At 69.4% G+C, this 106,403-nt stretch carries 94 protein-coding genes, 1 pseudogene and 1 riboswitch; of the genes and pseudogenes, 54 read left to right on the top strand and 41 right to left on the bottom strand.

The window, feature by feature from the left end; all coding sequences use genetic code 11:
* Positions 1-115: 115 nt before the first annotated feature.
* Positions 116-3,418, bottom strand: coding sequence for a glycosyltransferase (locus tag ACFXI3_RS19410; RefSeq protein ID WP_378400934.1), 3,303 nt, complete (start codon positions 3,416-3,418; stop codon positions 116-118).
* A 29-nt stretch (positions 3,419-3,447) separates the two neighbouring features.
* Here ACFXI3_RS19410 and ACFXI3_RS19405 point away from each other — a divergent pair, with 29 nt between their 5' ends.
* The gene (locus ACFXI3_RS19405; RefSeq protein ID WP_378400932.1) at positions 3,448-3,633 is read left to right on the top strand and encodes a hypothetical protein; all 186 of its coding nucleotides are present in this window, start codon (positions 3,448-3,450) and stop codon (positions 3,631-3,633) included.
* 243 nt (positions 3,634-3,876) lie between these two features.
* Here ACFXI3_RS19405 and ACFXI3_RS19400 read toward each other — a convergent pair whose 3' ends face one another.
* Positions 3,877-4,200 carry a WhiB family transcriptional regulator gene (locus ACFXI3_RS19400; RefSeq protein WP_037355639.1) on the bottom strand — a complete coding sequence of 108 codons (324 nt, stop codon included), beginning with the start codon at positions 4,198-4,200 and terminating at the stop codon, positions 3,877-3,879.
* Between the two features lie 223 nt (positions 4,201-4,423).
* Here ACFXI3_RS19400 and ACFXI3_RS19395 point away from each other — a divergent pair, with 223 nt between their 5' ends.
* The gene (locus ACFXI3_RS19395; protein ID WP_344286272.1) at positions 4,424-5,182 is read left to right on the top strand and encodes a site-2 protease family protein; all 759 of its coding nucleotides are present in this window, start codon (positions 4,424-4,426) and stop codon (positions 5,180-5,182) included.
* A gap of 4 nt (positions 5,183-5,186) precedes the next feature.
* Here the strand turns inward: ACFXI3_RS19395 and ACFXI3_RS19390 are convergent, their stop codons facing one another.
* The 3 genes from ACFXI3_RS19390 to mshB are packed head-to-tail and all read right to left on the bottom strand — an operon-like array spanning position 5,187 to position 7,205.
* Positions 5,187-5,978 carry a hypothetical protein gene (locus ACFXI3_RS19390; RefSeq protein ID WP_378400930.1) on the bottom strand — a complete coding sequence of 264 codons (792 nt, stop codon included), beginning with the start codon at positions 5,976-5,978 and terminating at the stop codon, positions 5,187-5,189.
* A complete protein-coding gene (locus ACFXI3_RS19385) occupies positions 5,971-6,333 on the bottom strand; it encodes a hypothetical protein (RefSeq protein ID WP_377928515.1) in 363 nt (120 codons plus the stop codon). The genes ACFXI3_RS19390 and ACFXI3_RS19385 overlap by 8 nt, the downstream gene beginning before the upstream one ends.
* A 44-nt stretch (positions 6,334-6,377) precedes the next feature.
* The gene (gene mshB, locus ACFXI3_RS19380; protein ID WP_378400928.1) at positions 6,378-7,205 is read right to left on the bottom strand and encodes an N-acetyl-1-D-myo-inositol-2-amino-2-deoxy-alpha-D-glucopyranoside deacetylase; all 828 of its coding nucleotides are present in this window, start codon (positions 7,203-7,205) and stop codon (positions 6,378-6,380) included.
* Between the two features lie 656 nt (positions 7,206-7,861).
* Here mshB and ACFXI3_RS19375 point away from each other — a divergent pair.
* The 5 genes from ACFXI3_RS19375 to ACFXI3_RS19355 all read left to right on the top strand — a co-directional run bounded on the left by ACFXI3_RS19375 (position 7,862) and on the right by ACFXI3_RS19355 (position 13,852).
* Positions 7,862-9,610, top strand: coding sequence for an ABC transporter family substrate-binding protein (locus ACFXI3_RS19375; RefSeq protein ID WP_378400926.1), 1,749 nt, complete (start codon positions 7,862-7,864; stop codon positions 9,608-9,610).
* A gap of 187 nt (positions 9,611-9,797) precedes the next feature.
* Complete coding sequence (locus ACFXI3_RS19370; RefSeq protein ID WP_344286236.1) at positions 9,798-10,778, top strand: ABC transporter permease; 981 nt, start codon at positions 9,798-9,800, stop codon at positions 10,776-10,778.
* A complete protein-coding gene (locus ACFXI3_RS19365) occupies positions 10,771-11,730 on the top strand; it encodes an ABC transporter permease (RefSeq protein WP_378400924.1) in 960 nt (319 codons plus the stop codon). Before ACFXI3_RS19370 ends, ACFXI3_RS19365 begins: the two co-directional genes overlap by 8 nt.
* Complete coding sequence (locus tag ACFXI3_RS19360) at positions 11,727-12,824, top strand: ABC transporter ATP-binding protein (RefSeq protein WP_378400922.1); 1,098 nt, start codon at positions 11,727-11,729, stop codon at positions 12,822-12,824. Before ACFXI3_RS19365 ends, ACFXI3_RS19360 begins: the two co-directional genes overlap by 4 nt.
* On the top strand, positions 12,821-13,852 hold the full coding sequence (locus ACFXI3_RS19355; RefSeq protein WP_344286233.1) for an oligopeptide/dipeptide ABC transporter ATP-binding protein: 1,032 nt from the start codon (positions 12,821-12,823) through the stop codon (positions 13,850-13,852). Before ACFXI3_RS19360 ends, ACFXI3_RS19355 begins: the two co-directional genes overlap by 4 nt.
* Before the next feature lie 288 nt (positions 13,853-14,140).
* Here ACFXI3_RS19355 and ACFXI3_RS19350 read toward each other — a convergent pair whose 3' ends face one another.
* Both ACFXI3_RS19350 and typA read right to left on the bottom strand, forming a co-directional pair.
* Entirely contained in the window at positions 14,141-15,871 is a 1,731-nt protein-coding gene (locus ACFXI3_RS19350) for an ABC transporter family substrate-binding protein (protein ID WP_378400919.1), read from the bottom strand.
* Between the two features lie 215 nt (positions 15,872-16,086).
* Positions 16,087-18,018, bottom strand: a complete 1,932-nt coding sequence (typA, locus tag ACFXI3_RS19345; RefSeq protein WP_344286231.1) for a translational GTPase TypA — start codon at positions 18,016-18,018, stop codon at positions 16,087-16,089.
* 233 nt (positions 18,019-18,251) lie between these two features.
* Between typA and ACFXI3_RS19340 the strand changes: the two genes are divergently transcribed.
* Entirely contained in the window at positions 18,252-18,410 is a 159-nt protein-coding gene (locus ACFXI3_RS19340; RefSeq protein WP_378400918.1) for a hypothetical protein, read from the top strand.
* Positions 18,411-18,818: 408 nt separating this feature from the next.
* Here the strand turns inward: ACFXI3_RS19340 and ACFXI3_RS19335 are convergent, their stop codons facing one another.
* Positions 18,819-19,121 (bottom strand): YciI family protein, encoded by a 303-nt coding sequence (locus tag ACFXI3_RS19335; protein WP_344286229.1) that lies wholly within the window; start codon positions 19,119-19,121, stop codon positions 18,819-18,821.
* A gap of 178 nt (positions 19,122-19,299) precedes the next feature.
* On the opposite strand from ACFXI3_RS19335, the pseudogene trpS reads away from it, so the two are divergent.
* Positions 19,300-20,266: pseudogene (trpS, locus tag ACFXI3_RS19330) on the top strand (tryptophan--tRNA ligase).
* Positions 20,267-20,287: 21 nt separating this feature from the next.
* Here trpS and ACFXI3_RS19325 read toward each other — a convergent pair.
* From ACFXI3_RS19325 to ACFXI3_RS19315, 3 genes are read right to left on the bottom strand one after another with little or no spacing between them, the layout of a single operon-like run.
* Positions 20,288-20,689, bottom strand: a complete 402-nt coding sequence (locus ACFXI3_RS19325) for a (deoxy)nucleoside triphosphate pyrophosphohydrolase (protein WP_344286227.1) — start codon at positions 20,687-20,689, stop codon at positions 20,288-20,290.
* Between the two features lie 23 nt (positions 20,690-20,712).
* On the bottom strand, positions 20,713-22,038 hold the full coding sequence (locus ACFXI3_RS19320) for a HAMP domain-containing sensor histidine kinase (protein ID WP_344286226.1): 1,326 nt from the start codon (positions 22,036-22,038) through the stop codon (positions 20,713-20,715).
* Positions 22,035-22,745, bottom strand: coding sequence for a response regulator transcription factor (locus ACFXI3_RS19315; RefSeq protein ID WP_344286225.1), 711 nt, complete (start codon positions 22,743-22,745; stop codon positions 22,035-22,037). Before ACFXI3_RS19315 ends, ACFXI3_RS19320 begins: the two co-directional genes overlap by 4 nt.
* A 145-nt stretch (positions 22,746-22,890) precedes the next feature.
* On the opposite strand from ACFXI3_RS19315, the gene ACFXI3_RS19310 reads away from it, so the two are divergent.
* Genes ACFXI3_RS19310 through ACFXI3_RS19300 form a run of 3 tightly spaced genes read left to right on the top strand, consistent with a single transcriptional unit; the run spans position 22,891 to position 25,858 of the window.
* Entirely contained in the window at positions 22,891-23,982 is a 1,092-nt protein-coding gene (locus ACFXI3_RS19310) for an outer membrane lipoprotein carrier protein LolA (RefSeq protein ID WP_354740088.1), read from the top strand.
* Positions 23,979-24,983 carry an ABC transporter ATP-binding protein gene (locus ACFXI3_RS19305; protein ID WP_378400915.1) on the top strand — a complete coding sequence of 335 codons (1,005 nt, stop codon included), beginning with the start codon at positions 23,979-23,981 and terminating at the stop codon, positions 24,981-24,983. Before ACFXI3_RS19310 ends, ACFXI3_RS19305 begins: the two co-directional genes overlap by 4 nt.
* The gene (locus ACFXI3_RS19300; protein ID WP_378400913.1) at positions 24,980-25,858 is read left to right on the top strand and encodes an ABC transporter permease; all 879 of its coding nucleotides are present in this window, start codon (positions 24,980-24,982) and stop codon (positions 25,856-25,858) included. Before ACFXI3_RS19305 ends, ACFXI3_RS19300 begins: the two co-directional genes overlap by 4 nt.
* Before the next feature lie 9 nt (positions 25,859-25,867).
* On the opposite strand, the gene ACFXI3_RS19295 is transcribed toward ACFXI3_RS19300, so the two are convergent.
* From ACFXI3_RS19295 to ACFXI3_RS19285, 3 genes are read right to left on the bottom strand one after another with little or no spacing between them, the layout of a single operon-like run.
* Complete coding sequence (locus ACFXI3_RS19295) at positions 25,868-26,872, bottom strand: ABC transporter ATP-binding protein (protein WP_378400911.1); 1,005 nt, start codon at positions 26,870-26,872, stop codon at positions 25,868-25,870.
* Positions 26,872-28,509, bottom strand: a complete 1,638-nt coding sequence (locus ACFXI3_RS19290) for an ABC transporter permease (protein ID WP_378400909.1) — start codon at positions 28,507-28,509, stop codon at positions 26,872-26,874. Before ACFXI3_RS19290 ends, ACFXI3_RS19295 begins: the two co-directional genes overlap by 1 nt.
* Positions 28,485-29,552 carry a thiamine ABC transporter substrate binding subunit gene (locus ACFXI3_RS19285; protein WP_378400937.1) on the bottom strand — a complete coding sequence of 356 codons (1,068 nt, stop codon included), beginning with the start codon at positions 29,550-29,552 and terminating at the stop codon, positions 28,485-28,487. Before ACFXI3_RS19285 ends, ACFXI3_RS19290 begins: the two co-directional genes overlap by 25 nt.
* A gap of 31 nt (positions 29,553-29,583) precedes the next feature.
* A riboswitch (TPP riboswitch) is annotated at positions 29,584-29,695 on the bottom strand.
* Positions 29,696-29,719: 24 nt separating this feature from the next.
* On the opposite strand from ACFXI3_RS19285, the gene ACFXI3_RS19280 reads away from it, so the two are divergent.
* Complete coding sequence (locus tag ACFXI3_RS19280) at positions 29,720-30,010, top strand: 4a-hydroxytetrahydrobiopterin dehydratase (protein ID WP_378400907.1); 291 nt, start codon at positions 29,720-29,722, stop codon at positions 30,008-30,010.
* 426 nt (positions 30,011-30,436) lie between these two features.
* On the opposite strand, the gene ACFXI3_RS19275 is transcribed toward ACFXI3_RS19280, so the two are convergent.
* Positions 30,437-31,414 carry a GlxA family transcriptional regulator gene (locus ACFXI3_RS19275; protein ID WP_378400905.1) on the bottom strand — a complete coding sequence of 326 codons (978 nt, stop codon included), beginning with the start codon at positions 31,412-31,414 and terminating at the stop codon, positions 30,437-30,439.
* A 104-nt stretch (positions 31,415-31,518) separates the two neighbouring features.
* On the opposite strand from ACFXI3_RS19275, the gene ACFXI3_RS19270 reads away from it, so the two are divergent.
* A complete protein-coding gene (locus tag ACFXI3_RS19270; protein WP_378400903.1) occupies positions 31,519-32,109 on the top strand; it encodes a cysteine hydrolase family protein in 591 nt (196 codons plus the stop codon).
* Between the two features lie 42 nt (positions 32,110-32,151).
* Here ACFXI3_RS19270 and ACFXI3_RS19265 read toward each other — a convergent pair whose 3' ends face one another.
* Positions 32,152-32,724 carry a hypothetical protein gene (locus ACFXI3_RS19265; RefSeq protein WP_378400901.1) on the bottom strand — a complete coding sequence of 191 codons (573 nt, stop codon included), beginning with the start codon at positions 32,722-32,724 and terminating at the stop codon, positions 32,152-32,154.
* A gap of 185 nt (positions 32,725-32,909) precedes the next feature.
* A complete protein-coding gene (ychF, locus tag ACFXI3_RS19260; RefSeq protein ID WP_378400899.1) occupies positions 32,910-33,992 on the bottom strand; it encodes a redox-regulated ATPase YchF in 1,083 nt (360 codons plus the stop codon).
* A gap of 114 nt (positions 33,993-34,106) precedes the next feature.
* Here ychF and ACFXI3_RS19255 point away from each other — a divergent pair, with 114 nt between their 5' ends.
* Entirely contained in the window at positions 34,107-35,516 is a 1,410-nt protein-coding gene (locus ACFXI3_RS19255) for a DNA-3-methyladenine glycosylase 2 family protein (protein ID WP_378400897.1), read from the top strand.
* A 14-nt stretch (positions 35,517-35,530) separates the two neighbouring features.
* The gene (locus tag ACFXI3_RS19250) at positions 35,531-36,034 is read left to right on the top strand and encodes a methylated-DNA--[protein]-cysteine S-methyltransferase (RefSeq protein WP_378400895.1); all 504 of its coding nucleotides are present in this window, start codon (positions 35,531-35,533) and stop codon (positions 36,032-36,034) included.
* A gap of 653 nt (positions 36,035-36,687) precedes the next feature.
* Here ACFXI3_RS19250 and ACFXI3_RS19245 read toward each other — a convergent pair.
* Complete coding sequence (locus ACFXI3_RS19245) at positions 36,688-39,651, bottom strand: AAA family ATPase (RefSeq protein WP_378400893.1); 2,964 nt, start codon at positions 39,649-39,651, stop codon at positions 36,688-36,690.
* Positions 39,648-40,802: an exonuclease SbcCD subunit D gene (locus ACFXI3_RS19240; RefSeq protein ID WP_378400891.1), complete on the bottom strand. Its 1,155-nt coding sequence runs from the start codon at positions 40,800-40,802 to the stop codon at positions 39,648-39,650. Before ACFXI3_RS19240 ends, ACFXI3_RS19245 begins: the two co-directional genes overlap by 4 nt.
* 228 nt (positions 40,803-41,030) lie before the next feature.
* Between ACFXI3_RS19240 and rmuC the strand changes: the two genes are divergently transcribed.
* Both rmuC and ACFXI3_RS19230 read left to right on the top strand, forming a co-directional pair.
* Positions 41,031-41,945 carry a DNA recombination protein RmuC gene (gene rmuC / locus ACFXI3_RS19235; protein WP_344286210.1) on the top strand — a complete coding sequence of 305 codons (915 nt, stop codon included), beginning with the start codon at positions 41,031-41,033 and terminating at the stop codon, positions 41,943-41,945.
* A gap of 1,117 nt (positions 41,946-43,062) precedes the next feature.
* The gene (locus ACFXI3_RS19230) at positions 43,063-43,953 is read left to right on the top strand and encodes a DUF6542 domain-containing protein (protein WP_378400889.1); all 891 of its coding nucleotides are present in this window, start codon (positions 43,063-43,065) and stop codon (positions 43,951-43,953) included.
* Between the two features lie 313 nt (positions 43,954-44,266).
* On the opposite strand, the gene ACFXI3_RS19225 is transcribed toward ACFXI3_RS19230, so the two are convergent.
* Positions 44,267-45,277: a 4-hydroxy-3-methylbut-2-enyl diphosphate reductase gene (locus ACFXI3_RS19225; protein ID WP_378400887.1), complete on the bottom strand. Its 1,011-nt coding sequence runs from the start codon at positions 45,275-45,277 to the stop codon at positions 44,267-44,269.
* A 150-nt stretch (positions 45,278-45,427) separates the two neighbouring features.
* Between ACFXI3_RS19225 and ACFXI3_RS19220 the strand changes: the two genes are divergently transcribed.
* The 7 genes from ACFXI3_RS19220 (at position 45,428) to ACFXI3_RS19190 (ending at position 50,429) form a co-directional block, all read left to right on the top strand.
* The gene (locus tag ACFXI3_RS19220) at positions 45,428-46,060 is read left to right on the top strand and encodes a lipid droplet-associated protein (protein ID WP_344286207.1); all 633 of its coding nucleotides are present in this window, start codon (positions 45,428-45,430) and stop codon (positions 46,058-46,060) included.
* On the top strand, positions 46,057-47,322 hold the full coding sequence (gene xseA / locus ACFXI3_RS19215) for an exodeoxyribonuclease VII large subunit (RefSeq protein ID WP_378400884.1): 1,266 nt from the start codon (positions 46,057-46,059) through the stop codon (positions 47,320-47,322). Before ACFXI3_RS19220 ends, xseA begins: the two co-directional genes overlap by 4 nt.
* Complete coding sequence (locus tag ACFXI3_RS19210) at positions 47,322-47,711, top strand: hypothetical protein (protein ID WP_377873285.1); 390 nt, start codon at positions 47,322-47,324, stop codon at positions 47,709-47,711. Before xseA ends, ACFXI3_RS19210 begins: the two co-directional genes overlap by 1 nt.
* A gap of 104 nt (positions 47,712-47,815) precedes the next feature.
* A complete protein-coding gene (locus ACFXI3_RS19205; RefSeq protein WP_378400882.1) occupies positions 47,816-48,202 on the top strand; it encodes a hypothetical protein in 387 nt (128 codons plus the stop codon).
* A 74-nt stretch (positions 48,203-48,276) separates the two neighbouring features.
* The gene (locus ACFXI3_RS19200; protein WP_020664931.1) at positions 48,277-48,501 is read left to right on the top strand and encodes an exodeoxyribonuclease VII small subunit; all 225 of its coding nucleotides are present in this window, start codon (positions 48,277-48,279) and stop codon (positions 48,499-48,501) included.
* Positions 48,502-48,590: 89 nt separating this feature from the next.
* The gene (gene glpX, locus ACFXI3_RS19195) at positions 48,591-49,649 is read left to right on the top strand and encodes a class II fructose-bisphosphatase (protein WP_378400880.1); all 1,059 of its coding nucleotides are present in this window, start codon (positions 48,591-48,593) and stop codon (positions 49,647-49,649) included.
* Between the two features lie 18 nt (positions 49,650-49,667).
* The gene (locus tag ACFXI3_RS19190) at positions 49,668-50,429 is read left to right on the top strand and encodes a S1 family peptidase (RefSeq protein ID WP_378400878.1); all 762 of its coding nucleotides are present in this window, start codon (positions 49,668-49,670) and stop codon (positions 50,427-50,429) included.
* Positions 50,430-50,547: 118 nt separating this feature from the next.
* Here ACFXI3_RS19190 and ACFXI3_RS19185 read toward each other — a convergent pair whose 3' ends face one another.
* On the bottom strand, positions 50,548-51,519 hold the full coding sequence (locus tag ACFXI3_RS19185) for an NAD(P)/FAD-dependent oxidoreductase (protein ID WP_378400876.1): 972 nt from the start codon (positions 51,517-51,519) through the stop codon (positions 50,548-50,550).
* Between the two features lie 112 nt (positions 51,520-51,631).
* On the opposite strand from ACFXI3_RS19185, the gene ACFXI3_RS19180 reads away from it, so the two are divergent.
* Positions 51,632-53,029 (top strand): class II fumarate hydratase, encoded by a 1,398-nt coding sequence (locus ACFXI3_RS19180; RefSeq protein ID WP_378400874.1) that lies wholly within the window; start codon positions 51,632-51,634, stop codon positions 53,027-53,029.
* Between the two features lie 3 nt (positions 53,030-53,032).
* On the opposite strand, the gene ACFXI3_RS19175 is transcribed toward ACFXI3_RS19180, so the two are convergent.
* Positions 53,033-53,932, bottom strand: coding sequence for a DMT family transporter (locus ACFXI3_RS19175; RefSeq protein WP_378400872.1), 900 nt, complete (start codon positions 53,930-53,932; stop codon positions 53,033-53,035).
* 87 nt (positions 53,933-54,019) lie between these two features.
* On the opposite strand from ACFXI3_RS19175, the gene ACFXI3_RS19170 reads away from it, so the two are divergent.
* The 5 genes from ACFXI3_RS19170 to ACFXI3_RS19150 all read left to right on the top strand — a co-directional run bounded on the left by ACFXI3_RS19170 (position 54,020) and on the right by ACFXI3_RS19150 (position 61,292).
* A complete protein-coding gene (locus ACFXI3_RS19170; protein ID WP_378400870.1) occupies positions 54,020-55,381 on the top strand; it encodes a PLP-dependent aminotransferase family protein in 1,362 nt (453 codons plus the stop codon).
* 90 nt (positions 55,382-55,471) lie between these two features.
* Positions 55,472-57,157, top strand: coding sequence for a PstS family phosphate ABC transporter substrate-binding protein (locus tag ACFXI3_RS19165; RefSeq protein ID WP_378400868.1), 1,686 nt, complete (start codon positions 55,472-55,474; stop codon positions 57,155-57,157).
* Between the two features lie 69 nt (positions 57,158-57,226).
* Positions 57,227-59,068: an ATP-dependent DNA ligase gene (locus ACFXI3_RS19160; RefSeq protein ID WP_378400866.1), complete on the top strand. Its 1,842-nt coding sequence runs from the start codon at positions 57,227-57,229 to the stop codon at positions 59,066-59,068.
* Positions 59,069-59,222: 154 nt separating this feature from the next.
* Positions 59,223-60,524 carry a S8 family serine peptidase gene (locus tag ACFXI3_RS19155; protein ID WP_378400864.1) on the top strand — a complete coding sequence of 434 codons (1,302 nt, stop codon included), beginning with the start codon at positions 59,223-59,225 and terminating at the stop codon, positions 60,522-60,524.
* Between the two features lie 120 nt (positions 60,525-60,644).
* Complete coding sequence (locus ACFXI3_RS19150) at positions 60,645-61,292, top strand: Pr6Pr family membrane protein (RefSeq protein WP_378400862.1); 648 nt, start codon at positions 60,645-60,647, stop codon at positions 61,290-61,292.
* On the opposite strand, the gene ACFXI3_RS19145 is transcribed toward ACFXI3_RS19150, so the two are convergent.
* Positions 61,252-62,472, bottom strand: coding sequence for an NADH:flavin oxidoreductase/NADH oxidase family protein (locus tag ACFXI3_RS19145; RefSeq protein ID WP_378400860.1), 1,221 nt, complete (start codon positions 62,470-62,472; stop codon positions 61,252-61,254). The two genes, ACFXI3_RS19150 and ACFXI3_RS19145, sit on opposite strands and share 41 nt — an antisense overlap.
* Before the next feature lie 94 nt (positions 62,473-62,566).
* Here ACFXI3_RS19145 and ACFXI3_RS19140 point away from each other — a divergent pair, with 94 nt between their 5' ends.
* Positions 62,567-63,190, top strand: coding sequence for an MBL fold metallo-hydrolase (locus ACFXI3_RS19140; RefSeq protein ID WP_344286196.1), 624 nt, complete (start codon positions 62,567-62,569; stop codon positions 63,188-63,190).
* A gap of 460 nt (positions 63,191-63,650) precedes the next feature.
* Here the strand turns inward: ACFXI3_RS19140 and ACFXI3_RS19135 are convergent, their stop codons facing one another.
* On the bottom strand, positions 63,651-64,118 hold the full coding sequence (locus ACFXI3_RS19135) for a DUF309 domain-containing protein (RefSeq protein WP_378400858.1): 468 nt from the start codon (positions 64,116-64,118) through the stop codon (positions 63,651-63,653).
* 67 nt (positions 64,119-64,185) lie between these two features.
* Between ACFXI3_RS19135 and ACFXI3_RS19130 the strand changes: the two genes are divergently transcribed.
* Positions 64,186-65,625 carry a GuaB1 family IMP dehydrogenase-related protein gene (locus tag ACFXI3_RS19130; RefSeq protein WP_344286194.1) on the top strand — a complete coding sequence of 480 codons (1,440 nt, stop codon included), beginning with the start codon at positions 64,186-64,188 and terminating at the stop codon, positions 65,623-65,625.
* Between the two features lie 71 nt (positions 65,626-65,696).
* Here ACFXI3_RS19130 and ACFXI3_RS19125 read toward each other — a convergent pair whose 3' ends face one another.
* Positions 65,697-66,983, bottom strand: a complete 1,287-nt coding sequence (locus tag ACFXI3_RS19125) for a PhoH family protein (RefSeq protein ID WP_344286268.1) — start codon at positions 66,981-66,983, stop codon at positions 65,697-65,699.
* A gap of 735 nt (positions 66,984-67,718) precedes the next feature.
* Here ACFXI3_RS19125 and ACFXI3_RS19120 point away from each other — a divergent pair.
* Entirely contained in the window at positions 67,719-67,967 is a 249-nt protein-coding gene (locus tag ACFXI3_RS19120; RefSeq protein ID WP_067576545.1) for a hypothetical protein, read from the top strand.
* A gap of 105 nt (positions 67,968-68,072) precedes the next feature.
* On the opposite strand, the gene ACFXI3_RS19115 is transcribed toward ACFXI3_RS19120, so the two are convergent.
* A complete protein-coding gene (locus tag ACFXI3_RS19115; protein ID WP_344286267.1) occupies positions 68,073-68,831 on the bottom strand; it encodes an isoprenyl transferase in 759 nt (252 codons plus the stop codon).
* A gap of 105 nt (positions 68,832-68,936) precedes the next feature.
* Here ACFXI3_RS19115 and ACFXI3_RS19110 point away from each other — a divergent pair, with 105 nt between their 5' ends.
* Positions 68,937-69,611 (top strand): hemolysin III family protein, encoded by a 675-nt coding sequence (locus ACFXI3_RS19110; protein WP_378400856.1) that lies wholly within the window; start codon positions 68,937-68,939, stop codon positions 69,609-69,611.
* Between the two features lie 104 nt (positions 69,612-69,715).
* On the opposite strand, the gene ACFXI3_RS19105 is transcribed toward ACFXI3_RS19110, so the two are convergent.
* Entirely contained in the window at positions 69,716-70,378 is a 663-nt protein-coding gene (locus ACFXI3_RS19105; RefSeq protein WP_378400854.1) for a peroxiredoxin-like family protein, read from the bottom strand.
* Between the two features lie 133 nt (positions 70,379-70,511).
* On the opposite strand from ACFXI3_RS19105, the gene ACFXI3_RS19100 reads away from it, so the two are divergent.
* On the top strand, positions 70,512-71,156 hold the full coding sequence (locus ACFXI3_RS19100; protein WP_378400852.1) for a TetR/AcrR family transcriptional regulator: 645 nt from the start codon (positions 70,512-70,514) through the stop codon (positions 71,154-71,156).
* Positions 71,157-71,294: 138 nt separating this feature from the next.
* Here the strand turns inward: ACFXI3_RS19100 and ACFXI3_RS19095 are convergent, their stop codons facing one another.
* From ACFXI3_RS19095 to ACFXI3_RS19080, 4 genes are all read right to left on the bottom strand, one after another.
* A complete protein-coding gene (locus ACFXI3_RS19095; protein ID WP_378400850.1) occupies positions 71,295-71,639 on the bottom strand; it encodes a class I SAM-dependent methyltransferase in 345 nt (114 codons plus the stop codon).
* 143 nt (positions 71,640-71,782) lie between these two features.
* Positions 71,783-73,678 carry an acyl-CoA dehydrogenase gene (locus tag ACFXI3_RS19090; RefSeq protein ID WP_378400848.1) on the bottom strand — a complete coding sequence of 632 codons (1,896 nt, stop codon included), beginning with the start codon at positions 73,676-73,678 and terminating at the stop codon, positions 71,783-71,785.
* Between the two features lie 58 nt (positions 73,679-73,736).
* The gene (locus ACFXI3_RS19085; protein WP_378400846.1) at positions 73,737-74,291 is read right to left on the bottom strand and encodes a hypothetical protein; all 555 of its coding nucleotides are present in this window, start codon (positions 74,289-74,291) and stop codon (positions 73,737-73,739) included.
* A gap of 94 nt (positions 74,292-74,385) precedes the next feature.
* Complete coding sequence (locus tag ACFXI3_RS19080) at positions 74,386-76,377, bottom strand: thioredoxin domain-containing protein (RefSeq protein ID WP_378400844.1); 1,992 nt, start codon at positions 76,375-76,377, stop codon at positions 74,386-74,388.
* A gap of 108 nt (positions 76,378-76,485) precedes the next feature.
* Between ACFXI3_RS19080 and ACFXI3_RS19075 the strand changes: the two genes are divergently transcribed.
* The 7 genes from ACFXI3_RS19075 (at position 76,486) to ACFXI3_RS19045 (ending at position 81,977) form a co-directional block, all read left to right on the top strand.
* Positions 76,486-76,893 (top strand): hypothetical protein, encoded by a 408-nt coding sequence (locus tag ACFXI3_RS19075; RefSeq protein ID WP_378400842.1) that lies wholly within the window; start codon positions 76,486-76,488, stop codon positions 76,891-76,893.
* Complete coding sequence (locus ACFXI3_RS19070) at positions 76,890-77,180, top strand: transcriptional regulator (protein WP_344278136.1); 291 nt, start codon at positions 76,890-76,892, stop codon at positions 77,178-77,180. Before ACFXI3_RS19075 ends, ACFXI3_RS19070 begins: the two co-directional genes overlap by 4 nt.
* 153 nt (positions 77,181-77,333) lie before the next feature.
* On the top strand, positions 77,334-78,809 hold the full coding sequence (locus ACFXI3_RS19065) for a hypothetical protein (RefSeq protein ID WP_378400840.1): 1,476 nt from the start codon (positions 77,334-77,336) through the stop codon (positions 78,807-78,809).
* 240 nt (positions 78,810-79,049) lie between these two features.
* A complete protein-coding gene (locus ACFXI3_RS19060) occupies positions 79,050-79,451 on the top strand; it encodes a PE domain-containing protein (protein WP_378400838.1) in 402 nt (133 codons plus the stop codon).
* A 17-nt stretch (positions 79,452-79,468) separates the two neighbouring features.
* Positions 79,469-80,062 (top strand): DUF3558 domain-containing protein, encoded by a 594-nt coding sequence (locus ACFXI3_RS19055; RefSeq protein ID WP_344278127.1) that lies wholly within the window; start codon positions 79,469-79,471, stop codon positions 80,060-80,062.
* Positions 80,062-81,237 (top strand): PPE domain-containing protein, encoded by a 1,176-nt coding sequence (locus tag ACFXI3_RS19050; RefSeq protein WP_378400836.1) that lies wholly within the window; start codon positions 80,062-80,064, stop codon positions 81,235-81,237. Before ACFXI3_RS19055 ends, ACFXI3_RS19050 begins: the two co-directional genes overlap by 1 nt.
* 20 nt (positions 81,238-81,257) lie before the next feature.
* The gene (locus ACFXI3_RS19045) at positions 81,258-81,977 is read left to right on the top strand and encodes an ESX secretion-associated protein EspG (protein ID WP_378400834.1); all 720 of its coding nucleotides are present in this window, start codon (positions 81,258-81,260) and stop codon (positions 81,975-81,977) included.
* Between the two features lie 20 nt (positions 81,978-81,997).
* Here the strand turns inward: ACFXI3_RS19045 and ACFXI3_RS19040 are convergent, their stop codons facing one another.
* On the bottom strand, positions 81,998-82,336 hold the full coding sequence (locus ACFXI3_RS19040; RefSeq protein ID WP_378400832.1) for a hypothetical protein: 339 nt from the start codon (positions 82,334-82,336) through the stop codon (positions 81,998-82,000).
* A complete protein-coding gene (gene mca / locus ACFXI3_RS19035; protein WP_344278116.1) occupies positions 82,333-83,247 on the bottom strand; it encodes a mycothiol conjugate amidase Mca in 915 nt (304 codons plus the stop codon). The genes ACFXI3_RS19040 and mca overlap by 4 nt, the downstream gene beginning before the upstream one ends.
* 195 nt (positions 83,248-83,442) lie before the next feature.
* On the opposite strand from mca, the gene ACFXI3_RS19030 reads away from it, so the two are divergent.
* The 3 genes from ACFXI3_RS19030 to ACFXI3_RS19020 all read left to right on the top strand — a co-directional run bounded on the left by ACFXI3_RS19030 (position 83,443) and on the right by ACFXI3_RS19020 (position 85,473).
* Positions 83,443-83,883, top strand: coding sequence for a DUF4307 domain-containing protein (locus tag ACFXI3_RS19030; protein WP_378400830.1), 441 nt, complete (start codon positions 83,443-83,445; stop codon positions 83,881-83,883).
* Between the two features lie 188 nt (positions 83,884-84,071).
* The gene (gene greA, locus ACFXI3_RS19025; RefSeq protein ID WP_037816721.1) at positions 84,072-84,572 is read left to right on the top strand and encodes a transcription elongation factor GreA; all 501 of its coding nucleotides are present in this window, start codon (positions 84,072-84,074) and stop codon (positions 84,570-84,572) included.
* A gap of 97 nt (positions 84,573-84,669) precedes the next feature.
* Positions 84,670-85,473: an MBL fold metallo-hydrolase gene (locus tag ACFXI3_RS19020; protein WP_378400828.1), complete on the top strand. Its 804-nt coding sequence runs from the start codon at positions 84,670-84,672 to the stop codon at positions 85,471-85,473.
* Here ACFXI3_RS19020 and ACFXI3_RS19015 read toward each other — a convergent pair.
* On the bottom strand, positions 85,457-85,927 hold the full coding sequence (locus tag ACFXI3_RS19015; RefSeq protein WP_009083170.1) for an Lrp/AsnC family transcriptional regulator: 471 nt from the start codon (positions 85,925-85,927) through the stop codon (positions 85,457-85,459). The two genes, ACFXI3_RS19020 and ACFXI3_RS19015, sit on opposite strands and share 17 nt — an antisense overlap.
* Before the next feature lie 121 nt (positions 85,928-86,048).
* On the opposite strand from ACFXI3_RS19015, the gene hppD reads away from it, so the two are divergent.
* The 6 genes from hppD to ACFXI3_RS18985 all read left to right on the top strand — a co-directional run bounded on the left by hppD (position 86,049) and on the right by ACFXI3_RS18985 (position 95,805).
* Positions 86,049-87,248, top strand: coding sequence for a 4-hydroxyphenylpyruvate dioxygenase (gene hppD, locus ACFXI3_RS19010; RefSeq protein ID WP_037816724.1), 1,200 nt, complete (start codon positions 86,049-86,051; stop codon positions 87,246-87,248).
* Between the two features lie 197 nt (positions 87,249-87,445).
* The gene (locus ACFXI3_RS19005; RefSeq protein WP_378400826.1) at positions 87,446-88,009 is read left to right on the top strand and encodes a YbaB/EbfC family nucleoid-associated protein; all 564 of its coding nucleotides are present in this window, start codon (positions 87,446-87,448) and stop codon (positions 88,007-88,009) included.
* 30 nt (positions 88,010-88,039) lie between these two features.
* Positions 88,040-88,345, top strand: coding sequence for a type VII secretion target (locus ACFXI3_RS19000; protein ID WP_116206174.1), 306 nt, complete (start codon positions 88,040-88,042; stop codon positions 88,343-88,345).
* Complete coding sequence (locus tag ACFXI3_RS18995) at positions 88,345-92,643, top strand: hypothetical protein (RefSeq protein ID WP_378400824.1); 4,299 nt, start codon at positions 88,345-88,347, stop codon at positions 92,641-92,643. The genes ACFXI3_RS19000 and ACFXI3_RS18995 overlap by 1 nt, the downstream gene beginning before the upstream one ends.
* A 5-nt stretch (positions 92,644-92,648) precedes the next feature.
* Entirely contained in the window at positions 92,649-93,500 is an 852-nt protein-coding gene (locus ACFXI3_RS18990) for an immunity 49 family protein (RefSeq protein WP_344278091.1), read from the top strand.
* A 40-nt stretch (positions 93,501-93,540) separates the two neighbouring features.
* Positions 93,541-95,805, top strand: a complete 2,265-nt coding sequence (locus tag ACFXI3_RS18985) for a hypothetical protein (protein WP_378400822.1) — start codon at positions 93,541-93,543, stop codon at positions 95,803-95,805.
* A 4-nt stretch (positions 95,806-95,809) separates the two neighbouring features.
* Here the strand turns inward: ACFXI3_RS18985 and ilvA are convergent, their stop codons facing one another.
* The gene (ilvA, locus tag ACFXI3_RS18980) at positions 95,810-97,015 is read right to left on the bottom strand and encodes a threonine ammonia-lyase (RefSeq protein ID WP_344278088.1); all 1,206 of its coding nucleotides are present in this window, start codon (positions 97,013-97,015) and stop codon (positions 95,810-95,812) included.
* A 95-nt stretch (positions 97,016-97,110) separates the two neighbouring features.
* Between ilvA and ACFXI3_RS18975 the strand changes: the two genes are divergently transcribed.
* Positions 97,111-97,386, top strand: a complete 276-nt coding sequence (locus ACFXI3_RS18975) for a hypothetical protein (RefSeq protein WP_344278085.1) — start codon at positions 97,111-97,113, stop codon at positions 97,384-97,386.
* A gap of 913 nt (positions 97,387-98,299) precedes the next feature.
* Here the strand turns inward: ACFXI3_RS18975 and ACFXI3_RS18970 are convergent.
* The 6 genes from ACFXI3_RS18970 to ACFXI3_RS18945 form a co-directional block, all read right to left on the bottom strand.
* Positions 98,300-99,457 (bottom strand): cystathionine gamma-synthase, encoded by a 1,158-nt coding sequence (locus ACFXI3_RS18970; protein WP_344279839.1) that lies wholly within the window; start codon positions 99,455-99,457, stop codon positions 98,300-98,302.
* A gap of 102 nt (positions 99,458-99,559) precedes the next feature.
* Positions 99,560-100,219 (bottom strand): hypothetical protein, encoded by a 660-nt coding sequence (locus ACFXI3_RS18965; protein ID WP_378400819.1) that lies wholly within the window; start codon positions 100,217-100,219, stop codon positions 99,560-99,562.
* A gap of 85 nt (positions 100,220-100,304) precedes the next feature.
* Positions 100,305-100,850: a hypothetical protein gene (locus tag ACFXI3_RS18960; protein ID WP_378400817.1), complete on the bottom strand. Its 546-nt coding sequence runs from the start codon at positions 100,848-100,850 to the stop codon at positions 100,305-100,307.
* Positions 100,851-101,077: 227 nt separating this feature from the next.
* Positions 101,078-102,529 (bottom strand): hypothetical protein, encoded by a 1,452-nt coding sequence (locus ACFXI3_RS18955; protein WP_344279849.1) that lies wholly within the window; start codon positions 102,527-102,529, stop codon positions 101,078-101,080.
* A 115-nt stretch (positions 102,530-102,644) separates the two neighbouring features.
* Positions 102,645-104,015 (bottom strand): cystathionine beta-synthase, encoded by a 1,371-nt coding sequence (locus tag ACFXI3_RS18950; RefSeq protein WP_344279851.1) that lies wholly within the window; start codon positions 104,013-104,015, stop codon positions 102,645-102,647.
* Positions 104,016-104,048: 33 nt separating this feature from the next.
* Complete coding sequence (locus ACFXI3_RS18945; protein ID WP_378400815.1) at positions 104,049-104,951, bottom strand: pentapeptide repeat-containing protein; 903 nt, start codon at positions 104,949-104,951, stop codon at positions 104,049-104,051.
* Between the two features lie 120 nt (positions 104,952-105,071).
* Between ACFXI3_RS18945 and ACFXI3_RS18940 the strand changes: the two genes are divergently transcribed.
* Positions 105,072-106,292: an acetyl-CoA C-acetyltransferase gene (locus tag ACFXI3_RS18940; protein ID WP_378400813.1), complete on the top strand. Its 1,221-nt coding sequence runs from the start codon at positions 105,072-105,074 to the stop codon at positions 106,290-106,292.
* The last annotated feature ends 111 nt before the right edge of the window (positions 106,293-106,403 follow it).

Raw genomic sequence — 106,403 nt, 5'->3', positions numbered from 1 at the left:
TTTTTCTCACGCAATCTTTCCCGCCTTGACAAGCACCCCCGAACCGTCAGCACAATCAAGCTTCGGGGTGGTGGCCCCCACTCAGGGCGCAATGTCGCCGCCAGGCGACGAGCCGTCACCCCCGCCGCCGAGACGGAATCGCAGTCAACGCCGTAAACAACACCGCAGCCAGTTGCACCAACAGCAACAACCCCCGCTCAGTCCCCGGAAACATCACCGAAACCTCCGAAGACTGCGCCGGCACAGACACCGCAACCTGATGCCCCCAAGCAGGCACAATCGGCACAGCCTTCCCGTTGACACTGGCCTGCCACCCAGCCTCCTGCTCAGCCGCCAACACGAGCAACCGCCCAGTAGGCCCCTCGGAAGCCCGAACCCGAACATCCGGCAACCGCGCAGCCACCGGCGATATCCCCGGATTAGTCCCCGGCGCACCCCCACCGGTAACAGCCTGCTTAGCCAACTCCGGCGAAATCAACGCCACCTCGCCAGCCTTGGGCAACAACCGCAACACGGGCCGCCCATCCGCCATCGGCGCGGCCACCGCGGCAAAATCGCTAACCGCACCAGCGAAGGCCCGAGCATCCGTCCCCAGCGGCAACACCACGTACTGCACCCCAGAAGCCGCAGCCGCCGCGAACACCCGCTTCAGCGCGGCAACATCCCCCTGCCCCAGCCCTCGCCGCCACTCAGCCAACCGCTCCGGCGACCCCTTGACCGGCGCGAGCTCATCGTCCCCAAAAAGCGCCAACCGACCACCGGTCTGCCGAACCTGCCCAGAAGAAACGTCCAGCACGCCCCGCCCAGTAGCCGCGACATCGGCAGCCACCTCAGGCGCCAACTGTGGACGAGCCGCCGCCGTCAACGGCCCCTCAGCCCCAGTCGCGACGGCCCCAACCCCCAGCGCGGCCACCACCACAACCCCAGCCACCGCCAGCACCTTCGGCAACCAAGCAGCAGGCATCGCAAGCCCACCACGCTGCCAAGTAGCCAGCACAGCCCACAACAACCCAGCCCCGACTACGAGCAACGGCACCCCGGCATACCCGGACGCGGGCGCACCGCCCTGCATCGGCGTCAACTGCACCTGCCGGACCAACACCACGCCGATCAGCCCCAGCACCGCGAGAGCCAACCCGCCGACGACCTGCTTCCGCGGCCGAACCACCAGCGCGACCAGCGTCGCCGCCAACACGACAACCCCGATCGGCCACGCCCCCGGCCCACCCGGAGTAAGCCCAGCAAGATCCGTCGCCGACGCCGGAGCCGCCGGACCGCCGAGCCCTTGCAGCAACAGTTCCGGATGCCGCAACAACACCGTCGGCCACGGGAGCAGCAGAACCAGCGGCAGCAGCACCACAATCCCGACCGACGCCACCCGCCGAGCCAGCCCGGACGGCGCGGGCAGCACCACGAACCCGACCAGCAGGCCCACCAGCGCAAGCCCATGCGCGAGCGGCGAAAACGCCCCCAGCAACGCGACACCGAACGCCGACAGCGCCGAGACGTGCAACCACCGCGTACCCGGCCGAGTCAGCAACCGGACGATCCCCGCGACCACAAGCGGCAACACGAGATGCACCACAACCACATCGAGCCGCCCCTGCGCGACCGACGCGGTAGCGGCAGGCAGCAACGCATACGTCGCAGCAACAGCAGCCCGAACCCAACGGCGCACCGCAAGCTTGCGAGTGGCGACATAAGCGCTGAGCGCGGCAAGCGGGATGTCACCGATAAGCAAGATCGCCACCAACGCGGCCGGACCGCCGATCGGAGCGAAGATCGCCCCGATCGTCCCGAGCACCGGCAGCGTCGCGGGAGCGGGCGCACCAGTGCCGCCAGCGATCGAATGCCACGGCGACAGATACGTCGACCAGATCTCGCCCAGCCCGCCGACCGGCAGCAACTGGCCGCCCCACAGGTCGAGCCCGAGCCGCCCGCGGTTGAGCACCAAAGCCAGCGCGGTGAGCAGGACGACCAGCACCACCGGCGGAGCGAAGACGGTCGCGGCGAGCACGCGCCGCCGGTTGACCTCCACGAACACCAGATCCGGTTCCGGCGCGGCCGGCTCCGGACGGGGCGACGGCGACGGCGAGGCCGCACTCTCCTCGACCGCTTCAGTGTCCTCTTCGGACACCGGCGCTTCGGGCAGCGTGACCGCGACAACCGTGCCCGGCCGACGCAGCCCCCGGCCCCGAGTGCTCAGGCCGCGCAGCGCGCCGGCGGGCAACGCGTCCGGACCGACCGGACGCGCCCCAGACGCGGCGAGCGCCTCCGGCGGAATCCACGCAGACTCCTGCTCGACGCTCTCCGGAACGGTCCCGAGGGCGACATCACTCTGTACCCCGCGTCGGACGAGCCCAACCACCCCGGCGCTGATTGCGTTGCGCAGCCGCGTGATCCGGCTCGTGAACAGCCCGCGGACAGTCCCCGGCCGAGGCTGGTCGCGCCGCTGCGCACGGGCCGCGCGGAGATTTCCCTTGCCCCCGCACAAGTATCCGAGCGCGGCCAGTTCCGCACCTGCCTCGGTGGTGCGCCGCAGCACGAAGAACACGAACGCGCGCAGCACCAGCATGATCGGCAGCCGGACGAGCCCGAACCAGAACGACGGGGCCGAGCAGTTCACCAGAAAGACGCGGAGGCCGTGCGCACGGTTGAGCGCGGCGAGCGGGCGGCCGGCGGCGTCCGGAGTGCGTTGCCCGGTGGACAGCGCGCGGGCGTGCCGGACGCGCGCCGCCGGCACCGAGAGCACGAGCGAGCCGGCCGCGTTGGCGCGCCAGCCGAAGTCGAGATCCTCGCGCAGCAACGGGAAGTCCTGGTCGTAGCCGTCGAGGGCGTCCCAGAGTTCCCGCCGCACCAACGATCCGGCGCTCGGCACGGCGAGAACCTCGGTGGGTTCGCCGTCCGGCGCGGCCATCTGCTGGCGGTGCCCGGAGGCGTCGGTGGACAGCCCGGCCTCGACGATCAGCCGCGGATCGGTCCAGTCGGTGCCGAGCGCGCCGAGCACCTTCGCGGACGGGTTTTCCTCCGCGGCGCGGACGAGCTGGTCGAGGCAGTCCGGTTCGGGGGCGCAGTCGTCGTGCAGCACCCACAGCCACGTTCCCGGGTCGCCCCACCGTTCCACCGCGTGCGCGACGGCCGCGGCGACCGCTTCCGCGAACCCGGTTTCACTCGTCAGAGTGACAACTCCGGACAGCACGGGTTCCTCGGCGGCCGCGCCCGGCTGTGCTGCGTCGGCGAGCAGTTTCGGGGTACGGTCGGTTGATCCGGTGTCCACGGCGAGCACGTGCCGCGGACGGACTGTGCTGCGCCGCAACGCGGAAAGCGCCAGCGGCAGCCATTCCTCGCCGTCGTGACAGACCACAATGGCCAGAACGGGCAACGTCCGCACAGCGGGCGGAACGACGGTGCGAGGCAAGAACGGCTCCTGCTCGGACGGGACGATGGGTGCGGTCACCCTACGGCGTGGCTCGACGCGCGGGCACCGGCCCACGCCGCACGCCCGGCGAATCCCACCGCGTGGACGAACCCGGGCACAAGAGAAATCCCGCGGGCACCGAACCGGCGCTCAAGCGAGGAACCGGCGGCATCCGGTCCGGGCACGAGATCCGCGGCGCCCCGGGGATCTCGTGAGCGGAAGACGAAGATCACAAAGAGAACCACGGCACAGCACCGAAATTTACGGCCTCCGCGACGGCAGTTTTGCCCTCACGCCACCGCGGGATCAGGCCGCGCGAATCCGTCGAATGTGCCCGGCGACACTCCGGCGGGGGCTCCCCTCCCCGCCGCGTCGCACCGGCCGAACCACTGGCTCGCCGCCACGACGGCGGCGGGGCGCACCCCCGGTCCGCGTGGACCGGGGGAACCGAAACCCGTTTAGACAGCCCGTTTCTTCAGCTTGCGACGTTCCCGTTCGGACAGTCCGCCCCAGATGCCGAAGCGCTCGTCGTGCGCCAGCGCATACTCGAGACAGTCGTCCTTGACCTCGCAGCCAAGGCAAATCCGCTTGGCCTCGCGGGTCGAGCCGCCCTTCTCGGGGAAGAACGCCTCCGGGTCGGTCTGCGCGCACAGGGCGCGCTCCTGCCAGTCCTGCTCCTCGGGGACGTCGAAAAGGTCGGTCAGATCCCCGAGCTGCTGCTCCGGGTTCTCTCCCCAACCCACGACGTGCCCCCATTCCCTGTTGTCCGCTTCCAACCGCACGTCCGCCTCCTCGCTCCTACGCACTCCCCAGGCTGGCGGTGGTGAAACGACACCCGCTGCCCCCTCCGACAGCGAATGACATCACTGTGATTACACCTGTGTAGGTCGGCCAGGTCAAGCCGAGTAGCGAGTTCGGGGGATCTCTGTGCCCGGGTGCGCAAGGGGACACGCCGAAGACTTCACACCGGGCATACGGAAGACTGGTGGGGTGCAGAGATCAGCAGTGCGTCCGAGCCCGATCTTCCTCGGCATCCTCGCCGTCGCCGTCGCCGGTGGTTTCCTGGCTGCATACGGTGATTCCACGACTCTTCTCGGTTCCCGCGACCCGATGTTCATCGCCGGCGTCGTGCTCCTCGTCGCGGGCGGCTGGATGACGTCGCTGACGCTCCACGAGTTCGGGCACGCCTTCGTCGCCTTCCGCGGCGGTGATCACGAGATCGCTCACAAGGGGTACCTCTCGCTGGACGTCCGGCGCTACGCCGACCCCGTCCTGTCCTTCGTGCTGCCACTGATCTTCCTGCTGATCGGCGGCATCCCGCTGCCCGGCGGCGCGGTGTGGATCAACCGCGGCGCGCTGCGCAACCGCGCGACCGCGTCGTGGACCTCGCTGGCCGGCCCGCTCAGCAACCTCGCCTGCGGAGCCGCGCTGTGCCTGGCGACGATGCTGATCCCGATGGCGGCCGGCCTCTTCTATGCGATGTCCTACCTCGCGCTGCTGCAGATGATGACGTTCCTGATCAACATCCTGCCGGTGCCGGGGCTCGACGGCTGGGGCGCGCTCGAGCCGTACCTCTCCCCGCAGGCGCGGGCGTTCGGCGCGCGGGTGCGGCCGTGGGCTCCGCTGGTGCTGTTCGCGCTGTTCTTCCTTTTCCGGCCAGTGTCGGATCTGCTCTGGACGATCGCCGGGCACATCTACGCACCGCTCGGCGGCAACGCGTCCGCGGCCTTCATCGGGCAGAGCGCGTTCCTGTTCTGGCGGTAAGGGCTCAGGCCCACTGCCGGTGGGCCATGAGCCAGGCGTGCGCGCGCTTCCAGACTTTCTTGAGCCCGGAGCGCTCGCCGAGATAGTCGCCCGCCGCGCCGACCACCGGCAGCATCCCGAGTGCCCGGTGGAACCACCGGCCGCGCGGGCGCTTCTCGAGTTCGCCGGTGATCCCCCACAGCGACTTGCCGAGGTGCCAGAGCGTGGTGGCGACGGCTTTCGCGGTCACCTTGCCGTGTTTGCGATGGGATTCGTCGAGTTCCTCGGTGAGCCGCGCGGTCTCACTGTCCTCTGCGGACTGAGCGGACTTGTCGTGGCTGGCTCCCGCCGCGAGGTCGGCGTCGATGTCCCGCTCGAAAAGCACCGCGGCGATCAGCCGGACGCGGCTGCCGACGTCGGTCACGCCGTACTCCCCCGCGATCGCGCACAGCACCAGCCCCTGCGACGCGGCGCCGAGGGTGTCCTGCACCGGCAGCCGGTCGGCGAGCGCGCCGCCGAGACCGGGGATCGACGTCAGCAATGAGGTGAGCCGTCCGACGCGGTTGACCCACCAGCTCGCGCGCTGGTCGATGTCCATCGCCGCCCACCCCGCGGTGCCGGGCAGCTTCACCGTCGTCAGCGCGCGGAGCATTTTCTTCTTGAGCCCGGCGTCGGCGAATTCACCCTCACCGCGGCGGGCGCGCGCCTGCATTCCAAACGGGTCGGCCTCGCGCAACGCGTCGATCACCGGAGCGCAAGCGCGGACGAACGGCCGCAGAATCGCGACGACCTGACGGTCCGAAATGGCCTCAGACACGGGCACCGCTCTTCGCCGCGGCCCGGCCGAGCCCGCCGCCGAGGACGAGCGCGGCGGGCAGCGCGCTCGCGCCGAGCAGAAGCAGCGCGCGCCAGTCCTGGACGAGCACGACGTCGCCGCCCGGACCGAACAGGCCGACCCCGAACACGACGAGCACCCACACCAGAAGCGGCACGAACGACAGCCCGGGCCGGACGAGCTTCGCCGCGGTCAGCACGAGCCACGGCGTGGTGACCGCTCCGACGAGCGCGGTGACCGGCATCGGCACCTCGCCGAGCGGGCCGAGGCGCAGCGGGAGGAAGAACAGTTCGAGCAGCGCCAGCACGACCGCGTCGAACGCCAGCAGCACCAGCATCAGCCATTGGTCACGGGTGAGCGGCGCGGGCGGGGTGGACACCATCACCACCCGCCGAACAGATCGGTCTCGGCGCCGTGCGCGTCGCCCTGGGCGAGCACGAAGTATTCGGCGGACGGGATCGGCTGCGCGATGCTGTTAGTGAGCGCGAAGTGCGTGACGGCGCCGTCGACCACGGTCAGCTGGGTTTCGTGCGCGCGCAGTGCCGCGAGCTTCGCCTGCCGGTGCGCGGAGATGTCGACCACGGTGGTGATCTTGCCGTCCGGAGTGGACGGAAGCTCGCCGTCGGCGGCCACCCGGAACGGTGATGTTCCGTCGGCACGCAGTTCGGCCAGCCCGACGGCGAGCGCCGCCTCGGACTGGACCACGTGGAAGACCCGCTCGACCGACGGGGCGTCCGGCGCCGCCGCCATGGTGATCTCGTGCGCGCGGATGTGGTCGGGATGGCCGTAGCCGCCGAAGGAGTCATAGGTGACGACGACCTGGGGAGCGAAGTCGTCGATGAGTTCGCGCAGCTGAGCGGTCTGCTCCACCAGAGATCCGCCGGTGAACGCCCTCGGATGGTCGGCGGCCGGCGTGCCCGCCATGCCCGAATCGCGCCAGCGGCCGATGCCGCCGAGGTACTCGTGCCGGGCGAGGCCGAGCGCGGCGGCCGCGGCGGCCATCTCGCCGGACCGGTATCCGCCGAGCTGGTCGGCCTCCGCCGCGACGAGGCGCGCGAGCCGCGGCGGGACGATTTCGCCCTCTTCGCCGAGTGTGCAGGTCACGACGCACACCTCGACGCCCTCGGCCGCATAACGCGCGATGACTCCGCCGGTGGCGATGCTTTCGTCGTCCGGGTGCGCGTGGACCAGCAGCAGCTTCCGCTTCACGCCCTCAGGTTAGTGACCGTCGCGTCCGGCACCGGGATGCCGACCCCCGGCGCGGCGTTCCGGAACGAAATCCGCGGCGTGCACGGGAAAATGCATCGGCATCCCACTAAGTCGGACCAGCGTCCCGGACCGTGGGCGTTCCCTTCCGCGGAACGTTCCGCGGTTCGGAATGCGCGGGCAAGGACGCAAGATGCTCGGAACACCCACCGAGCACCCGCCTCCGTCCGGACAGTCCTGCCCGCGCCCGGCGGCGGGCGCATTGTTTCGTTTCACGAGATCGGACCAATTTCTTGTCACTTCGGGTTCGTCGCGGCCGTGTGATTGCTCCATTAGCTGGGGTACCGCACACGGAACGGGGCGGTTATTGTCCGCCGGGCCAGTCGGCCCACTGGACCGAACCACCACCCGAACCGGTTCCGAATTTCCGTGATCAACTACTAACCGTAGTCGATCAAGTGCGGAAACCACGGTGCAACCAGGGGGTGCGAGATATCTGTTCCGCAACGATCTCACTGAGAGTGTCCGGATCGATAGGTTTGCCGTCTGTCCAATGCCTAAGTTTCACGGCTACGGTGAGCAACGCGATACCGATCGGTGCTTGCGCGTCAGGAAGAGCCGCCTCGCAAACCCGCGACGGCGTCGAGCAAGGAGAATGAATGTTAGTGACGACTAGGTCGCGCGCCGCCAAACTCGGCGCGTTCGTCGCGGGCGCGGCCCTTCTGCTCTCCGCATGCGGTGGTGGCGGAGGCGGCAACAGCGCGGTGCAGACCGGGCAGGCATTCGCCGACTGCGACAAGAACCCGAACAGCTGCAACACGGCGCAGGCCGACCAATTGCAGCAGGGCGGCGACGTCACCTACGCCATCGAGAAGAACGTCCCGAACTGGAACGTCATCTCGGCCGAGGGCAACGTCTTCGAAACCGGCGAGGTCACCAAGGGCCTGCTGCCCTACACCTTCTACGCGACGCCCGACCTCAAGCCGGTCCTGAACAAGGACTTCGTCGAGTCGGCCGACGTCACGAGCACCAGCCCGCAGACGGTGGTCTACAAGCTCAACCCGAAGGCCACCTGGTCGGACGGCACGCCGTTCTCCGCCGACGACTTCATCTACAACTACAAGGTCCAGAACGGCAAGGACTGCGCCGACTGCGCCGCGGCCAGCACCGCGGGCTACGACCAGGTCAAGTCGGTCACCGGTTCCGACGGCGGCAAGACCGTGACGGTCGTGTTCGACAAGCCGTTCACCGACTGGAAGCTGCTCTGGAGCTCCGGCGGCGCGATGTACCCGGCGCACCTGGCCAAGGAGCACGGCGACATCAACACCCCGGCCGGCCTCGCGTCGTCCTTCAAGTGGTTCGGCACGACCGTCCCGACCTGGTCCGGCGGCCCGTGGAAGATCTCGAAGTTCGTCAACAACCAGTCGGTCACCGAGGTCCCGAACGAGAAGTACTGGGGCGAGAAGCCGAAGCTGAACAGCGTCATCTTCCGCGTCATCACCGACGCGACGCAGGAGCCGACCGCCCTGCAGAACAACGAGGTGCAGGTCATCTACCCGCAGCCGCAGGTCGACCTCATCAACCAGGTCAAGAACATGCCGAACATCTCCTCGTTCATCGGCCTCGGCCTGACCTGGGAGCACTTCGACTTCAACCTGAAGAACCCGGCGCTGTCCCAGAAGCCGCTGCGCCAGGCGCTGTTCACCGCGATCAACCGCAAGGACATGATCGCCAAGACCGTCGGCCAGTTCACCAACAAGGTCGAGCCGCTCAACAACCACAACTTCGTGCCTCAGCAGACCGGCTACAAGGACACGGTGAGCTCGACCGGCCAGGGTTCCGGTGACATCGAGAAGGCCAAGAAGATCCTGACCGACGCGGGCTACAAGCTGAACAACAACCAGCTGTCGGACCCGAGCGGCAAGGCCATCCCCGAGCTGCGCATCCGCTACACCGTCGGCAACCAGATCCGGCAGAACGAGTGCGAGCTGTTCGCGCAGACCGCTGCCCAGCTGGGCGTCAAGGTGAAGGTCCAGTCCACCGACGACCTCGGCCAGACCACCACCAGCGGCGACTACGACGTCATCGTCTTCGCCTGGGTCGCCTCGCCGTTCCCGTTCGGCGGTGCCATCCAGAACTGGGGCACCGGGCAGGGCAACAACTACGGCAAGTACAGCAGCCCGCAGGTCGACAGCCTGATGGCGCAGGCCAACGCCGAGACCGACCAGACCAAGGCGGCGGACCTGCTCAACCAGGCCGACCAGGTCATGTCGAATGACGCGTACGTGCTTCCGCTGTACCAGAAGCCGACCTTCATCGCCTCGTCGGACAAGATCGCGAACATCCGCAACAACTCGACCCTCGACGGGCCGGTGTACAACATGGCGGAGTGGGGCATCCGGAAGTGATCAACGACCGGTAGATTCCCGCGGGACACCCGGTGAAGGGCCGGCCGAGATGCCGGCCCTTCACCGTATCCGCAACCGAATGCCCTTTTAGTTCCCGAACACCACGATTGCCCCGTTTCGTCGCCAAGGCCCTGCCACCACGAGCGGCGGGCGCCGGCAGAACACCGTCCAGAGCAGGAAGACCTCCATGCTTGCCTTCGCACTGCGCCGGCTTTTCGTCTCGGTGCCGATCCTCATCGTGTCGACGTTCGTCGTCTTCGTGATGGTGTCGCTTTCGGCCAACCCGTTGACCCCGCTGATCGCGAGAAACCCGCCGCCGCCCCCTCGCACCATCGAACTCGAACGCATCCGGCTGCATCTCGACCAGCCGATTCTCGAGCGATACTGGCACTGGATCACCGGCGTGCTGCACGGTGATTTCGGCCCCTCGGTCCAGTCCACCATGAACATCGGCAGCGAGGTGTTCGGCCGCTTCGGCGTGACGCTGCGGCTGATCGTGCTCGCCATGGTGGTGGCGCTGATCCTCGCCGTGCTGATCGGCGTCATCAGCGCGTCGCGGCAGTACTCCAAGTTCGACTACACCGCGACCTTCTTCGGCTTCCTGTTCCTGTCGATGCCGTCGTTCTGGTTCGCGCTGGTGCTGAAGCAGGTCGGCATCTCGATCAACACGACGGTCGGCGACCAGGTCTTCTACACCATCGGTTCCTCGTCGGTGGTCGCCGCGGGCGGGTTCTGGGCCCAGTTCGGCGACGTGCTCGGCCACCTGATCCTGCCGACGATCTCGCTGGCGCTGACCAGTTACGCGGCCTGGAGCCGGTACCAGCGCGCTTCGATGCTCGAGGTGCTCAACAGCGATTACGTCCGCCTCGCGAGGGCCAAGGGCCTGCCGCGCTGGACGGTGACGCGCAAGCACGCGCTGCGCAACGCGCTGATCCCGCTGACCACGGTGACCGCGCTCGACATCGGCTCGATCCTCGGCGGCGCCGTCGTGACCGAGACCGTGTTCCAATGGCAGGGCGCGGGCGCTTTCCTGCTGGACGCGATCAAGCGAAGCGACGTGTACGCGGTGGAGGCCTGGCTTCTCATCGCGGCCACGTTCATCATCCTGCTCAACTTGGTCGCCGATCTGCTCTACGGCCTGCTCGACCCGAGGATCCGCTATGCCTAACGACGTATTCGACACCCCGCCCACCACGCTGGGCGGCGCTCGGTTCGCTCCGGACGACCCGCAGACCCCGAAGGGCGCGCCGGAACGCGAGTTCACGGTCAAGGAACGCAGCCAGGCGCAACTGGTCTTCCGGCGGTTCCTGCAGCACCGGCTCGCGATGATCAGCCTCGTCGTGTTCGTGCTGATCATCCTGTTCGCCTACGTGGGCGCGGCGATCTGGAAGTACGACGCGGGCACCATCACCGAGCAGAACTCGGCCCCGCCCTCGGGCGACCACCCGTTCGGCACCGACGCCGTCGGCCACGACACCCTCGCGCAGGTGATGCGCGGGACGCAGATCTCGCTGCAGATCTCGATCCTCGTCGCGATCTTCGCGACCGTCGTGGGCACGGTGTGGGGCGCGGTCGCCGGTTATTACCGCGGCTGGCTCGACACGGTCCTGATGCGCATCGCCGACCTCGTGCTCACGCTGCCGCTGCTCGCGGTGGCCGCGGTGCTCGGCCACCAGTCCGGCGGTTCGTGGTGGCTGATCGCGGTCGTCATCGGCGGTCTCTACTGGGCGTACGTGTCCCGAGTGGCTCGCGGCGTCGTGCTTTCCTTACGCGAGAAGGAGTTCGTCGAGGCGTCGAAGGCGCTCGGCGCGAGCGACAGCCGGATCATCTTCCGGCACCTGGTGCCCAACGCGCTCGGCGCGATCATCGTCAACCTGACGATCCTCGTGTCGATCGCCATCCTGCTCGAGACGGCGCTGTCGTTCCTGGGCTTCGGCGTGCAGCCGCCGGACACCTCGCTCGGCCTCCTGGTGAGCAGCGCGCAGACCGCGATCGACACGCGGCCGTGGCTGTTCTACTTCCCGGGCATTTTCATCATCCTGATCGCACTGACGATCAACTTCATCGGGGACGGCCTGCGGGACGCGTTCGACCCCCAGCAGACGAAGGTGCGCGCATGACCCAGAACGTCTCCGACGGACGCGGCGGCGATCCCGTCCTCGTCGTTGAGGACCTGACCGTGCAGTTCCCGACCGGGGAGGGCGTGGTCAGCGCCGTCCGCGGGGTGAACTACCAGCTTCGCCGCGGCGAGGTGCTCGGCATCGTCGGCGAATCCGGCTCCGGAAAATCGGTGACCTCGCTCGCGGTGATGGGCCTGCTGCCGAAGACCGCGAAGGTGTCCGGCTCGATCCGGTTCGGCGGGAAAGACCTGCTGAAGTGCAACGAGAAGGAACTGAACAAGGTCCGCGGCAAGGGCATCGCGATGGTCTTCCAGGACCCGATGACGTCGCTGAACCCGGTGTACACCGTGGGCGACCAGATCGCCGAGGCGATCACCGCGCACCACGACGTGCGCAAGGACGTCGCGAAGAAGCAGGCGATCGAACTGCTCGACCTGGTCCGCATCCCGAACCCGAAGCAGCGCGCGGACGAGTACCCGCACCAGCTGTCGGGCGGCATGCGCCAGCGCGTCGTGATCGCGATCGCGATGGCCAACAACCCGGACGTGATCATCGCGGACGAGCCGACCACCGCGCTCGACGTGACGGTGCAGGCGCAGATCCTCGAGGCGCTGCAGGCCGCGCAGAAGGAAACCGGCGCGGCGATGGTGCTGATCACGCACGACCTCGGCGTGATCGCCGGCCAGGCCGACCGGGTGCACGTGATGTACGCGGGCAAGGTCGTCGAGTCCGGCACGGTCGACGACATCTTCTACAACCCGCGGATGCCGTACACGCTGGGCCTGCTCGGCAGCCTGCCGCGGCTGGACGTGAAGACCGAACGGCTCACGCCGATCACCGGTTCGCCGCCCGCCACGCAGAACATGCCGCCGGGCTGCCCGTTCAGCCCGCGCTGCCCGCTGTCGCAGCCGATCTGCGACGAGGAGGAACCCGAGCTCGTCGCCGGTCCGAACGGCCAGCACGCGGCCTGTCACTTCACCGAGCAGGTCGTCGGGAAGGACCCGGCCGAGCTGTTCAGCGCCACCTCGGCCGACGCGGCAGCCGTCCCGGTCGCCGTGGACGCCGCCGCGACCGACACGGAGACGAACCGATGAGCGAGGCCACGACGGGGCAGGCGCCCGTCCTCTCCGCGCAGAACCTGGTCAAGCACTTCCCGATCCGCGGCGGCGGCCTGATCCGCCGCGTCTCGGGCGCGGTGCAGGCGGTGTCGGACGTGTCGTTCGACATCTACCCGCACGAGACGCTCGCGCTGGTCGGCGAATCCGGCTGCGGCAAGTCGACCACCGCCCGCGTGGCGCTGGCGCTGCAGCCGCTCACCGGCGGCAAGGTGACCTACGAGGGCAAAGACCTCGCGACGATGGGCAAGCGCGAACTGCAGCGGCTGCGGCGCAGCATGCAGATCGTGTTCCAGGACCCGTACGCCTCGGTCGACCCCCGGCTGCCGGTGAACGAGATCATCGCCGAACCGCTGCGCATCCACGGGCTGTACGAGAACGGCGGCAAGCAGCAGGTCCGCGACCTGATGAAGACCGTCGGCCTGCGGCCCGAGCACGGCAACCGGTTCCCGCACGAGTTCTCCGGCGGTCAGCGCCAGCGCATCGGCATCGCCCGCGCGCTCGCGCTGAAGCCGAAGGTGCTGGTGCTGGACGAGCCGGTGTCCGCGCTGGACGTGTCGATCCAGGCCGGCGTGCTCAACCTGCTGAAGGACCTGCAGGCGGAGCTCGGGCTGTCGTACCTGTTCGTCTCGCACGACCTTTCGGTGGTGCGGCACGTGGCGGACCGGATCGCGGTGATGTACCTCGGCAAGATCGTGGAGACCGCGCCGTCGGAGGAGCTGTTCGAGACTCCGGCGCATCCGTACACGCAGGCGTTGATCTCGGCGATTCCGGTGCCGGACCCGCGCAAGGAGCGGACGCGGCAGCGGATCGTCATCACCGGCGACGTGCCCAGCCCGGCCAACCCGCCCTCGGGCTGCCGGTTCCGCACCCGGTGCCCGAAGTTCGCGAACCAGCTGGACGACGCCGGTCGCGAGAAGTGCAAGACGGAGGAACCCGCCTTGGTGGACCGCGGCCACGCGCACCCGGTGGCCTGCCACTTCGCGGAAAGCCTGCAGCTGATCTGACGCACTGACGAGAAGGGCCTCGCACTTACTCGTGCGAGGCCCTTTTCGCGTGCCGATGGACCCAGCGCTGCTTGCGCTCCAATGTGGCGTTGGGTGCGCTCAACGCACCGAATGCCACATTGGGTGCGTCAGACGCACCCAATGTGGCATTGGGGTTTTCTCGGCGGCGGGTGGACGCTGGCCGGTGGACCTGGCCTGCGGCGCGGAGGTCCGTGAGGGGAACCCTGAGGGACTCTGATTCCCCTAGGGTTCCCCTCACGGACTTTTGCGGAGCGGAGGCGTGCCGGATCAGGTGGCGCCGCGGGTCCAGTTCACCGCGGAGCCGAACGGGCCCTGCATCGGCGGACCGGGCGTCAGGCCGGAGATTCCCTTGCCCACCGCCAAAGTTTCGGCTTCCTGGAACAGCGGAATCGCGACGTTCTGGGACCACAGTTGCGGTTCCAGGGTCTTGAGCGAATCGGTGACGGTCGCCGAACCGGTGATAGCCGAGTCGATCGTCGCCTGGAGGCCCTGGTCGCACAGGCCCGCGGAGTTGGCAGGCACCACAGGTTTGGCCTTGTCCGCCGGGGCCGGTTCGGGCGCGCAGCCGTAGTTGGACGCCAGCACGGTCGCCGGATCGCCGCCCACCGGCTGGCCGACGACCGCGATGTCCACGCCCACGGTGCTGTTCGAATCCGGGCTCGCCTGTTGTTTTCCGTTGACCACCGGCATGGCCAGCAGCGACGAATACAGGTCGCGCGGCTGCGGTTTGATCTGGTTGACCTCGATGCCGCCGGCGACCAGCTCCGAGGCCAGTTCCTTCGCGATCGACGCGTACGGTTCCTGTTCCCCCGGCGACGCGAGCACGATCGACAGCGTCTTGTTTCCCTTGCGCCACACGCCGGCTTCCTTCTTGTACCCGGCGGCGGTGAAATTCTGCTCGGCCTTGGTCGCGTCCGGAGCCGACGGCGGGCCGGCCGGAATGGTCGCCGCGTAGTCCTTCGCCGAGGGCGGCAGGACCTGTGCGTCCGCCTTCAGGGTCGCGGCCGGGCCGCCCTTCGCCCCGGCGGAGATCAGTTTCCCGCGGTCCAGCAGCGAGGCGATGCCCGCGCGGACGCGCGAGTCAGCCAGCGTCGCGCTGACCGGGCGCAGCAGCACCGACGCGGTCAGCGGCCGGGGCACGGTGTGCAACTGGACCGCCGAGCCCAGGTCGTTCAGCAGCTGCAGGCCGGTGGAATCGGTGTGGGTCAAGGAGAATTGGTCGTTGCCGCTGCGCAGTGCGGTCGCGATGCCGGACGCGTCGGAGCGGCGCAGGATCAGCGTGTCGACCGCGGCCGGCTTCTCCCAGTACCGGTCGTTGCGCTGGAGGGTCGCTTCGCCACGGGCGGTGTCGATCGTTTTGATCGCGAACGGCCCGGCTACCGCGGGGAAGCTCGTGGCGAGCGCGTTCGTCCAGCCGCCGGGCGAGTCCTTGAGCAGGTGCTGCGGCAGCAGGTTGTCGAATAGCGTCTGCCAGGCCGGGTACGGCTTGCTGAAGGTGACCTCGACGCCCTTGCCGCCGTCGCGGGATTCGATGTCCGAGATCAGCCGGTAGCCCGCGGGGTCGATCACGCCGGGGTTCGTCTTCATCGCGTTGGCGAGGTAGATGAAGTCCTCGGTGGCGATCGGGGCCCCGTCGGACCACGAGGCGTCCGGGCGGATCACGTACTTCACCGTGAACGGCACCTGCGAGACGACGTCGGCCGAGACCATCAGCGTCTTGTCGAGCGTGCGCGCGCCGTCGTCGGACTGCCGGAACACCGAGGGCAGCAGCAGTTGCGACAGCGCCGTGGTGATCGTGGACGCGTCCGCGATGCTGTGCGGGTTGTAGCCGCCGACGACGTCGTCCACGCCGACCACGATCTGCGACAGCGCCGCCGCGCTGGTCGTGCTCGACGGCGGAGCCGACGTGACCACCGGGGGCGGCGGAGTGTTCGAACACGCGGCGAGCAGTACTCCCGCCAGCGCGAGCACCGGCCCCAGCCGGCGTCCGAATCGCACGCTCGTCCTCCTGAAAGTTCCCGCCGCGCTCCGTGGTCGAAGCGGTCATGCTGCCATGCCAGGGCGGGGACCGGCATCGAGATTCCCACATCGGCCGCCGCTCCGTGACATCGGAGTGGATACCGCCATAAGAGTGGACGCACGAACCGCTGCCGGGGTTCACGCGAAAGGGCGCCTCCCGGAACGGGAGGCGCCCTTTTTCACCTTCGCGAGGTTCAGCTGTTGTTGTCGCGGCTCTTGGCCCGCGAACGCTCCTTGGCGCGGGTGTTGATGTCGAGCGTGACCTTGCGGACCCGCACGACCTCCGGCGCGACCTCGACGCATTCGTCGCTCGCGCAGAACTCCAGCGCCTCTTCGAGGCTGAGCTTGCGCGGGCGGGCCAGCGTCTCCATCACGTCGGCCGAGGACTGCCGCATGTTGGTGAGCTTCTTTTCCTTGGTGATGTTGATGTCGAGGTCCTCGAACCGCGGGTTCTCGCCCACGACCATGCCCTCGTACACCTCCGCGCCGGGCTCGACGAAGAACGTGCCGCGGTCGGCGAGCTGGATCATCGCGTACGCGGTGATCGGGCCCGAGCGGTCGGCGACCAAGGAGCCGCTGTGCCGGGTGCGGATCTCGCCCGCCCACGGGAAGTAGCCCTCGAACACGTGGTTCGCGATGCCGGTGCCGCGGGTTTCGGTGAGGAAGTCGGTGCGGAAGCCGATGAGGCCGCGCGAGGGCAGCACGTAGACCAGCTTGATCCGGCCGGTGCCGTTGCCGCTCATGTCCTCCATGCGGCCCTTGCGGGACGCGAGCAGCTGCGTGATCGCGCCGAGGTGCTCCTCGGGCGAGTCGATGTAGAGGCGCTCGAACGGCTCGTGCAGCTTGCCGTCGATCGTGCGCAGCACCACCTGCGGCTTGCCGACGGTCAGCTCGAAGCCCTCGCGGCGCATCTGCTCGACCAAGATGGCCAGCGCCAGCTCGCCTCGGCCCTGCACCTCCCAGGTGTCCGGGCGCTCGGTCGGCAGGACGCGGATCGAGACGTTGCCGATCAGTTCCTGGTCGAGGCGGGCCTTGACCAGCCGCGCGGTGACCTTGTCGCCGCCGTTGCGCCCGGCCAGCGGCGAGGTGTTGACGCCGATGGTCATCGAGATGGCCGGCTCGTCCACGGTGATCCGGGGCAGCGCGACCGGGTTCTCCGCGTCGGCGAGGGTGTCGCCGATGGTGATGTCCGGGATGCCCGCGATCGCGACCAGTTCGCCCGCGCTGGCCTCGGACGCCGGGACGCGGGTGAGCGCCTCGGTGACGAGCAGCTCCGAGATCCGGACGTTCTGGACGGTGCCGTCCTCGCGCATCCAGGCCACGGTCTGGCCCTTGCGCAGCTTGCCGGCGTGGATGCGGATCAGCGCGATGCGGCCGAGGAAGTTCGACGCGTCGAGGTTGGTGACGAGCGCCTGCAGCGGGGCGTCCAGGTCCGCGGCCGGGGCCGGGACGTGCTGGAGCAGGGTCTCGAACAGCGGGTCGAGGTTCTCGCTGTCGGGAAGGCCGCCGTCCTCGGGCTGCTCCAGCGACGCCTTGCCGGCGCGCGCGGAGGCGTAGACGACGGGCAGGTCGAGGATCGCGTCGAGGTCGGCGTCCTCGATGTCGCCCGCCAGGTCGAGCAGCAGGTCGTGGGTCTCCTCGACGACCTCGGAGATCCGCGCGTCCGGCCGGTCGACCTTGTTGACCAGCAGGATCACCGGCAGCTTGGCCTCGAGCGTCTTGCGCAGCACGAAGCGGGTCTGCGGGAGCGGGCCCTCGCTCGCGTCGACCAGCAGCACGACGCCGTCGACCATGGACAGGCCGCGCTCGACCTCGCCGCCGAAGTCGGCGTGGCCCGGGGTGTCGATCACGTTGATGGTGACCGTGCCGTCGGCGGTCTGGCGGTGGATGGAGGTGTTCTTCGCGAGAATGGTGATGCCCTTTTCCCGCTCGAGCTCACCGGAGTCCATCACGCGGTCGACCAGCTCGGCGCGTTCGGCGAAGGCGCCGGACTGGCGGAGCATGGCGTCGACCAGGGTGGTCTTGCCGTGGTCGACGTGGGCGACGATCGCGACGTTGCGCAGGTCGGGCCGGGTCTTGCCGGACGCGCGGCCGGTTTCGACCGCGGTGGCGCTGGCTGCGGGCACGCGAAGACTCCTGAACTTCGAAGAAAAAAGGCGGGTGGCACCGCGCGGCGGATCGGGATGACGGGCACCGGACACTGCGACCGGCTCTCGCTGACCGGCTTTGGCCACACGCGGACTTCAACCAGGATACCTGTTGGGTTGGTGTGAGGAGCGCCACGCCCTATGATCGGTTAGGCTCACCTAATCTTGCTGGTGTTCTCGTGGTGTTGTCGCAGTCGGGTTGAGGAGTCGCGGTGGGGAAGAAGCACGCGGACGATCCTCGGGCTGTGGTGCGGAAGCTGATGAAGGCCGGGAAGGTCAAGAAGAAATGCTGCCGGTCTAAGGATCGGTGCAAGAAGTGTCCGGTTTTGGCGTTGAAGAAGGCTAAGAAGCGGGTGGCTGAGGCTGCTTGACCTCTGTTGCGGCTCGTCGCCTGGCGGCGACATTGCGCCCGTTGGTTGCGTGGGGCACCCCGAAGCTTGATTGTGATGACGGTCTGAGGGTGGTTGTCAAGGCTGGAAAGATGCCTTGACAACCACCCTCAGACCGCATTTTGGCTTCGTATCGGGGTGCGGGGGTGGTGTGGGTGCCTCGATGGTTGGGTGCACCGGCTGCGGTTTCGCGGGTGGCGGGGCTAGCGCCCCAATGTGGCATTGGGTGCATCTGACGCACCGAATGCGGCATTGGGTGCATGCGATGCACCCAATGCTACATTGGGGCGCACATCCCAGCGAGCGGGCGCGTGTGGGTGGGCAGGCGTGTGGTCGTGAGGGGAACCCTGAGGGACTCAGAGTCCGTGAAGGTGGCCCTCACGGACGGTGCTAGTTGTTGTCCAGCAGTTCGTTCACCAGGTTCAGTTCCGGGGACGTCCTGGTGGGCTGGAAGTGGATGATTTCGTAGGTCGCCAGCTGGGCGATCGCGAAGGGGTCGGTGGCCAGGATCGCGTCCAGTCGCGCGCGTTCCATGGGGCGGGTGATCACCACGCCGCCGGTTCGGGGTTTTTGGCCTCCCGACGCCAGGAAGTGGCCGTCTTCGTACTGCTTCGTGAGCCACTCGTTGTGGGCTGGGAGGGCGCGGTCGATTTCCTCTAGCGGAACGATGTACGTGAGCACGACGACGAACATGGTTCGAACCGTAGTCCGGTGCTAGGCTCGCCGCATGCGTTTCCAGAGCACTCAGTGGTGGCCGCCGGTTGGCGGCCCTATAGCTCTGCGCTGAAAACCCAGCGAAGGCCGCCCCGGTGGGCGGCCTTTTTTGTGTCCGCTCCAGGGGTCCGAATGTCCTAGGGAGAGGGAAACTCCAATGGTCCAGCTGTCCGGCATCACGCCGTCCGGTCACGTTCAGCTCGGCAATCACCTCGGCGCGTTGCGGCGGTGGGCCGCCGAGGGCGGGGCGGACGATCTGTACTTCGTGTCCGACCTGCATGCGATGACTACCGCGCACAATCCGGCGAAGTTGCGGTCGTTGGCGACCGAGCAGCTTGCCGTGCTGGTGGCCGCGGGAATCGCGCCGGAGCGGGTGTTCGTGCAGTCTGATCTTGCTCGCGAATTGGGGGCGTTGACCTGGGTGCTGGAGTGCACTTGCTCCTACGGCGAGGCGGCGCGGATGATCCAGTTCAAGGAGAAATCCAAGGGGCAGGCTGGAGTCCGGCTCAGTTTGCTGACCTATCCGGTGTTGATGGCGGCCGACATTTTGTTGCAGGGCGCGGACGAAGTGCCGGTCGGCGAGGATCAGCGGCAGCATGTCGAATTGGCGCGCACGCTTGCCCGGCGGTTCAACTCCACCTACGGCGAGGTGTTCGTCGTGCCGGAGGCGACGTTGCCGCCGGCGGGGGCGCGGGTGAAGGACCTGGCCGAGCCGACGCGGAAGATGTCCAAGTCCGCGCAGGATTCCGCGGGCGTGGTGTTCGTGCTGGACGAGCCGGACCAGATTCGGCGCAAGATTCGCAAGGCTCGGACGGACGGGGATTCGGTGCCGGTCTACGACCCGGAGAATCGGCCGGGGATCTCGAATTTGCTGGAGATCCTGGCGGCTTGCGTCGGCGGTGAGCCCGCGGAGCTGGCCGAGAAGTACCCGTCGTACGGCGTGCTCAAGGACACCGTCGCGGACGCGGTGATCGAGGAGTTGCGGCCCGGTCCGGGAGGGCACGCGCGCGTTGCTCGACGACGTCTCCGAGCTGGAGCGGGTCCGCAAGGCCGGCGCGGAGCGGGCGATCGACCGCAGTTCGCACCGGGTGTCCGCGGCGTTGCGGATGGTCGGGGCTGCTTGAAGGGCCTCGTGAGTGCCGGTTCTACTCGGAACCGGCACTCACGAGCTCATGCAGCGCGGGCAGCAGGTCCCGGTCCGCGGGGAGCCAGTCCAGATCGTCCAGTTCGTCGTGGCCGACCCAGCGCAGCGCGGTGTGTTCGACCGCTCGCGGTTCGTCGCCGGGGGACAGCAGCGCGGCGGAGTACACGCGCAGCACTTTTCCGCCCGGCAGCGGGATTTCCGGACCGACGCGCTCGCCGATGGTGACCACCACGTCCAGTTCCTCGTGGCATTCCCGCGCCAGCGCGAAGGCTTCGGTCTCGCCCTCTTCGACACGCCCGCCCGGCAGTTCCCACTGGCCCGCGTGATGCGGCGGCCAAGCTCGTTGCTGGGCAAGAAGCTTGCCGTCGCGCACCAGTGCCGCCCCGACGATGACCGCGTCCATGCGCCCAGTCTCCCCCACCGGATTCACCGGTCCGCTCCCGCCCGCCAGGTGACCTCGAACCGCGCGCCGCCGTCGGGCGACTCTCCTACCCGGACCTGACCGCCTCGGCGGCGCACCGTTTCGGCGACCATCGCCAGGCCCAGCCCGGTTCCGCCGGACGAGCGCGCGCGGTCGTCGGACACCCGATAGAAGCGGTCGAACACCTTGCTCCGGTGCTCGGGCGCGATGCCCGGGCCATCGTCGTCCACCACGACCCGGACCTTCGACCGCGAAGCCAGCACGGACACCACGATCTGGCCGGACGCGTACCGGCAGGCGTTGCGCAGCAGGTTGTCCAGCACCAGTTCGACCTCCTGGTGCGCCGCCGACGCCCAGGCCTGCGCCACCGCACTGCTCACCCGCGTGTTCGGCGTCCCGGACGGCAGCCGCCGCACCGCCGCGCGGACCTCGGACACCACCTCGACCGGTTCCGCGGGCGGCACCTCGCCTGCGTCGGAGCGAGCCAGCGTGAGCAGGCCGTCGAGCAGGCCGGACAGCCGTTCGGACTCCTCGAGGATGTCCGAAAGCGTCTCCTGCGACAGCTCCGGATCGGGATTCGTCACGGCCACCTCGGCCTGGACCCGGATCGACGCGACCGGCGAACGCAGCTCGTGCGCCGCGTCGCCGGTGAACCGGCGCAGCCGCTGGCTGACCTCTTCCTGGCGTTCGAGCAGCGCGTTGAATTCCTCGGCCAGCGCGCGCATTTCGTCGTGCGACGTCGGCAGCGGCAGCCGGGAACCCGGCGGCAGCGCTCGCACCAGCCCGCGCATCCGAGCCACCGGGCGCAGCGCGAGCCGGACGACCAGCCACGTCGCCAGGCCTGCCACCAGCGCGCCGACCAGCGCGACCACGACCAGCCACAGCCCGCCGTAATGCACCGCGGCGGCGAACCCGACCAGCCCGGCGCCGGCCACGACCAGCCGCTGGCTGCCGTTCGGCGTGCTGACCACCTGGCCGCGCCAGCGCGAACCGTCGGACTGCACTGGCAAACCTGCCTTGAGCTGCGAGACCTCCGCCTCGGTCAGCTTCGGCCGAGCTTGGCCGTCCGCCGGTGCGCCGGAGATGTCCAGCACCCGCACGGAAACCGGGTCCGCCGAGGTCAACGGCGTCCCGGCGGAGACCGCACCGGCCGCCGGGACGAGCGCGGCGGTCAGCTCCTCGTCGACCGAGTCAGTAAGCAGCGGGTCGAGCTTGTTCGCCGCCAGCGCGGCGAGGCCGAGCAGGCAGCCGAGGGTGATCGCCGCGGCCAGCACGGTGATCCGGACCTGCAGCGAACGACCGCTCCACCACGACGACGGCGAGCCGGTCACATGACCTCGTCGAGCTGGTCGTCCGAGGCGAGATAGCCGTGCCCGCGCACCGTCCGCAGGATCGAGCCCGCGCCGACCGCGTCGAGCTTGCGCCGCACGTAACCCACATACACCTCAACGAGATTCCGCGTGACGGCCTGCTCCTCGCCCCACACCGCGCGCAGCAGCTCGTCCTTCGTCACGACCGTCCCGGCGCGGCCGACGAGCACCTCCAGCAACCCGAACTCGCGCGGGCTCAACGGCACTTCCTGACCGTCCCAGTGCACCTGCCGCAGCGCCCGGTCGACCTCCAGCGCGCCGAGCTTCAGCGCACCGCGGGACGCGTCCGGCCCGGCGCGGCGCAGCACCGCCCGTACCTGGGCGACCAGCACGACGAACGAGAACGGCTTCACGAGGTAACCGTCGGCGCCGAGGTCGAGGCCGTCGGCCTGGTCGATCTCGCCGTCCTTCGCGGACACCAGCAGCACCGGCGTGGTCACGTTCTCCGCGCGCAGCCGTTCCAGCACGCGATAGCCGGACAAGCCGGGCAACATGATGTCCAGCAGCACGACGTCGAACGAACCGGTGCGCGCGAGCTGCAGCCCGGTCGGCCCGTCCGCGGCGGTGACCACGTCCATGTCCTCCGCGCGCAGGCCGCGCTGCAGCGCCTTGCGCACGCCAGGTTCGTCGTCGACCACCAGCACCCGAGGTTTCACGATCCTCATCATGGCCGGTTTGTGCAGTTGACGCGCGTACTCTCAGTGCGATCTCAGCTAGCCGGGCCGAACATTCAGGGGTATCTCAGCCTCGGCGGGGGAACGTCTGCACCGGGAGCCGGGCCCACCAGAGCCCGGGAACACAGGGAGAGACGAGATGGATCCGAAGAAGAAGGCCATCACAGCGGCCGTCGTCGGCACCGCGCTCGGTGTCGGAGGACTGGTTGTCGTGGCGATGCCTGCCTCGGCGGGGGACGCGCCGAAGCTGCCACAGGTCAGCGCGGAGGACTTGGTCCAGTCGGTGGTCACCGCCAAGCCGGCGCCGTTCGACGGCACCGTGACGGTGAGCAACGACCTCGGCCTGCCGAAAATGGCGACCGGCGCGATCCCGGGGGCGGGCGCGCTGGGCGTCGACTCGGCGCAGGTGTTCAGCGACGGCGCCGGCAAGACGAAGGTGTCGCTCACCAAGGGGCAGGCGCAGGAGACGATCATCCACAACGGCAACACCGTGTGGGACTACGACTCCAAGACCAACAGCGCGACCAAGACCACCATCCCGGCGGAGGTCGCGACCAAGCAGCACAAGCCGGCCGAGGGCCAGGCCGCCGACCCGTCCACCGCGGCCAAGGAACTGCTCGCCAAGGTGCGCGAGAGCAGCAACGTCGCGGTCGACGGCACGGCGACGGTCGCCGACCGCCCGGCGTACGAACTGGTCCTCACGCCGAAGCCGACCGAGCGCACGCTGCTGCGCGAGATCCGCGTCGCGGTCGACTCGCAGACCCGGATGCCGCTGCGGCTTTCGGTGCTGAGCAACGGAACCACCGCCCCGGCGCTGGAGCTGGCGTTCAGCAAGATCGAGTTCGCCGACCAGTCCGCGGACCTGTTCGCCTTCACCCCGCCCAAGGGCGCGAAGGTGACCGAGAAGCAGGCCAAGATCGACGACCGCGACAAGGCGCTCGCGAACGAGGCCAAGCAGGCCACCAAGTTCGTCGGCGACGGCTGGGACACCGTCGTCACTGGCAAGGTGCCCGCGGACCTGATGAAGCCGAAGCAGGCCCAGGGCGACGAAAAGGGCGGCGCGGACGTGCAGAAGATGCTGAGCCGGTTCGCCAAGCGGGTCAACGGCCCGTGGGGCAGCGGCTACCTCTTCACCACGAAGGTGGGCGGCGCGGTCCTGACCGACGACGGCCGGTTCGCCGCAGGCGCGGTCCCGGAGCAGGTGCTCTACGAAGCGCTGGGCGCCAAGTGACCAGCATCGCGGTCGAAACCGGGGCGGGCATCTCGGACGAGGTGCCCGCCCCGGCGGTCCCGCTGGCCGCGCGCACCCGAGGGGTGCGCAAGGTCTACCGCAGCACGGTCGCGGTGGACCACGTGGACCTGGACGTGCCCGAGGGCGCCGTGCTCGGCATGCTCGGGCCCAACGGTTCGGGCAAGACGACCACGATCCGGATGCTGCTCGGGCTCGTCCGCCCGACCGCGGGCGAGGTCGAACTGCTCGGCCGGAAGATGCCGGAGGAATCCGCGCACGCGCTGCCGGACGTCGGCGCGCTGGTCGAGGGGCCGGGCTTCCACCCGTTCCTCTCCGGCCGCGACAACCTGTTGCGGTTCGCCGCCGCCGAACCCCGGCTGGCGTCGTCCGCGATCCCCGGCGCGGTCGACTCCGCACTGGACCGGGTCGGGCTGTCGGTCGCCGCGCGCCGCCGGTACAAGGGCTATTCGCTCGGCATGAAGCAGCGGCTCGGCTTGGCGAGCGCACTGCTGGTGCCGCGCCGGATGGTCGTGCTCGACGAACCCACCAACGGTCTGGATCCGGCGGGTACCAGGGAGATCCGCCGTATCATCGCCGATCTGCACTCCGACGGCGTGACCGTGGTGGTTTCCTCGCACCTGCTCGCCGAGGTCGAAGCGACCTGTACGCACGTGGCGGTGCTGCAGTCCGGCACGGTGGTCGCGCAGGGCGAGCTGTCGGACCTGCTGGAGTCGGGGAACGCCGCGCTGCTGGTGCGCACCCCGGACGCCGAGCAGGCGGTGGAAACGTTGCGGGAGAACCGAATCGGGGCTCGGCTGACGCCGGACGGCGTCCGCGTCGACCTCACCGCGACGCCCTCGCCGAGGGTGCTGCAGGTGCTCGTGCAAGCCGGCGTCGAGGTGCACGAGGCGACCCGGGCGCGGACCGGGCTGGAGGACCTGTTCGCGCGGCTGACCGAAGGGGAATCGGCTACCGGCGACGAAGCTGAGGGGGAAGCATGACTACCGCTGCGGTCGCGGTGCCGGTGAGCCGGACCGGGCACGACACGGTGCCGTTGCTCCGGCTGATCGCCGCGGAGCTGCGCTGGATTTTCCACCGGCCGCGCACGCTCGCCGTGCTGGGTCTGCTGGCGCTGGTGCCGATCGTGATCGGGATCGGCCTCACGTTCGTCGGCCAGAACACCGGGGGCAACGCGCCGGACGACAGCGGCGGCGCGCTGCTGGTGTCGGCGGTGAACAACGCGTTCGTGCTGCCGATCGCCGCGATGGTCATGACGCTCACGCTGCTGCTGCCGCTCGCCTCCGCGATGGCGGGCGCGGACGCGATCGCCGGCGAGGCCGCGCACGGCACGCTGCGCGGCTGGCTCATCGCACCGGTGAGCCGCGGGCGGCTGCTGACGGTCAAGGCGTTCGGCGTCGCGACCGTGTCCGTGGTCGCGGTGCTCGCGATGTGCGTGACCGGCGTGGCCACCGGGTTGATCATCAACGGCACGGATTCGCTGTTCACGCTGTCGGGCACCACGTTGTCGCTCGGCGAGGCGCTGCTGCGGATCCTGCTCGTCGGCGGCTGGATCGTGCTGCAGCTGTGGGCGGTCGGCGCGATCGCGCTGGCGGTGTCGAGCTTTACCGAGCACCCGATGCTCGTGGTCGCCTCGGTGCTGGCGATGAACATCGTCTTCACGATTCTCGGCTTCCTCAGCTCGCTGAAGGCGGTGCACCCGTTCCTGCTCACGCAGAACTGGACACTCGCCCCGGCCTCGGCCCTGCAGGATCCGATGACGCTGTCGATGATGGGCGAAGGCTCGGTCCGCGCGGCCTGCTACATCGTGGTGGGGCTGTCGATCGCCTACGGACGCCTCGTCACCCGAGACGGCTGACCTGGGGGTTCAGCCCACTACGGCGATCCCGTCCGGATCCGGCTGGAGCCGGACGGGGTCGCCTGCCCGGTAGTCCGCCCCGGCCGGGGCGATCGCGTCCACAGTGGACTCTCCGCACCGGACGACCAGTCGCAGATGCTCGCGCCGGTGCACCGCGGCGGTTACTTCGCCGGGCACGCCCTCGGCAGCGACTTTCAGGCCGTGCGGGCGCAATCCGAGCCTGACCGGACCGTCGTCCACGCCCAGCTCAACGGTGCCCAGCTCGGTCCGCACCACGCCGTCGGCCGCGGTGCCGTCCAGGAACGTCGTGACGCCAAGGAATCGCGCCACCTTCTCGTCCACCGGCTTGTTCCACACCGACCGGACCGCGCCCTCCTGCCGGATTTCCCCGGCGTCGAGCACCGCCACGCGATCGGCGAGCGTGAACGCTTCCTCCTGGTCGTGCGTCACCAGCAGCGCGGTGATCTTGCTGCGCCGCAACAGATCCGCCAGATCGATCGCCAGCTGCTCGCGGAGTCCAGCGTCCAATCCGGACAGCGGCTCGTCCAGCAGCAGCAAACGCGGTTCCGGGGCCAGCGCACGAGCCAACGCGACGCGCTGCGCCTGTCCCCCGGACAGCTCAGTCACCCGTCGCCGTTCGTAGCCTTCCAGGCCGACCAGCTTCAGCAGCTCCTCGACACGCGCCGCGTGCCGTTCGCGAGGCACGCCGTGCATCCGCAGGCCGAACGCGATGTTCGCGGCGACGTCGCGGTGCGGAAACAGCTGTCCGTCCTGGAACACCAGACCGAATTCGCGCTTGTGCACCGGCACCGCGGCGAGATCAGTGCCGTCCCAGGAAACCGAACCGGACGACACCGGCTCCAGCCCGGTGATCGCGCGCAGCAACGTCGACTTGCCCGAACCGGACGGGCCCAGCAACGCGAGCACCTCGCCGTCGGCGATGTCCAGCTTCGCGTCGCGGACCGCGGCGAACGATCCATAGTGGACAGTCAAATCCCGTACCGTGAGCGCCATCAGAACTCCCCGACTGTGCTGGCGCCGCGGACCGAGCCGAACCGGTCGATCAGCGCCACCGCCACCACAGTCACCACCATGAGCAGGGCGCACGCGGCGTACGCCATTTGGTTGTTCAACTCCCCCGGCCTGCTGATCAGCGTCGCGACGGCCACCGGGAGCGTCGGCGCGTCCGGCCGGGCGAGGAAGCTGGTCGCGCCGAACTCGCCGAGCGCGACGACGTACCCGAAGCCCGCCGCGGCCACCACCGACCGCGCGACCAGCGGAAAGTCGATCTCCCGCCACACCCGCGCCGGGCTCGCGCCGAGCGTCGCGGCGGCCTGGCGCAGCCGGACGTCCACCGCGCGCAGCACCGGCAGGATCATCCGCACCACCAGCGGCATGATCACCAGCGCTTGAGCGAACGGCACGAGCAGCGGCGACGTGCGGAGGTCGCCGGGCAACGCGTCGAGCGTCACGAGATAACCGAAGCCGACGGTCACCGCGGACACGCCCAACGGCAGCATCAACGCGACGTCCATGGTCTCGCCCATCCCGCGCGCGAGCCCTCCCGGCGAACGGCGGAGCGCCACCAGCACCACACTCGCGATCAGACCGACAGCCATCGCCAGCAGCGTCGCATCAGTGGCCGCGGCGAGCGAGTTCTGCGCCGCGATCCAGCCGGACACCTGCAGCGCGCCGTTCTGCCCCAAGGTGTTCAGCGCGCGGTATCCGGCGAGGCTCCATCCGTCTGAAGTGGACACCGACTCAAGGAGCAACGAGACAATCGGCGTCAGCAACAGGCCGAGCACCACGACCGCGGCACCGACCGTCCACCACTCCCCGCCTCGGGGCCGGCGCGCGGTGACCTGAGCGGACCGCAGCTTCACCGCGTTCTCCCGCTTCCGACGCGCCATCGCCCCCAGCACCAGCGCAGCGACGACGGCCGCGAACTGGATCAACGACAACGCAGCCGCACCGGAGAGGTCGAGCAGGTCGACTGTCCGGAGGTAAATCTCGGTCTCGAGCGTCCGGTAGCTACCGCCGCCGAGGATCAGCACCACACCGAAGCTGGTGGCGCAGAACAGAAACACCACTGCGGCAGCCGACGCGATGGCCGGGCCGAGCGCGGGCAACGTCACCGACCGGAACGCCCGCCACGGCGAGGCACCGAGCGCCCGCGCGGCCTCGGTCGCTCGCGGATCGAGATGCGCCCACAGCCCGGCGACCGTGCGCGCGACGACCGCGACGTTGAAGAAGGCGTTGGCCAGCACCAGCGGCAGCACGCCGCCGTCCGGCCAGATCGCCCGGAAAGCCAGCCCGACGACAACCGTCGGCAGCACGAACGGAACCAGCACGATCGTCCGCGCCAATCCGACGCCGGGCAGCCGGACACGCGCGAGCAGGTACGCCACCGGCAGCCCGGCGAGCACCGCGACCACCGTCGACGCGGCCGCGCTGGCCAGCGTGAACCCTGCGAGCCGCCACGTCTGCGGGTCGCCGAGCACAGTGTCGACGCCGCCCGCGGAAAACCCCCGGCCCACGATCGCGACGACCGGCCAGGCGAAGAACACCACCAGGAACGCGACCGGCAGCAAGCCGAGCAGCGTGAGCCCGATGGTGCGCGCGGGGATCACGCGCCCATGAGCGAGCGCCATTCCCCGATCCACTTCTCCCGGCCAGCCTGCACCTTGTCCGCGGGCATGGTGGCCGGCGTCTGCGGCTGCGGCGCCGCGGTGGCCCAGCCCGCGGGCAGTTCGACGCCCTGGCGCGCGGGGTAGACGTACATGTTGGCCGCGACCGTCGTCTGGAACTGCTGCGACAGCAGGAAGTCGACGACCTTCTGGGCCTGCGGGATCTGCTTGCCGTTGGTGAGCACGCCCGCGTACTCGACCTGGCGGAAGCAGGTGTCGAGCAGCGCCTTGGTGCGCGGCTTGCCGTCCTCGCCGACCTCAGCGGCCGGCGACGAGGCGTAGGACACGACGATCGGCCGCGGGCCCTTGCCCGACGAGCCGGAGAAGTCCTTGGTGTAGGCCTCCTCCCAGCCGCTGACCGTCTTGAGGCCGTTGTCCTTCAGCTTCTGCCAGTAGCCCTTCCAGCCGTCCTCGCCGTACTTCGCGACCGTGCCGAGCAGGAAGGCCAGCCCCGGCGACGCGGTGGCCGGGCTCTCGGCGACGGTGAGGTCCTTGTACTTGGGGTCGGCGAGGTCGTCGTACGTCTTCGGCTCTGGGAGGCCCTTGCTCGCGAAGTAGGCCGGGTCGATGTTGACGCAGACGTCGCCGAGGTCGACCGCCGCTAGCCGGTGCTGCGGGTCGACGGAGTAACGCTGCGGGCCGCGGTCGGCCTCCGGGCTGGTGTAGGGCTGGAAGACGCCCTCGCTGAGAGCGCGCGAGGCGAAGGTGTTGTCGACGCCGTACGCGACGTCGCCGATCGGGCTGCCCTTGGTGAGCACGAGCTTGTTCGTGAGCGCGCCGGCGTCGCCGGACTTGAGGATCTTGAGCTTGATCCCGGACTGGCGCTGGAAGGCGTCGAGCACGTCCTGCGGGGCGGCGAACGAATCGTGCGTGACCAGCGTGACGGTCGGCGTCTGCTGGTCAGAGCTCGCGGACGACCCGCCGGAGTCGCCGCTGGAGAGCGAGCAGGCGCTGGCGAGCACCGAGACTCCTGCGAGGCAGGCCACCGTGCGGACGGTCCGCGACATCATTCTTCCCCTCCTGCACTGCGCCGGATGAGGGAGAGCGATACGGCCTCCCTACGCCGGCATGATCCGGATCCAGGTGCGAACGGTCGCGGGTGCGAGGCCCGCCTCTCAGCCCGGCGTACCGGACTCCCGTGGCAATGCCGCAGCGTAGCCGACACCATGGAGTGATGACTCAGCTATTGAACGACTCGGCAGTGGAGCAGGCCCTCGGCACCGTCCCGAAGTGGCAGCGCGAGGACGACAACATCGTGCGGACCGCCGAACTCCCGTCCTTCCCGGCGGCGATCGAGGTGGTGGACCGGGTGGCCGTGCTCGCCGAGGAGGCCGACCACCATCCCGACATCGACATCCGCTGGCGCACGCTGACCTTCCGCCTCAGCACCCACTACCTGGGCGGCCTGACCGAACGCGATTTCGCACTCGCCAAGCAGATCGACGAGGTGCTGGCGGCCCGCTGACCAGGTGTGACGTCCGCAACCCTGGCATAACGACCGGCCCCCTCGCGCGTCTCCCGGACAGACGCGACGGAAGGAGCCGGGATGGTCCAGGCACTCGTGGTAGGGATGGGTTCGTTCGGCCTGATGGTGGCCGCCGCGGGCGGGGTGCTGTGGCACACCGCGCGCAATCGCCGTGACCTTGATCACAAGCGGTAACAGTGAGCTAGATCAAGGCGCTATCCCAGCGGTAATCATCGGCACTCGCCCCGCTAGGACCCGCCATGAACAGCACCTCCGTCCAGCTCACCGCCGCACAGCGCACGTGGGTCGCGGTGTTTTCGACCGCTGTCGTCCTGTTGTCGATGGTGGTGCTCGGCCTGCTCGGCTGAGCACCCGCATCCCGGTCGGCCCTTCGGGGCCTGTTCCGGCTGGGGAAATGTTCTGCCGCTAACTGATCCGGAACCGCTCCCGGTACTCGTTGGGCGTCGTATTCAAGGTCCGCCGAAAAGACCGGTTCAGCGTAGAAACCGTACCGAATCCGCAAGCCCCGGCGATCCGTGACAGCGTTTCGTCAGTCGTCTCCAGCCGATGCCGCGCCGCCTCGACTCGCGCGTGCTCGACGTACGCGGCGGGCGTCATCCCCAATTCTGCCTTGAACACTCGGGTGATCTGCCGGTCCGTCACGTGGGCATGCGCGGCGAGGTCAGAGACCGTCAGCGGATCCGCCAGATGCGCGGCGATGTGCTGCCGCAACTCATCCACGCGCCGAGTCGCGGACGCGGGTTCCAACGACACGCTGAACTGGCTCTGCCCACCCGGCCGCCGCAAGAACATCACCAGCTGCCGAGCTACCCGCGAGGCCAGCTCCGGACCGAAATCGTCGGCCACCAGCGCGAGTGCGAGATCGAGGCAAGCACTCAACCCCGCCCCGGTCCACACGCTGCCGTCGCGAATAAAGATCGGATCCGCGTCGACGGTCACTTCCGGATGCTCCGCGGCCAGCTGCCGAGCGGTCGACCAGTGCGTGGTGGCGCGTTTGCCGTCGAGCAGCCCCGCCGCCGCGAGGATGTGCGCTCCGACGCAGACTGACGCGACCCGGCGCGTCTGCCCCGCCAGCCGGCGCACCTCCTCGACCACTGCCGGGTCGCAGCGCGCGACGATCTCCCCGTTCTCCCCGGCCGTCACCGCCCCCGGCACGATCAGGGTGTCGATCGCCTTCCCGGACAACTCCGCGAACGTCACGTCGGGCAAAACACGCACCCCGGCCGAGGTGGTCACCGGGTCCGTCGTCCTCGCCGCGAGCACCACCCGGTAGCCCGTCGGCTGGTCCATTTCCCGCTGCAGCAAGGAAAACACCTCAGCGGGCCCGGTCACGTCGAGCAGGTCGATCCGATCGAACAGGACGACGACCGGCAGTCTCTTCATCGCATCCTCTCATGTCGGTTTCTGCGTCTTGCATGTCATTGCCGACATCCGCTGCCGAGTCTAGCGTCGATCGTGCGAACCAGAAACGAGAGGAAACCCCCACCATGGCAAGGAAAACGCTGCGGGAGCTGAACGGTCTCGACCAGACCCCGGCGACGCTGGCCGACGCGACGCTGATCCTGGTCGACTACCAGAACACCTACACCCGCGGCGTGATGGAACTGGACGGCTGGCGTCCGGCGCTGACCGCGGCTCAAGACTTGCTCGCCAAGGCGCGTGCCGCCGGAACGACCGTGATCCACGTAATCAACGACGGTGGCGAGGGCACGCCCTACGACATCCGCGCCGAGATCGGCAGCATCCATCCGGACGTCGCCCCGATCGACGGCGAGACGGTCGTCGTCAAGGGCGCGCCGAATTCATTCGTGAACACGAACCTGGGCTCGCGGGTCGACGAAGCCGGGCACAAGAACGTGGTGATCGCCGGATTCATGACCAACATGTGCGTCACGTTCACCACCGAGGGAGCCTTCCTCCGCGGCAACCTTCCGACCGTCGTCGCCAACGCCTGCGCTACTCGGCCGTTGCTGGCTCCGGCTGGGGAGGTTAGTGCTGAGCAGCTGCATAACGGCGCTCTGGCGACCATCGGGGATCTTTACGGTGTGGTGGTGGCTGGCGTCGCCGAGCTGAACTGACTTTCGATCTCGGCCTCGGCAGGACCGCCATCCTGCCGAGGCTCAGAAGTCGATGAACCCGGCGACGACCTCGCGCACAATTCCGTCGGCACCCGGCGTGCCGTAGAAGTAGACCGACCCGTATCCCCAGAGATATTCGTCGATGACGTCCTCGAGTTCGCCCTCTACTGGCCAGCCCTCTTCGTTGACCTGAAAGAGAAACTGATGCCCGTCGGCGCGCACGGCGTCGGCGTAGCCGGGTTCGTTTTGGATCAGCACCGGTTCGTCCGCGATCCGGATCAGCGCGATCGAGTCCTCCGTGTCAGGCATCTCGACGAGCGCCGCCGAGCGAAGCCCCGGCCATCCCAACTCGGCTCGTTCTCCGCGGGGCGAGGGCGCGTGCACCAGCGCACGCATCGCCAGGTCCGGGTATTCGAGGTCGCTGTCGCCGATGTCGAATCCGTTGCGCAGCAGCACCGAAACCTCGCTGTCGGGCGCCCACGGAGCCGCGGGGACAGTCAGCAGATAGCGATGCGTCTCGAGAAGCGGATGCGCCTCGATCACAACCGGCGGCGCACCGCCGAGGCGTCCCCCGTCCTCGCGATCCGGCAAGGACGGGGTGAAGAGCACGGGCATAGCTGGATCATACGAACTCGGTCCGACAAAACGGCCTGCCGCAGCACTCCTTGGCCGCAGCCCCGGTCAGAAATCGGGATGCGCCAACCGGATCGCGTTTCCCGCGACAGATCTTCACCGTGCTCCAACCTCCCCGGCGATCCGGCAAAGACCGGCCGGGGAAGCAGTATCGCGCGCGAAGCCGGTCAGACGTTGAAGCGGAACTCCACGACGTCGCCGTCCGCCATCACGTAGTCCTTGCCCTCCATGCGGACCTTGCCCGCCGAGCGCGCGGCGGCCATCGAGCCCGCCTCGACGAGGTCCGCGAACGACACGATCTCCGCCTTGATGAAGCCGCGCTCGAAGTCCGTGTGGATGACGCCGGCGGCCTGCGGGGCGGTCGCGCCCTGCGGGATCGTCCAGGCGCGGGATTCCTTCGGGCCGGCCGTGAGGTAGGTCTGCAGGCCGAGCGTGTGGAAGCCCGCGCGGGCGAGCGCGTTCAGGCCCGGCTCCAGCTGGCCGACGGACTCCAGCAGCTCGCGCACGGACTCCTCGTCGTCCAGCTCCAGCAGTTCGGCCTCGACCTTCGCGTCGAGGAACACCGCGTCCGCCGGGGCGACGAGCTTCGCCAGCTCCTCGCGGCGCGCGTCGTCGGTGAGCACGGCCTCGTCAGCGTTGAAGACGTACAGGAACGGCTTCGTGGTGAGCAGGCTCAGCTCGCGCAGCGCCTCGCCGTCGATGTCCTTCTGCGCCTGGAACAGCGTGCGTCCGGCGTCGAGGATTTCCTTGGCCTTCTGGGCGTTTTCGAGCGCCGGCCGCGCTTCCTTCTTGGTGCGTGCCTCTTTCTCCAGCCGGGGCAGCGCCTTCTCGAGCGTCTGCAGGTCGGCGAGGATCAGCTCGGTGTTGATCGTCTCGATGTCGGACATCGGGTCGATCCGGCCGTCGACGTGCACCACGTCCGGGTCGTCGAACACGCGGATGACCTGGCAGATCGCGTTGGCCTCGCGGATGTTCGCGAGGAACTTGTTGCCGAGCCCCGCGCCCTCGGACGCGCCCTTCACGATGCCCGCGATGTCCACAAAGGACACCACGGCGGGCACGGTCTTCTCCGACGAGAAGATCTCGGCCAGCTGGTCCAGCCGCGGGTCCGGCAGCGGCACGACGCCGACGTTGGGCTCGATCGTGGCGAACGGGTAGTTCGCGGCGAGCACGTCGTTGCGCGTCAGCGCGTTGAACAGGGTGGACTTGCCGACGTTGGGCAGGCCGACGATACCGAGGGTGAGACTCACGGCCGGTAAGTCTACGTGCTGGGCGAAGACCCCCGCCGACCCGGTGAGCGCGGCCGCAACGTCGTGTCGGTTTTCCGCCAGTCAGGGCTCTCACCTGCTGGCATCATCGACGGCATGGCTACCTCGACCGTCCCGATCTGGCGCGACACCGAGCGCTGCTACCGCGCGGTGACCGCCCGCGACCAGCGGTTCGATGGCCAGTTCATCATGGCTGTGCGCACGACGGGCATCTACTGCCGCCCGTCCTGCCCGGCGCTCACGCCGAAGGCGCAGAACGTCCGCTTCTACCCCACGTCGGCGGCCGCGCAGGCCGGTGGTTTCCGCGCGTGCCGCCGCTGTCTGCCGGATGCCGTCCCAGGTTCGCCGGACTGGAACGTGCGCGCCGACCTGGCCGCCCGCGCGATGCGGCTGATCTCGGACGGCCTGGTCGAGCGAGAGGGCGTGCCCGGGTTGGCCCGTCAGCTCGGCTACTCGGAACGCCAGCTCGGCCGCGTGTTGACGGCTGAGCTTGGCGCGGGCCCGATCCGCCTCGCCCGAGCACACCGCGCCCACTCGGCGCGGTTGCTGATCGAGATGTCGCAACTGCCGCTGACCGACGTCGCGTTCGCCGCCGGATTCTCCAGCATCCGGCAGTTCAACGAGACGATCCGCGAAGTGTTCGCGACGACTCCGTCGCAGCTCCGAGCAGCTTCGCTCCGCCGCGGAAACCGCAACGAACCCAGCGGCGCGACGCGGCTCAGCCTTCGCCTGCCGTTCCGCGCCCCGTTCGACGCCGCTGGCGTGCTGAACTATCACGCCTCCCGGGCGTTGCCGGGCATCGAAGCCGTCTCCGAGGACGGCTACGGCCGCACCCTCCGCCTGCCGCACGGCCCGGCGTCGGTGTGGGTCAGCCCGCGCGCTGGCTACGTGCAGTGCGACCTGGCACTTTCGGACCTGCGCGACCTGAGCAGCGCCGTCAGCCGAGTACGCCGGCTGCTGGACCTGGACGCGGACCCGGAAGCCGTCACCCGCGTGTTGTCCGCCGACGACGCCCTGGCCCCGCTGGTCACCGCCACCCCCGGCATCCGCGTGCCAGGCGCCGTCGACGGTCCGGAGGTCCTGCTCCGCGCCCTGCTGGGCGAGGACGTGGCCGACGTTGTCCGGCTCGGCGAGCCAGTCCCGCCCGCTGACCCGCCCATGGACACCCTGACGACCCTCTTCCCGACCCCGGCCGTCATCGCATCGGCCGACGTGAAGCCGCTGGTCACGAAGGTCGCCGCCGCGATCGTCGCCGGTGAGCTGGACCTCCACGTGGGCCGGGACCCCGACGAACTGCGCGCGGAGATGCTCGCGCTCGGCGTCGATCCGGCCACCGCTGACTACGTCGTGATGCGCCTGCTCGGCGCCCCCGACATCCTGCTGGCCGCAGACCCAGCCGTCCGCCACAACGCGGCCGCGCTGGGCATCGACCTGGCGACGTCCGCGCGCGGCTGGCAGCCGTGGAGTTCGTACGCCAGCCGCTATCTCAGCTCCCGAACCGTTTGATGGAGACTTTTCCCGTGCACACCGCCTTCTGGTCCACTTTGGACACCAAGATCGGCCCGTTCACCGCCGTGGTGGCAGGCGACGGAGCCGTACTGGCCTCCGGCTGGACGGGTGACGTCGCCGAACTGACGCCGCTCGTCTCGCCGTCCCTGGCCCCGGCGACCCTGACCGAACGCCGCGACCTGGGCCCCGTGACGACCGCGATCCGCCGCTACCACGGCGGCGACCTGGACGCCGTCGCCGACATCGAGGTGCGGCAGCGCTCAGGCCCGTTCCGGGAGCACGCGTGGGAGATGCTGCGCAAAGTCCCGGCAGGCAGCCCGGTGAGCTACGCGGAGTACGCCACCCTCTCGGGAAACCCCTCCGCAGTCCGCGCGGCAGCAACCGCCTGCGCCCGCAACGCGGCGGCGCTGTTCGTGCCCTGCCACCGGGTGGTGCGGACCGGCGGTGCGATCGGCAACTTCCGCTGGGGAGTGAACGCCAAGCGGTGGCTTCTGCACCACGAGGAGTCCGCCTGACGGCTCGGCTGAGGTGGTGGGACTGCGCCGGGTTGGCCGGACGCGACCGGGTTAGCCAGGCTGCGCGGACTTCGCCGGACACAACCGAGTCGGCCAAACCGGGCCGGGCCGGGCCGGGCCGGGCTGGGCAAGGCCGGGCCAGGCTGAGCCGGGCTGGGCAAGGCCGGGCAGGGCTGAGCCGGGCTGGGCAAGGCCGGGCCGGGCCGGGCCAAGCCGAGCCAGGCCAGGCGGGGCCAAGCCGAGCCAGGCCAAGCCGAGCCGAGCCGAGCCGAGCCGAGCCGAGCCAGGCCAGGCGGGGCCGGGCTGAGTCGAACGAAGCCAGGCCGGGACAGGCCGGGCCGGGGTCGCCGAATGAGGGCTGCTCCAGCTCCTCCAACAATGGTCGGCCCGCCACCGCGGCAGCCAGCCCAGCGGCGCACTCACCCGCACCGGCTAGCCGCAGCTCGCCACGGGTCGGCATGCCGCCTCGCAACCATCCCGCCGCGTCCACCGCTGCCAGCGCGCCACCCCACGGGTCCACGTCGGTCTTCCGCGCCCCGCCAGCCCACCGTCTCGCCCACATCAGGCCAACGCGCCCCGCCAGCCCGCCGCCTCGCCCGCATCGGGTCAATGCGTCCGGCAGCGACTCGACCCGACCGTCGCTCTGGGCTTCATCAAGCCATCTGCAACTCCACTCTCGACCCGGTGCGGGACTTCCGCACCCGCAACCGCGTGGGGATGCGCTGGCGGAGTTCCTCGACGTGCGACACCAGGCCCACCACGCGGCCGCCGGCGCGGAGTTCGTCGAGGATGTTCATCACCACGTCCAGCGTTTCAGCGTCCAGGGTGCCGAAACCCTCGTCCACGAAGAGGGTGTCGAGCAGCGCACCACCGGTTTCGCCCGCCACCACGTCAGCGAGGCCCAACGCCAGCGAGAGCGACGCGAGGAACGATTCGCCGCCCGACAACGTCTTCGCTGGGCGCACCGTGCCGGAGTAGTCGTCCAGCACGTCGAGACCCAGGCCGCCCCTCGTGCCGCGTGCGCCGGCCGCGTCCGAGTGCACGAAGGAGTAGCGGCCCTGGCTCATCGTTCGCAATCGCGCGGTCGCCGCGAGCGCGACCTCTTCCAGCCGGGCAGCCAGAACGTACGAGCGCAACGACATCTTCCGCGCGTTCTGCCCTCGCCCATTGACCACTTCGGACAGCGCCCGAAGTTCGGCCTGTTCCTCCTCCAACGGCCGCAGCTCCGACAGCGTAGTGCCAAGCCGCCCGGCCAGCTTCACCAGTTCGCGGTGTTGCGCCGAAACCGCTTGCTGCGCGGCGAAAGCGGTGTCTGCGCGCGCACGCGTCTCCTTTGCCCGCTCGGCCAACGGCGCGACCTCGACCGCATCGTCCGGCGAGATCCCGAACAGTTCCGGTTGCGCGAGCATCTCCCGCGCAGCGGCGGCCATCGCTTCCGCCTCAGCGAGGCCCTGTTCGAGCTTGGTGACCTGCTCGTCGCTGCGGACGGCCGCGCGCATTTCCTCAAGGGTGGAGAACCCCTTGGCATGCAACGAGATCTCCACCAGATCCCGCTGTTCCGCGAGCCGGGACTCCGCTCCGGACACCGCGGTGTGCGCCTCAGCTGTCAAGTCGAGTGCTCCGGCAAACGTGAGCAGGTGCTGCCGTCGGGCGGGGACGTCCGGGAATTCTCCCCTGCCCGCGATCAGGCGCTGTTCGCGTTCGGCCATCCGCTCGGCCAAGGCCCGGATCTCGCCGTTCGCCTCGGTGACCGTCTGCTCGGCGAGACGACGCTGTTCCGTCAGTTGCTCGGCACCGCGTTCCAGCTCGGCTACCTTCCCGGTCAGCTGGTCTTTGCGCTGCGCCTTTCCAGCGAGTTCCGTGACGACCGCCCGGGCTTCGGTCAGCGCGGTCGCGATCTCCTCCGCGGCGCGTCCGTCCAATCGTTCCCGCAAGGAGACGACCCGCGCCTTGGCTTCCTCCAACGCGGACACCACTCGCTGACGCAATGCCGACGCCTTCTGTTCGGCGTCTTCGGCTGCGCGTTCTTCGGCCGCGTCAACCAGCGGCGCGTCGTGGTTCGCCGGTGCCGGATGCTCGGCCGACCCGCACACCGGACACGCCGTTCCATCGGCCAAGCCAGCAGCCAACTCAGCTGCCATGCCGTCGAGACGCCGTTCGCGGAGATCGAGCCGACGTTGCCGAGCCGCCTGATGCTCGTCGACCACTTCGCGCAGTTTCGCTTCGCCACGCGCGACCTTGGCTTCCGCTGGCGGCAACTCCTCGGCCGCACGAGTGAGCGCCGTCAGCTCGTCGACGCGGGACTTGGCACCGTCCAGCTTCGCCGCCGCTTCTCCAGCCGCCGTCGCTTCGGTCCGCGCAGCGGCGAGGAGACCGGGCAGCTTGTCCAGCCGCTCCGCAAGCCCAGCAACCTGCTCGGCAGCTTTCTTCGCGACTTTCTGCCGCTCCGCACGGCGTTGTTCGTCGCTCTTCTGCTGGGTCGCTTCCGCGGCCAACTCGGCGAGAGCACCCGCCTCCTCGCGAACGGAGCCAGCGCGCTCGCGAAGGTCGGCGACGGCAAGCCCGACCGCGTCGAAACCGAGCTCGGCGAGGTCTCGGATCCGGTCTGCCACCAGCACTTGCGCGTCGCCGAGTTCGGACGTGCGCCGCTCCATCAACTCGGCTTCAGGCACCACCGCGGCAGCGCGCCGGGCCGCCGCGATCTCTTCCATCCACTCGGCACGTTCAGTCGCCTGCTCGGCGATCTGCGTCAGCCGGGTGTGCGCGGTGCGGACGCGGCGGATCTTGTCCGCGTCCTCTTCCGCCTCGCGCAGCACGACGTCAGCGGACTTCGCCGCCGAACGTGCTTGCACTGCTTCGGTTTCCGCTGCCTCGGCCCGGGCAGCGATCTCGGTCAGGACAGCCTCGACCCACTCCGGCTGTCCTTCCTCCGGCGGTTCCTGCTGCGCTTCCTGCGCGTAGCGAGCGAGCAGTTCGCGGACCTCCTGCTGTCGCTTTTCCAGCGCACGGCCACGTTCCGCGCGAAGGTCCGCGAACCAGCGTTCGACGTCGGAGAACCGCTCGGTGCCGAAAAGCCGTTCCAGCAGCTTCTCGCGTTCCGTGGTGTCGCTGCGGAGGAATTTCGCGAATTCTCCTTGCGGCAGCAGCACCACCTGGAAGAACTGCGCCGCCGTCATTCCCAGCAGCCGCTCGACAGTGCGCGCCACCTCGTCGATGCGGATGCTTCCGTCCGGCGGCAGCCCGGCAGGCGGTTCGCCGACCCAGGTCAGCGAGACCCGGGCCTGCTGCGTGGTGAATCCGTCGCCGCGTTTCTTCGGCCGCTGGTACTCCGGGCCGCGCACGATCCGCAGCCGCTGACCCTGCACGGTCAGCTCCAGCACGACCTCGGTCTGCCGATCGGGTTCGGCGAGATCGCACCGCAATCGCTTGACGTCGCCGCGCGCGCCGGGAACCACGCCGAACAACGCGAACGCGATCGCGTCGAGCAGCGTGGTTTTGCCCGCGCCGGTGTCGCCGTGGAGAAGGAACAGACCGTCGGCGCCGAGGGCGTCGAAGTCCACCACCTCTCGACCCGCGTAGGGGCCGAAGGCTTCCACCTCCAGCAGATGCAGTCTCACAGCTTCGCCACCGCCGCCCGGTTCGCCGCTTCGAGCGCCAAGTGCACCAGCCGCTCCTCGCGTTCGGTCGGCGGAGCGCCGCGGCAGTCGTCGAGGAAACTGCGCGCAATCTCGATGTCGCTGCGCCCGCGTACCGCCTCGGCGTACTTCAGTTCGGTGCCGGCGGCCCCGCCGTCTGGCCGCCAATCCATGTGCACCGCATAGGGAAAGCGGTCCTGCAGCAACCGCATCGCATCGATCGGACGGACTCGATCAGTGACGGTGACCGAGAGGAAATGCTCGCGCCATTGCTCGTGCTCCGGGTTCTCGAGCAAAGCGGCGAGTTCGCCGGAGAGGGTCGCGAGCGGACGCGGCACGGGCAGCTCGTGCCGGCGGACCTCGGCCAGGCCGTTGGCGTCGAGATCCACGAACCACACCGATTTCCGTTGCCGCGCTTCGGAAAACGAGTACGCCAGCGGACTTCCGGAGTACCGGAGGTGTTCCGCGAGCGTCTGCGGACCGTGCAAGTGGCCGAGCGCGACATAGTCCACGCCGTCGAACACCGAGCCGGGAACCTGCTCGACGCCGCCGACCGCGATGGTGCGTTCCGATTCGCTGGCCTCGCCGCCGGTGACGAAAGCGTGTGCCAGCACCAGGGATCGCGTCCCCGGACGACCGGCCAAATCATCGCGCACCCGCCGCATCGCCTCGCCGAGCACGCCGGTGTGGCCGCGCGCCTCCGGCACGCCCAAGGCGTGCCGCGACGGCTCGGGTTCGAGATACGGGATGCCGTAGAACGCGACCGCGCCGTGTTCGTCGTGCAGCACAACGGGTTCCGCGATGCCTTCGACCGTCGCGCGGACGTGCAGCCCGCCCGCCGCCGCGAATTCGGCGAACGCGCCGAGCCGCGCGGCCGAATCGTGGTTGCCGGGCGTGATCACGAGTTCCGCGCCGGCCCGGCGGATGCGGGTCATCGCGGCCGTGGCGACGCGGACAGCTTCGGCGGACGGCACCGCTCGGTCGTAGATGTCACCGGCCACCACCACGACGTCGACCGACTCGCGGTCGACGAGTTCGGCGATGTGCGTGAGGGCGGCCTCCTGTTCGGTAAGCAGATCGGCGCCGTGGAACGTGCGGCCGATGTGCCAATCAGAGGTATGGAGGACTCTCACGGCGACCACGTTAGGAGCAGACACCGACGAAATCCCGCAGGCACGCCGATGCCCCACTCGAACGTGTGTACGAAGCCGATCAGGTCCGCGGGGACACGCCCAGCACCGAATCTGCAAAGTCGCAGGTCAGCTACACAGCGCGACCGTGCGTGCCGGTTTTTGTCGGTGGGGTCCGCCATGATGTCTCGCGTCCGGACACCCGACGGACCCGACGGAAAGGAGGACCGGGTGGAGACGGTGATCACCACTGCGGCCATCGTGCTCGCGCTGCTCCTGTGCGTCGCGGTCGTCGTGCTTTGGCGGCTGTACAACGACGGAATGCGCCGGGCCGACGCAGCCGCACGGCTCGTGGCGGCGGAGCGCGCGAAAGGCGACCAGCAGCAACTCGCGCTGCGCCGGTACGAGGTGGCGTTCGCGTCGATCCACGGCCGCGGCGAACTCGGCGAACAGGTGCTCGTGGAGACCGCGCGCGCACTCGGACTGCGGGAGGGACTGCACTTCACCCTGCAGACCGATCTGGGCGGCGGCGGAAGCGCGAAGCCTGACCTGGTGCTGAATGTCGGCGGCGGCCGGGCGGTGCCGGTCGACGCGAAGGCGAGCATGGCGATCTGGGCGGAGGCGGTCGAGACCGACGATCCGGAAGAACGACTCGACGCGCTGCGCGTCCACGTCCGGCAGTTGCGCTCCCGCGCGGCGGAGCTGGCGGGCAAGGGCTACCAGCGCTGGGCGGACGCGATCTACGGCACCGTCATGTTCGTCCCGTCCGACGCGGCCGTGGTCGCCGCTCTCGACACCGATCCCGAACTGCTGCGCTGGCTGATCGACCGCCGCGTATTCCTGTGCGGCCCCACGGGATTCGGGGTGCTCGCGTCGGCGGCGCTGTTCGCCGCGAGCGACCGGGCGCTCGTCGAGGACGTCGAGCAAGTGCGCGCGGGCGCCGCCGCCGCACATCGGGCCGCGGGCAATGCGGTCGAAGCGCTGAATCTGTCCACGACGCACCTTCAGCGCTTTGTCTCGGCCCGCCGCCGGGAACTCGAGGCGCTGGAGTCGTTCCGCGCGACGGTCGCGCCGCTCACCGACGCGTCGGGCAGTCCGGCACCGGTGCCGCAGCTTCGGAAGGGAGACGAGGTGGCAGCTGGTTGAGGTCGCGGCGCGATGGCCGCGGGCTCGACAGTCGCGATCGGACGGTCGTCGGCATGCTCTCGCGGGACTGGGTCCGGCAGCCTTGGTTGAGGACGCCAGGGCGGCTGGCTGAGACGCGCGGAACACGGGCTGGGGCTTGAAGGCTCGTGGTGCTGTTGGGCGAGACGAGGTTTTGGCTAGCGGTCTGGCGGCATCTTGGCTAGCGGCCCGGCGGCTCGGCCTCAGGCGAGCGGTCCGGCAGTCCGGCGGCTCGGCTTTAGGCAGGCGGTCTGGCGGCTCGGCTGTAAGCGGGCGGTCCGGCGGAACGAGCCTTGGCCGCGCTCCGGTGGGGCGACCCTCGGCAGCGCTCCGGCGGGGTGCCTCTCGGCCGCGCTCGGGTGCGGTACCCCTCGGCCGCGCGGGTTCGACGGCGCGATCCGGCGGAATGAGCCTGCGTGCGAGGCCCGCTGAGCGTCACGAGGCACGCCCCGCTCGGGCGTTGCCGTGAGCGCGGTAGCCATCGCGGTGGCACGGGAGGCGTCCGCAGTCAGCCAGGTCGCCATCCCGGTGACCGGCGATCCGTGAACACGCGTCTCCAGTTGAGGCGATGGTTTGGTCCGCGGGGTCATGGCCCGCCACGGTCGAACGGCTTGCCGCGGCTCCCGGCCAGACGCTGCGACGCGCGCGGACGGGCAGGGCAACGGAGTCCGGATTGCCCAGAACGAACGGCGAAGTCCAGGTTGGACACTGCCGTCGCGGCGAGCGAAAGGGCAGGGTTCCGACGTCGCGCGGGCAGGATCCGGATGCTCAGGCGGTTCGCGGGAACGTCAATTCCCGGTCAAGTTCCAGAACGGCGAATGTTCCGGAACGGAACCGGCGACGCCGCCGTCGCGGCCGTCGGGCGGTGGCATAGCCTGGGGCCAGCGCAGGGCCGGGAACGGGCAGTCAGACCATACCGTCGGTATCACCGCTGGTCAGAGGTCTGGTCCACTGGTTCCCCGTCCGGCGGAGCGGGGCGGACAGGCCGTACCGCGAGTACCGCTCGACCGTACGAAATGTCATGCGGTCGAGTGGCTGCTTCGTGCTGTCCTCGGCAGTGCCAACAAGATCGTGACAAGTACGGGCTACGGTGTGCCTCGTGACCGCGATACGCGATCGCCAGAGCGATCCCGATGCCGATGACGCCCCCGTGCCGTGGGACGAGCGTCTCGTCGTCGGCACGAGGCGCGGCCTGCCCTGGTGGGCGGCTGTGCTCGTGGGCTTCGGCTTGGCAGTGCTCGGCGCCATCATCGACGAGAAGTCCACCGGCAGCCTCGGTTTTGTTTTCAAGGCGGCCTACTTCCTCGGGGCCGTGATCGCGGTCGGCGCGGTGCAAAGACGCGGGCTGTTCGGTCCGATGGTGCAGCCGCCGCTGGTGCTCGCCGTCACCGTGCCGGGCGTGGTGCTGCTGACCGGCGGCGGCCCGGAGGCCAGCGACACTCTGTCGAAGCTGCTCAACATCGGCACGCCGCTGATCAAGGGCTTCCCGACGATGGCGGTCACCACCGGCGTCACGTTGCTGTTCGGCTTCTTCCGGATCTATCGCGAACGCGACCCGGACGCGCCCGTCAAGATCAAAGACGGCAAGCTGCCGCGCACCCGGGACGAGGACGACGACAAAGCCGCGAACCGTCCGCGCTCGCGGCCGCCGGCCGGGCGCACCGGGCAGACGCCGCCTCCGGGCAACCGTCGCCGGCCGCCGCGCGATCTCGATGCTCCGCCGCCGCGACGCCCCCGTCCGCCGGCCGACCCGGGGGCCCGCCCTCGGCGCGAGCCGATGGACCCGAACGCTCCGCGCGGTGGCCGCAAGCCGCCGCCAGAGGGCCGTCGTCCCCGGCCGCCGGAAGGGGATCCGCGCCGTCGTGATCCGCGGGGCGACGCACCGCCGCCGCGTCGTCGGCCGCGCGGGGACGAACCGCCGCCCGGGCGTCCGCGTCCGCCTCGCCGGGAACCGCCGCGCCGCCAGCGTCCTTGGGACGACGAGGGCTGACCCAGCGCGGATTACTCGCGTCAGGCACAGCCGCGGTCAGACAGCACAGGCAAACGACAAAGGCCGCCGATCCCTTAACCGGGATCGGCGGCCTTTTCGTTGTGGCGCAAAGAAATCTCTGGCCTCAGGTCGGCAGCTGCACGGGTCCTGACGGTTTCTCGGCCACAGCAGCCGGGCTTTCGCACAGCCCCTCGACCACAGCAGCCAGGCTCCGTCACGACTTCCCGGCACAGCGGCCAGATTCCCGGCACCGCACCAAACCCTCAGCCGCAGCAGACCCCGACAAAAGGCAAGCAGCCAGCCCCAAAGCCCGTCAGGACTCCGACTTAACAGCCTTCCGAAGCTCCTTGGGCAACGCGAACGCGATCTTCTCGTTGGCCGTGGTCACCTCGTCCACCTGCCCGTACCCGCGCTCGGCCAGCCACTTCAGCAGGTCCATCACCAGCACGTCCGGCACCGAGGCCCCCGACGTGACGCCGACCGTCGACACGCCCTCCAGCCACGATTCGTCGACCTCCGACGCGAAGTCGATCAGGTGCGAAGCCGACGCGCCAGCCTTCAGCGCAACCTCCACCAGTCGCTTCGAGTTCGACGAGTTCTTCGAGCCGACGACCAGCACCAGGTCGCACTCCGGGGCCATCGCCTTGACCGCGACCTGGCGGTTGGTGGTGGCGTAACAGATGTCGTCGCTGGGCGGGTCGGCCAAGGTCGGGAAGCGGTCGCGCAACTGGTCGACGCGTTCCATCGTCTCGTCCACCGACAGCGTGGTCTGGGACAGCCAGATCACCTTCGACGGGTCGCGCACGTCCACCTTGTCGACGTCCTCGGGCTTGTCGACCAGCTGCACCTTGTCCGGCGCCTCGCCTGCCGTGCCCTCGACCTCCTCGTGGCCCTCGTGGCCGATCAGCAGGATGTCGTAGTCGTCCTTGGCGAACCGGTTGACCTCTTTGTGCACCTTGGTGACCAGCGGGCAGGTCGCGTCGATGGTGCGCAGATTCCGTTCCTCGGCCTCGGCGTGCACCGCGGGCGAGACGCCGTGCGCGGAGAACACCACGAGCGCGCCCTCGGGCACCTCGGACGTCTCCTCGACGAAAATCACGCCGCGCTCGCGCAGGGTCTCGACGACGTGCCGGTTGTGCACGATTTCCTTGCGCACGTACACCGGCGGCCCGTACAGCTCGAGCGCCTTCTCGACGGCGACGACCGCGCGGTCAACGCCGGCGCAGTACCCGCGCGGCTTCGCGAGCAGCACGCGTTTGGCGGCGCCGGACCGGGAGATCGTCGGGGTACCGGCGGGTTCGGTTCCGGGACTCGCTGAAGTCATGCCTCCAGGGTACGGGCAGTGCCGATCCGGGGTTGAAGTCCTCGTTCGGATGATGGCGGCGGCCATTCAGGCTGTGCCGGGCGTCACGTCCGGCGCCCCTGGCCACCCGTTCGGTTGGGCAGGACGGCCCTGATACGGCACGCTGGACCCATGAAGCCACTCCCGCTCCCCCTCCGGGTCGCCGCGGGCCTCGCCGTCACCACCGCCGAGCGGGTTCGTGAGCTCCCGAAGCAGCTCACCGGCCTGCCGGTCACCGTCGTGAGCCAGGTGCTGCAGCTGTCCATGCGCGTCCAGCAGCAGGTCACCGAGCTGGCCATCAAAGGCGACGACGCGCTGTCGATGCTGCGTCCCGTCGAGGACACGCCCAGCTGGGCCACGTTCGACGAGGACGCCGAGCCCGAATTCGCCCCGTCCCGGCCCACGCTCGTGCCGGTCGACGACCTGCCCGAGCCGCGCACCAACGGCCACCGCACGCCGCCGCCGGACCTCGCCGCGGAAAACATCGACGACCCGTGGGTCGAGGAGACCCGCGCGCTCGCCGAGGAGCATTCCGACGGCGAGAACGACAGCTCCGGCCCGGCCGGCCTGGGCAATTACGACGAGCTGACGCTGCCGCAGCTGCGCGCTCGGCTGCGCCGGCTGACCGTGCCCCAGCTGGAAGAACTGCTGGAGTACGAGAAGGCCAACGCCGACCGCGCGTCGTTCGTCGGCATGCTCGCACGGCGGATCGGCAACGCCCGCAAGGCCGAGGAACAGCCGGGCGACCCCGCGGAAGGCCAGTGAGCAACGACCCCGCGACCAGCGCGGAGAACCCCTGGCCGGTCCGCACCGTCGCGCGCAAGATCGGCGACTGGGTCCACCGGCTCGGCGACGTCTGGGTCGAAGGCCAGGTCACGCAGATGAACGCGCGACCCGGCACGCAGACCGCGTTCCTGACCCTGCGCGACCCGTCCGCCGACGTCTCGATGTCCGTCACCTGTCCGATGTGGCTGGTGCGCGAACTGCCGACGCCGCTGCGCGAAGGCGACCGAGTGGTCATCCACGCGAAGCCGTCGTTCTTCTTCGGCCGCGGCACGCTGAGCCTGCGCGCGGACCAGATCCGCGCGGTCGGCATCGGCGAACTGCTCGCGCGGATCGAACGGCTGCGCAAGCTGCTGGCCGCCGAAGGCATGTTCGCCCGCGAACGGAAACGGCCGATTCCCTTTCTGCCCAAGGAAATCGGGCTGATCACCGGACGCGCGTCGGCGGCCGAGCGAGACGTGCTGGCCAACGCGCAGGCACGCTGGCCGCACGTGTTGTTCAAGGTGCTGAACACCGCTGTGCAGGGTACGCAAGCGGTTCCGCAAATCCTCCGTGCACTGTCCATTTTGGACAAAGACCCGGACGTCGACGTGATCGTCATCGCCCGCGGCGGCGGCAGCGTCGAGGATCTGCTGCCGTTCTCCGACGAAGCGCTGTGCCGGGCGGTCGCGGCCGCGGGCACGCCAATCGTCAGCGCCATCGGCCACGAGCCGGACACTCCCCTGCTCGACCACGTCGCCGACCTGCGCTGTTCCACCCCGACCGACGCGAGCAAGCGCATCGTGCCGGACGTCCGCGAGGAGACCGCGCGGGTGCGGCAGATGCGCGACCGCGGCCGTCGCGCGCTGCACGGCTGGGTCGACCGGGAGACGCGGCTGCTGACCCAGCTGCGCAGCCGTCCGTCGCTGGCGGATCCGCTGGGTCCGATCGAGCGCCGCCTCAGCGACGTCGAGATGCACCGCGAACGCGGCCGTCGCGCGATGCTCGGCCTGCTCGCCAAGGACCAAGCCGAGGTCGCGAACGCGCGGGGCAAGCTGGCCGCGCTCGGCCCGGCGGCCACGATGGCGCGTGGCTACGCCGTCGTCCAGTTCACTGATTCCGCAGGCAACCTCCACGTGCTCCGCTCCGTCTCCCAGATCGAGGACGGAGCGCAGCTGCGCGTACGGGTCGCCGACGGGGCGGTCCGGGCGGTGGCCGAATCCGTCGAGCCGACGACACCCGTACCGGAAGGAGACCGGCCGTGATGCACCGGGCCCCGGCGTTCCTCCCGCTCACGGTGGACGCCGCCGCCCGGCTCAACGCCGGTCTCCTGCTGAGGCAGGCCCTGGTCACCGACCGAGCCGCCGACGAATGCTGGACCGCCCTGCTCGCCGGCTGCGGCACCGCCGCCCGGCGCGGGCTGGCTCCGCAGCTCAGACGACTGTCCGAGGCGACGTCCGAGCACGTCGGCGTGCGGTGGTGGTTCGCCGAGGGAACCGGCCACCGGCGCCGGGTGGCGAGCGCACAGGAAAACCTCGAGGACGCCATCGCGGACGGTGACGGGCAGGAGTTCGCGCTGGCGTTCGTCGGGTACGACCACGCGATGGCCAGCGCGGTGGTCGCTTGCCCGCAACGGGCCCGGCTGCCTCGTTAGCGAGGGCTTTAGCCAGGCTCTGCGGCTCAACCGATTCCAGACCCGCCGCCCACGACGCCCAGTCGTGCCAAGCTCTTCCTCTGGATCGGCGCGCCGCTTGTCTTTTGGCGGGCGCACTCGCCGCTGTCCTGATCGCCGTGTTCGGAGCGAGCACCGGACCGCTCAACGGCACTCTGTCCCTTCGGTGCGATATGCAATGCATCAAGTCGACCGCCGACGGATACGACGGCTACCGCGACATCAGCGACGGCGCGCAAGTGACCCTCGTAGACGAAACTGGCCGGGTCGTCGCAACCACAGCTTTGCACCGCAGCGGCGGCCCGACCGACGTCGTCGACGGCGTCTGGGTTCGGGCCTTCACTTTCGAATTCACCGACGTCCCCAATGCCGAGCGCTACGGCGTACATTTCGGCAACGAGAGCCGCGGCACGATGTGGAAGGACGCGGACGACGCCAAGCGCGATGGCTGGCAGCTGAGCCTGGGAGACTGACCGAGCCTCCCCGGAACCCCCGCCGGACGCGGTAGTCTGCGCGAACAGCCCCGTGCACCACAAGGTCGGAGAACGTGAGCGAAGCAGACACCGCTGGACTCGGTTACGAGCAGGCCCGCGATCAGCTCGTCGAGGTCGTGAAGGAACTGGAAGCCGGCGGGCTTTCCCTGGAGCAATCGCTTGAGCTCTGGGAGAAGGGCGAGCAGCTCGCCAAGGTGTGCGAGCGGCATCTGGAAGGCGCCCGCGAGCGGATCGAGGCCGCGCTGGCCTCGGTGGAGACCGACGACGACACAGAGTGACGTGCACCATGCGTTGCTGAATCGGTCAGGTGGCCTAGGGATCTGACAGACTGGGCACCCGCTGACGAACCGTGTTCCGGGAGGCCACCATGACCACCGCCAGTGACCGCAGCCGACGCGAAGCGCCTGATCGCAACCTCGCCATGGAACTGGTGCGGGTGACCGAGGCAGCCGCGATGGCCGCCGGCCGCTGGGTCGGCCGAGGCGACAAGATCGGCGGCGACGGGGCCGCCGTCGACGCGATGCGCCAGCTCGTCTCCACCGTCTCGATGCGCGGCGTCGTCGTCATCGGCGAGGGCGAGAAGGACGAAGCGCCGATGCTGTTCAACGGCGAAGAAGTCGGCAACGGCGACGGCCCGGACTGCGACGTCGCGGTCGACCCGGTCGACGGCACCACACTCATGGCGAAGGGCATGCCGAACGCGCTGGCCGTGCTCGCGGTCGCCGAGCGCGGCGCGATGTTCGACCCGTCCGCGGTGTTCTACATGGAGAAGCTGGCCGTCGGCCCGGACGCGGCGGGCAAGGTGGACATCTCCGCCCCGGTCGCGGAGAACATCCGGCGCGTGGCGAAGGCGAAGAATTCCAGCGTCAGCGACGTGACGGTCTGCATCCTCGACCGGCCGCGCCACGATCAGCTGGTCAAGGAGGTCCGCGAGGCGGGAGCCCGGATCCGGTTCATCTCCGACGGCGACGTCGCGGGCGCGATCGCCGCGGCCCGGCCGACCACCGGCGTCGACATGCTGCTCGGCATCGGCGGCACACCCGAGGGCATCATCGCCGCTTGCGCGATGAAGTGCCTCGGCGGCGAGCTGCAGGGCAGGCTGTGGCCGAAGGACGACGCGGAGCGCGAGAAGGCGCTCGCCGCGGGCCACGACCTTGACCGGATCCTGCTCAACGACGACCTGGTCACCGGCGACAACGTGTTCTTCTGCGCGACCGGCGTCACCGACGGCGACCTGCTGCGCGGCGTCCACTATCGGGCGGGCGGCGCGACGACGCAGTCGATCGTCATGCGGTCCAAGTCCGGGACGGTCAGAATGATCGACGGCTACCACCGGCTCGAGAAGCTGCGGGCGTACTCGTCCGTCAACTTCGACGGCAACCTCGACCTCGACGAGGACGAGCGCGCGGTGCCTCCGCTTCCCTGATCTGCCAAGGAGTTCCCGGTGTCGAAACGGCTGTTCGCGCTGGCGCTGACCGTCCTCGCCGGAGTGGTGCTCAGCGCGGGCGGCGCTTCGGCCGGGCCTGCTGTGCCGTCGATCGTCGGCGGAACCGACGCGGACCAGCCGTACCCGTTCGCGGTGTCCTTGCACACCTCGGGCGGCGCGCTGTTCTGCGGCGGTTCGCTGATCACGCCGACCTGGGTGGTCACCGCGGCGCACTGCCTGTCCGCGAAGGACCCGGCGACGATCGGCCTGCGCGTCGGCAGCAACGACGCGGACGCGGGCGGGGAAACGCCGAAAGCGGCGGAATTCGTGCTGCACCCGCATTTCAACGCCGAAACGCAAACCGGCGACGTCGGCCTGATCCGGCTGACCGCCCCGGTGCAGGCCGCCCCGATCGCGATCGGCGGTTCGGCCGCACCGGGCACGGCGGCCCGGGTAATCGGCTGGGGCCAGACGTGCGCGACGCCGAATTGCGGGCCGGTCTCGAAGTCGCTGCGCCAGCTCGACACGCAATTGGTGCCGGGCGCGAAATGCACGGCGACGTTCGACGGAACCTCGGAGCTGTGCACGGAAAGCCCGGGCGGATCCGGCTCGTGCTACGGCGATTCCGGCGGACCGGAACTGACCCGCGACGGCGACCGGTGGGTGCTGGCCGGGATGGTCAGCCGCCCGGGGAACCGCTCGTCGACGTGCGGATCGGCTCCGTCGATCGCTACGTCGGCGGTGGCGTATCAGCCGTGGATCGCGGAGAAAACCGGCTGATTCACTCGACGTCGCAGCTCGCAGTCCGCCTTACGTCCCAACGGAAATCCACCGCCAGGTCGGCCAAATGTCTCCATCCGGCCTTGCCGGCCGCGCGGCTCCGCTTCCGGCTACGGCGTCACTCGACGTTGCTCGAATGCCCCGGGAACAAATGCGCCTCCGGATTCAACGCCACCGCGATGTTGTTCACCGCCGTAGCCGCCTCCCCGAACCCGGTCGCGATCAGCTTCACCTTCCCCGGATACGCCGCCACGTCCCCCGCCGCATAAACGCGCGGGCGCGCCGTCGCCATAGTCGAGTCCACTGAAATCGCCCGGTGATCGATTTCCAGCCCCCAGCTCTCAATCGGCCCCAGATCCGCGGTGAATCCCAATGCCGCGACCACAGCGTCCGCGCGCAGTTGCTCGTCCGGCTCGCCCTTCACCGCCACCTCAACCGCCGTCAGAGACCCGTCCGGGGCTTCGACGAACCGGGACACCTCCGCGTCGGTCACCAACCGCACGCCCAACTCTCGCACCTGCCGCACGATCGACTCCGCGGCCCGGAACTTCGCGCGGCGGTGCACGAGCGTCACGCTCGCCGCGACCGGATGCAGGGCCAGGCACCAGTCGAACGCCGAATCCCCGCCGCCGACCACGACCACGTGCTGGCCCTCGTGGGCCGCGAGCGACGGGACGAAATGGACCATCCCGCGGCCCAGCCAGCCGTCTCCGGCGGGCAGCGGACGCGGCGTGAACTCGCCGATGCCCGCGGTGATCAGGACCGCTCCCGCGCGCAGCACGTCGCCGCCGTCGAGAGTCAGTTCCAGGCCGCCCTCGACGCTCTCCAGCTTCTCCGCTTTCCGCCCGAGCAGGTAGTCCGGCTTCCACGGCGCGACCTGGTCCACGAGGCCCTGCACGAGATCCCGGCCGCGGACCGCGGCGAACCCGCCGACGTCGTAGATCGTCTTCTCCGGGTACATCGCGGTGACCTGGCCGCCCGGTTCGGGCAGCGAATCGACGACAGCCATCGAGAGGCCGCGGAATCCCGCGTAGTAGGCGGCGAAGAGGCCGGTGGGACCGGCTCCGATGACGACGAGGTCGTAATCCATGAGGCTCGCTCCATGCCAGTGGTGGGTGGCGGTGATCGAGAACACAACCGAGCGTACCGGGGTGGGCGACAACACCCGGCCGGAAAACGGAATCGGGGCCAGAATCGGGGGTATGGCTGAACAGGAATACCGGATCGAACACGACACGATGGGTGAGGTCCGCGTCCCGGTCGACGCGCTCTACCGCGCGCAGACGCAGCGTGCCGTCGAGAACTTCCCCATCTCCGGCCGCGGTCTCGAGCGCGCCCAGATCCGCGCGCTGGGCCTGTTGAAGGCCGCCGCCGCCCGCGTGAACGCGCGTCTTGGCGTCCTGGACGCCGACGTCGCCGACGCGATCGCCAAGGCCGCCGACGAGGTCGCCGAGGGCAAGCACGACGAGCACTTCCCGATCGACGTCTTCCAGACCGGTTCGGGCACGTCGTCCAACATGAACGCGAACGAGGTCATCGCGACGCTGGCCACCCGCGCGCTCGGCCGCGACGTGCACCCGAACGACCACGTCAACGCGTCGCAGTCCTCAAACGACACCTTCCCGACGACGATCCACGTCGCCGCCACCGAGGCCGTCCTCACCGACGTCGTCCCGGCGCTGGAGCACCTCGCCGGCGCGATCGAGGCGCGCGCCGAGGAGTGGAACGACGTAGTCAAGTCCGGCCGCACGCACCTGATGGACGCCGTGCCGATCACGCTCGGCCAGGAAGCGGGCGCGTGGGCCGCGCAGATCCGCTTCGGCATCGAGCGGCTGCGGTCCGGTCTGCCGCGGCTGGGCGAGCTGCCGATCGGCGGCACCGCGGTCGGCTCCGGCCTGAACGCGCCGGGCGGCTTCGGTGAGGCAGTGTCGGCCGAACTGGCGCAGATCACCGGGTTGCCGCTCACCGAGGCACGCAACCACTTCGAGGCACAGGCGACGCAGGACAGCGTGGTCGAGACCTCCGGGCACCTGCGCACGGTCGCGGTGTCGCTGAACAAGATCGCGAACGACCTGCGCTGGCTGGGTTCCGGCCCGCGCACCGGGCTGGCCGAGCTGGCGCTGCCGGATCTCCAGCCGGGTTCGTCGATCATGCCGGGCAAGGTCAACCCGGTCATCCCGGAGGCGACGCTGCAGGTCGTCGCGCAGGTCGTCGGCAACGACGCGGCGGTCGCGTTCGCCGGTGCGGCGGGCAACTTCCAGCTCAACGTGAACCTGCCGGTCATCGCGCGCAACGTGCTCGAATCGGCGCGGCTGCTCGCGGCCGTCTCGCGGCTGCTGGCGGACAAGGTGTTCGCCGGGGTCACCGCGAACGCCGAGCGCGCGCGTCAGTACGCCGAGGGCTCGCCGTCGATCGTCACACCGCTCAACAAGTACATCGGCTACGAGGAGGCGGCCGCGGTCGCGAAGCAGGCGCTCAAGGAGCTCAAGACGATCCGCGAGGTCATGCTAGAGCGCGGGTACGTCCGCGACGGCAAGCTCACCGAAGCGCAGCTCGACGAAGCGCTCGACGTGCTGCGGATGGCGCGCGGCGGCAAGTAGCGCTCAGCCGACTGTAGCGGCTCGTTCGGACAATTCCGGGCGAGCCGCTTCGCGTTTCCACAGTCCACATGCGACTCCAGCGGCAACCAGGGTGACGCCGGCCAAGTCTTTCAGCTCGAACTGTTGCGCGCCGATCAACACCGCGACAGTCAACCCGGACACCGGCATCAGCCCGATCAGCACGCCCGCCCGGTCCGCGCCCAGCTCCACGACGCAGCTGTACCAGAGCACGAAAGCCACCGCGGTCACCACGACGGCCAGCAACAGCAACGCGACCAGCTCACGCGCGTTCGGCCACTGCCAGGCTCCCGCCGGATCAACCACCGTCCCGACCACGGCACCGCTTGCCGCAGCAGTGAAACAACCCCACGTCGAGGTGGCCAACGGCCCGAGCCGGCGCAGCAATCCCACCGCGAGCAGGGTGAACGACGCTTCGCACAACATCGCCAGCGCAGCCAGCAACAACCCTGGCGCGGAAGCGGATCCGCCACCGGACAGCACCACAATGCCGAGCCCCGCCAGTACCGACCCGACGACCGGAGCGGCGGACGGACGGCGACCGTCGAGCATCGGCGCGAGCAGCGCGAGCACGAGCGGGCTGGCTCCGAGGAACGCCGCTACCGCACTGGGTTCCGCGTAGCGCTGGGCCAGCAGCAGACAGGCCTGGAAGCCGATCATCCCGGTCGCGGCGAGGCCGAGCAGCGTCGGCAGATCGCCGAGTTTCGGCCGCGGCAGCGGGCTGCGCGTGACCTTCGCCCAGCCGAGCAGCAGAAGGCCGCCGAGCGCGTACCGCAACGCCTGCCCGGTGATCACCGGATATCCGTCCAGCATGCCGGTGACCGGCACCGATCCGCCGACCAGCACCGCGCCGGCCACCCCTGAAAGCACCATCGACCGTTTCACGCAGCTCAGTCTTCAGCCACGAGTGGTCTATTCAGAAGGACCACTCGATACTCGACTAACTGGACCACTTGGCCGTACTGTCGGGCCGTGGAAACCATCCGCGAGTTGCTGCTGCCCGCCGCCGCCGGAGGACGCCGGGGGCGCGCCGTCGAGGCCGCGTTGCGCGACGCGATCCGTACTGGACGGCTGGCTGTCGGCACCCGGCTGCCGTCGAGCCGCGATCTCGCGCGCCAACTCGGGGTCGCGCGCGGCACGGTGACCGCGTTGTACGAGCAACTCACCGCCGAGGGCTATCTGCTGAGCAAACACGGCTCGGGCACTCGGGTCGCGCCGCTCGACGATCCCGCGCCAACACCTCGCGTGAGTACTACGAAATCGCCGACCTGGGAGTTCGACCTGCGTCCCGGACTGCCCGCGCTGTCGGCCTTCCCGCGGGCCGAATGGCTTGCCGCCGAACGAGAAGCCCTGAACGCGACGCCTGATCTCGGTCTCGGCTACCCCGATCCGACCGGGCATCCGGCATTGCGCGCGGAACTGGCCGCCTACCTCGGGCGGGTCCGGGCGTTGCCGACGAACCCGGACGACATCGTGATCACCAGCGGAGCCGCGGAAGCGTTGTCGCTGCTGGCCGACGCCTTGCCGGACCAGCGCATCGCCGTCGAAGACCCGAGCCACCACGGCCAAGCGATCCTGCTGCGCGACCATGGACTTCGGCCGGTCGGGATTCCAGTCGACGACAAGGGCATCGACGTCGAGGCGCTGTCCACTTCAGACTGTTCAATCGTGCTCGTGACCGCCGCGCACCAGTTCCCGCTCGGCGTCGCGCTGCATCCGGAACGCCGTCGGCAACTGCTGTCCTGGGCGGCGGAAACCGGCGGACTCATCCTGGAAGACGACTACGACGCCGAGCACCGCTACGACCGCCCCGCCCTCGGCGCGATGCGCGCGCTCGCTCCCGATCATGTCGCCTACATCGGCAGCGTCAGCAAAGTTCTCGCGCCGGCGTTGCGGATCGGCTGGCTCATTCCGCCGCGACGCCTGCGCGACGCCGTGGCCAGGGTCAAGGAAATGCACGACCTCGGCTGCCCGCCGCTCCCGCAAGCCGCGCTCGCGCATCTGATCGCCACCGGCGGCTACGATCGGCATCTGCGCCGCACCCGACGCCTGTACCGCGCTCGTCGTGACGCGCTTATCGAAGCCATAACGCAGCGTCTTCCGCAGTGGCAGCCGGTCGGGATCGCCGCCGGACTGCATCTGGTCGTCCGGCTCCCGGACGGCACCGATGACGTACAGCTTCAGGAAAACCTCGCCGCGGCAGGCGTGCACGCCCCCGCCTTGTCGACTTATTCCCATACCGCGGCGGGATATCCGGGTCTCGTGCTCGGGTACGCCGCGCTCCCGCCGGACCGGCTGCGCGCCGCCGTGGAGCGGATCGCGTCGGCCGGTTGAACCGCCGGTGAACACCTGGTGCACCGGGGAGGGGTCCCGCGGCCGACGCTTAGTGTGGACAGTCTCGGGAGCGGGCAAGGGGGGGTGACCGTGAGCTTCGGAGATGTCCTGCGAGCGCTCGCCGAAGTGCTCACGTCCGATCGCGGCATCGTGCCGATCGCGGTCGTCGCCGGTGCGACAATCCTCGCCCCGATCGTCGACCGCTACGTGATCCGCCGCAGGCGCGTCATCTACCGGGAACTGTACAACTCCAAGATCGGCCTCGACCCGGTCCCGCTCAGCGACCACGACAACGGTGCGGTGCAAGCGGATCCGGAACTCGAGCGCACGGTGCAACTGCTGAAACCGCTCAGCGTGGTCGTGATCCGCATCCGCAACACCGGCAGCTTCGACATCGGCCGGGACGACTGGGAACACCCGCTGCAGTTCACCTTCGGCAGGCGTGTGGTCTGGGACGCGCGCGTGTCCGGCGCCAAGGACGGCCTGCGCGATGTGGTCCGAGACGGACTTGAGTTCTTTACCCACGACCGGCCCGCGCCTGGACCCGAAACCGTGCCGCTGTCCGGTGTGCGGGCATTGCTGTCGCAGCGGCTGTCCGGCTTCTTCCGGGTGCCCGAGTCCCCGGCCCCGGCCGCGCAGACAACGCAATGGCACGGCGTCCGGCTCGCACGTCTTTCGTTGAAGCGACGGGAAAAGTTCAAGCTCGTCGTGGTGTTGCGCGAGCCGGACGACTGGCTGGGCGGGCCGCTGACCAAAGACCTGACCGTCACCGGACGGCTCAGCGGCGGCCGGATCAAGGACGAACGCAAACAGCGCTGGCTGTCGTGGCCGGTGGTGACCGTGGCGATCGGAGTGCTGCTGACGGGCGCGTTGCTGAGCATGCTCCTCGTCGCCGCGTCGCGCGGGCCCGCGGCGGGCTGCGGCAGCGGATCCCTTGCGGTGCACGGATCCAGTGCGTTCGCACCGATCATGAAGGGCATCGCGACGGAGTACCAGGGACAGTGTCCCGGCTCGACGATCGCGACCCAGGCGGTCGGGAGCGTGTCCGCAATGCGCGAGCTGGGGCCATTGCCCGCGGAACAAAAGGACAGCTTGGCCGTGCTCTCCGACGGCAAGGCCGCCGATGCCGGACCGGATCTGGTCACGCAGCCGGTCGCGGTGCTCGTGTACAGCTTGGTACTGAACAAATCCGTCGGCCTCGACCACCTGACCGGCGAGCAGGTCCGCGGCGTCTTCAGCGGGAAGTACACCAACTGGTCGCAACTGCGCGAGGGCCCGTCGATTCCGATCCGGATCGTCGGCCGCGGGCAGGAATCGGGCACGCGCAAGACTTTCGAGGAGAAAGTGCTGGGCACGGCCGAGCCGGGACTGTCCTCGGACGACTGCCGGACGCCGACCCGCGACCCGCACGCCGCGGTGGTGCGCTGCGAACGCGGCACGACCGACGACCTGCTGCGCGCCGTCGGCGACACTCCCGGCGCGATCGGTTACGCGGACGTCCCGGCGGCCAAGATCGCCGCGGCCGGAGGGCGGGTCGCCATGGCGAAACTCGACGACCGCTACCCCGACGTGACCAGCATCGACGCCGGCTATCGCTTCTGGACGGTGGAGTACCTCTACACCAAGGGCGTGCCGGAGAACGATTCGCTGCTGAAGCAGTTCATCGACTACCTGCGCAGCAGCACGGCGCGGGCGGAACTGCAGGACGCAGGGTACACGCCGTGCGTGACGAAACAGGGGCTGCTGGATCAGTACTGCACTCGACCGGATGCCTGACCAGCTCTTTTTCACCCGGTCGAGGCCGGGGCGGGAGTTTTTGTCGGTGGCGGGGGCGATGATGGCCGGGTGTTGTTCACCGACCTCGTCACCGCCTCCGCCGAACTGGCGGCCACGCGGTCACGGAAAACGAAGATCGCCGTGCTGGCCAGTGTGCTGCGCACGGCCGAACCCGGCGAACTGCCCGCGGTGATCGCGTATCTCACCGGGCAGACGGCGCAGGACCGGCTCGGAGCCGGCTGGCGCACGCTCGCCGAACTCGCTGTCGAACCGGCGGCCGCGCCCGCCGTCTCCGTGGCGGAGGTCGACGTCGCGCTCACCGAGGTCGCGGCCGCGGCGGGCGCGGGTTCGGTGAAGCGACGGGCGGAGGTGCTCACCGCGTTGTTCTCCCGGCTGACGCGGGCCGAGCAGGAGTTCGTGTTCCGGCTCGTCACCGGGGAGTTGCGGCAGGGCGCGCTGGAAGGCGTGATGGTCGACGCGGTCGCGGCGGCGGCCGAGGTGGGAGTCGACCAGGTGCGGCGCGCGTTCATGCTGTCCGGACGGCTGCCGGTCACCGGGCAGGCGGCGCTGACCGGGGGCGCGGCGGCGCTCGCGGAATTCGGCCTGGAGCTGGGCCGGCCAGTCCGGCCGATGCTCGCGTCGCCGGCGGAATCGCTGGAAGAAGCCGTGGCGGAGCACGGGAACGCGATCGTCGAGTACAAAATGGACGGTGCGCGGATCCAGGTGCACCGCCACGGTGCGGACGTGCACGTGTACACGCGCACGCTGCGGGAAATCACCGGCAGCGTAGGCGAATTGGTCGAGCTGGTGCGGGCGCTGCCGTGCGAATCGGTGGTACTGGACGGCGAAACCCTCGCGCTCACCGACGACGGGCGGCCGCGGCCGTTCCAGGAAACGATGAGCCGGTTCGGCAGCACGCGGGACGAACAGGTGCGGGCGTTGCTGCTGCGGCCGTACTTCTTCGACTGCCTGCACCTGGACGGGGTCGATCTGCTCGACGCGCCGCTGTCCGAACGCAACGAGGCGCTGCGCCGGGTAGCGGGCGAGCACGTGATCCCCGGCTCGGTCCGGCCGGAAGCACCGGCCGCGGTACTCGAAGCGGCGATGGACGCCGGGCACGAAGGCGTGATGGTGAAGGACCTCGATTCGCTCTACGCGGCCGGGCGGCGCGGGCGTGCGTGGCTGAAGGTGAAACCAGTGCACACCATCGATCTGGTGGTGCTGGCGGTGGAATGGGGACACGGGCGGCGCACCGGGAAACTGTCGAACCTGCACCTCGGCGCGCGCGATCCGGACGGCGGGCCGCCGATCATGGTGGGCAAGACGTTCAAGGGCCTCACCGACGAGCTGCTGGCCTGGCAGACCGAGCGGTTCCAGGAGATCGAGACGCACCGCGACCAGTGGACCGTCCACGTGCGACCGGAGACGGTGGTCGAGATCGAACTGGACGGGGCGCAGGTCAGCACCCGGTATCCGGGCGGGCTGGCGCTGCGGTTCGCGCGGGTGGTGCGGTATCGGCCGGACAAGGAACCCGGCGAGGCGGACACCATCGACACCGTCCGGGGGTTGCTGCGCGGCAGCCGTCCGGCGGAGGAATCCGGCCAGGCTGAGCGAGCCGGGGTTGCGGGAGGCACTGGATCCTCGGGGCAGCCCGGTTCGGAGGAGCAGCCTGATTCCGGCGGGCAACCCGGTTCCGAGGAGCACGCCGGTTCCGGCGGGCAACCCAGTTCCGAGGAGCGACCCGGTTCCTCGGGGCACCCCGGCTCCGACGAGCGCCCCCGTTCCGACGAGCACCCCGGCTCCCAGAAACAACCCGGCTCCGGCGGGCAACCCGGTTCCCACGGGCAACCTGATTCCGCCGAGCAACCCGGCCGCGAAGATCGGCCCGGTTCCGAGGAGGCGTCCGGATGATCGCCCCGCACACCCTCCGGATGAGCGGGCACATTACGGACATCGGGCAGTTTTCCCCACCGTACTCGGGAAAACGCCCGACGAAAGTTGATGTCGCACCCGTGGCCGCGTGCCCGAGAGTGGGAGCACTGGCCTGTGTCGATGGGAGAAAAGCATGACGTTCCGGGTGAAATCAGCCGTCCGGGGATTCGGGCGGCCGATGACCCTGCTGGCGGGCGTGGCGCTCGCCGCCGCCGTGGTGGCGGCACCGGCCAGTGCCGCGCCGGCGCCGCCGCAGCCGTCCCGGCATCACTTCTCGGCCGCCGCGCAGTCGTTCGTCGGCGCGACGACCGTGTCCGAGCGAGTCGCGCGGCTCAACGCGGCGATGGCCAAGCTGCCGAAGGAAAGCGGCGCGTACAACGCCACGAAGCTGTGGAACCAGGGCATCACCGGTGCCGGGTCCACCGTGGCCACGCTGGTGTCGTTCGGCGACGACAAGGTCAAGCAGGTCCTGGACGAGTATTCGCGGCAGCACGGTCTGCCGCCGGCGAACGTCGAGGTGCTGCAGCCGTCCGGCGCGGTGCCCGCGTGCACCGATCCCGGGGTGGACACCGCCGCCTGCCAGTCGTGGGGCGGGGAAACCGACCTCGACGTCACGATGATGCACGCGATGGCCCCGGCCGCGAAGATCGTCGTCGCGGCCACTCCGGTCGCCGAGACGCAGGGCTTCGCCGGGCTGCCGGAAATGATGCACGCGGTCGACTACATGACCGAGCACCGCATCGCCGACGTGGTCTCGATGAGCTTCGGCACCACCGAGGAGAACTTCCCGTCGTTCGAGTCGATCAAGACCCTCGACCCGGCGCTGGAGCGGGCGAGCAAGGCCGGCGTCACGCTGGTGGCGTCGTCCGGTGACGACGGCCCGACCGGGGCGTACCTGCAAGGCCCCGGCCGGTACCCGTACCGCGTGGCGAGCTGGCCCGCCAGCGACCCGAACGTCACCACGCTCGGCGGCACCCAGCTGCACCTGGACGCGAACGGCGTCCGCACCCAGCCCGACGACCTGGTCAACGCGGCGGACAACGGGTTCAGCGAGGGGGCGGGCCTGTCGAAGGCGTACGCGCGGCCGTCCTGGCAGAACCACGTCAAGAAGATCACCGGTAGCACGATGCGGTCGTACCCGGACATCAGCATGGAAGGCGTCCAGGGCACGTCGCAGTCGGCGCCGCTGTTCGCGGGCGTGCTGGCGTTGGCGGTGCAGGCCAACCACGGGCGGCTGGGCCAGATCAACCCGGCGCTGTACTCGAAGCTGGGTCCGAAGGGCGCCGCGGCCGGGATCGTCGACGTCACCAAGGGCGACAACAGCCAGTGGGACGTCGAAGGCTTCAAGGCCGGTCCGGGCTACGACATCGCGAGCGGCTGGGGCACGATCGACGCGTCGGTCTTCGTGCCTGCCCTGGTGAAGGCGGTGCGGTGATGCGGTAGTCCCCAGCCTCCGCCGCAAGCGGGCGTCCGGGGCAAGTTCACCCGGCCCGACGCGACCGACGCTGGTCGTGTCGGGCCGGGCGGAGCAGGCCGGGACCGTAGTGTCAGCGGCATGTCCTCGAAAGCGTTGGCCCGGCTGTGGTTCGGGGTGACCGCGGTCGTCGTGCTGGCCGCGCTCGTGATCCAGATCGTCGCGCTGGTGCCGACGCAAGGGCGGTACGCCAGCTTCGGCGGGCGGGTGGCGAACCTGTTCACCTACTTCACGATCATCTCGAACCTTCTCGTCCTCGTGACCAGCTCGGCTTTCGCTCGCGGACGCGGCACCTCGCCGCTGATGCGCGTGCTCTGGCTCGACGCGCTGGTCGGGATCGTGGTCACCGGCGTGGTCTACCAGGTCGCGCTCGCCGGACTGTACGAACTGCACGGGCTCAGCCTCGCCGCGGACATCCTGCTGCACCGCGTCACGCCGGTGCTGTGCGTGCTCGGCTGGCTGATCTTCGCCCCGCGCGTGCTCGAATGGCGCACCGTCTGGTGGTCGCTCGTCTATCCCCTGGCGTGGCTGGTTTTCACCCTCGTCCGCGGAGCGATCGACGGCTACTACCCGTACCCGTTCGTCAACGCCGACGACCTCGGCTACGGGCAGGTCGCGCTGAACTGCGTGCTCATCGGCGTCTTCTTCATCGTGCTCGCCAGCGGAGCCAGGCTCGTCGACCGGCGGCTCACGCGCGTACCCGCCGAAACGCGTTCAGCGGATCGCTGAGCCCGGCCTGGGCCAACGCCCGCCAGGCACCGCGCTTGAGGTCCACCGGTTTGCCCGCGGCGACGCGGTGCATCTGCTGGGTGTGCCACTGAATCTCGACCAGGCTGTCGGCGAGGCGGATTCCCGTGCGCGGGCACCGTCGTTCGGCTCGGACGTCCTCGCCCGCGAGCAGCCGTCCCGGCAGGCCGGGGTCGACAATGAACGGGCGGCCGACCCCGATCATGTCCAGCGCACCGGATTCCAGCGCCTCCGCCATCCCGGCCGCCGTGGCGAACCCGCCGGTGACCATCAGCGCGACGTCGCTGATCTGCCGGGCTTTCGCCGCGTAGTCCAGGAAATACGCTTCCCGCCGCTGCGTGCTCGCCCGGCCGGCCCCCATCATCGCGGCCCGCTCGTACGTGCCGCCGGAAATCTCCAGCAGGTCGATCCCGGCCTCGCCCAGCGCGCGAACCACCTGCAGCGACTCGTCCTCGTCGAAGCCGCCGCGCTGGAAGTCAGCACTGTTGAGCTTCACCGAAACCGGCACGCGATCGCCCACCGCGCCCCGGACCGCGCGCACCACCTCAAGCAGGAACCGGCTGCGGTCGCGCCCCCACTCGTCGTCGCGACGATTCACCAGGGGCGACAGGAACTGCGAAATCAGGTAGCCGTGCGCGCCATGAATCTGGATCCCGGCGAACCCGCCCTCGACAAACGCCCGCGCCGACAACGCGAACCTCTCCACCACCGCTTCGATCTCGTCGCCAGTCAGCGCCCGCGGCGCGGCGAACGCAGTCCGCACCCCTCGGTCGCCAAACGGCACCGCCGACGGAGCGACCGGCTGCCGGGACAGGTACCGAGGACTCTGCCGACCGGGATGGTTGAGCTGCACCCACAACTGCGCGTCGGTGCCGTCCACGGACCGCGCCCACGACCGATACGCCGCCGGATCCGGCACGGCCGGCACCGCGACGTTGCGCGGTTCTCCGAGCGCAGTGGGATCGACCATCACGTTGCCGGTCACCAGCAGGCCAGCGCCCCCGTGTGCCCAGGTCCGGTACAGCCTCGCGAGTTCGCCGGACGGTGCGTTGCGGCGGTCGCCGAGCTGCTCGCTCAGCGCCGACTTCGCGATCCGATGCGGCAGCACGGCCCCGCAGGCGAGTTTGAGCGGTTCGGCGAGCAGAGCCCGGGGGTCGGTCATGAGCAGTCCCGTCGTCGCGGATAACTTACCGCGAGTAAGAATACTCGAAAGTAGGTAGCGGCGGTATGCCTCGCGGGCCACTAGGGTCTGCGGCATGACGGCCATAGTGCAGAACCTGGTCACGTCGGGCGTGTTCGAGCTCGACGGCGGCAGCTGGAACGTGGACAACAATGTCTGGATCGTCGGCGACGGGTCCGAGGTGATCGTGATCGACGCCGCCCACGACGCGGACGCCATCGCGGACGTCGTCGGAGACCGCACGGTCCGCGCGATCGTCTGCACCCACGCACACAACGACCACGTCAACGCCGCCCCCGCACTGGCCGAGCGCACCGGCGCGCCGATCCTGCTGCACCCGGCCGACCGCGTCGTGTGGGACCTGACCCACCCGGACCGCGCCCCCGACGGCGACCTGGCCGACGGTCAGGTCATCACCGTCGCCGGCACCGACCTCACGGTGCTGCACACCCCCGGCCACGCCCCCGGCGCGGTCTGCCTGCACAGCCCCGACCTGGAAGTCCTCTTCACCGGAGACACCCTGTTCCACGGCGGTCCCGGTGCCACCGGCCGGTCGTACTCCGACTACCCGACCATCGTGAAATCCATCCGCGACCGCCTCTTCCCCCTCCCCGACGCGACGATCGTCCGCACCGGCCACGGCGAAGCGACGACCGTCGGGAAGGAAAAGGCCGCGTCGGCCGACTGGCCCGCCGCCTGATCCGCTCCGAGTCTCGCCGGGCGGCTCAGCACGCCTTGCCGACCCGCCCGGCGAGTTCTGAATCGGCCGCCGGTCCGCAAACGCTTGCGGCCAGCTAGGCCAGCCAATTCGGCACCCACGTGCCCGCATCGACTCGCGTCGCCAGGCCTGCTCGCATCATCACCACAGGCTGCGACGCCACGCATCGACCGCGACTCACTAGCAGCTGGAGCCGGAGCCGCACCGTCGGATCGTCCGCGAGCCGCACCCCAGGCCCGCCAGGCCTCGCCCCAAGCCGCACCGCCGGATCTGGCTGCTTCGCGTGGGGGTCGCGACTGGCTCGCCGCCGAGCAACAGCACGCTTTCCGCTACTTCGATCGCGACGCCGACCACCGGCCGCCAAGAGTTCGCCCGACCAGCAAACCGCCCTTTCCGCAGCCATCCCGAACCGCCACGTGCCCGAGCGACGCGACGAAGCCGCCTACCGAGCCAGCCGAGGAACCTCCGGAACCACCCGAACCCGCTCCCGAGCCTCGCCCGCAAGCGCTTGCGCCCACCGCTGCAACCCGGCCACGTCCACCCCGTGCGGCGGCTCCTCCCGGAACGGCGCGATGTTCTCCGCACCCCGCTCCAGCAGCGCCACCGCGCCGTTCCCATTCCCCCGCAACGCGTGCGTCAGCCCCACCGCCAGCTGCGCCAGGCCGCGCCACAACTCCCGCTCCGGCCCGTCCGTCGCCTTCCAGGCGTCCTCGAACACCTCGTGCGCGTGGAACGGGCGACCGGCGTCCAGCAGGTGCTGGGCCTCCGTCAGGGTCTCCGCCGGGGTCCGCTGCACGCCTTCGGGCTGGCGCGGCACACCGTCGGAGCCATACGGCAGCGGGCGGCCTAGACCATCACGCGGGCGGGCGTTGCGCGCCCGTCCCTGGTCGTCGCGATCACGGCTGTCCACCCGGCCATTGTTCCACGCGCCACGCCGGGTTAGCGTCTCGCGCGCAAGCCACGTAGCCTGGTGACTCGTGCGCTTTCTGGATGGGCACGTGCCCGCTCACGACCTGACCTACGACGACGTGTTCCTGCTGCCGAACCGTTCGGACGTGGAATCCCGCTTCGGCGTCGATTTGTCCACTGTGGACGGCACCGGCGCGACGATCCCCTTGGTGGTGGCCAACATGACGGCCGTCGCCGGGCGGCGGATGGCCGAGACGGTCGCTCGCCGCGGCGGGCTCGTCGTGCTTCCGCAGGACGTCGACACCGAGGCAGTGGCCGAAATCGTCTCCTGGGTGAAGTCCCGCCACGCCGTCTGGGACACGCCGCTGGTCCTCACCGGCGGCGACGCGGTGGCCGACGCCCTCAACCTCGTGCACAAACGAGCACACGGCGCGGTCGTCGTTGTCGACGGTGACGGCAAGCCGGTCGGCGTCGTCGACGAGGCTGCCTGCGCTGGTGTCGACCGCTTCGCGCGGCTGGCCGACGTCGCCGAACCCGCCGTCGTCTCCGTGCCGCTGGACACGCCGCCGCGCGAGGTTTTCGAGCTTCTGCACAGCCACGGCGGACGGCTCGCCCTCGGCCTCGACGCCGACGGTCGCCTCGCCGGCGTCCTCACCGCGGTGGGCGCGCTGCGCTCGGAGATCTACACGCCGGCCGCCGACGCTCAGGGCAAGCTGCGCGTCGCCGCCGCGGTCGGCGTGAACGGCGACGTCGCGGCGAAGGCCGAAGCGGTGCTGGCCGCGGGCGTCGACACGCTGGTCGTCGACACCGCGCACGGGCACCAGGAAAAGATGATCGCCGCGCTCAAGGCGGTCCGTTCGGTGTCGCCGAAGGTGCCGATCGTGGCGGGGAACGTCGTGACCGCCGAGGGCACCCGCGACCTCATCCACGCGGGCGCGGACGTCATCAAGGTCGGCGTCGGCCCCGGCGCGATGTGCACCACGCGAATGATGACCGGCGTCGGCCGCCCGCAGTTCTCCGCCGTCGCGGAATGCTCGGCCGCCGCTCGCGAACTGGGCAAACACGTCTGGGCGGACGGCGGCGTGCGGCACCCGCGCGACGTCGCGCTGGCACTGGCCGCGGGCGCGTCGGCGGCGATGGTCGGCTCCTGGTTCGCCGGAACCCACGAATCGCCCGGCGACCTGCGGTACGACGAGCAGGGCCGCCCGTACAAGGAGTCGTTCGGGATGGCGTCGAAGCGCGCCGTCGGGGCCCGCACGCGCACGGACAACGTCTTCGACCGCGCCCGCAAGGCGCTGTTCGAGGAGGGCATCTCCACGTCGCGGATGGCGCTGGACCCGACCCGCCCCGGCGTCGAGGACCTGATCGACTCGATCTGCTCCGGCGTCCGCTCGTCCTGCACCTACGCGGGCGCGCGCACGCTGGAGGAGTTCCACGAGCGTGCGCTGCTGGGCGTGCAGTCCGCGGCCGGTTTCGCCGAGGGACGCCCGCTGCCGTCCGGCTGGTAACCCCGCAGCAAGTCCGTGAAGGACTCCTTGAGGGAATCAGATTCCCTCAAGGAGTCCTTCACGGAACTAGATCAGCCGTGGTCCTCCAGCATCTCGGTCACCAGCGCCGCGATCGGCGAGCGCTCCGACCGGGTCAGGGTCACGTGCGCGAACAGCGGGTGCCCCTTCAGCTTCTCGATCACCGCCGAGACGCCGTCGTGCCGTCCGACCCGCAGGTTGTCGCGCTGGGCCACGTCGTGCGTGAGCACCACCCGCGACGCCGAGCCGAGCCGGGAAAGCACGGTCAGCAGCACGTTGCGTTCCAGCGATTGCGCCTCGTCCACGATCACGAAGGTGTCGTGCAGCGAGCGGCCCCGGATGTGCGTCAGCGGCAGCACTTCGAGCATGCCGCGGTCGAACACCTCGTCCAGCACATCCTGGCTGACCAGCGCGCCGAGCGTGTCGAACACCGCCTGCGCCCAGGGCTGCATCTTCTCGCTCTCGGACCCGGGCAGGTAGCCGAGATCCTGGCCGCCGACCGCGTAGACCGGACGGAACACCACGACCTTGCGGTGCTGCTGGCGTTCCATCACCGCCTCCAGGCCCGCGCACAGCGCCAGTGCCGATTTGCCGGTGCCCGCCCGCCCGCCGAGCGAGACGATGCCGACGTCGGAGTCCAGCAGCAGGTCGAGCGCCACGCGCTGCTCGGCCGAGCGGCCGTGCAGGCCGAACGCCTCGCGATCGCCGCGCACCAGCCGCACCCGCTTGTCCGCCGTGACCCGGCCGAGCGCGCTGGAGCTGCCCGCGAGCAGCCGCAGCCCGGTGTGACAGGGCAGTTCGCCCACCTCGCCGAGCCCGAACTCCGCCGGATCCGCCGAACCGCCCGAGAAGAGCGCGTCGATCAGCTCCTGGGGAGCGTCCACGTCCGCCATGCCCGTCCAGCCCGACGGCGTGACCTCCTGCGCCCGGTACTCGTCCGCGGTGAGCCCGACGGCACCCGCCTTGACCCGCAGCGGGATGTCCTTCGTCACCAGGACGACCTGCGGTTGCTCCGTCGCGAGGTTGAGCGCGCACGCGAGGATGCGGTGGTCGTTCGAGTCGGTGCGGAAGCCCACCGGGAGGACGGACGGATCGGTGTGGTTCAGCTCCACCTGCAGGGTGCCGCCCTGGTCGCCGATCGGGATCGGGGCGTCGAGCCTGCCGTGCTTGAGCCGGAGATCGTCCAGCAGCCGGAGGGATTCCCTGGCGAACCAGCCCAGTTCGGAGTGGTGGCGCTTGGCCTCCAGTTCGCTGATGACGACCAGCGGGAGCACCACCGCGTGTTCGGCGAACCGGGTGACCGCCCACGGGTCAGAGAGCAGCACCGACGTGTCGAGCACATAAGTGATGCGTGGGGATTCGGGCGAGATCGAGGCTTTCTCCGGCGCCGGGGCACCGGTCGAAGAACGGCCTGAGGCCTTGCGGGGTGAACGCTGCGCAGTCACGACGGCATCTCCCTCGAGGGCGTGTGCACCCCACGCCCGCACTCGCTGGGCCGGGCACCTCCCTGGCTGGGTCCGCACTCCCTGACGCTGGCTGCGTCAGGCGGCACGGCCACGAGGGCCGGGTGCCGGCCCCCTCGTGCATCTCGTGGGCGGCTGAGCCGCCCCCTCGATCAACGCCACGACCAGGGCCTCCCGCGAGAACCCGCACGGAACGCGAGCCCTCTATCCCGGAAGGTACCTACGTCCGCCCCGTCGTGCAGGCAGCCACACAGGTGATTCGCCGATTCGTCATCCCACCGTCGGTCGCCCGCAACAGAGTGTCCACAGTGCTCACTCAGCGTCACCGGGTCCGGCGATCGGGGGGTCGCACAAATGGATGATCATGGAAAATTAATCACCGAGTGCAGGCAATTCCCAGGTAAAGGGCCTTGTACCACGCGCAAGACCGGAATGCATTTCGCGTCCTGGACACTGAACCGGTCCGAGTGAACTGGGCCTTCAAGCGCTCACACAATGGGCGTACGCACCATTCGCTAGAGGCCATTCGGGGGTAATTTCCTTACTGCGGGACACACCACCGGAACACTCCGGTGCCCCGAATCCCAGTATCTCTACCTAGGAGTGTGCGAAGTGCTGAAGAAGGCTGGAATTGTCGCCGGTGCCGCCGCGGGTCTGATGATGATCGGCGGGACGGCGTTCGCCTCCCCGGCCGCGACCCAGGGCGCTCCGGACCCGACGTTCGGCGACGCCTACGCCACCTTCATCGAGGGCGGCGGCGCGCTCGGCTACGGTGCCGCTTCGCTGGTCGCCGGCGCCTACACCGGCGTCGCGCTGACCCCGGCGCTGGTGGCCCACTCGATGGAGCACCACCACGGCTGAGCCGTCTTGACGCGAAGGCCCCGGAGCCCGGCTCCGGGGCCTTCGCGGCGTTCGCGGCCGGGTTGACCGGCCCGGCTGGGTGGGTCCGCCGGGCCGGTTCGCCGCTCAGACTCCGAACCGGCGATGCCGCCAGGCGTAGTCGCGCATCGCGCGGAGAAAATCGACGCGCCGGAATGCCGGCCAGTAAGCCTCGGTGAACCAGAATTCCGAATGCGCGGACTGCCAGAGCAGAAATCCGGAAAGCCGCTGTTCACCGGACGTTCGGATAATCAGCTCCGGATCCGGCTGGCCGGAGGTGTACAGATGTTCCGAGATGTGGTCGACGTCGAGGATTTTCGCGAGTTCGCGAATCGAAGTGCCCTCGTCGGCGTGCTGCAGGAGAAGTTTTCGGACGGCGTCGGCGATCTCCTGCCGTCCGCCGTAGCCGACCGCGATGTTCACCTCCATGCCCGAGTGGTTCTCGGTCCGCGCCGCGGCGGCGGTGAGCTTCTGCGCCACCTCGAGCGGCAGCAGGTCGAGCGCGCCGACGATGCGCAGCCGCCACGGCGCCTCGGCCCCGGCGAGTTCGTCGGTGACGTCGGTGATGATTTTCAGCAGCGGCGTGAGCTCGTCCGGATCGCGGTTGAGGTTGTCGGTGGACAGCAGCCACATCGTCACGACCTCGACCTCGGCCTCCTGGCACCAGCTGAGGAAGTCGGCGATCTTCTTGGCCCCGGCGCGATGCCCGTCGGCCACATCGGCGAACCCGGCCTCGCGGGCCCAGCGGCGATTGCCGTCGAGCATGATCGCGATATGCCGAGGATGACGGCCTGCCGACTGCTGGATCAGTCGGCGGCTGTAGACGCTGTATACGACGTCGGACATGAAGGACCGGAGGCTCACGTCGCCCGAGCGTACGCACCCCTGGAGTAAGGGTGTGACGCGCCACGGGGGCTGGCGAAAAACCTACGGTCCCGTAGCCTTGGCTCGGTGAGCGTGACGATCGAGCCCCCACCTGTCCCCGAGGACACTCGCCCCCGGCTGCGCGGCCATATCCACTTCTGGTCGTTCTTCGGCGCGGTCGCCGGCGCCGCCACGCTGATCAGCCTCGCCGCCTCGACGGTTTCCGGGGTGGCCGCGCTGGCGACGTCCGTGTACGGCCTCACCGTGCTGGGCGTTTTCGGCGTGAGCGCGCTGTATCACCGCAGGCTGTGGAGCCCGCGCGCGTACAAGTGGATGAAGCGCGCCGACCACTCGATGATCTTCCTCTTCATCGCCGGCACGTACACCCCGTTCACCCTGCTGGCCATGTCGAAGCCGACCGGATACATCGTCCTAGCCATCGTCTGGGGCGGCGCGGTCCTCGGCGTGGCGATGAAGATGCTGTGGCCGCACGCGCCGCGCTGGCTCGGGGTGCCGATCTACATCGCCCTCGGGTGGGTCGCGGTGTTCGTCCTGCCGGAACTGCTGAGCCATGCCGGGGTCGCGGCTTTGGTGCTGCTTTGCGTGGGCGGCCTGTTTTATACCGTGGGGGCGGTTTTTTACGCGGTGAAGTGGCCGAATCACTGGCCGGACACGTTTGGGTACCACGAGTTTTTCCACGCTTGCACGGTGTTGGCGGCGGTGTCGCATTACATCGCGATCTGGTTGGCGATGTACTCCTAGCTGGATCTGCCCTCTCAGGCCGCCTCCGAGCCGTCACGCTTCGCGGAGGCGGCCTGAGTCGTTTCCGAAACGGCGCCCGCTTCCCCGGAAAGAGGTCGTGGCGTTCAGAGCAGATCGAGCGCTGTCACGATCTCCTGGACCTCAGTGCGAGTGGCGTAGTTGGGGTGCACATCGATCCACCGGATCGTGCCCTCGGCGTCGACCAGGACGACCGTCGGCATCGGTACGCCATGGCTGCCGTCGGCATTGGCCGCAGTGAGGTCCAGGCCGAGAGCTGCCTGCGCGGCGCGAGCGCTTTCGGTGGGGGCGGTGAGCACGCCGAGCGCGGCGGCGATCTGGTTGCCGGGGTCGGAGAGCACGGCGAAGGTCAGCTCATTCTTCTCCGCCATGGACAGCGAGCCGTCTGGCTTCTGCGGGCTGATCGCGATCAGTTCGACGCCCCGTTCGGCGAGCACGGGCACGAGCTGCTCCTGGTAGGAGCGCAGCGCCACGTTGCAGTACGGGCACCACGCGCCTCGGTAGGTCACGACCACAGCGGGCCTGCCGTGCCGGGCGGATTCGAGCGTCGCCGGGTTGCCGTGAGCGTCGAGCAGCTCTCCGTCGGGCATCGCCGCACCTGCGGCGAGCACGCCCTCGGGCAAGCCGGCGGCGTCCAGTTCCGCCTGCTCGCCGCCGAAAGCCGCCAGGGCCTCGGCTGGCAGCTGACCGGCGAGGCCCTGGTGCAGGGCGGACAACCGCTCGGCGATGGTGCTGTTGATGGTGGTCACGGCAAGCCTTTCGGACGCGGGAGGTGCTTCACGGGCAGGGGCCAAACCTCAAACTGGATTGCTCTATCCAGTAGTACCGACGGCAGACTGGATAGTCAAATCCAGTTTTGGCTCACTTCCGTATCCTGCAGGGGTGAGCGAGACCGTGACCCCGGCTGCCGCGGGCGCCGGCGCGACGAAACGGACGACCCGCGGGCTCGTTACGCGTGAACGGATCGTCGCCGCCGCCGCACAGCTGATGTTCGAACGCGGCGTCGCCGGCACCAGCACTCCCGACGTCCGGGACGCGGCTGGGGTCAGCTCGTCGCAGATCTACCATTACTTCGCGGACAAGAGCGCTCTCACCCGCGCGGTGATCGAGTTCCAGACGGCCCGCATCCTGACCGGACAGCGAGTGCTCCTCTCCCGCCTGGACAGCTTCGCGGCACTGCGCGACTGGCGAGACGCGATCGTGCAGATCGAACACGACCTCGACTGCCGCGGCGGCTGCCCGCTCGGGAGCTTGACCAGCGAACTCGCTGAACACGACCCTGCCGCGCGCACCGCATTGGCGGAGGGCTTCACCCTGTGGACCGATGCGATCCGCGACGGCCTGCAGGACATGCTCGACCGGGGCGTGCTGCGCGACGACGCCGACCCGCACCGCCTGGCGTTGGCGATGATGGCCGCACTGCAGGGCGGCTTGCTCCTCGCGCAGGCCCAGCGCAGCACTGCGGCGCTGGAAGCCGGGCTGGACGCGATGATCGAACGCATCGCGTTCCACGCTGTCGCTCCCTGACGAGAGAGACAAGCACTGCGATTAACGTCGCGAGGTCCTGGCGAGTCCACCGGCGCCGACGGTCCACCACCGGCTTCCGTGCCAAGCTGATCGAGCAATGCAAAGCCACGTCGTCGCGATCCGGTTGGCGATGTACGCCTAGCGCACCGCCCGCACGAACAAGAACACCGGTTGCGCCCGCAAGATCTCTGCCAGCTTTGCGTCTTCCATCCCCGGCGTCGGCTGCGGTTCCTCGACCGCGTCGATCGCGAATCCGGCTTCCAGCAGCGACGTGAAGACCGCCGACACCGGGCGGCGGTACATCTGCCCGGTCACCGTCACGCCGCCCGGTTTCAGGCAGCGCCGCAGTTCAGCGAGCAGCGGCCCCCAGTCCGCGACGTAGTGCAGGACCAGCGACGCCACCACCACGTCCGCCGAGGTGCTCGGCACCATGGTCAGCGGCTCGTTCAGGTCCGCGGTCTCGAACCTGGCGCGAGCGCCCACGCGTTTCCTCGCGATCCTCACCGGCGAGACGCATGATCGCTGGGCGGTCGTAGTGTGCGTTCGGCCCGCTGTTCTCGGCAAAGCTCGTGTATCGCTCGGCATGATCTCCGAAGATTTTCGACACCTCGCCAAGCGTACCGAGATCAGCCGTTCAGCATTGGGGCTGCCAGGAACTGCTCCGGAACCGCGAACCCATCCACCAACGTCCGCGCATGTGGCCGCAAAGCCCCGCACAGCGCGTTAACCGCCGCGGTCACCGCCTTGGAGCGGCTCGCGGTGATCCGGCCGTGCTCAAGGAACCACGCGCGGTCTGCTTCGATCGTCGACAGTGCGTACAGGTCGCAGAGCCGCGAAAGCAGCACAGCCGCATCCGGGTCACTACAGGTGGAGACAGCGCGGGCGAAGGCGTCGAGAATCAAGCGGTCCACGTGTACGCGGCCAGCGAGCAGCACATGGTCCTGTACGGAGTTGAAGACGCCGAAAGGATCCGAAGCAGCCCGCCGGAGACGGTTGGCCACGCCGCTCAGCACATGCTCTTCACGATCCTCAAAGAGACGCTGTTGCCACTCACGGTCGAAGAGCACTGAAGCGTCATCGGACTCAGTAAGGCGTTCCAGGAACCGCCTCGCGGCCGAACGTTCCATGACGGTGTCGACCAACTGCTCGGCAACGAACCGCGCGGTCGCCAGGGGGCTGAGGTCCTCGAAATGCTCCTTGTACTGCGTCAGCAAGCCCTTCGCCACCAGCTGCAACAACACAGTGTTGTCGCCTTCGAAGGTGGTGAAGACGTCCGTGTCGGCCTTCAGGCCAGCCAGCAGGTTCTCCGCCAGATACCCGCTGCCGCCGCAGGCTTCGCGGGCCGTTTGGATGGTCGCGGTCGCGTGCCAGGTGTTCAGGGCCTTCAGGCCGGCGGCTCGGGATTCCAGTTCGCGTTGTTCTTCTTCCGGTGCATCGGCGGCGATGTCGTGCAGGGCGGCGACCAGCTCTTCCTGCGCGAAGTGCAGCGCGTAGGTCTTCGCCAAAGCTGGCAGCAGTTTCCGTTGGTGTCCCAGGTAATCGAGGATGACCACCTCGTCGCCCTCCGGGCGCTGGAACTGCCGACGCTGGTCGCCGTAGCGGATTGCCAGGGTCAGGGCTCGTTGGGTGGCGCATCCGGCACTTCCGCCGACGCTCACGCGGCCGCGGATGAGCGTGCCCAGCATGGTGAAAAACCGGCGGCCGTCGCTCTCGATCGGGCTTGTGTAGGTGCCGTCCTCGGCTACGTCGCCGAAACGGTTCAGCAGCGCTTCCCTTGGCACGCGGACCTGATCGAAGGTCAACCGTCCATTGTCGACGCCGTTCAAGCCCGCTTTTACGCCACAGTCCGCGATGGTGACGCCCGGGGCGGGAGCGCCGGAATCGTCGCGGATCGGGACCAGGAACGCGTGTACGCCACGGGATTCGCCCCCAGTCAGCAACTGTGCGAAGACCACCGCGAGTTGTCCGTCGCGGGCGGCGTTGCCGATGTATTCCTTGGTAGCGCCGGGATCCGGGCTGTGCACGACAAATTCGTGCGTGGAAGAGTCGTAAGTCGCCGTGGTGTGCAGGTGCTGGACATCCGAACCGTGGCCGTGTTCGGTCATCGCGAAGCAGCCGAGCAGGTCCAGGTTCATGATGCGGCGCAAGTACTTCTCGTGGTGCGACGAGGTGCCGAGCAGCTGCACCGCACCGCCGAACAGGCCCCACTGCACGCCGGCCTTGACCATCAGCGACAGGTCGCCGTAGCCGAGCATCTCGAACGACATCACCGAACCGCCGACGTCGCTCAGGCCGCCGTACGCGGCGTCGAAGCCGAGCGCGGGGCGGTCCGTTTCCGCGAGTTTCCGCAGCTGGTCCAGCACCTGGACGCGATGCGCCTCGACGTCGAGGCCGATCGTGTCCCGGAACTTCTCCTCGCTCATCTGGGCGCGCACGTCGCGCTTCAGCCCGGCCCAGCGTCCGTCGAGGACTGCGGTCAACGCGTCCGGATCCACTTTCGCGGGCACAGCAGGGACGTCCACGGTTCCTCCGATACAGCAGGCTGCCACCAGCCTGCCGCAGCGGAGGAAGTCCCGCAGCTCAGCCCAGGTCGGGCCCCTTCGACCGCAGGTCGTCGACCTTGGTCATCGCCTCGCGCAGCTCTGTCAGCCAGGTGTCCGCGTGGTCGCCGACCAGCCGCACCGCCCAGGCCAGCGCCTCGGACCGCGACCGCGCGACGCCGGCGTCCACGAGCGTGTCGAGGACCAGCCGTTCGGGTTGCCGCAGCCGGGTCATCACCGGCACCGACAACGTCGTGAAGTGCACCGTCGTACCGCCCAGCTTCGCGCCCCACGCTACCTTGCGCTGGTAGCGGTGCTCGGCCTGCCGGGCGATTTCGATGCGCTCGTCGCGGGTTTCCTCGCGGAACCGGCTGATCCGCCCGTCCTCCGCGGCCGCGCGGGCCGCGTCGTCGGCGTACTCGCCGGTCAGCGCGGGCAGTTCGCCCACGATCAGGATCTCTTCGCGGTCCACGGTGATTTCCGGGTCGCCGGTGAACCAGCCGTCCGGGAGCCGTCCGCCGAACCACGCCGCCGCGTCGTCCGCCGACGGCGCCTCGGCCTGCTGCCAGCCCCGGCCTTTCCAACCTCGCCCCATGACGTCCACCATCCTTGATTACATGATTACGTCACTACTGAAGCTACGCCGATTCCACCCAGGTGGGTACCGCGTTCACCAGGGGCGGAATTCGTCAGAGCTGGGCGATGAGCTGGTCCGCCGCGGTCACCGGGCGTTCGCAGACGTAGCCGCGGCACACGTACGCCGCCGCCTCTCCGTCGACCAGCGGCCGGTCGGCCAGCAGCGGGACGCCGGACGTGTCCGGCTCGCCACCGAGCACGATCCCGCCGCCGTGGATGTGTTGCGCGGCGGCAGTGACCAACTGCGCCCGGTCCGCGCCGACGACCGCGACCTGCACCGGTCCGGACTGCGCCGCCTCCGCCACGGACAACCAGTGCCCGGCGAAGCGCGGCACCCGCGCGGCGAGCAGGCCGACGCGCCGCAACGCGAGTTCAGCAGCATCGCGGTATCGCGCCGCCTGGTCCGGCCCGGCCAGCGCGGACGCGGTGAGCAGCGCGCCGGCCAGCGCCGAGGCACCGGACGGGCTCGCGTTGTCCGTCGGATCGGACGGACGCTGCACGAGGACTTCCGCGTCGTCGGCGGTGTCGTGATACGCACCCGGCGCGGAGTCCGACGCGAAATGCGCCAGGGCGACGTCGAGCAGCCGGGTCGCTTCGGTGAGCCAGCGGGGTTCGCCGGTGGCCTGGTGGAGGGCGAGAAGGCCGTCGGCGAGGCAGGCGTAATCCTCCAGCACCCCGACCGGAGTCCCGACCACGCCGTCCCGCGAGCTGCGACGGAGGCGTCCGTCCACGAGGTGCAGGTCCAGCAGGAGCGACGCCGCGTCGCGAGCCAGCTCGATCCACTGTGGACGTTCCAGCGCGACGCCCGCTTCGGCCAGCGCGGAAATCGCGAGGCCGTTCCACGCCGCGACTACCTTGTCGTCCCGTCCTGGCTGCGGACGCTCCGCCCGCGCTTCGAGCAACGCTTGCCGGACGCGCTCGAATCGGTCGAAATCTTCCGGATCTGTCCGCAGTTGAAGAGTCGACGCGCCTTCTTCGAACGTACCGTCTTCGGTGACGCTGAAAAGCTCAGCCGCCCACGGACCGTCCTCGCCGAGTACCTCGTTGAGCTGCGCGGGAGTCCACACGTAGGTCAATCCCTCGACGCCTTCGGTGTCCGCATCGAGCGACGCCGCGAAACCTCCTTGCGGCGTAAGCAGATCGCGCTCGAGGAACCGGACGATCCCTTCCGCCACCCGCCGCGCCGACTCCGACCCGCGGCGCGCCAGATGCGCGTACACTCGGAGCAGCAAAGCGTTGTCATACAACATTTTCTCGAAGTGGGGAACGATCCACTCCGCGTCCACGGAGTAGCGCGCGAACCCGCCGCCCAACTGGTCGTGGATCCCGCCGCGAGCCATCGCGTCCGCTGCCGACTCGGCAAGTTCGCGAGCCTGCGCCGAGCCCGTGCGCTCGTGGTGGCGCACCAGGAACTCCAGCACCATCGACGGCGGAAACTTCGGCGCGCCACCGAAACCGCCGTGCACGGAGTCTGCCTTCTGCGCAAGTTTCGCGACCGCCTGGGCCAATGCCTCGGCGTCGACGGCCGATTCCTTCAGCGGACCGCTCTGCTCAGCAAGATGCCCGACGATCTGTTTCGCGCCCTCGCGCAGGTCGTCCGGCCGCTCCTCCCACGCCTCGGCGACTGCCACCAGCAGCTGCGTGAACGACGGAATCCCCGGTCGCGGCGCGGGCGGATAGTAAGTGCCGCAATGGAATGGCTCGCCCTCGGGCGTGAGGAAACAGGTCATCGGCCAGCCGCCCTGACCGGTCATGGCCTGCGTGGCGGCCATGTAGACGGCGTCGATGTCCGGCCGCTCCTCGCGGTCGACCTTGATGTTGACGAAATGCGCGTTCATCAGCGTCGCGGTGCCCTCGTGCTCGAAGGACTCGTGCGCCATGACGTGACACCAGTGGCAGGCGGCGTACCCGACGGACAGCAGAATCGGCACCCCGCGACGGCGCGCCTCAGCCAGCGCTTCCGGGCCCCACTCCCACCAATCGACCGGATTCCCGGCGTGCTGCAGGAGATACGGGGACGTCGCGTCGGCGAGGCGGTTCGACATGGTGCCGAGTGTGCCTCATGCCGCACGAGACCCCTCCCCGCGGCACCGGTACTTTCCAACTTGGAAAGTACTTGCTACCTTGACATGCGCTGGACAGGGGGGCTCGTCATGGACAGGACCGCGGCCGAGCAGGCGTTGCACACTGCTGAATCAGCGTCGTCGAAGGTGCTCGCGCAAGGCCGGTGGCATCCGAAAGCGTTGCTGGCGCTCGGCGTGCTCGAAGCGGTCATCCTGCTGACCGGCGGCCTCGCGAGCGTGGGGATGCTGCTCATGCCGGGCAGCCTGGCCCCGCTTTTCGTGTTCATCATCTACTCGGCGACCCGTCCAGTGGTCGGCCGTCGCCAGCGTGCGCAGTACGCGATCCTCGGCGCAAGCGTCGGTTTGGTCATCGCGATCGCGGTCCCGCTCGGACAGGTCAGCTTCGCCGGAAACCCGGCCTGGTGGGTGCCCGCCGCGCTGTTCAGCGGGATCCCGTTCACGCTGGCCGCCTGGCTCGAAACGCGTGGCCGTCGATGAATCACCCCAGGCTGACGCTCGATCCGGTGATCCACTCGCCGATCCGGTTCTCCATCACCGCGAGCCTCGCGGCGGTCGACGAAGCCGATTTCAGATCGGTCCGAGACGCGGTGGAAATCTCCGATTCGGTGCTGTCCAAGCAGATCTCGACGCTCGAGGCGGCGGGGTACGTCGCGGTGCGCAAGATCTTCGTCGGCAAACGGCCGCGCACCTACCTTTCGCTGACTCCGCAAGGCCGAAAAGCGTGGAACATCCACGTTCGCGCCCTTCGGGAGATTGCCGGTTGAAGAACCGAGCATTCGCGGAGAAGTCCGATGAATGCGACGATCGACCTTTGTCGCGCGGCACGAAGATCGCTAGAGTCCGCTCCCATGAAGCGATTCCCCCGCGCAGGCTCAATACTCCCCGTCGCCGCGATCGCATTCATCGGATGTCTCGGTTTGTCCGGTTGCAGTGTCCACGCGGCATCCGCGGCCCCGAACTGGATCACCTTCGCCAACGGCCGCCTCGCTTACGGCACCGACGCGCAGGGCAACCGGATCCCCGACTTCTCCCGCGTCGGCTACCGCAACGGCGATGCCCCGCCTGAGCTGCCAGTCGCGGCGACCGTCGGACCGCAGCCGTCCGGCGACGACACCGCGCGTATTCAGCAGGCCATCAACCAGGTCGCGAGCAGCGGCAAGCCCGGCGCGGTCCAGCTGGCGGCCGGCGATTACCGGCTCGAAGGCACTCTGCAGATCGGCACCAGCAACGTCGAACTGCGCGGCGCGGGCAGCGGAGCGAACGGGACCAAGCTGGTCGCGGCAGGAAAACTGCACACGCTGGTCACGATCGCTGGCACCGGTTCGCGCACCTCGGCCGGTTCGGCGGTTCCGGTCACCAGCGACTACGTCCCGGTCGGCGCGGAGCAGCTGGACGTAAGCGATGCCTCGTCCCTGCACGTCGGCGACCACGTCATCGTGCAGCGCCCGCAGGAACAGGCGTGGATTCACGCGATCGGCATGGACCAAATCCCGCCGCGGCCGGACGGCACTCCGAGCAAGCAGTGGACACCGAACGCCGGGCTGCAGTTTGACCGGACAATCACCGCTGTCAACGGCAAAACCGTCAAGTTCGACGTGCCTCTGACCAACGCGCTGGAAAGCCAGTACACCCACGCCACGGTGACCCGGTACTCGTATCCCGGCCGGATCAGCGGTTCCGGCCTCGCGCACCTGTCCGCCGACGGCGCCGAGTTCGAGCAGGATCCCGGCTGGCACCACGACGGTTTCTTCAAGTCCCAGCTGGTATCCGTGGATACCGCACAGGACAGCTGGATCGACGACGTGGTCGCGGATCATTTCGGTTCAGCCTTCGGGATCGGGCAGAACGCGCTTCGGGTCAGCCTGCTGCGCACCTCGTCCCTCGACGAGTCCGTTCCGCAGGACATCCACGACCAGCCGGCCGCCTACACGATCAGCGGCCAGGAAACCCTGGTGCGGCAATGCACCGTCACCGGCAGCAACCTGCACGCCTGGGTCACGCAGGCCAGGGTGCCCGGCCCCAACGTGGTCAGCCGCTGCACCGCGACCAACACCGGCTCCCGAATCCTCGACGCCGGCCCGCACCAGCGCTGGGCCAGCGGGACGCTTTACGACGACGTCACGATGAGCCCGCCGTCGGGACATCTCCAGCTGTCCGACCGGCAGTGGATGGGCAGCGGCCAAGGCTGGGCGGGCGCGAATTCGGTGCTGTGGAACTGCGGTGTCGGCTCGTATCTCGTGGAGAATCCGCCAACTGCGCACAACTGGGCGCTCGGGTGCACCGGAACGCAGAGCAAGCCGCAGCCGGGCCACCGGAGCGGCGAGATCAGGTCGGCAGGCAAGCATCTGCCGCCGGAAAGCCTTTACGACGAGCAACTGGCGGAACGGCGCTGACACAGGCTGCCGCCACTCCTCTGGTGTCTGCCACTTAAGACGTTCGAGTGAAGCTTGCTGTTGACGGCAGGACAGTCGTCCTGCTCAAGTCCACAATCCGCGAACTCGGCTGCGATTTGCAGTTCGCATTTGCAGACAGGCTTAATCGCGGCGACTACAGTAACTATCCGGTGTCAGAGGGTGACCACAGGTCTGGGCCCGGCGGACCCGGAACGATCTACGCAAGGGGAGGCGTACATCGTGGCCGACAGTCAGCAGTCCCATCTGCCTCCGGCGCGGAGGTATGGCGGCGAGTCGATCGAGACGATGGCGATCGCGCCGTTGCTGGGCGACGGGTACGCGTACGATGAAAAGACACTGCGAGAACTCGAGGAGATCTACAAGAATCTCGCCGAGAAATACCATTTTGACCGACTCTACGCGCGCGTTGTCGAGCAAACTCAGCCGCCTGCGGGCGATTTTTCCAGCACCGACAACGCGACCGTGTTCCAAAGATCCGGACTAGCACTGCAAGCCTCGCTGCGACAGTGCGAGCAGTACTGCCGCGACCAGGTGGCGAAATACCACAAAGCGCTCGGCAAATACACGGCCGCCGAGGACGCGCACTCGGCCGAACTCGGAAAATCCGGGGGAAGTCTGTGAGACGCGCCCTCGCACTCATGACAATCGCCCTGTGCGCCGCCGGCTGCACGAGCACTGCCCCTGGCCAGCCCGTCCCGGCCGCGCGCGCCGGCAATTCGCCGACCCCGAGCAGTGCCGCGGCCGAGGAGGTTCCCGGCCCTGGCGTGCCGAAGGTGCCGAGCCCCCTCGACATCACGCGGTTCAAGCAGAATCCCTGTGAAACCCTGACCTCAGCGCAAATCTCGGTCCTCCTCGGCGACCGCCCGCGGATCCACCCAGACCCGCACGGCCCGGTCGGACCGGCCTGCGGCTGGTTCGCCCAGGCAATCATCGCGGTCTTGTACCCCAACATCAACAAACTGGGCTTGACGTCGGTCTATCGCGCCAAGGGCGGCGCTTACCCGTTCTTCCTTCCCCTCGCGCCCATCGACGGGTATCCCGTCGTCGCCTACGGGGAAGACGATCCCCGCGCGAGCCGCGGCGAATGCGACGTCGCGATGGGGACCAGCGACCGCGAAACGGTAGTCGTGTCGATCACCCAGTCGGCCGCGCACAAAGGAGAGAAGGATCCGTGCGAATCCGCCCGCGACGTGGCGGAAAAAGTACTCGGCAATCTGCGAGGAGGACGCTGATGGCCGGTCGATCGTTGACCCCCGCGGAGATCTACCACCTCATCACCGAAGGGCCGGGACCGGAATCACTGGGGAACACCCAGCAAGCCGCGAAGGAACTCAGCGAGCGGCTGTTGGATCGCGCCGACGAAATCGCCAGTCTCGTGGAGAAGGTGCGCGCCGGTTGGCAGGGCGCTTCCGCGGAAGAAGCCGCGAATTCGGCCGCCCCGCTGCTGGCCGCCTCAGTGGATCACAGCGCGAACCTGGTGTTCGCCCAGAACGCGGCGGACGGGCAATTGTCGGCCTTCCAGGCCATCAAGAACACGGTTCGACCAGTCGGCGACCGGCCGGAAATCACCGCACAGGACGTCTACGACTCGCTCAACGGGAGGCCTGGTTACTTCGGCAAACTCGACCAGTGGCAGGCCGACGCCCAGCACAACGTCGACGCCTACACCGGCTATCACTCGACGACGGGGACGAACTCCGATCGGATTCCGGCGCGCTACGCGGAGTTGAACGACACCGGCGCGTCCGTCGAACTCGCCAGCACCAGCATCAGCGCGCCGCCGAAGCCGGTCGAGGGTCCCGGCGGGCCGAGCGGCAAACCGCCCGACAGCCACCGTCCTGACGCGATCGAGCCGCCTCCTGGCGCAGACGTTCCGAAACCGCGTGCGCCGATGCCCGAGCCGAGCAGCGATCACCCAATGAATCACCCAAGCAGCGGCGAACTTGACGCGACGAAAAGCAGACCCCAGACAGCCCCTTCCGAAGCGACCCCAGCGCCGGGTACGACTCGGATCAGTTCCTTCACTCCCAGCTCAGCCGCATTGCCACCTGGTTATCAATTCGGTCCCTCGGGCCAGTCGATCAACCCTCTCGGCACCAGCGGATTCGATCCTGAACCAGGAACCGGAGGCAGCACAAACCAGGGATTCGGCGCGGGAAACCGAATCGGCGCCCGCGCACCCGACGAATCGGTACCGGCGCGCGGCAGCACCGCCGGGACCCCAGGCACAGCAGGAAAATCAGGGAAACCCGGCACCATGCTCGGCAGCGGAATACCCGGCAAAAACAGAGAAGAAGACAAGGAGAAAACCGCCCCGCCCTACCTCCGAGAAACCGACCCGGACGTATTCGGCACGAGCGACCTCAAACCGACGCCTCCGGTGATCGGGGACCGGCCGGCCGACTAGGCCGTCGGGAGGAATCAGCGGTGCGCGCGACCGAGCTGTCCCTCGACGCCCTTCTCGGCGCGCTCCGGGACGCCGGATTCGACGAGCCGCATCCGGTGTTCTCCGGCCGTCTCCGGTTCACACCGGAGGAGCAACGGCTCGACGAGGCCATCCGCAACGAGCTGGCTTGGCTGGGCTTGCTCGAACACGGCCGGTTCGCCGACGAATTCGAAGACGTGCTGTACGCGCTCGGCCGCGCCGACACCGAGTACGTCGCCCACGTCGAGAACCAGGACACTCGCTACGGCGTGCTGGTCGCCGTCCGGGGCCGGACCGGCGTGAAGGCGTTGTGCTCCGGCGACCGGGTGCGGCTGAAGGTGCTCGACGGAACCCGCACGCCGGCCGGTGCGCTGGTCGCGAGCCTGCCGCGGTACCGGCCGGCCCAGCTGAGCGCCTTCTCCCTGCCTCAGGAGGACTTCCAGGCGGAGCTTTCCGACGACCGCGGCACCGCCGCCCGCGCGGTCGACGCGCTGTTCCAGCAGACCTGGTTCGGCGTCGGCGAGATGACCGTCGCGGTGCGCGAACCGGCCCGGCCAGGGCGCGCTGAAGCCGGGCCGCTGAGCTACCTCGACCTCACCGACGGCCGCGTCGCGTTCGAGGTGTCCGGGCCCGAGGAAAACCGGTACATCACGGTGCTGCCCGGCGAGGACAGCCTGCTCACGGGCAAGATCGCCGCCCTCCGCGACGGGCTGGCCGGTTAGCTCCGGCCCGCCGCCGGAGGTCAGTCGCTCTTCTTGGCCGCCGCAGCGTCCGGCTCCTTCTCCGCAGCCGGTGCTTCCGGCTCCGCTTCGGCCTGCTCAGCCTCAGCGGTTGCCTCAGTCTCCGAAGCGGCCTCTTCCTTGTCGAAGCTCTGCGGCACCTTCTTCAGGTGCTTGCTCATCGACCGGACCAGGAAGACGACCGCGACCAGGAACAGGATCAGCACCAGCAGGCCGACCGGCGAGGACTTGCCGAAGTCCTCGCCCTGGCCGCCGTTGTCCCCGCTGTCCGGCTGCTGGGCCAGTACCAGCGCCGACGCGGTGAGCGGGACGACCGCGACGGCCGGCACACCGAAACTCATGGGCTCACCTTCTCCTTGATGCCTGCGAACAGATCGTCCTCCGGCAGCGTGCTGTCCACCAGGGAGCGGTTCAGCTCGTACTCCTCAGTGGGCCACACCTCGCGCTGGATCTCCAGCGGAACGGCGAACCAGCGGCTGGTCGGGTCGATCTGCGTGGCGTGCGCCTTCAGCGCCTCGTCGCGCACCTCGAAGTATTCCCCGCACTCGATCCGGGTCGTCACCCGCTCCATGATGTCGGCGCGGTCCGGGTCCCAGGACTTGAGCCACTCCTCGTACGGCGACTCCAGGCCGGCCTCCTTGAGCGCGGTGTCGAACGCCACCATCCTGGCCTTGGAGAACCCGTGCATGTAGTACAGCTTGAGCGGCTGCCACGGCTCGCCCGCCTCCGGGAACCGCTCCGGGTCGCCCGCCGCGTCGAAGGCCGCCATCGACACCTCGTGCGTGCGGATGTGGTCCGGGTGCGGATAGCCGCCGTTCTCGTCGTACGTCGTGATGACGTGCGGACGGAACTCCCGGATCACGCGCACCAGTGCCTCGGTGGACTCCTCCAGCGGGATGACCGCGAACGAGCCTTCCGGCACCGGCGGCATCGGGTCGCCCTCGGGCAGCCCGGAGTCGATGAAGCCCAGCCAGCGGTGGCTCACGCCGAGGATCTTCGCCGCGCGCGCCATCTCCTCGCGGCGGATCTCGGTCATGTTCGCCAGCACGTCCGGCCGGTCCATCGCCGGGTTGAGAATGCTGCCCGCCTCGCCCCCGGTGCAGGTCACGACCATGACCTCGTGCCCGTCGGCGACGTATTTGGCCATGGTGGCGGCGCCCTTGCTCGACTCGTCGTCGGGATGGGCGTGCACCGCCATCAGGCGCAGTCGCTGCTTGCGGTCTTCTGTTGTCAGCTCGTCGGCTCCCACCATGGTCCGAACGGCCCTTTCCTGTCCTGTTATTCCGTGACACCTGGTTGCGCCGCGGTAAACCGCCCCGGCTCCGCGCTGCCGGAACGGATCGCGGATACTCGACCAGGGTGGTGCCCCGGACCGGCCGCACTGCCTATTGTCCCCAGGGGTACGACAAGTTTGACCGGAGGCCCGGATTTGCAGAGCGGGGAGACCGTGACCGCCGAGGGCGACGCCGTTGCGGCGCGGCCCGCGGACCGGTACGGCACCGCGGGCAAGGGCAAGCCGTCGAAGCGCTGGCGGAGGTGGCTTTTCGTGGCCGTCGCGCTGGTCGTGAGCGGCGCGATCGGCTGGATCTACTACCTCAATCTCGGCAGCACCCCGATCGACGCGGAGCGCATCGGCTTCAAAGAGCTGCCGAACGACGCGATGGAAGTCACCATCAACGTCACGCGGGACGACGACAGGAAGCCCGGCGTGTGCGTCGTCCGGGTGCGCGACAAATCCGGCGCGGAAAGCGGCCGCCGGGAGGTGCTGGTCCCCGCCGGGGCCGGCCACAGCAGGGTGAGCACAGTGGTGAAGAGCATCGGAGCCCCGGTGACCTCAGACGTGTTCGGCTGCTCGTATTCCATACCACGCTATCTGTCAACCCCGTAGCGGCCAACGGAGTGAAATGCGCGGCGAGCGTCCGCGCGGCGTGAAATGGACCGGCGTCGACCTGTCCTGCCGTGATACGCTCGTACACCAGCACGGCCCCCGACGGGCCGTGTTTTTCCTTTATCTCAGCCGCGTGCGTTACGCGGTGGCCGGCTTGTACACCCAAGCCTGGCAGGCCCTACGAGGAGATGGTGACCGTGAGCGACACCAAGGTGACCTGGCTGACCCAGGATGCCTACGACAGGCTCAAGCACGAGCTCGACGAAATGATCGAGAATCGTCCGGTCATCGCCGCCCGCATCAACGACAGCCGCGAAGAGGGCGACCTCAAGGAGAACGGCGGCTACCACGCGGCCCGCGAAGAGCAGGGCCAGGCCGAAGCCCGGATCCGGCACCTCCAGGAGTTGCTGCGCAACGCGAAGGTCGGCGAGGCTCCGGACGACGACGGCACGGCGGGCCCCGGCAAGGTGCTCACCGTCAAGTACGACGGGGACGACGAGGAGGAGAAGTTCCTGCTCGCCACCCGCGAGGAAGGCGCCGAGGGCGCGCTCGACGTGTACTCCCCCGAATCGCCGCTCGGCAAGGCGCTGCTCGGCGCCAAGGAGGGCGAGTCCCGCGAGTACGAGCTGCCGAACGGCAAGACCATGAAGGTCACCCTGGTCAAGGCGGTGCCCTACAGCGAGTCCTGACTCGTTTCCGCCGAACGCGCGCCCGCCCGGATTTCCGTGGCCCGGCGCGCGTTCGGCGGTCTAGCGTGTCTTTCAGCAAAACCACTGGAGGACACCGATGAACACCCGACCGCTCTGCCTGACCTGCGGGACGCAGTACGCCGCCCCGCGCGCGGACTGCCCGATCTGCGAGGACGAGCGCCAATACGTCCCGCCGGGCGGGCAGCAGTGGACTGACCTGGCGACGCTCCGCGCGGACACTGGCCTCAAACCTCGGGTCGAGGAGCAGGGGCCGGGTCTCATCGGCGTCGGCTCGGATCCGCGGTTCGCGATCGGCCAGCGCGCGCTGCTGGTCCGCGCGGCGAGCGGCAACTTCCTCTGGGACTGTTCCGCTTACCTCGACGACGAGCTGATCGGCAAGATCACCGAACTCGGCGGCATCACCGGCATCGCGATCAGCCATCCGCACTACTACACGACGATGGTCGAATGGGCGCACGCCTTCGATGTCCCGGTCTACCTGCACGAGAACGACCAGCAGTGGATCGGCCGCCCGGACCCGTCGATCCAGCTGTGGACCGGCACGACGCTCGACGTCTCGCCGGATCTCCAGCTGATCAACCTCGGCGTGCACTTCCCCGGCGGCACCGTGATGCACTGGCCGGACGGCGAGGAAGGCCGCGGCGCGCTGCTGACCGGCGACATCGTGCAGGTCATTCCGGACCGTACGCACGTCGCTTTCATGTACAGCTACCCGAACCTCGTCCCGGAGCGGCCGAGCGTCGTACGGCACGCCGCGGAACTGTTGGAGCCGTACGCATTCGACGCGCTCTACGGCGCGTGGTGGGACGCCATCGTGCGTACAGACGCCCATAACGTCGTACAGCGCTCCGCGAAGCGCTATCTCACGTACGTGTCCTAGCCGTTCGTTCGAGCAACGGCCGCACTCGCGGCGGCACTGGTGTCGACAGTGCGATCGAAGTCGACGTACGCAAGACATCCGGCACGCCGACCACTTCGTCGATGACGCGTTGCAGATCGTCGTTATCTCGCGCGACAAGGCGTACGAAGAGGTCGCCTTGTCCGGTGGTGGCGTGTACTTCGCACACTTCGTCGATCGCAGCCAGTGCCTCCGCGACGCCGGCGCGTTTGCCCTGCGCGATTTCCAGCACGGCGAACGCGGTGAGGCTGTACCCCATCGCGGCCAGATCGAGTTCGGGCGGGAAGCCGCCGAGGATGCCGCGTTCGGTCAGCCGGTCCAGCCGCGCCTGCACGGTGCCGCGCGCGACGCCGAGCCGGCGCGCGCATTCGAGCACGCCGAGGCGCGGCGAGTCGGTGAGCAACAGCAGCAGCCGCGCGTCGAGCGAGTCAAGCACCGGTTTTCTCCCTGCACAGGTTGTCCAAGATGACCGAGCTTCTCCAGGATAAGCTGAACACATTGTCCAGCTGAAACGGAAACCGTTGCGCAGCTTGCCGGGCGCAACTCATGCTCAATGCATGACCTCCACGATGGATCCGCACGGCGCACTCGACGACGTCAGCTATGACCAGCTCCGCCAGCTCGTCGGACTGGTGGACCACGACGCCTCGACCGACCCGTTCCCGGTCAAGGCCCTCGACGCGGTGGTGTTCATCGCCGGCAACGCGACCCAGACCGCGTGGTTCTACCAGGTCGCGTTCGGCATGCAGCTGGTCGCGTACTCCGGCCCCGAAACGGGCCAGCTCGACCACAAGGCCTTCGTGCTCAAGTCCGGTTCCGGGCGCTTCGTGATCACCGGCGGCGTGAAGCCGGACTCCCCGCTGCTCGACCACCACCGCCGCCACGGCGACGGCGTGATCGACCTCGCGCTGGAGACCACCGACGTCGACAAGTGCATCGAGCACGCCCGCAAGGAGGGCGCGACGATCCTCGAGGAGCCGCACGACGTCTCCGACGAGCACGGCACGATCCGCCGCGCGGCCATCGCGACCTACGGCGAGACCCGGCACACGCTGATCGACCGGTCCCGCTACAACGGCGTCTACCTGCCCGGCTACGAGCCGCGCGAGGGCACCGTCAAGCGGCCCGAGGGCGCGCCGAAGCGGCTGTTCCAGGCGGTCGACCACTGCGTCGGCAACGTCGAACTCGGCAAGATGGACTACTGGGTCGACTGGTACCACCGCGTCATGGGCTTCGTGAACATGGCGGAGTTCGTCGGCGACGACATCGCCACCGACTACTCGGCGCTGATGAGCAAGGTGGTGTCGAACGGCAACCACCGGGTCAAGTTCCCGCTCAACGAGCCGGCGATCGCGAAGAAGAAGTCGCAGATCGACGAGTACCTCGAGTTCTACGAGGGCGCCGGCTGCCAGCACATCGCGTTGGCCACCAACGACATCATCGCCACCATCACCGCGATGCGCGAAGCGGGCGTCGAGTTCCTCGACACCCCGGACTCGTACTACGACGACCCCGAGCTGCGCGCCCGGATCGGCAAGGTGCGCGTGCCGATCGAAACGCTGAAGGAGCACCGGATCCTGGTCGACCGCGACGAGGACGGCTACCTGCTGCAGGTCTTCACCAAGCCGATCGGCGACCGGCCGACCGTGTTCTACGAGCTCATCGAGCGGCACGGTTCGCTCGGCTTCGGCAAGGGCAACTTCAAGGCCCTGTTCGAGGCCATCGAACGGGAGCAGGAGCGCCGCGGCAATCTCTGACCCGCTCCCTCCCTTCCCCGGCCCGTCCGCGAGTTTCGCGGACGGGCCGGTTTTATTACGGCGCGCTACCAGAAGTTCGCGTACAGTAGTCATCAACACATGGGGAACGGCGTCGCGCGGACAAATCGGAACCGCGCGGAACCGACGGGGTCGCGCGTCCGTCATTCTGGAGAAGTCACCGTGGAGAAGGGGGCCCGATGCCCGACAGCATCGACGCCAGCGAGCAGATGGTCGAGGGCTGGACGAAGCAGCTCCAGCAGACCGCTGCCCGCTATCAGGCGATGGCCGAGCGCATGCAAGGCCAAACCGTCACCGAGCGGTCGAAGGACGGTGCGGTCGAGGTCACCGTAGACGCCAAGGGGTTGCTGAAGAACCTGGTGCTCGCGGACTCCGCGGCAGGCAAGAAGATGGCCGACGTCTCCGCCGAGGTGATGCGGCTCGTGCAGCGCGCGCAGGCCCGGATCCCCGAACTGTTGCAGCAGGCCGCGGCGGAAACCGTCGGCGGCGACCAGACCACGGAAACGCTGGTGGCCGACGCGCAGCGGACGTTCCCCGCGCCGCCCGCCGAGGAAGACGGCCAGCCCGAACCGGACCGGGTGCGCCGGTTCCTTCCGGAGGACGCCGAAGAACCAGGCTCCGCCCCGCCGGCACCTCCGCGCTCGGCAGCCCCGCCGCCACCTCCTCAACCGCCTCAGCAGCAACGCCGCCGCCGGAGCTCGTCGGACGATGACGACGACTTCGGCGGATCGATCCTGTCCTGACTCGAAGCCGTTCCAGGGGGAAGAAAAACCATGGCACCCAGGGGTTATGAGATCGGCGGCGATCTCGAGGCGCACGCCCGTCAGCTCGACGGGATCGCGGACGGGCTGAAGCAGGCTGTCGACGCCGCGAACCAGGTCAGCATGCCCACGGACGCGTACGGCATTCTCTGCCAGCCGTTCCGGATGATGCTCGACCCGGTCGAGAACTACGGGATCAACGCGCTGGAGAACACCGTCACGGCGATGGACGCGCAGGCGCAGAAGGTGCGCGACGCGGCGAAGGCGTACGACAGCTACGAAGGCGAAGCCGCCGGTTCGATGAAGGCGAGCGACTGATGCCCGACGCCAATCCGCTGGTCGCACAGTCCAAAAAGGACGGCGACGGGCCGGGGCCCTTCACCGAGGGCAACGGCGACTACGGCTACGCCACCGGCATCAACATCGCCGAATCGGCGACGGACGCGTTCAAGGGAATCGCGGACGGCGACTGGGTTTCCGGCGGCCTCGGCGTGGCGAGCCTGGCCGGCGAGATCGCGGGCGCGGCGATCGACCCGTTCGGCTACCTGATGTCGTCGGTGGCGTCGTTCCTGATGGAGCACGTGCAGCCGCTGAAGGACATGCTGGACTCGGTCGCGGGCAACCCGCCGGTGATCCAGTCCTATGCCGACACCTGGGGCAACGTCGCGAAATCGTTGCAGGAACGGCAGAAAGACCTCGAGAACGCGGTCAAGACCGGCACCGCGGAGTGGAAGGGCGACGGCGCGGACGCCTACCGGAAGTCCGCGGCGGAAGCGGCCGACGCGATCGGCGGCGCGGCGACGGTCGCGAGCGCCATCGGCACCGTCACGATGATCATGGGCCAGGTCGTCGCCTTCGTGCGCGGCCTGGTGCGGCAGCTCATCGCGGACCTGGTGGGCAAGCTGATCTCCTGGGTCATGGAGGAGGTGTTCTCGCTCGGGTTCGGGACGCCGCTGGTGGTCGCGCAGGCCGTCACGGCGATCTCCAAATGGGGCGAGAAGATCAGCGAACTGCTGACGAAGCTGTGCGAGACGATGCGCCGCGTCTCGCCGCTGCTCGGCAAGCTCGCCGAGGTTTTCACGAAGATCATCAAGGTGCTGGGCAAGCTGGCGGGCAAGGTCACCGGCCTCGACGTGATCAGCACGAAGAACATCAAGGCGGGCGGCTTTTTCCATCGCGGCGGCTCCGGCGGGGGCGGGGCGGGCGGCTCCGGCGGCGGTCATCACGGCGGATCCGGCGAAGGCGACGCGGATCCCGGCTCGCCGTCCGGGTCCCGCCGTTCGAACGGGTCGGATGGTGCTGACGGCGACGGCCCGAACAGCAGCCACAACAGTTCGGACGGCTCCGACGCGCCTGGCGACCACTCGGGCGATTCCAGCAGCCACAACGGATCCGACAGTCCGAGCAGCGACAGTCCGTCTTCGCCGGGCGGTTCGCATTCCTCGTCGCCGGACGGCACCGGACCGTCCACAATCGACACTGCGACGTCGTCGACCCGGCGTGGTTCCGACAGCACTGGCGGCAGCCACCCCGACTCCAGCCCGTCGACGCTCGCCGGTGATTCGAGCCCGACGTCTCGCGGCGGCGGAGACAGCCCCGCGGACAGTTCCTACTCGCCGCAAAGCTCTGCGCACAGTGACGGGCCGTCCTCGGTCAGCGCGCCGCCCAGCACTCCGCATTCCAGCGGGGCTCCGCATTCCGGCGGGTCGCCGTCGTCGGGCGGCGGCTCGCATTCCGGCGGCGGCGAGCCGAGCCCGCATCGTTCGAGCAGCAGCGACTCGACGTCGGCGAGCGGGTACGCCCCGCCTCGCGCGGACGCTCCCGCTCCGCAATCCGCTCCCCCGCAACACCTTCGGTCGAATGACGGGGGCGGTTCCTCGCCGAACCAGAGTCCGGCTGGCGGCGGAGTTCCGCAGCAGGGCGGTGGCGGCAGCCCGACCAGCGCCCCGGCCGGTGGCGGCAGCCCGGCTCCTCGGCCCAGCGGCAGTGGCTGGACCGGGACGCCGGGGACGCGCGCTCCCGAGGTGGCACCGAACCGGGTTCCGGACAGCGGTCCCTCGGGTCGGCGGCCGAGCGGCGGTCCGAGCCCTTCGGACAGCGGCGGGCCGAGCCGTACGCCGGATCGTTCCGGGCCTGGGCCGCAGCGTCCCAGTGACGGTGGTTCTTCGCCGCAGCGTCCTTCGGAGGGCGGTTCGACTCCGCAGCGGCCTTCCGACGGTGGCTCGTCTCCGCAGCGCACTGGCGACTCCACGCAGCGGCCTTCCGAGGGCGGCGGGGGTTCTTCGCCGCAGCGTCCGTCGGATTCGTCGAGCGGCGGCCCGCAGCGTCCCGGCGACGGCGGCGAGGCCGGACAGCCCAAACGCCCTGGTACCGAGCCAGGTCTCGGCCGTTCGGAGCCCGCACCGACGTCCGGCGGCGGATCGCCCTCATCGGCGAACCGCGGGTCCGGCGACGGCTCCGCACCCCCGGCCGCGGCCGCGGTCGCGACCGGTCCGGTAGGAGGCCAGCGCGGCCCGGAGGCAGGCGGCGGCGCGCGGCGTCCGGACGGCTCCCCCGAACCCGTCGCACGTGGTGGTGCGCGTACCGACGCACCGGCCAAACCTGGTGACGCCAACAGTCCGCAACGGACGGGGAAGGAATCCCCGGCGCAGAACGGCAAACCGAACGCCGACGAGTCCGGGAAGCCGAAGGACGGCGACAAGCCGGGCAAACCCGAGAACGCCGAGCCGAACAAGAAGCCGGGGCAGCACGAGGACGCGGAAAGCAAGCCGGGCAACGACAAGTCCGAGCCTAAGCCGGACCACGACGCGTCCGGGCCCAAGCCGGAGCAGCACGACCCGAAGCACCCCGACTCGGACGGGTCGAACCACCACGACAACCCGGACCACGACGGCACTCCGCCGCACCACGACGAGCCGCTGTCGCCGGACGAGGTCAACCACCGGCACGCCGAGGACACCCCGGCGGGCAGCTCGTACCACCGCGACGATCCGGAGCTCGGCGACCTGCCGCACCGCGTCCAGCCGGACCCGGACGGGCGGTACACGGTGGACGTGCACGTCACGGCGGACGGCCACGCCCGCATCGGCGACCGGCTGTACACGCCGGAGGAGTTCGCCGACATCCTGCGGCGCAACGGAAACTACGACGGCGGGCCGATCCGGCTGATCGGCTGCGACGCGGGGTCGAACGACTTCGCGCACCGGCTCTCGCGCGACCTCGACACCGAGGTGATGGCGCCGAGCAAGCCGGCGTGGACCGACTCGAACGGCCACGTCTTCTCCTCCGACTACGAAATCGGCCCCGACGGACGGATGCGGCCGCGGATCCCGCCGGACGGCGAATGGTCGGTGCACCGTCCCGACGGCACGGCACACCGCGTCGGCGACGACGGTTTCGCTCCGGACGGCAAGCACCACGACCCGCACGGCGTCGACGCCGACAGCTCCCGCCACCGCGGCGAAGACGGGGACGACGACGGCCTCGACTGGCGCGACCGACCCGGCCCCGACGGCCGCACTCCGAGGGAAAACCTCGCCGACCCGGAGTACATGAAGAAGCACTACTACGAGTGGACCGACCAGACCACCGGGCGCAAGGAGCTGCGGATCAAGCACTCCGAGGCCGATCCGGCGAACCCGCCGCACCCGGTCGACCTCGTCGACGGCAAACCGGTGTTCAAGAACGACCGGCCCGCCGCGGAGTTCCTCGGGTTCGACGAAGCGCGGTCGACCACCCACGCGCCGCACCGCGACTACGACGGGAACGGCGGGCACGACACCGGAAACGGCCAGCACCACGGCGGCGGCGACACCGGGGCCGGGCATCACAACGGTCACGACTCCGGCGACGGCCAGCACCACGACGCCGGCGAACAGCACGTTCCCGGAACGCACTCGGACACGTCGAACTGGCGGGACAAGGACTACGACGCGATCGACGAGAAGGTCCGCGATCGCGAAACCAAGTACAACGACCTCAAGGACACCCCCACCGACTCTCCCGATTGGACAGACGCGCACAACGCGAAGAACCGGGCGTCGGAGGACCTCGGCGAGGAAGCTTCCGGCCACGCGGTGCGCGATCGCGTGCACCGTGAATTCACCGAGGCCCATCCGGGCCAGAACTTCGACGTCCGCGAACATCCGGACGCGCCGGAGGGGAGTCACCGCTACCAGGTCGTCGACGGCGACGGGAACGTCCGCGCGGACATCACCCCGCGCCACGCGACCGACGGCGGCGTGCGGGGCAACAGCAAGTTCGACCACATCTGGGAAGTCGACTACCACAACGGCGGAGAACCGCACTACCTCGTGCACGAGGCCAAGGGGCCGGGCGGCAAGCCCAGCAGCCGCTACGTGCACGCGGACAACCGGACGTACCGCCAAGGCCACCCGAAGTACTTCGACGACACGGTGAAGGCGATCGCGCGCACCGACCCCGACCTCGCGGACGCGCTCGAACGTGCGAAGCTCCAGAAGAGGCTCGACTATGTGGAGGTGCGGGCGTTGGTCGACCAGTCCGGGCCGAGGCACACGAACAGCGGCTACGACTACAAGCCGTTCAACGGTTACGACTACGAGTCGCCGATGACTCCGGCATCCGGTGAGGAATGAGATCGATGACCACCGTCCCCAGGCATTCCGTCGACGTCACCGTCGCGTGGAAGCAGATCGAGAAGCTGTCGCCGCAGGTGGCCTTCTACTTCGACTACATCACGCAGGACACCAGCGCGCTGGCGAACGTCCTGCGCCGGGAGCTGATGCTCGGGCAGTACCGCAGCGTGGTCGACCCGGACGCCGAGGACCCGGACACGTGGGGCGACCTCGCCCTCGCCGCACAAGCCGCGGCTGCCGCCTTCGCCGCGGCGAACGCACCGGAAGGCCAGGAGGTCGACGCGGTGATCGGCCGCCCGCGGCGCTTCGCGGCCACCGGCCCCACCGAACGCACGGACCCGGGCGCGTGGCTGACCGCGGCGTGGCTCGCCGTGATCCAGCGGGACGACGTGCTGATCCAGCAACTGGCCGCCGTGCCGCTCGACGTGCTGCGCGCCTCGGGCATCGAACACGACGCCTACATGTACCCGTGGGTCGAAACGCTGCAGACGTTCCTCGCGCACCGCGAGGTCACCCCGGAGATGTTCCTGCCCGCGATGGACGGCACCGACCCGGACACCGCGCAGTACACGCCGCCCGCGGCGATGCTGCAGCTCGTGTACCCGCCGATCCGGATGTTCTACTACGTGCTGCGCCGGGACAACGAGAAGTTCGCCGACGCGTTCGTCGCCGCGCTGGAACGGCACCGCGAGTACTGGACCGCCGAGGACCGCGCCGACGATCCCGACGGGTTCCTCGCGCTGGCCCCGCTCGCGGTGGCCGTGCTCGCCCGCTCGGTCGGCATGACGTTCGACGTGCAGTCTGGTTACACGCCGGCCAACCTGCTCGCGGGCATCCGCCCGCCGCGGAACAGTTGACGGAAATGACGCGTTCGCCCGGCGAGGAGCCGCAGAAACCATGACCCGGCCACCGGTGCCGCTCAGTCCTGCCCAGCAGCAGGACCTCGTCCAGCAGATCGGCCAGGCGGCCGCGGCCGCGCTGCCCGCGGGCTGGCAGCAGCTGCAGGTCGTCTGCCGCGCCGCGGGACGACATGTGGAAGTGGACGTCAACGTCCTCGCCCCGGACAACCGGACCTACCCGGTCCAGCCGCATCCGGAGCTGCCGCGGCTGTTCGGCGCACTGCGCACCGGGATGTACCAGCCGGGCCGCGGCACGTGGCTGAGCGCGACCCTGGTGTTCTCGCCGCAGCGGCCGCCGTTCACGGACTACCAACCGGACGCCGAACCACGCTGGCGGCAAATCCCGCCGCCAATCGGCTTCCAGGACGAACTGCGGTTTTTCCCGCGCGAGGACCGGTTTGTGCCGCCGTGGCTACGCCATCGGGCCGGTTCGGCGGTACCTCCTCCGGCGGTTCCGGGCGCGGGCGGTCCGACGCCGCCGCCTGCCGGTGCTGGTGCTGGTGTTGCTGCTGGTTCTGGTGCTGGACAGCCGGTTCCGCCGCACGTCCCCGGCTCGGGCCCTGCGGTACCTCCGCCCTTGCCGGATTCAGGGCAAGTCCCGCCGCCCCTGCCGGATTCAGGGCAAGTCCCGCCGCCCCTGCCGGACTCGGGGCAGGTCCCGCCGCCCTTGCCGGGCGTGGAAAACCCGGTGCCCTCGACAGGGCCTGCGACGCCTCCACCGCTGCCCGGTACCGAACAGGCCGCGGATGCTGAGCAATCTGCTCCCGCGATCCCGGTCGACCAGCCCAACACGCCCCCACCGCTGCCCGGCGCAGGACCGGCCGCAGATATCGCGCAGCCTGTTCCGGCGCTCCCGGTGGACGAACCCAACGCGCCCCCGTCACTGCCCGGTGCAGAACAGGCCGCGGACGCGGAGACGCCCGCTCGGGCGCTTCCCATGGACGACAACGCGCCCCTGCCCGAGGCAGGCCAGCCCGCAGACTCTGCGCAATCCATTCCCGCGCTCCCCGTCGACGAACCCACCACGCCCCCACCGCTGCCCGGCACCGAACAGGCCGCGGACGCTGCCCAGCCGGTGACAGCGCTCCCCGTCCACGAGCCCCACACGCCACTGCCCGAAGCAGGCCAACCTGCAGACCCTGCGCAACCCATCCCCGCACTCCCCATTGACGAACCCATCACCTCCCCTCCGCTGCCCGACGCGGAGCAGGCCGTCTCCCCATCGCTCGCGGAAACAGCAGTCGCTGTCCCGGCGTCGGTTGGCGACGAGGCGCAGTCCGAGCCCAGCGAAGTCGCGGCGGCCGGGATCGCTGCGGAAACTTCCGGGCCGGAAGCAGCAGCTGACGAGGTTGCCGCAGAAGCACTATCGACTGCTTCCGTGCCGGAATCCGTTGTCGCCCAAGGGGAACAAGGGGAATCAGCGACCGCCGCGGGCCAGGCAGGCGAGTTGCGCACTCCGCGCGTCTATGACCGGTTCGACGAGGCGGGGAATCCGGTCGTCGAGCGGGAAGCGTTGTCGCCGGAGGAACGTGAGCGCGTTCTGTCTTATCTCGACAGCGCACCGGTCATCCTGGCGTCCCGCAGCAACGACACCGACGCCTTCGATCCGTCCCGCACGGACGCTGTTCCGCTGAATTTCCGGACCGACGGCAGCTGGGTGTGGCCCGGCGCGGTCGGCTATTACCTGCGTGAGCACGGGATTTCTCCGGATCCGGAGCTGGTCGAGCACATCCGGGCGGCCAACTACACCGTGCCCGAGGTGGACGAGGCGACGCAGCAGCGGATGCTGGCGGCGATGACCAGCCCGCCCGCTGAGGAGAGTCGTCCGGAGCAGCCCAGTGCACTACAGGATCCTGACGAGTTGCTGAGCGAGATCTCGGCGGCGCTCGTCGCGGCTGCCCCGCAGGGGTGGCAGCGGATCGTGTTCGACTTCATGGCGTTGGGCAGGCACGCGAACCTCGCGTGCGGCGCGCGGATGGCCGACGGCAGCACGCAGCAGGTGCCCGTCGCGCGGGAGCTGTCGAGGCCGTTGGCGCAGCTGCGGCGCAGCAAGTACGTCCAAGGCCGGGGCACCTGGTACACGCTCTCGCTGGCCATCGACCCGCCGTCGAGTTACCAGGCCAGCTTCAACGAGGACGACGAGCCGGCCTTCCACACGCCTCCCCGGCCCGAGGATTACGCCCTGGACCAGGAGCTTTACCCGCGCGACGAGGACTACCTCCCGCTGTGGTTCAGCCTCCGGCTGCCGGAGAGTCCACAGTAGACAGTCAGGGGACGATCGTGAACCCGGCGTCGGCGAGGGCGGCTTCGACGTCCTTGCAGTGCTCCGGGCCGCGGGTTTCCAGGGCAAGAGCGACGTCGACCTCGCCCAGGGCGAGGCTGCCGGAGATGCGGGAGTGCTCGACGTCGAGGACGTTCGCGCCCAGCTCCTTCACGCACGACAGCACCGAAACCAGCGAGCCTGGACGGTCCGGCACGCGCAGGTGCAGCTTCAGGTAGCGGCCGCCGGCGGTCATGCCGTGTTGGATGATCTGTTGCAGCAGCACGGGATCCACGTTGCCGCCGGAGAGGATCGCCACCACCGGCGGCTCGAACGCGCCGGGGTGCTGCAGCAGCGCGGCCATTGAAGCGGCACCGGCCGGTTCCACGACCAGCTTTCGCCGCTCGAGGCACAGCAATACCGCACGAGACAAGGATTCCTCGGTGACCGTCACGACGTCGTCGACCAGCGACTGGACGTGCGCGTAACTGATTTTGCCCGGTTCGCCGACCGCGATGCCGTCCGCCATCGTGTGCACCTCACGCAGCCGGACCGGCGCGCCTGCCTCCAGCGACGACGGATACGCGGCGGCGTCCTCGGCCTGGACGCCGATCACCCGGATGTCCGGATGCAGCGCCTTCACCGCGGCCCCGACCCCGCCGACTAGCCCGCCGCCGCCCGTCGGGACGAGGATCGTTTTCACTCCTGGCACCTGTTCGAGAATCTCCAGGCCGACGGTGCCCTGGCCGGCGATGACGTCGGCGTGGTCGAACGGGTGGATGAAAACCGCGCCGGTGCGCTCCGAGAACGCGATGGCCTCGGCGAGGGTTTCGTCGACGACAGCACCGTGGAGATGGACCTCCGCGCCGTAACCGCGGGTCGCGGCGAGTTTCGGCAGCGGCGCACGCAGCGGCATGAAGACGGTCGAGGAAATGCCGAGCAGCGACGACGCCAGCGCGACCCCCTGCGCGTGGTTGCCGGCGCTGGCCGCGACGACGCCGCGCGCGCGTTCCTCGGCGGTCAGGCCGTGGATGCGGGTGTAGGCGCCGCGGATCTTGAAAGAGCCGGTGCGCTGCAGGTTCTCGCACTTGAGGTACACCGGTCCGCCGTGCGGCCGGCGCAGGTCGCGGGCGTGCTCCATCGGCGTGACGCGGGTGATGCCCTCGAGAAGCTTCCGAGCTTCCTGGATGCGCTCGACGCTGACCAGTTCCATGGCGCCGATGATGCCACCGACGGACGGCCGGGGTGCGCCGCCCGCCGGACCGGTACCCTGATAACGGCAGCCACACATGATCAGGGAGTGCGACCATGGCACGCGCGCAGCACGGGACCACCGCCCGGGCCAAGTCCCGAGCCCAGTCCCGCACCGGTCTGCTGCCGCTAGCCGCGGGCATCCTCTCCGCGGTGGCCCTCACCGGAGCCGCCTTCGCGACGGTCGAAGCGGCCGCCTGCACCGGCCCCGCCCAGTACATCCGGCACGACAACCACATCGAACTGGTCGGCGGCTGCGTGAACGGCACCGAACTCCCGGCGACGACCGGGACCCGGCAGGCCAATGCGATGCCGGAGAACAGCAAGCCCTGAGGCTGGCCGCGGGCCGGTTTGGCTCGGTGGTGCTGGGGTTAGGCGAGATGGGGAAATTGTTCGCCGCGGTGGCAGGTTTGGCCGGAGCGCCTGGGAACGGGCAAGAACTCAGCGCGGCGGACAGCGGTTGACCGAGGGGTTGAGCCGAAGCCACGCACCAGATTCCGCGCGATGGCCGGTCGACCACGGCAGGCTCCACCGAAAGCTCGCCTGGGATTCGCTGAGGCTACGAATCCAACAGAACCCTGCCGCCGGAGAGATGGATGCGGCAAACGGCTTTGACCGGGGAGACTTCGGCCGAAGCCACGCACCAGATCCCGCGCGACGGGCCGATTCAACCACGGCAAGCTCCACCGAAACCCCACGCGGGATTCGCCGAGACGGCGAATTAGCGAGGTTCCGCCGCCGAAGCGCCCGGAAACAAGCAAGAACCGGGTACGGCAAGCGGCTCTGACCAGGCAGACTCCGGCTGAAGCCACGCACCAGATCCCGCGCAACGGGCCGATTCAACCACGGCAAGCTCCACCGAAACCCCACACGCGATTCGCCGAGACAGCGAATTAGCAAGGTTCCACCGCCGAACCGCCCCGAAACGAGCAAGAACCGGGTACGGCAAACGGCTTTGACCAGGCAGACTCCGGCCGAAGCCACGCACCGGGTCGCGCGTGACGGACCACTTCGGTCGTAGCGAGGTCTGCCGAAGGCTCACGCCGGATTCGCTGAGGCAGCGGAGTCCGGCTGCCGGGGTCGCCGCAGGACGAACGAGAACTCGGGCCGTGCGAGCAGCTTTGGGCCAAGCAATCTCATCTGAAGCCGCGCACTGGACTCCGGATTCGGCTGCCGTTGAGGACGAACCCCACCTAGGGACGGGGCACCGGAAACCAGCCCAGTGCCCCGTCCAAAGAAGAAAAGATCAGCCCAGCGCCTGCGTAAGGTCGGCCACCAGATCGCGGCCGTCCTCGATGCCCACCGAGAGCCGGATCAGGTCTTCCGGGACTTCCAGCGTCGAGCCTGCCGTCGAGGCGTGCGTCATCTTCCCCGGGTGCTCGATCAGGCTTTCGATCCCGCCCAGCGACTCCGCCAGCACGAACAGCTTCGTCCTGGACGCGACCTCCAGTGCGGCTTCCTCGCCGCCCGCCACGCGGAACGACACCATTCCGCCGAAGCGGCGCATCTGCTTCGCCGCTACCTCGTGGCCGGGGTGTTCCGGGAGGCCGGGGTAGTAGACCTTGGTGACCTTCGGGTGCTTCGCCAGCGTGCGGGCGACCAAATCGGCGTTGTCGCTGTGCCGTTCCATCCGCAGGGCCAGCGTCTTGAGACCACGCAGGGTCAGCCACGCGTCGAACGGGCCGGGGACGGCACCGGCGGCGTTGCGCAGGTAGAAGAGCTGCTCGCGCAGTTCGTCCTCGTTGGTGACGACCGCACCGCCGACGACGTCTGAGTGGCCGCCCAGGTACTTGGTGGTCGAGTGCACCACGATGTCCGCGCCGAGGGCCAGCGGGGTTTGCAGGTACGGCGTCGCGAAGGTGTTGTCCACGACCAGCCGGGCGCCCGCGTCGTGGGCGGCACCGGCCAGCGCGGCGATGTCGGCGATGCCCAGCAGCGGGTTGGTCGGCGACTCGCACCAGATCAGCTTGGTCTCCGGACGCATCGCGGCCCGTACGTCGTCGATGCGGCTCAGGTCGGCCACCGTGTGCTCGACGCCCCACAGGCTGAGCACCTTGTCGATCAGCCGGAACGTGCCGCCGTACGCGTCGTTGCCAAGCACCAGGTGGTCGCCGGGGCGCAGGACCGTGCGCAGCACCGCGTCCGACGCCGCCATGCCGGACGCGAACGCCAGCGTGTGCCGGGCTCCCTCGAGCGAGGCGAGGGCTTCCTCCAGCGCGGTCCGCGTGGGGTTCGCGGTGCGCGAGTACTCGTAGCCGCCCTCGCGGGTGCCGCCTACGCCGTCCTGCGCGTACGTGGACGTTTGGTAAATCGGCACGATGACGGCACCCGTGCGGGGATCGGGCTGCTGCCCGGCGTGGATCGCGCGTGTTTCAAAACCCAGGACGGAGTAGTCGTCGGCCATGGTTCCCAGGGTACGGGGCACCCCCGACAATCCCATCAGCTGGGAGCCAACTCACCATGCGGGAGAGGCTGCCGGTACAAACCCGCACCGGCAGCCCCGCGGTCACCAGCTCTGCGGCGGCGGGTACGCGCCCTGCTGCGCGGGCGCGCCCGGACGGTAGTTGACCCAGTCGACGGTCGGCTTCACGATCGCCAGCACCAGGGTCGCGACCGGCGGGATCAGCCTGACCAGCGTGGCACCGATGCCCGCGCCCAGAATCTGCGCGCTGCTGCTGCCGTGGAAACCCGAGGTCGCGGCCGAGAAGATGATGATCGACACGATTTGGAACGCGATCGCCAGCCCACAGCCGACAATCGTGCACAGCCGCGCGGACGGCTTGTGCAGGAACAGGCCGATGCCGCCGTAGAACAGCAGGCCGACGAGGGCCGCCTCGACGACCAGCGTCAGGTAGAACTGCCAGAGCAACGTGTCGATGTTCGAGATCACCACGACCGAGGCGATGACCGCGATGATCGCGAAAACGCCGCCGAGGATCGCGAGAATCCCCGCGATGATCGCGGTCGCGCCGTTCGGTTTCGGCTGGTACACGCCAGGCCCGCCCGCGTAGGCCGGGTACGGCTGCCCGGCGGCCGGCGGGGCGAACGGCTGCTGCGGCGCACCGGGGTACGGCTGCGCCGGCGTCGGCTGGCTCGCCGGGTAGGGCTGCCCGGGGAACGGGCCGCTCTGCGGCTGCTGATCCTGCGGGTTCTGGGGGTAGGTCACGGGGAGTCCTCGGTATTTCTGTTCCCGCCGGGCGGCGGGTGGAATGCCTGTATCGTGCCAGGCCCGCCCCGTTTTCGGGGCGGATTTACCACTGTCGCGACGGTGACGAAGCAGGCACCACGGGTACGCGATAACGCAGGTAGCCGAAGGTCCGCGGCAACCCCGCGAACACGAGCACCAGCAGCACCGCGGCCGTCAGCGCGACGCGGTCGAGCGCGGCGAAATTCTCGAAGCGCAGCAACGTCCGGAAGTAGTCGACGTACGCCGGGGAACCACCGAGCGCAGGCTCCAGCAGAAGCGCGCCGAGTGCGAGCAACGCGCCCGCGATCAGCAGCACAGCTCCTGCTGTCGCACGGAAAAAGGTCGCGATCGCGCCGATCAGCAAGACCAGCGAAGCGCCCAGGTACGCGGCGAGATCGGCGAGGGTCAGCGGCGAGAGGTCGCCGAGGCTGAACCCGGACGGAATGTCGAGGAACAGCCTTGCCGGAAGATAGCCGGACGTCGCGGCGGCGATGAGCCCGAACAACGCGGCGGCGATCGCGGTGCTCCCGTTCGGCCGGTACGGCACCGGATCCGCCGCGGGCGATTCCCGTTCCCGCTGCCGTGCCGGAAGTCCGTGCAGGCCGCTCACGGGAGGTCCCCCTCGGGCTGGGAAGGCGATTCGGACGGCGCTCACCCTAGCCCGGAAATGCGCGATTGGGGACCGGCTTGAGCGCATGTGCGCCGCAATTCCCCCGGCTGCCGGAACGGCCGGGAAAAGGCCACCACCTTTCCCGGAATCCCGCGAAAAAGAGACCGGAAACGACGAAGGGCGCCGCCGTCGTGAGACGGAGGCGCCCTTCGCGGAAATTCAGCGGCTCACCACTGCTGCGGCGGCTGCTGGCCCGGCTGGCCGTAACCGGGAGGCGGCTGCTGCCCGCCCGGCGGCGGGTACTGGCCCGGCTGGCCGAAACCGCCCGGCTGCTGCGGCGGCTGGCCGTAACCCGGCTGCTGGCCCGGCTGGCCGTAGCCGGGAGGCGGCTGCTGCCCGAAGCCCGGCTGCGGGTTCGCGCCGCTGCCCGGGTTCGGACCGCCCGGCTGCGGGAAGCCCCCGCTGCTCGGGTTGGGTCCGCCCGGAGGCGGGAACCCGCCCGGCTGCGGCTGGCCGAAGCCCGGCTGTCCGCCGCCGAAGCCGCCCGGCTGCTGCGGTCCGCCGGGGCCTGCCGGTCCGCCGGGGCCGCCCGAGGACGAGCCGAGGCCGACGTACTGCGAGGTCGCCGGGATGATCGCGACCACGCCGACGATCAGGATGATGATGCCGAGGATCAGCGTCAGCATGCCGCCGCCGCTCGTCGCGCTGGAACCCGCGCCGCCGTACTTGTCGGCGAAGGAGCTGCTGACCGACGTCCCGGACTTCGCCAGGATCGAGAACAGCAGCAACAGCACGCCGCCGACCAGCACGGCGATCGGAGCGAGCTTGCGCATCACGGCCGCCCGGGAGGCCATCGCCAGCGCGACGCCGCCCGCCAGCGCGACCACCGCGCCGACCAGGATCATGATCACGTACAGCCAGAGTGTGCCCGGCGAAGCGAGACCGGCCTCGTCGAACAGCTTCTGGTACCGGCTCGAGCTGTCGTACAGCTTCGAGTAGTCGCTGGTGTCGCTCATGTAGCTGAACGAGACGATCAGCGCGATCAGGGCGAGCACCGCGGTGACGCCGCCGGCGATGTAGCCGTACAGCGCGTTGCCGCCGCCGCTCGCGGGCGCGGCGGACGCGCCGAACGGAGCGGGCTGGCCGAAGCCCGGCTGACCCGGCTGCCCGGGCTGGCCGAACGCGCCCTGCGGCGGAGCGCCGAAGCCGCCCTGGTCGTACCCGCCCGGCTGGCCGAAGCCCTGCGGCGGCTGGCCAGGCTGACCCGGCTGCCCGGGCTGACCCGGCTGGCCGAAGCCCTGCGGGGCGCCGAACCCGGCGACCGCGGCCGGGTTGTCCGCGGCGCTCGGCGGCGGGGCGTACGGGATGTTCTGCGGCTGCTGGCTCGGCGGGACGAGCTGCGTCGACTCGGCGTTGCCCTCGGCGCTCACGGGGTTGACCACCTGGGTGGCGTTCGCGTCAGCCGGCTGTCCCGGCTGCACGACCTGCGTCGGTTCCGGGGTGTCGCCGAACGCGCCGCCGCCGTGGGAAGGCTGCTGCGGCTGGCCCGGCTGGACCACCTGGGTCGGCTCCGACGCGCCGAAGGGACTGTCCTGCTGCGGTGTAGGACCACTCGACGGGCCCTGCGGCGGCTGCTGTCCGCCGTCCCAGGGCTGGTTCGGTGGCTGCGGAGCACTCATGTGGGTCTTGAACCCCCTTGACGAGGACGCGAAAAAGTTCTATTCGGCCGTAACGCTATCGGATGCCCGGCCGGGACGCGCGAAGACGCCCCGACCGGCAGCCGTGAGGTTAGACCTATCGGCCCGCGAGGAACGCGAGCAAATCGTGCCTGGTGACGACGCCCGCCGGCTTGCCGTCGATCAGCACCAGCGCGCCGTCGGCCCCTTCGAGCGCCTTCATCGCGGCGCTCACCTGCTCGCCTGCCCCGATCGTGGGCAGCGGCGGCGACATGTGCGTCTCCAGCCGGTCGGCCAACTGGGCCTTGCCGGTGAACAGCGCGTCGAGCAGGTCGCGCTCGTTGACCGCGCCGACCACCTCGGCGGCCATCACCGGCGGTTCGGCGCTGACCACGGGCATCTGGCTCACGCCGAATTCCGACAGGATGGCCACCGCCTCGGCGACCGTCTCGTTCGGGTGCGAGTGCACGAGGCTGGGCAGCGCGCCGGACTTGCGGGTCAGCACGTCGCCGACCGTCGCGCCGGAGGAATCCGGCGGGAGGAAGCCGTAGGACGACATCCAGGCGTCGTTGAAGACCTTGGTGAGGTAGCCGCGGCCGCCGTCGGGCAGCAGCACGACCACGACGTCGTCCTCGGTCAGGTTCTCGGCCAGCTTCAGCGCGGCGGCCACGGCCATCCCGCACGAACCGCCGACCAGCAGGCCCTCCTCGGTCGCGAGCCGGCGCGTGGTCTCGAACGAGTGCGCGTCGCTGACCGGGATGATCTGGTCCGCGACGTTCCGGTCGTAGGTCTCCGGCCAGAAGTCCTCGCCGACGCCCTCGACCAGGTACGGCCGTCCGCTGCCGCCGGAGTACACCGAGCCCTCGGGATCAGCCCCGACGACCTGGACGCGGCCGTCGCTGACCTCCTTCAGGAACTTGCCGGTGCCGGAGATCGTGCCGCCGGTGCCGACGCCGGCGACGAAGTGGGTGATCTTGCCGTCGGTCTGCTTCCAGATCTCCGGGCCGGTGGAGTGGTAGTGGCTGGCCGGGTTCTCCGGGTTGGCGTACTGGTTGGGCTTCCAGGCGCCCTCGATCTCGCGCACGAGCCGGTCGGACACGTTGTAGTACGAGTCGGGGTGCTCCGGCGCGACCGCGGTCGGGCACACGACGACGCGGGCGCCGTACGCGCGCAGCACGTTGCGCTTGTCCTCGCTCACCTTGTCCGGGCAGACGAACACGCACTGGTAGCCCTTGCGCTGGGCGACCATGGCGAGCCCGACCCCGGTGTTGCCCGAGGTGGGCTCCACGATCGTGCCGCCGGGGCGCAGCTCTCCGGAGGCCTCGGCGGCTTCGATCATCCGCAGCGCGATCCGGTCCTTCACGCTGCCGCCCGGGTTGACGTACTCGACCTTGGCGAGCACGAGCGGCTTGAGCCCCTTGGTCAGCGAGTTCAGCTTGACCAGCGGGGTGTTGCCGACGAGGTCCACGATGTGTTCTGCGTACTCCACGCGACCAGCCTAAACAGACGGGTGCCGGACCGGCTAGCGCGGGACCAGGCGGAGCCAGCCGTCGTCGCCGGGCTCCTCCGCCCAGCCGGCGGGCCAGGCGCGGCGGTAGCCGGGTTTCGCGAGGGCTCCGGCCAGCCGGACTCGCGCGTCCTCGACGAATTCCGCGTGCTTTTCGAACTTCGCGCCGCGGAATGCGTCGCGTTCGCCGCCGATGACGACGCCGCGGAAGTCCGCGCGTTCTTTGAAAGTCGCTTCGGTGAAATCCGCTTTGGTGCGGAATTCGGTGTAACAAAAGGTTGATTCTTCAGTGAACGTAGTTTCGTGGCAGACGATGGAACGGATCCGGCAGTAGGTGAGCGTCAGCTCGACGAGCCGCGCGCCGGAGAAGTCGAGGTCGATGTCCGGCCAGTACGACCCAGCCGGCTCCTCGCCGCCGCCCGGGCGCAGGTGCAGCATCAGGATCCGCTGCGCGGCCTTGCGCACCTGCGTCTCTTCGGCCGTGCCGTCCAAGGGCATCCGCAGGTACGCGCAGACGACGTTGACGATGGTCTGCCGCTGGTCCGCGTGGTCCTGGGCGAGCCGTTCGAGCGCGTACAGCCCGGCCAGCCGGACCGGGGCCTTGTCGCTGCCGAGCTGGTCGGCGGCCTTGCCGTACATGTCGGTGATCCGGCGCTGGGTCGCGTCGTGGTCCTTCTGCTCCAGATCCAGTTCCGCGGACCGCTGCCGCCGCGCGGCGAGCAGGAGCGCGGCCGCGCCGCCGGTCCCGACGACGATGCTCGAGGCCGTGCGCAACGCGTCGAGCCGCGACGAATCCGCCGGAGTGCCGCCGCCGAGCAGCCACAGCAGCAACGCCGCCGCGACGGCCGCGAGCAGCACGATGCCGGTCCCCCACCACGCGATCGTGCGCGTGGACAACACCCGGTTGCGCTCTGTCACGGCGGAAATCCTCCCACGGACGCAAGGTGGTGCATGTCGCCTTCGGCTTTCGGACGGACGCCGGAGGCGGCAAGATGGTGAGCAACCGCTTAGTGCCGCCGACCCGAGGATGTGTCTGTCATGCCCGAAGCCGTCATCGTCTCCACTGCCCGCTCCCCGATCGGCCGCGCCGGGAAGGGCTCTTTGGTCGGGATGCGCCCCGACGACCTCGCCGTGCAGATGGTGCGCGCGGCACTGGACAAGGTGCCCCAGCTGGACCCGGCCGACATCGACGACCTGATGCTCGGCTGCGGGCTCCCCGGCGGCGAGTCCGGCTTCAACATGGGCCGCGCGGTGGCCGTCGAGCTCGGCTACGACCACCTGCCCGGCTGCACGATCACCCGGTACTGCTCCTCCAGCTTGCAGACCACCCGGATGGCGCTGCACGCGATCAAGGCGGGCGAGGGCGACGTCTTCATCTCGGCGGGCGTCGAGGCCGTGTCGCGGTTCGCCAAGGGCAGCTCCGACTCCTGGCCGGACACGCACAACCCGCTGTTCGCCGACGCCGAGGCGCGCACCAAGGCGACCGCCGAGACCGGTGCGGACAGCTGGCAGGACCCGCGCGAGAACGGGCAGCTCCCGGACGTCTACATCGCGATGGGCCAGACCGCGGAGAACCTCGCGCGGCTCAAGGGCGTCACCCGCGAGGAGATGGACGAATTCGGCGTGCGGTCACAGAACCTCGCCGAGAAGGCCATCGCGGACGGCTTCTGGGCCAAGGACATCACGCCGGTCACGCTGCCGGACGGCACGGTCGTGTCGAAGGACGACGGGCCGCGCGCGGGCGTCACGATCGAGGGCGTGTCCGGGCTGAAGCCGGTCTTCCGCCCCGACGGCCGGATCACCGCGGGCAACTGCTGCCCGCTCAACGACGGCGCCGCGGCTGTCGTGATCATGTCCGACACGAAGGCGCGCGAGCTGGGCCTGACGCCGCTGGCGCGCGTCGTGTCCACCGGCGTCACCGGACTGTCGCCGGAGATCATGGGCTACGGCCCGGTCGAGGCGTCGAAGCAGGCGCTGTCCCGCGCCGGACTGTCCATTTCGGACATCGACCTGGTCGAGATCAACGAGGCGTTCGCCGCGCAGGTCATCCCGTCCTACCGCGACCTGGGCATCGACCTCGACCGGCTGAACGTCAACGGCGGCGCGATCGCCGTCGGCCACCCGTTCGGCATGACCGGCGCGCGGATCACCTCGACGCTGATCAACTCCCTGCAGCACCACGACAAGCAGTTCGGCCTCGAGACGATGTGCGTCGGCGGGGGCCAGGGCATGGCGATGGTGCTGGAGCGGCTTTCCTGAATCCCCGGCCCGACCCCGGCCTGGCTCAGCTCCCGGGAAAAGTCCGTGAGGGGAACCCTGAGGGACTCTGATTCCCTCAGGGTTCCCCTCACGGACCTCGGGGGCGCATTT

It is taken from the genome of Amycolatopsis sp. NPDC059235, from assembly GCF_042754125.1.
In the GTDB taxonomy this organism is placed as follows: domain Bacteria; phylum Actinomycetota; class Actinomycetes; order Mycobacteriales; family Pseudonocardiaceae; genus Amycolatopsis; species Amycolatopsis albidoflava.
Note: the sequence above shows the minus strand (reverse complement) of the source record. Positions and strands in the feature narration are given on the sequence as shown.

Coding starts and splice junctions, on each gene's coding strand:
- ACFXI3_RS19285 (WP_378400937.1), bottom strand. CDS start 29,552: ATGTCGCGGACCGTCCGCACGGTGGCCTGCCTCGCAGGAGTCTCGGTG.
- ACFXI3_RS18990 (WP_344278091.1), top strand. CDS start 92,649: ATGACCACCGTCCCCAGGCATTCCGTCGACGTCACCGTCGCGTGGAAG.
- ACFXI3_RS19145 (WP_378400860.1), bottom strand. CDS start 62,472: ATGACCGACCCCCGGGCTCTGCTCGCCGAACCGCTCAAACTCGCCTGC.
- ACFXI3_RS18985 (WP_378400822.1), top strand. CDS start 93,541: ATGACCCGGCCACCGGTGCCGCTCAGTCCTGCCCAGCAGCAGGACCTC.
- glpX (WP_378400880.1), top strand. CDS start 48,591: ATGACCACCGCCAGTGACCGCAGCCGACGCGAAGCGCCTGATCGCAAC.
- ACFXI3_RS19185 (WP_378400876.1), bottom strand. CDS start 51,519: ATGGATTACGACCTCGTCGTCATCGGAGCCGGTCCCACCGGCCTCTTC.
- ACFXI3_RS19070 (WP_344278136.1), top strand. CDS start 76,890: ATGAATCACCCCAGGCTGACGCTCGATCCGGTGATCCACTCGCCGATC.
- ACFXI3_RS19155 (WP_378400864.1), top strand. CDS start 59,223: ATGACGTTCCGGGTGAAATCAGCCGTCCGGGGATTCGGGCGGCCGATG.
- ACFXI3_RS19300 (WP_378400913.1), top strand. CDS start 24,980: ATGACTACCGCTGCGGTCGCGGTGCCGGTGAGCCGGACCGGGCACGAC.
- ACFXI3_RS19180 (WP_378400874.1), top strand. CDS start 51,632: ATGGCTGAACAGGAATACCGGATCGAACACGACACGATGGGTGAGGTC.
- ACFXI3_RS18940 (WP_378400813.1), top strand. CDS start 105,072: ATGCCCGAAGCCGTCATCGTCTCCACTGCCCGCTCCCCGATCGGCCGC.
- ACFXI3_RS19275 (WP_378400905.1), bottom strand. CDS start 31,414: ATGAAGAGACTGCCGGTCGTCGTCCTGTTCGATCGGATCGACCTGCTC.
- ACFXI3_RS19085 (WP_378400846.1), bottom strand. CDS start 74,291: ATGGGGCGAGGTTGGAAAGGCCGGGGCTGGCAGCAGGCCGAGGCGCCG.
- ACFXI3_RS19270 (WP_378400903.1), top strand. CDS start 31,519: ATGGCAAGGAAAACGCTGCGGGAGCTGAACGGTCTCGACCAGACCCCG.
- ACFXI3_RS19115 (WP_344286267.1), bottom strand. CDS start 68,831: ATGTCCGACGTCGTATACAGCGTCTACAGCCGCCGACTGATCCAGCAG.
- ACFXI3_RS18975 (WP_344278085.1), top strand. CDS start 97,111: ATGGCACGCGCGCAGCACGGGACCACCGCCCGGGCCAAGTCCCGAGCC.
- ACFXI3_RS19210 (WP_377873285.1), top strand. CDS start 47,322: ATGCACCGGGCCCCGGCGTTCCTCCCGCTCACGGTGGACGCCGCCGCC.
- ACFXI3_RS19080 (WP_378400844.1), bottom strand. CDS start 76,377: ATGTCGAACCGCCTCGCCGACGCGACGTCCCCGTATCTCCTGCAGCAC.
- ACFXI3_RS19375 (WP_378400926.1), top strand. CDS start 7,862: ATGTTAGTGACGACTAGGTCGCGCGCCGCCAAACTCGGCGCGTTCGTC.
- ACFXI3_RS19325 (WP_344286227.1), bottom strand. CDS start 20,689: ATGGACGCGGTCATCGTCGGGGCGGCACTGGTGCGCGACGGCAAGCTT.
- ACFXI3_RS19020 (WP_378400828.1), top strand. CDS start 84,670: ATGAACACCCGACCGCTCTGCCTGACCTGCGGGACGCAGTACGCCGCC.
- ACFXI3_RS19365 (WP_378400924.1), top strand. CDS start 10,771: ATGCCTAACGACGTATTCGACACCCCGCCCACCACGCTGGGCGGCGCT.
- ACFXI3_RS19310 (WP_354740088.1), top strand. CDS start 22,891: ATGGATCCGAAGAAGAAGGCCATCACAGCGGCCGTCGTCGGCACCGCG.
- mca (WP_344278116.1), bottom strand. CDS start 83,247: ATGGTGGGAGCCGACGAGCTGACAACAGAAGACCGCAAGCAGCGACTG.
- ACFXI3_RS18955 (WP_344279849.1), bottom strand. CDS start 102,529: ATGAGTGCTCCGCAGCCACCGAACCAGCCCTGGGACGGCGGACAGCAG.
- ACFXI3_RS19370 (WP_344286236.1), top strand. CDS start 9,798: ATGCTTGCCTTCGCACTGCGCCGGCTTTTCGTCTCGGTGCCGATCCTC.
- ACFXI3_RS19290 (WP_378400909.1), bottom strand. CDS start 28,509: ATGGCGCTCGCTCATGGGCGCGTGATCCCCGCGCGCACCATCGGGCTC.
- ACFXI3_RS19280 (WP_378400907.1), top strand. CDS start 29,720: ATGACTCAGCTATTGAACGACTCGGCAGTGGAGCAGGCCCTCGGCACC.
- ACFXI3_RS19050 (WP_378400836.1), top strand. CDS start 80,062: ATGGCCGGTCGATCGTTGACCCCCGCGGAGATCTACCACCTCATCACC.
- ACFXI3_RS19000 (WP_116206174.1), top strand. CDS start 88,040: ATGGCACCCAGGGGTTATGAGATCGGCGGCGATCTCGAGGCGCACGCC.
- ACFXI3_RS19225 (WP_378400887.1), bottom strand. CDS start 45,277: ATGACTTCAGCGAGTCCCGGAACCGAACCCGCCGGTACCCCGACGATC.
- ilvA (WP_344278088.1), bottom strand. CDS start 97,015: ATGGAACTGGTCAGCGTCGAGCGCATCCAGGAAGCTCGGAAGCTTCTC.
- ACFXI3_RS19295 (WP_378400911.1), bottom strand. CDS start 26,872: ATGGCGCTCACGGTACGGGATTTGACTGTCCACTATGGATCGTTCGCC.
- ACFXI3_RS19335 (WP_344286229.1), bottom strand. CDS start 19,121: ATGTTCGTCGTCGTGCTCACGTACATCGTTCCGCTAGAGGAAATCGAC.
- ACFXI3_RS18995 (WP_378400824.1), top strand. CDS start 88,345: ATGCCCGACGCCAATCCGCTGGTCGCACAGTCCAAAAAGGACGGCGAC.
- greA (WP_037816721.1), top strand. CDS start 84,072: ATGGTGACCGTGAGCGACACCAAGGTGACCTGGCTGACCCAGGATGCC.
- ACFXI3_RS19075 (WP_378400842.1), top strand. CDS start 76,486: ATGGACAGGACCGCGGCCGAGCAGGCGTTGCACACTGCTGAATCAGCG.
- ACFXI3_RS19355 (WP_344286233.1), top strand. CDS start 12,821: ATGAGCGAGGCCACGACGGGGCAGGCGCCCGTCCTCTCCGCGCAGAAC.
- hppD (WP_037816724.1), top strand. CDS start 86,049: ATGACCTCCACGATGGATCCGCACGGCGCACTCGACGACGTCAGCTAT.
- ACFXI3_RS19140 (WP_344286196.1), top strand. CDS start 62,567: ATGACGGCCATAGTGCAGAACCTGGTCACGTCGGGCGTGTTCGAGCTC.
- ACFXI3_RS19265 (WP_378400901.1), bottom strand. CDS start 32,724: ATGCCCGTGCTCTTCACCCCGTCCTTGCCGGATCGCGAGGACGGGGGA.
- ACFXI3_RS19255 (WP_378400897.1), top strand. CDS start 34,107: ATGGCTACCTCGACCGTCCCGATCTGGCGCGACACCGAGCGCTGCTAC.
- ACFXI3_RS19385 (WP_377928515.1), bottom strand. CDS start 6,333: ATGCTGGTGCTGCTGGCGTTCGACGCGGTCGTGCTGGCGCTGCTCGAA.
- ACFXI3_RS19150 (WP_378400862.1), top strand. CDS start 60,645: ATGTCCTCGAAAGCGTTGGCCCGGCTGTGGTTCGGGGTGACCGCGGTC.
- ACFXI3_RS19040 (WP_378400832.1), bottom strand. CDS start 82,336: ATGAGTTTCGGTGTGCCGGCCGTCGCGGTCGTCCCGCTCACCGCGTCG.
- ACFXI3_RS18970 (WP_344279839.1), bottom strand. CDS start 99,457: ATGGCCGACGACTACTCCGTCCTGGGTTTTGAAACACGCGCGATCCAC.
- ACFXI3_RS19220 (WP_344286207.1), top strand. CDS start 45,428: ATGAAGCCACTCCCGCTCCCCCTCCGGGTCGCCGCGGGCCTCGCCGTC.
- ACFXI3_RS19315 (WP_344286225.1), bottom strand. CDS start 22,745: ATGATGAGGATCGTGAAACCTCGGGTGCTGGTGGTCGACGACGAACCT.
- ACFXI3_RS19055 (WP_344278127.1), top strand. CDS start 79,469: ATGACAATCGCCCTGTGCGCCGCCGGCTGCACGAGCACTGCCCCTGGC.
- ACFXI3_RS19360 (WP_378400922.1), top strand. CDS start 11,727: ATGACCCAGAACGTCTCCGACGGACGCGGCGGCGATCCCGTCCTCGTC.
- ACFXI3_RS19005 (WP_378400826.1), top strand. CDS start 87,446: ATGCCCGACAGCATCGACGCCAGCGAGCAGATGGTCGAGGGCTGGACG.